Raw genomic sequence first — 115,343 nt, 5'->3', positions numbered from 1 at the left:
AGTTGGTTCATTGTAAGTCCGGACATGCACAAAGTGCATCATCACTACAAGTTGCCCTATACCGATTCCAATTACGGGAATATCTTTTCTATTTGGGACCGGTTGTTCGGTACCTATATGTATTTGGATGCAGAGGATATTGTTTACGGCGTGGATACATTTCCGGATGAAAAGGAGAACAGCAGCATTAAAGGCTTGCTAAAACAACCTTTCCATAAATATCGAAGGCCTACAACAGATGGGTAGTAAAGAATCGATCTTTAGATTTCGATTGCTCAAGAATGCCAAGATGTTATTCTTGTTTTTAAGCAGAATCCATTATCTATCTACATCATCATTGGAACTGATGATTTAAAATTCCGTAACAATCACTACCTTACTTTCCCAATCCAAACCTTTCTGAAATGAAAAACAGTTTTGTTGCGGCCTTACTTTTTGCCGCATTTGCCATCACTTTTAATGTCAACTCCCAAGAAATATATTTTCCAGAACGCTACGCAACGTGGAAAACAGCTGAGAATGGTCAATTTAAATTTGACAAAGCTACTTTGAAAAAGGCGGTCGATTATGCCAAATCCAACGAATATTCCGGGTCCAGGGATTTGCGGGTCGCTATTTTGGAAGGGTTCAAGAGAGAGCCTTTTCATCAAATTTTGGGTCCGACCAAAAAACGTGGGGGACCTGCCGGATTGATTATGAAGAACGGCTATGTTTTGGCATCGTGGGGCGATACCAAACGTGTTGATATGACTTTTAGTGTTACCAAGAGCTTTTTGTCCACCGTTGCTGGTCTTGCCGAAGATCACGGATTGATCAACGACACCAAGGATAAAGTTGGCGACTATATCTGGGACGGCACTTTTGATGGCGAGCATAATTCTAAAATTACTTGGGAACACCTATTACAACAAAATTCCGATTGGTCGGGCGAGCTGTGGGGAGGAAAGGACTGGGCGGACCGTCCACCTAGCAAAGGAGGTCTTGACGATTGGAAGTACCGAACCCTTAACGAACCAGGAACCGTAATGGAATATAACGATGTTCGTGTGAACGTACTTGCCTATTCGCTCACCCATGTGTGGAGAAAACCTGTTCCCATGGTGCTCAAAGAAGAGGTGATGGATAAAATTGGAGCAACTACATCCTGGCGATGGTTCGGTTACGAAAATGCTTGGACCGTTATCGATGGTATTAAAATGAAATCCGTTACGGGAGGTGGACACTCAGGTGCAGGGCTTTTTATTTCTACCGAGGATATGGCCCGTTTTGGAATCCTATTCTTGAACAACGGGAAATGGCAAGATGAACAGATTATCAGTGAGGATTGGATCAAGAAAGCGACTATGCCTTCCGTGCCCAATGTGAATTATGGCTACATGTGGTGGTTAAACCTACAGGGTGACCGCCATTGGGATAGTGTTCCTGAACATGTGTTCTACGCTGCCGGTTTTGGGGGCAATTTTATTGTGGTTGACCAAAAAAGTGGTTTGGTGATCGTGACCCGTTGGCTGGAACCTTCAAAAATAGGGGAGTTTGTTAAGCAGGTTTACGGGGCTTTTTAAGTTTGAATGCCATTTCGTACTATACGGACTTATTCTTTTATTTTGAAGTTGCTGGACGCTTCACTCAATCGAAATGATCTAGGTGGTGTATCAGTCCTTTCGAACGATATGAGAAATCTTAACTTATGCAGAAACATTCTCTTTTGAAGGCGTAAACGGCTCCAACACCTTCAATGCCTTCTCCACACTTGTTATTTTATCAAAAACCAACAATAACCGGAGTCCATTTCGGGTCTGTTTTTCCTTGAGTTTTACCAATTGCGGATGTGTTTGAGCGTATTGTAATACTTTAGTGAATGTAGGACTTTGGTAAAAACTGGATTGTTGGTCGGCAATAAAGTAACCAATAAACTTGCCTTTTTTCATGATCACTTTTTCCAGTCCTATATGGGTGGCGATCCATTTTATACGAACAGAGTTCATCAAATCCACGGCAGGTTCCGGTAACTCCCCAAAACGATCTACTAGTTGTGCCTCGAATTTTTGTAGGCCTACTTCGTCCTCTACACTGTTTAGTTGGGTGTAAAGGTTCAGTCGTTCGGTTATATTGTTTATGTAATCATCAGGGAAGAGCAATTCAAAATCGGTATCGAGCTGCATCTCTTTTACATATACTTTTTCTTTGTCGCCCTCTACTTCTTCATACAATTCTTTGAACTCATTCTCCTTAAGTTCATCTATGGCTTCCGACAATATTTTTTGATAGGTCTCGAAACCGATCTCATTTATGAAACCACTTTGCTCGCCTCCTAAAAGATCGCCCGCTCCTCGTATTTCCAAATCTTTCATGGCTATGTTAAAACCACTGCCCAAGTCGGTAAATTGTTCCAAAGCTTCGATTCGTTTCCTTGCTTCGGGGGTCATAACCTCGTAAGGCGGTGTAATAAAGTAACAGAAGGCTTTTTTGTTGCTTCTGCCTACGCGCCCGCGCATTTGGTGTAGATCGCTCAACCCAAAATTATTGGCATTATGAATAAAAATGGTGTTGGCGTTGGTTACGTCCAATCCACTTTCTATAATCGTGGTGGACACCAATACATCGAACTCGCCGTTCATGAACGAAAGCATTAAGGATTCCAATTTTTTGCCTTCCATTTGACCATGTCCGATACCAATTTTTGCATCGGGTACCAAACGTTGGAGCATTCCGGCAACTTCTTTAATGTTCTCTATGCGGTTATGGATAAAAAATACTTGTCCGCCCCTTTGGATCTCGTAGGATACCGCATCGCGTATAACCTCTTCGTTTAAACGAATAACCTGACTTTCGATGGGGTAGCGGTTGGGCGGTGGCGTATTGATCACGGATAGGTCCCGAGCGGCCATCAAACTAAATTGAAGTGTTCTCGGAATAGGAGTGGCGGTTAATGTAAGCACATCCACATTTTCTTTTATGGAACGTAGCTTCTCTTTTACAGCAACCCCGAATTTTTGTTCCTCGTCCACGATCAACAATCCCAGATCTTTGAACTGCACGTTCTTGTTCACAAGTTGATGGGTGCCTATAATGATATCTATTTTGCCCTCGGCCAAACGTTCCAAGACATCCTTTTTCTCCTTAGCGGTACGGAAGCGGTTGAGGTAATCGACCGATACGGGCATTTCTTTTAGGCGCTCCTTAAAGGTTCTGCTATGTTGAAAGGCCAAAATGGTAGTAGGTACCAAAACGGCGACCTGTTTGCCATTGTCCACGGCCTTGAATGCGGCACGAATGGCAACTTCGGTTTTTCCAAAACCTACATCACCACAGATCAAACGGTCCATGGGGCGTTCGCTTTCCATGTCCTTTTTTACATCTTGGGTGCTCTTTTCTTGGTCAGGGGTGTCTTCGTAAATAAAGGATGCCTCCAGTTCGTGCTGCAGATAGCTGTCCGGGGCATATTGGAACCCTTTTTCGAGTCTACGTTTAGCATAAACCTTAATAAGGTCGAAAGCAATTTTCTTAACCCTTGCCTTGGTCTTTTGTTTCAGTTTTTTCCAGGCAGCAGAACCCAGTTTGAATATTTTTGGTGGTGCACCGTCCTTACCGTTGTACTTGGATATTTTGTGCAATGAGTGAATACTCACATATAAAATATCACGATCGCCATAAATAAGTTTAATGGCTTCCTGCTTTTTGCCCTCTACATCAATTTTTTGCAATCCTCCAAACTTGCCGATACCATGGTCAATATGGGTCACGTAATCCCCAATTTCGAGTTTGTTGAGCTCTTTTAAAGTAATGGCCTGTTTTTTTGCATAGCCATTTTTTAAATGGAACTTATGGTAACGCTCAAAAATTTGATGATCCGTGTAGCAGGCTATTTTCAGGTCTTGATCAATAAAACCTTGGTAGAGCGGGAATATTATGGTTTGATAATGGACGGTTTGGTCCACTTCATCAAAAATATCGTGAAAACGTTTGGCCTGTTGTTCCGTGGAACAGAAAATATAATTGCTGTAACCCCCATCCCGATTATCGTTGAGGTTTTCGATCAGCAGATCAAACTTTTTATTGAAGGAGGGTTGAGGTTTGGTATTGAATTGGATTATCGAAGCTGTCGTCTCGAGCGTAGCCGAACTAAGTTCTTTTGTCTGGTTCTCGACCGCACCCGAACTTACGGAAGAATTGCCTATCTCAACACATAAATAATCCTCCAATTGTGCTTTTAATAAAATCGAATCTGCAAAAAGTTCTTTAGGTTTTGCGTGTTTGATCTCTTGGCTCAATTTGGCGAAACTTTCCTCCGCTTTTTCAAAAAGAGAATCGATTCGGTCGTAGATCAGTGCTAGGTTTTTGGCAAATACCACTGTGCTTGCCGAAACATATTTTAAAAAGCTTTCGCGTATCTCTTCGGTAAATTTGTTCTCTACATTGGGGATGATCGTGATTTTCTTCACTTTGTCCGTGGAGAGTTGTGTTTCTACATCAAAAGTTCGAATACTGTCCACTTCATCGCCAAAAAACTCTATACGATAAGGTTCGTCGTGCGAGAAGGAGAACACATCCACAATTCCGCCACGAACGGAAAATTCTCCCGGTTCGGTAACAAAGTCCACTCGTTTAAACTGATATTCAAAAAGGACTTCGTTCAAGAAATCCAAAGAGATTTCGTCACCAATTTTAATCTTTTGAGTGTTTTTGTCGAGTTCCTTTCGCGTAACCACTTTCTCAAATAGTGCATCGGGGTAGGTAACGATCACCGCAGGTTTTTTTCTGGAATTGATACGGTTTAGGACTTCGGCACGCAAAAGTACGTTGGCATTATCGGTTTCTTCTATTTGATATGGCCTACGATAGCTTCCGGGGTAGAAAAGCACATCTTTTTCACCGATGAGCTGTTCCAGATCGTTTAAATAATAGGCGGCTTCTTCCTTGTCGTTCAAAATTAGGAGAAAAGGTAGGTCTGCCGATTTGAACGTGTCGGTTATCATAAAAGAAAGCGATGAGCCCACAAGCCCTTTTACATTGATTTTTTGTGATCTTGCAGAAGAGTTGCTTTGAGATTGGGCAATGGCGCTCCTCAGTTTCCCAAGTGCGGGAGACTGTTCGTATAATTGGGAAATCGGGGTTTTGGTCAATCCAAAAAACTTTGCGGCAAAGATAAATCGTGAAATCTTTTACAAGAAATGTTTTTTTGGATAAAATTTCAATTCAAAAAACTAATCATAGATCAAATACTTTGCCCTGATCTTTTTGAATTCTTTCAGATCATTCTGCCAAGTCGCCCGGATTTCTTCATTGGTCATACCTTCTTCAATCTGTTGTTGGAGCAAAGGCGTGCCGGCATGTTTGGTAAACCCATTGGTTAAAAAGAACTTTGATTTATCCAAGGTGTTGTTGTAGGCATCAATGATCCACTCCATGCTTACTTTGTTCATCCTTGGCGTTTTGGATAGATCATTGCCGTAGCAGGTCTTGCCTTCTTCTTTAGGATATTTGGAGCCAAAATTAGGCTTGGGAACATAACTGAAATCATAGGCCGTACTATCCATAAAGGATGCCCCATAGCGCTGAAATTGGGATTCGGTGCCCCTGCCTGCATTCACATTGGTGCCCTCAAAAAGTCCCAAGCTGGGGTATAATGTAATCGATGTATCGTTGGGCAAATTCGGGGAAGGTCGGATAGGCAAATGGTACTCCGAATCGTGTGTGTAATTTTCGAGTTCTATAACTGTTAAGTCGGCTTTTACACCGTTTTCCATCCATTTTTCACCGTTCAGCATTAAGGCATATTCGCCCATCGTCATCCCGTACACCAACGGTATAGTGTTCATTCCCAAATATCCTGTGTGCTCCTTCATCATGGTGGGGCCATCCACATAATGTCCATTGGGGTTGGGCCTATCCAACACAATTATAGGTTTGTTGTTTTCGGCACAAGCCTCCATTACCAATTCCAGTGTGGCAATGTAGGTGTAAAACCTGACCCCGACATCCTGAATGTCAAAAACCACAACATCGAGCTCTTCGAGTAGCTCTTTGGAAGGTTTTTTATTTTTGCCATAAAGGGAAATTAAAGGCAGTCCCGTTCGCGTATCCATACCGTCCTTCACGTGCTCTCCCGCATCTGCGGTACCTCGAAAACCGTGTTCCGGGGCAAATACTTTTTTAATATCGACACCTAAAGAAATTAAAGAGTCCACCAAATGGGTGTAGCCTTTTTCTTTGAAAATAACGCTTGTTGGGTTGGCTACAATTCCTACTGATTTTTCTTTTAAAAGGGGGGCATAGGCCTCGGTTCGGTTGGCGGCCACTTTTATGGACGGGGGAGTGGCTGTTTGTGCCTTGGTATCGGAATTGTCTTCTTTTTGTTGACCCTTGCATGCGGAAAGCATTAAAAACAACAATAAAAATGTACTTTTGAATCTAGATAAAATGGGCATTCGTTGAATTTAGAATTATTTATAGCCAAACGCCTTGTTACAGGGAAGGAGCATAAAATTAGTATTTCCGCCCCGATTATAAAAATTGCCATTGCGGCAATTGCCATCGGTGTTGTTATGATGTTGATTGCCATAGCGACAGGTGTGGGCCTTAAAAACAAGGTTCGAGAAAAGGTTGCAGCCTTTAACGGACATATCCAAATTTCCAATTTTGATAATAACAACTCCGAGGTTTCCTTGAAACCAATTTCCATTGATCAGGACTTTTATCCAGAGTTTTTGAACGTTGAGGGTATAAAGCACGTACAGGCCGTAGCCACCAAAGGAGGAATTATTAGAACTGCAGATACTTTTGAAGGGATGTTGGCAAAAGGGGTTGGGAGCGATTATGATTGGAGTACGTTCAAGGAATATCTGGTGGACGGTAGGTTGCCCGATTATAGCGATGAGTTGAACGAAGAGGTGTTGATCTCCAAATTAATGGCCAATAGGTTGCAACTAAAGACCGGTGATAGCTTTTTTTCCTTTTTTCTGAGGGATGGGGACGCCTCCAAGCCACCGAATAATAGACGGTTCGATATTGTGGGTATTTATGACAGTGGTTTCGAGGAGTTTGATGAAACCTACGTATTCGTGGATATCCGACATATCCAACGGATGAACAAATGGGAGGAAAATCAAATTGGAAACTTTGAGGTATTTATTGAGGATTTCGACCAACTTGAAGAAAAAAGTAACGAAATATATAACAAAACAATCTCTGTTTTGGATACCCAAAATATAAAGAACAAGTATTTCCGAATTTTTGAATGGATCGGACTTTTTGATTTCAATATTGCTTTGATTATTGGGATTATGATCATTGTGGGCGGTATAAATATGATTACCGCTTTACTGGTTTTGATTTTGGAACGTACCCAAATGATAGGAATTCTTAAAGCGTTGGGGTCGGCGAACTGGAGCATTCGAAAGGTATTTTTATATAACGCAGCCTATTTGATTGCCATTGGGCTATTTTGGGGAAACCTTATCGGATTGGGTGTTATTTTTCTTCAGGACAGGTATCGAATGTTCAAATTTCCAAACCCGCAAGAATATTATATTGAGTACATTCCCGTACATATGGATCTGTCCACAATTATATTTTTGAATATTGGGGTCATGGTACTTTGTTTGTTAATGCTTTTGATTCCATCGTATATTATCACAAAGATTACACCTGTAAAAGCCATCCAGTTCGAATAACCAAGAATTAAGAAGATGATTCAGCTAAAAAACAATACAAGCGAAATAAGCATAGATAAAGGAGAGTTGGTCGGTTACAAGGTTAACGGATTTGAATTTATCCATCAAAAAGGAAGCCCGGGCTGGAGTAGTTCGGATACCGAAATGTTCCCTGTTATCGGGCCAGTTAACAAAGCCGGTTTTAGGGTTCAAACCCCAAAAGGCCCTGCTGTACAGGACCAACATGGTCATCTACGTCAAATGGAATACGAACTGGCAAACCATTCGGATACTACAGTCGTTTACGAAAAAAAGTATAAAGCGGGCACTGAAGTTTTCAATGCCAAGTTCCCGGAAAAATCCACTGAAGAAGCGTTGATCTGGCCATATGATTTCAAGTTTAAAAAATCGTTTGTGTTGCACGAGGATTCGTTGGAAATCAGTTTTAGAATTACCGGCGAGCAAGGAATGCCCTTTATGTTGGGGTATCATCCAACTTTTAAGTTGTATTCCAGTGCACCCACCATTGTGACCAAAAACAGGGAAATAACATTGGACGAAGTTTTGGCTGTTGGGAGTAGGGCACTGCAGGTAGCGGATTGTACCTCCATCACACTAAAGGATGAAAAGGAGATTACCATCGAGACCAAAGGTTTTGGGAATTTTATGTGCTGGACGGAAGTTCGGAATATGGTATGTATCGAGCCGATTTCGTTCTATCCTTACGCCGTGGAACAGTCCCATCTGCACAACGGATTTCAACTATTGGAAGACGAAGCTGTTTTTAATGTACTGTTAAAACCAAAAGCGTAACCTAACTGAATTTCAGCTGCAGTTCTTCCACTACTGATTCGGTTTTCAAGTTCTGTTGTTTTTTTTGCAACACCACAGGAGGTGATTGTCTTACATCACAATCTTTTATGGAACAACGCTCGCAAGTAACGCCAACATTGTAGGTTTTTATTTTGGGATCATCCAAAAACTTTACTTTCTTTTTGAGTTCTGTATTGATCAATAGTCCAAGACTTACACTCCTATATTCGTCTTTTTTAAATGGATCTGCCGTAGCACTGGAAAAAATAAGATAGGATAAACCGTCGTTTGGGTAATGCGAGATCTGAACATCCATGAGGTGCTCGGCCGATGTTTTTGAAATTTCCTGCAACACCCGGATAGAGACCCAACGGCGACAATATTTTTCGTTGGATTCGTTTCCGTGTGGTGAATGGTGGTGGGTAAGGTGCAATTCTTTGGTAATATGGAATCGATTGCTTCCTTCTTTATGCCCTAACCGAAGAAAGAATAGGTTTTCCAGCTGGTAATCGTTGGGCAAGATGTTCGTCAGTCTCTGGTAAAGTGATTCCGGTGACGCATTAAAACTGTTCTTGATTTCGGTGAGAAACGATTTGTCGAATTTTGGTTGGGCTAAAAAGGTCTCCAGATTTTGTTTGATCAAGTGCCTCGGGATGACCAGAGCTCCAGCAAAATAAGAAGCGTAAAAATTATTGAGCACTTGATCAAAATTGTTGAATTTGATCCAGGTAAATGTGTACAGTCGTTCTTCGATGTTTAAATAATTGTACCCGATTTCTTTGGCATAGATAAAAGCCCGTTGTGCCTCATCGATATGGTCCGCTACCAAAAGTGTTTTTGTTTTGGGGATAAAAATAGACCGTAGGTTGTCCAGTTCCTTATATCGGGTCAGTTCGTCATTATTAATGGAATAGCCATATTCCTCCACCAATATTTCTTCTAGTTCCGTTGATGTTGGTGACTTTTTAGAATTGACCTGATACGCTTTGGTAAAATTCTCTGCCGCCTCCTCCAATTCGGGGAAAAAGTTATTGCTGGCCTCTTGGAAAGAACGCAAGGAGGCCAAGTAAAAGCTTTCCTTGCCAAAGTTGTAGTGTTTGGCAATCTCAATAATGGTGCTGATAAAAGCGTTTACCTTGGTAGGGGCGTTGGCTACAATGTCAATAAGGTCACTTTCCTTGATCCCGAACAGTTCCAAGGGAAGTTCTTTCAAAACTTTGGACTTTAGCAATTCGCCGACCGGAGCTAGATTTTTGTCCAACTTAAGGGAAACCATATTATCGTAGGGAACTTCCAATTTTTCCGCCAGAAGGGCAATTTTATCCGTTTTGGGATACTTTTTTCCTTTTTCGATTTCGTTGAGGTAAGATTTGGAGAGTCCGGATAGTTTGGACAAACCAAACAACGAAAGTTTTCTTTTGGACCGTATCTGCTTGAGCTTTAGCCCAAAAATCAGTTTAATATATTCTTCTTCCATTTTTCTCAATCAAAGATAACTCTTTTTGCGAATATGATAAAAAAAGCGAATAAATAGAAATTAGCGAACGTTCGCTTGTTTTTTTCAAACGTTTGCGTTAACCTTGTTTCATAAATTTAAAAGTACTATGGAACAAGCAGTTATGACCAATACCAAATTGCAATTTGCAAAAGAGGTGAAGAACTACTACCCAGAACTGTTGACAAATCGGACTTTTGATTTTTTGATCGCATTGCATCAAAAGTTCAATAGATCAAGGTTGCAGTTGCTGGACGAACGAACTAAGCGGCAAGCACAATTTGATGCAGGTACTTTTCCGGATTTCCCCAAAGAAACGGAACAGACAAGAACCGTAGATTGGAAGGTAAAAGGAATTCCAGAAGACTTACAGGACAGAAGAGTTGAGATTACCGGGCCGGTGGACCGGAAAATGGTGATCAACGCTTTGAACTCCGGCGCCAAGACCTTTATGGCCGATTTTGAGGACAGCAATGCCCCGACTTGGTATAATTGTATGCAAGGCCAGCAGAACTTAATAGATGCAAATAAACGCACCATTACCTATTATGATTCAAAAAAAGGTAAAAACTATAAGTTGAACGAGGAGGTAGCCGTTCTTTTGGTGAGGCCCCGTGGACTGCATTTGAACGAGAGACATATCTTGATCGATGGGGAGGAGGCTTCGGGCAGTTTGGTCGATTTTGGTTTGTATGTGTTCCACAACACGGAGATATTGCGCAACCGGAAATCCGCTCCATATTTCTACTTGCCCAAGTTGGAACATTACTTGGAGGCCAGATGGTGGAACGAGGTAATGACATTTGCTGAAGAATACCTGAACGTTCCGGTAGGAACCTTCAAGGCAACGGTTTTGATCGAGACCATAACGGCCAGTTTTCAATTGGACGAGATCATTTACGAGCTGAAAAACCATATTGTAGGTCTTAATTGTGGCCGATGGGATTATATTTTTTCCTACATCAAAAAATTTAAGAATCATCCCGAATTTATTTTGCCGGACAGAGATCAGGTGACCATGACAGTGCCCTTTATGGATGCCTATTCAAAACTGGTGATACAGCGTTGCCATAAAAGAGGTATTCATGCAATGGGCGGTATGGCAGCACAAATACCTATCAACAACAACCCCATTGCCAATGAAAAGGCACTTGAAAAAGTACGATTGGATAAGGAAAGAGAGGTTAAAAACGGGCACGATGGCACATGGGTGGCGCATCCCGGGTTGGTGAAAATTGCCAAGGATATCTTCGATGCGCACATGCCCAGTGCAAATCAACACGATGTGCTCCGGGAAGAGGATTCAATAGCAGCTTCCGATCTACTTGCCATTCCTAAAGGTACAGTTACCGAAAAAGGGGTCCGTAAGAATATTTCCGTTGGCATACTGTACATGGAGTCTTGGTTGCGGGGCAACGGGTGTGTGGCCATCAATAACTTAATGGAAGATGCGGCAACGGCCGAAATCTCCAGGACACAATTGTGGCAATGGCTAAAATTTACGGTTAGGTTGGATGATGGTAGAAAACTAACCGAAGCTCTCTATACAAAACTGTTGGAAGAAGAAATCGCAAAAATCCGACACTTGGTAGGTGAGGGCAATTTGCACAATACCAAATTTGATGAAGCCATCAAATTGTTCGATAAGCTGGTGAGGGCAGATAAGTTTGAAGAATTTCTGACCACCAAGGCCTATCGTGAGATATAACTTAAACAAAGCGTATTAATCAAAAAAAATCCCAAGAATGCGCGAACATTACCTGGGATTCAAGTCAAATTTCGAATTATAAAATTATGGAAAAAAAGGAGAAAATTCAAGCATTGGTAACAGATTGGACCGTTAACCCGCGATGGAAAGGTGTGGAACGCCCGTATACCGCAGAAGAAGTTATAAAGCTTCGGGGGTCTTATGAGATAGACCATTCCATTGCACGTTTAGGTGCCGAAAAGCTATGGAAAAAATTGAATACCCAAGATTTTGTTGCAGGTCTGGGCGCATTGACCGGTAACCAGGCCATACAGGAAGTCGAGGCCGGACTGGATGCCATTTATTTGAGCGGATGGCAAGTAGCGGCAGATGCCAATCTGGCCGGGGAAATGTATCCCGATCAATCATTGTATCCGGCCAATAGCGTGCCCATGGTGGTTAAACGGATCAATAATGCCCTTTTGCGCGCCGATCAAATTCAAACGGTAAATGAAATCGAGGCGAAAAAAGATTATTTGGTGCCTATCGTGGCCGATGCAGAAGCAGGTTTTGGAGGTAACCTCAATGCCTATGAATTGATGAAATCCATGATAGAGAACGGAGCCTCCGGAGTGCATTTTGAAGACCAGTTAAGTTCTGCCAAAAAATGTGGGCACTTGGGGGGAAAGGTTCTGGTACCGACCCAAGAAGCCATAAATAAGTTAATTGCAGCTCGATTGGCTGCCGATGTAATGGGTGTACCATCAATAATTATTGCTCGTACCGATGCTGATGCGGCAAATCTGTTGACCAGTGATATTGATGACAGAGATCATAAATTTTTAACGGGCGAAAGATCTCCAGAAGGCTTCTTTTATGTGAACAATGGTCTAGATCAGGGTATCGACCGTGGACTGAGCTATGCTCCATTCGCCGATTTGATTTGGTTGGAAACTTCGAACCCCGACTTGGAACAAGCACGAAAATTTGCTGAGGCCATCCACAGTAAATATCCGGATAAAATGTTGGCCTATAATTGTTCGCCATCCTTTAATTGGGCTGCAAAACTATCCGTTAAGGAAATGGAAGGTTTTAGAGAGGAACTCGCCGCTTTGGGCTACAAGTTCCAATTTATTACACTTGCCGGTTTCCATGCCCTCAACACCAGTATGTTCGAACTTTCAAAATCCTATAAAGAAAGGGGTATGGCCGGTTATTCAGAATTGCAAGAACGTGAGTTTGCTTTGCAAAAAGACGGCTTTAAAGCGGTAAAACACCAAGGTTTTGTGGGTACGTCCTATTTTGATATGGTGCAAAACGTGGTTACTTCGGGAAAAGCGAGCACCATGGCCATGAAAGATAGTACGGAAACTGCTCAGTTTAAATAATACTTTACTTTAACTTGTTGTAGTTATTTGTGTTTTAAAGTGCCCCCGATTTTGGGGGCATTTTTATGTGGCGACGTTAAATATTTGGGTGGTCGGCTCTTTTAAAAGGTATTGTGTAAGTATGCTTTCCGTTTCCACCGTATGTTTTTGAGGAGTGATAAAAGCCGTTAGATCCTCTAAAGAAGAAATTTCAATGTCCGTATCAATAAATCCAAAGCCCTTGTACACACCATCGGCTATTAGGATTATGGCGTTTTCATTGGGTTCTCTTCCTTTTTCTTTGATAACCCTCACTTCGGAAGCGAGCATTTTCATGTGTTGTATTGCTTCCTGCGCTTTTCCGTTATAATCGGCAACGGATTCTTCTCCCTTGCAAATGCCTTGGCATGTGGTAATTTGATGATGGGAACAGGCCGATGTGGTCTGTTGTAGATGACAGTATTTTGGACACAACGAAAAGCTTTTGCATATCTCCTCGAGATACGCTCTGCAATCCGTTTGGTTATGAAAGATCTTCAATGGGTCGGGCACCCCTTTAATAGTGTTGAAAGCCAGGTGTGTTATTCCGTTCCGGTCCTCATAAGAGAATATGGCGTACTGCTTTCCCATTCTTTTTTGGGCACGGTTATAGGGTGGGAATAGCCGTTTGATCTCCGCAGATTCCATTAAAAGAGCTACCAGTTCACTCCCCGCGAGTTTAAAATCAATGTTGGCCGTCTCGCTGCACATTTGAATTTCTTTTCGGCTTTTGTCGTAAAAATGTCCCAACACCCGTTTTTTTAGGTTAATGGCCTTTCCCACATAAATAATCTCCCCTTTTTGGTTCATAAAATAGTAGATGCCCGGTTTCTGGGGAATACGGTCAAATACCGATTTGGGCAAATGGGGCGGAAGGGTAGCTTCTTGGCTTCGGGCGTTCAAAAACTTTTTGAACACCGTTTCCGAATCCGGTTTGGCCAAGAGTTGTTCAAATAGAAGAACCGTAGCGTGTGCATCTCCTCGCGCACGGTGCCGGTCCGTCAATGGAATCTCGATGGCGGAGCATAATTTGCCCAAACTGTATGAATTTAGACCTGGAATCAACTTTCTGGACAAACGTACCGTGCAGAGCTTTTTTCTAGTAAAATCGATACCAATCTGCCGAAACTCTTCCTTGATCACCCCGTAATCAAAATTAACGGAGTGCGCCACAAAAATACAGCCCTCCGTAATACTCATTATATTTTCGGAAATCTCAAGGAAAGTTGGAGCATTTTGTACCATTTGATCATCGATTCCCGTGAGCCCGGTAATAAAATAGGGGATGGGGCTTTGCGGGTTCACCAAAGAAGTGAATTCATCCACAATTTGATTTCCATCATATTTAAAAATGGATATTTCGGTGATCTTGTTGCCCTTGACTCCGTTTCCCGTTGTCTCTATGTCGATTATGGTGTACAAATTACTGATTCTAATAAAAGAATGAAATTATGGATAAACTCAGCAGCTTCCAAAAACTAGGTTCACTGTATTAAAATTGCGCACGGTACTGTGTTGGTGTACAATGTTTGTATGTTTTAAACTTTCGGTTGAAATTGGCAATATTGTTAAACCCGCATTGTTCGGCTATGGTCCCGATCGACAGCTCAGGTTGTTTAAGCATCAGTTTACAGGCATTCTCGATTCGTATCTCGATCAAAAATTGAAAAAATGTCTTGTTGGTTCGTTTTTTAAAATATCTGCAAAAAGCATTCTTCGTCATGTTGGCCCTTTCAGCAATTTCCTCCAAGGTGATGTTCTCACCATATTTCTCCATGGCATAGTCATAAACTTTGCCCATTCGTTTTCCCTCGTCGTCCGAAAAACTTTTTCTGTAGATAAAAGAAGAAAGCGGAACGGTTTTGGACTTGTTGATATAATGTATAATCAATAATAGTGAGGAGATCTGTTCCACTTTGCTTTGTTTGGACAGTGAATCGAACAGGGGGATTATTTTAGTTTTTTGAGTCAAGACCATCATACCAAACTCCGCTTTTTTAAAGAAATTTTGGGTGGACGATAGATCTGCCAGTTGAAAAAAGTCTTTGCCAAAGGCATCTTGATTAAAAAAAAGGGTGTGCATTAAGGACTCCTCTTTGTGCCGGGCATCACTTCGGAACACATGAGGAATGTAACTGCCGATTACAAGAATGTCCCCAGCTTTGTAATCGTTTATACGGTCGCCTACGATCAATGTACCTGAACCTTTTTCCACATAACTGATCTGGATTTCTCCATGTTGGTGCAATTGGTCATAAAAAACATGTTCCCTATCTATTTGATAAACGAGAGCTTCATTTTTTGGTTTTGGGATTTTAAAGGGTAAGACCTTCATGGGTGAGCTTAAATTGATTTAATTACAAGTTTGATGTCAAAAATAGGGTAATATAGTATCAAAATATGCTAATAATACTATAAACTACCTTTCCGGTCTCTTTGTAATTTTAAATCATATAATTTTAGAAACTATGGTAAAATGGGAAGGCGTAATGCCTGCGGTAACAACAAAGTTTACAAAAGAGGATGCTTTGGATCTTGTAATGTTCCAAAAAAATATTCAAGCACAAATCGAAGCTGGTGTACACGGGATTATTTTAGGGGGCACTTTAGGTGAGGCAAGTACATTGGAGCAAGAGGAAAAGGAAATCCTGATCAGGAAATGTGTAGAACTAACGGAAGGAAAAATTCCTGTGATCATGAATGTGGCAGAGCAAAGCACAAAAGGGGCTATTGCAGCAGCTCAAAGGGCCGAAAAATCAGGTGCAGATGGATTGATGCTTTTGCCACCGATGCGTTACAAATCCACCGATAGGGAAACCGTGACTTACTTTAAAGCGGTGGCCAACAGTACTTCCCTACCTATTATGTTGTACAATAACCCAGTGGATTATAAAATAGAGGTAACTTTGGATATGTTGGAGGAGTTGATCGAATGTGAGAATATAAAAGCCATAAAAGAATCGACCCGGGATATTACCAATGTTATCCGGATACAAAATAGATTTGCGGATAGAATAAAGGTGTTCACGGGAGTGGATACCCTTGGAATGGAAAGCTTGGTTATTGGAGCAGTAGGGTGGGTTGCTGGATTGGTTTGTGCTTTTCCAGCAGAAACCGTGGCCATTTACGAGTTGGTGAAGGCCAACAGAATTCAAGAAGCGCTTAAAATTTATAGATGGTTTATGCCGCTATTGGAGTTGGATATTAGCCCTCAATTGGTTCAAAACATAAAGCTGGCCGAGGTGGCCACAGGCATTGGTACGGAACATGTTCGGGCTCCTCGCTTGCCTTTAGAGGGAGCGGAAAGGGCAAGAGTGCTAAATGTGATTGAAACGGCAATGAGAAACAGACCGGAACTACCGGATTATAAAAATATAAATAGCATAATATGATTACAGGTAAAAACTGTATAGGAGGGCAGTTTAAAGCAGATGGCAATGTTGAATTTAGAACCGTAGATCCCAAAAAAAATATTCAAAACCCTACAGTGCACATCGAGGCGACTTCGGATGAAATAGAAGCGGCCGTGGCGAAGGCATGGTTGGCTTTTAAAATATACAGAAAGATGCCCGGAAAGATGCGAGCAGAGTTTCTTAATGCGATTGCAGATGAGATTTTGGCATTGGACAAGGTTTTGGTGGATACCTATATATTGGAGTCAGGTTTGCCGGAAGGACGTGCCATTGGTGAAAGGGGGAGGACCGTTTTTCAATTACGCTCTTTTGCCGAATTGATTGCAAACGATGACTGGCGTGAGAATACTTTCGATGCTGCACAGCCGGACAGGAAACCTATGCCAAAGGATGATCTTCGAAAAACCATGATACCATTGGGGCCAGTTGCCGTTTTTGGGGCCAGTAATTTTCCCTTGGCATACTCAACGGCAGGCGGGGATACAGCAAGTGCCCTTGCAGCAGGATGTCCAGTTGTGGTAAAGGCGCATCCCATGCACGCTGGTACCAACGAACTAGTGGCTCTGGCCATTGTAAAGGCCGCCGAAAAAACAGGAATGCCACAAGGCGTTTTTTCCAGTATAAATGGAGGTGTGCAAGCTGGAGTGGATTTGGTTACGAACCCTAAAATAAAGGCCGTTGGGTTTACCGGAAGTATTGGTGGAGGTAGGGCACTTTTCGATTTGGGAACAAAACGTGAAGAACCCATACCGGTTTTCGCAGAAATGGGAAGCATCAATCCGGTGATCATTTCGGCAAGAGCCGTTTCCAAACGGGGAAACGAACTGGCCAAGACCTATGCAGGTTCCATCACCTTGGGAACTGGGCAATTTTGCACAAATCCAGGACTTTTGCTGACTATTAAAACTGCCGATACCGAGCAATTTGTTCAAAATTTGGCAAAGGAGACCATTGCTATTGCACCACAAAGTATGTTGCATCCGAATATTAAAAAAGGATACCTGAAAAAAGGAGAAGATGTGCTGTCGCAGGATGGAGTCGAAGTAGTTGCCAAATATGAAGGGGAGCTAAATCCCAACGATGCCGCATCTGTAATTGCCTCCGTTTCTGGCGAAGCCTTTTTAAAGAACCCTAAAATGCACCAAGAAGTTTTTGGGCCATTCAGTATGGTGGTCCAGTGTAAAAACGAAGCAGAGCTTATCCAGATTATCGATGGATTGGAAGGCCAGCTCACAGGCACTTTGATCGCAGAAAAAGATGACGATTTAAACCTTGTGGAGATAGTGGATTCCCTTCAAAACAGAGTTGGAAGAATAATTTACAACGGAGTTCCAACAGGAGTGGAAGTATGTCCGTCCATGCAACATGGAGGGCCATATCCCGCATCTACCGACTCCAGATTTACCGCGGTTGGAACCCATTCCATAAAACGATGGGTAAGACCGATTAGCTATCAATCGTTTCCCATGGAATTGTTGCCGGACCATTTAAAAAAATAGCTAGTGGCGAGAAAAACATTTTTTTGTGTAGATGCCCATACTTGCGGAAACCCGGTAAGGGTAGTTGCCGGTGGAGCCCCAAATTTACAGGGTAAGAACATGAGCGAGAAGCGGCAACATTTTTTAAAGGATTTCGATTGGATTCGAAGGGGGTTGATGTTCGAACCCCGTGGCCATGATATGATGAGTGGCAGTATCTTGCTCGAACCGCACGATCCGGCAAACGATTTTGCTATACTGTTTATTGAAACCTCCGGTTGTTTGCCCATGTGCGGGCACGGAACCATAGGCACCATTACCGTAGCCTTGGAAGAAGGGCTCATTGAACCTAAAGTTCCGGGAAAAATCCGAATGGAAGCACCGGCTGGTTTGGTGGAAATCGAATACAGGCAAACCGGAAAAAAAGTGGATTGGGTTCGTTTGGTCAATGTAAAATCGTACCTAGCGGAAGAAAACCTGACCGTAGAATGTCCTGAGCTTGGCGAGTTGATTTTTGATGTGGCCTACGGCGGAAATTATTATGCAATAGTAGATCCACAGAAAAACTTTGAAGGAGTACATAATTTTACCGCAGGTCAAATTATACATTTTTCCCAACTAGTAAGAAAGCGCATCAATGAGAAATATCCGAATATATTTATACATCCGGAAGATAGTACCATTAGGGATGTGAGCCATATGCTTTGGACCGGTGACCCCATAGACCCAACATCTTCTGGAAGAAATGCCGTTTTTTACGGGGATAAAGCAATCGATCGCTCCCCATGCGGCACAGGCACTTCGGCCCGTATGGCACAATTATATGCCAAGGGCAAGTTGAAGATTGGTGAACCTTATATCCACGAAAGTTTTATTGGTAGTAAGTTTGTTGGAATTGTAGAAAAGGAATCGGTCTTGGCGGATAAAAAAGCCATTATACCCAGTATTCAAGGTTGGGCGCAGGTTACAGGGTACAATACTATTGTTATCGATGATGATGATCCCTACGCACACGGGTTTCAAGTGATATAAAAATCAAGAGATATGGAAAACAAATCAATGCATTTTTTGGGAAATAGAACCATGTGGATGGTCGCACTTCTATTTTCGCTTCAAGCTATGGCACAGAATAGTGATTTGGCGGATAGGATCGATGAGTTTAGGGCAGATACCAGGGCATTGAACCATATCTACATCATGGAAGAATCCGAAGAGTATTATGAGCGCTTCAACAAATTTTATGATAATTGGCATAATCGATTGGAGAAAATGGATTTCTCCACTTTGAACCAACAGGAAAAAGTGGATTATATCCTTTTAAAAAACTCCGTGACCAAAGCGGACTATTTTCTTGACCAGGAATACAAAAAATATTTAGAAGTGGCACATGTGGTAGATTTTACTGCCCCATTGCTTTCTTTTATTCAAGCGAGACGAAGAGGAAAAAGGCCGGATGCCAAGAATTTGGCAAAAATCATGCAAGATGCGACCAAAGTTTTGGACAATGCAATGCGGCCATCAAACAGTAAACCTTTTAAAGATTGGCAAACTGCGGATAAAGCATCATCCATTGTAATTTCCTTTCAAAAAGGATTAAAAAATGCTTTTGATTTCTATTATAGGTACGACCCGGATTTTACATGGTGGGTGGATAGGCCCTATAACTTATTGTATGATAAATTGACGGTCTATGCGGAATTCCTAAAAGAAAATTATTCGAAGAATAGCATTAAGGACGATGGTAGTGGTATTGTGGGCAAACCTATTGGTATAGATGCACTGCAAGAAAGCTTGGAGATGGAGTTTATTCCTTACACGCCAGAGGAACTCATTAAAGTGGCCCAAACCAAATATGAATGGTGCAAGCAAGAAATGATCAAAGCCTCTCGAGAGTTGGGTTATGGAGATGATTGGAAAGCGGCGCTAGAGCATGTAAAAAACACCTATGTTCCCGAAGGAGAGCAGCCAGAGGCCATTATGGAACTTTATAAGCAATCGGTCGATTTTATTGAGGAGCGCGATTTAATCACATTGCCCGAACTGGCCAAAGAAACATGGGGAATGGAAATGATGAGCCCGGAAAGGCAAAAGGTAAGCCCTTTCTTTTTGGGGGGAAGGGATATCATCATATCATACCCAACGCAGGAAATGGACCATGATTACAAAATGATGAGCATGCGTGGCAATAATCCCAATTTCTCGAGAGCCGTTGTCCATCACGAGTTGTTGCCAGGGCATAACCTCCAGTATTTTATGACCAGTCGCCATAAACCTTATCGAAATGCATTTTACACTCCATTTTGGACCGAAGGATGGGCCTTGTATTGGGAAATAATTCTTTGGAACAAAGGGTTTCCTCAGACACCTGAACAAAAAATGGGGATGTTGTTCTGGAGAATTCACCGCTGTGCACGGATCATATTTTCGCTCAAGTTCCATATGGGGGAAATGACACCACAGGAATGTATCGATATGTTGGTGGATGAGGTTGGTCACGAATACGCCAATGCCGAAGGCGAAGTCCGACGTTCCTTTACCACCAGTTATCCACCCTTGTATCAATTGGCCTATATGATGGGAGGCCTGCAATTTTATGCCCTTCGAAATGAACTTTTGGCAGAAGGTTGGTCAGAGAAGGAATTCCACGACCGGGTGATGCACGAAGGCAGAATGCCCATCGAAATGTTAAGAAGCCTGTTATTGGATTTGCCATTAAATAAAAACCACAAAACCAGTTGGAAGTTTTCTACGGCATTCAATTAATGTGGAAATAGGTTTTCGGGTTGTATTTTTCAATTTGCACTTTTTATAGGTAAATGACTTTCGGATAAAACGCTGCGGGTTGTTGCATAGGCTTTGGGATTGACCAATATCATTTTATTGCACTTTATTGGGGGCTATCTTTGGGAAAAGCGAGGAACCCATGAAAACCATACTGATCCCTACCGATTTTTCTAAAAATGCACTGCATGCACTACAGTATGCCCAAGAGCTGTACAAATGTGAGCGCAGTTGTTTTTTTGTGCTGCATGCCTTTGCCGAAGAGGTATATGGAGAGTACAATACGGCAAACAAAGACGGAATTGATAAAATTAAAGAAGAGAAAAAGCAGGTCGTTGAGCGAAAACTGGATGAATTGATCGATTCTGTTATAGGGGAACCGCCCAACCCGCTGCATAATTTTGAAACTGTAGCCTGTTTTGATAACCTGGTCGATGGTGTCAATGATTTTGTGGATGAAATGAATATCGATTTGGTGATCATGGGAACCAAAGGGGAAACCAGTGATCATAAAACAACGTTCGGTAGTTATACCATAGAAATATTCAAGTATGTAAAATGTCCTGTTTTGGCCGTGCCAGAGGGTTTTGAATACAAACAACCAAAAGCGATTCTTTTCCCGACCGATTATTTACTGCCTTATAAACGTAGGGAACTTAAATTATTGGGAGACCTGGCCGGCAAGTTTAAATCCAAAGTGCATTGTTTGTACATCACCGATTTTGATGAGCTCAGTCCCCGACAAGCGGACAACAAGCTGTTCTTGGAAGAGACTCTCACTAAGCCCTATCTGTATTTTGAAACAGCCCCCATTAAAAACAAGGCAGAAGTTATACTCGAAAAAATAGCGGAAAAAGAGGCGGGCATGTTGGTTATGATGAATTCAAGACATTCTTTTTTTGAAGACATGCTGTATAGATCAACGGTGGACCTGCTCGGCTTAAAGATCAAGATACCGTTTATGGTAATGCAGAATTTAAAAAGATGAACAAGATGAAAAAGAAGCGGATTGTACTGCCAACGGATTTTTCCAAAAACTCTTGGAACGCCATAGCTTATGCTTTAAAAACCTTTAAGGGCGTTCCTTGCGATTTCTTTCTCCTTAACTCCTACCAAGTAGGTGCATCAGGACTGTCCACTAAAATGGCAGGGGCCAACGATACGCGATTGTATAACTTGATGAAAGAACAATCCGAACGTGAGCTCAACCAAGAGTTGAAAAAAATTCAGGAAATCGATACCGATCCAGAACATCGGTTTATTCTACGGTCAGTTGCCGGTACCTTGGTAAATGCCGTGGGAAAAACAGTTTACAAGGAAGAAATAGATTATGTGGTGATGGGAACCAAGGGGTCTTCAGGATTAAAGGAAGTATTTATGGGAAGTAACACCTACAAAGTGATCAAGGATATCGATTTTTGTCCCATAATTGCGGTTCCGGACGATTATCGACCTGATGGTAAAATGGATGCCATTCTCTTGGCCACCGGGTACGAGCACCTGTTCGAAAACTATGAACTGAAACCGGTTTTGAGCTTGGCAGAGCATTTCAATGCCAAATTATGGATTGCCCACGTAGGACGTATGGATAACCTAACGCCAGAACAAAAAGCCTCCAAATTGGCACTGGAAAAACGGTTGACAAATGTTGAATATGAATTTTTTGAGATTGAAAAAGAGGACTCCGTAAACCGAACCATACAAAAGGTCGTTGACATGGATAGGGCTCTGGACATGGTAGTAATGATCAATCAGGACCATACTTTTTTTGAGCGACTGACCCGTGAGCCTGTGATTAAAAAAGTAACCTTTAATACCACAGTGCCATTTTTGGTGATTCATTTATTTGAATAATGGATACGGTTTATTTATAAGAAGGACTTGGCAAGCTGAACCAGTTCTGCTTTTTGGAGTACTCCTGATTTCCTCCAGAGTTGTTTACCGTTTTTAAAGAAAATCAGGGTTGGAACCCCTCTTACCTGATACGTATTGGCCAGACTTTGATTTTTGTCCACATCGATCTTTACAATTTTTAGATCATCGCCCATTTCATCTTTTACCTGTTTTAAAATAGGAGCCAACATTTTACAGGGACCGCACCATTCGGCAGAAAAATCGATCAGTGTTAACTGCTCACTGTTGATCAATGTTGCAAAATTTCCTTTCATTGTTTTTAGAATTGATATCGCAAGGTATAAAAACCCCATTTTTTTCTAAGTGACCTAGGTCACCTTTGCTTTACCCATTATAGTGAAGGTCGGCAAAAGTGAGTAGATTACTTTTTCTATCTTTAAGCACAGCACATTTGAAAATTCTTTGAACCTTTATGAACAAGAAAATATTTGGAAGTATTCTGGTAGTGGTGATTCTATCCTGTAAGACAGAGAAAAAAGAGCAAGAAACCAACATATGGCGCACTAAAAAGGAAGCAATGGAAAATGCGGTTCACAATCAATTACTGGAAGTCGAAAAGGAGCAAGGGTGGGAATTGCTGTTCGATGGAGAGACCTTGGATGGATGGCATTTGTACAATGATCCAACGGCTGATTCGGTTTGGGAAGTAGAAGATGGGACATTGCATAGCAACACAAAGAACGAATCTTTATCCGCAGGCGATCTGGTTACCGATACATCATATTCGAACTATGAGCTTTTGTTGGAATGGAAGGTCGTCGGAAATGGAAACAGCGGTATTTTTATAAACGTACAGGAACTGCCAGATGTCCCCACGGCATGGCAGAGTGGTCCAGAATATCAAATTTTGGGTGCCGACCACATGGATTACGATGTTCCAGTTAAACGCCCCGGATGTCTGTATGCATTTTCACCACAACAAAATAAGGTAGAAGTAAAACAAGGAGACTGGAACAGGACAAGAATAAAACAAGTCGATGGCAAAATTGAGTTTTATTTGAACGGTATTCTTACAGCAGAGGAAGACTTGGGTTCGGACGAGTGGAGAGAAAAGATAAAAGGCACCCATTTATCCAAATATCCGGAATTCGGAAAAACTACCGAAGGCAAGATTTCTCTGCAATATTGGTATTTTGAGACTTGGTTCAGGAATATTAAAATTAGGGAGCTGTAGTTCGAAAGATTCCCCATTAAATTTATTTAACCTGGTTTTTCCAGCTAAGATAGGGCAAGAAAAAACCTGTAAACTTTCATTTACAGGTTTCACGTTCAAATCAAACTTGCTCCTACTTATTAAGAACAATCGGTTATGCCAGAACTTTTTCGGGCATGTTTTTTTCAAGCTCGGTTTTGCTTTTAGATGGTATAACTTTCTTTTTTGAGTTTGAGGACCACCCCAAGTTTTTTTGATAACTGTAGAAGGCTCCATTTTTTAAAGGGTCCATAACAATGATATAGATCCACTCGTTATCGATTAATGATTTTAGGTTGTTGTTTTGGTTAATAATCGCTCTTACCGTATCCAAAGGTGCCTGTATTACAACGGATAGTCGAAGGGGAGCGTGGAATGGGGTTTCCTTGGAAATGTATAGCGATTCCCACGGAAGACCTATTTTAAGATCGCCCCCATTCCCCTGGACCACTCCAAATTTACCTGTAATGTTGTGCGTTACCTTGGTTCCGCCACCAAATGTGTTGTTGTCCACTGTAGAAAAGTAGTAGTGGTTATTGATCCATTGGGTAACTACCATAGGACCTTGCATTATGGTTTCCAGTATTTTACCATCTTTGTCCGTTTTCCAATCATAGGAATGCAAAAAAGAACGCCCATCCAAGGACAAGTTTTGCGTAGTGGCCCTTGGTGCTATTATAAAGCTTGCATTTTTTGCCAATCCCCATTCTGGTCTGGTTTCGCCCCAGTTGCTCGCATTGATCTGGGCGCGATAAATACTTCCGGTGTTAATGCCCAGCCTTTCCTGGGTTGCTGTTTCTTGAATCTTGCGCAAGTCTTTCCGTAGTATACTTATCTGTTGTTTATGAGAATTCGGTATTGTGGAATCAAAAAGTACGATTTGATCCGTAGTGGTATTGTGTTCGCCCCCTACAAAGTAGGTTCTTTCAGGTATTTTAATCAGAAACTTGTCCTTCAGGATTTGCCGAACTTCGGGTTCATTGGCCAGCTTGGCAAGCAAACGGGCATTATGCCTTCCCGGACTAGCGGCACATGCACCACAATCCAGACTGGAACCATATGGGTTATTTGCTGAATGACTCCCATGTCCTATAAAAAGAATAAGCGGCGCAAATTGTTTCCATCCCATTAGTTCAAAGGCCGATTTAACCAGCATTGCTTTTTCCTCCGCTGAGATATTCAATTCTGATGATGAGTTACAACCTTTGTTTTCCAAATGTGGCTCACAAGCGGATTCGTAGGATGCCTCGTTGGTTTTGGACATGTTGTACATTGCTCCGGGCACCATTGTTTTTAAAAACATCTGCAGTCCATAGAAAAACCCGGAACCTTCGACAAAGCCAAAGCTCGAGGGCAACATGTTTTTCATTCTTTTTAGAAAATAGTTCCAAAACCTTTGCTTTTCAATTTGTAGATCCAGGGTTCTTCTCTGCTCATTCTTATTTTTTTGTGCCGATTCGGACACGGCATAGCTGGAATCTAAAATCGGTGGGCACGATTTATGGGATAGACCGTCTTTCGGATTCTCATAATCCATGGCAATGCCAAAGAACCCTGCGTATCCAAAGGTTTCGTAGTTTCCTGTGGACTCTACATGTCTTCGGATCATTTCCGAGCGAGTATCGATACAGAAAACAAATTGGGCGTCAGGGACACTTTTTCGGTTTGCTTCTTTTGCTGTCCAAGTGGAGGCTTTTTCTAGCTTCTGCATTAATCGTTTTTGCCAACTTTTTTCCCATGCTTTCAGCCAAATATATTTAAGTTGTTGTACCTCGGAATTGTCTTTGTCCTTTGTTGTTTTTGGGAGGATATCTACCTGTAGTAATTTTGCCGTCCATAGTCGCACGGCCAAGTAATCTTGAAGATGTATAGGGCAAGCATCTTGCCAGGCATGCGGCTGGAGGTTTCTGTGTTTAATGTAACCTGCCCAACCTGGTAATGCCGCTAAATGATGTGTAAAGATAGATTGTATTTCTTCATTTGTGCATCCCTCGGTAAGTTGTGATAGTGCCTGCTCGCTTAAAGATGGAATGCTGGCTAAAAATGGTTTGCCCGATTCGGCATCAAAAGGAACCAGCTGTCTCCATGCCATATAAAATCCACGATCCTTACCTGGCATTTCCCATTCGGCCAAACCTTCATCCAAAAAAGTTGATAGCCACTTAACCATAATTCTATCCAGCTGGTGGTTCTGATTTTTGATTTCCAATATTGATTCGCAACCCATTATTTCCAGGCAACCTGCCGGTGTAGTATTGAAACCATGTTCTTTTAAAAGTGGAACCAATTCGTTTTTTTTAATTTCTCCGTTATCCCATGCTTTGCGAAACATTGTTGCACTCGGATACACTTTGGCATCTAAAAGTGATTTTATTTTGTCCACCGCCTCGGAAAAGTTTAGATCTTGTAGGTCGTTCAAAGGATTGGATGTTACGAAAGAATACAGGGGCCAGGTATTACCAATAACCTTGGAAGCTTCCTCTATTTGATATATAAGGTTTGTGGATTTCATTGGATTTTGGATTTGTACATTAAAATGGTTCGGTTTTTCGGTTGTGAAAGGTTGAGCAATTTGACATATAACCACGGAATCTTGCGATAGAACCCCAACTTCATGAAGAAAAACCCAATGAGGAAAACTATGCCAAAAACAACTTGTGCGGGGGATAGGGGAGTGGGGGCGGCCACCAATGGCAAGTCCGACATTAGAGTGGTAACACCATTATAAAATAGGGAGTACGTCCCAATGCCCGAGATAAAAAGTAGGGGAGGCAATAAAATTTTCTGAATTCCGGATAGTGGACTCTGTTTCACGATATTGTAGGTCACCTGGCCTACCGTTATGGAAACTATCAGTATGAGGAAAATACTACTATCCAGTTGTACATTTTTCCCCGTAAACAAAACAAAGGTATATGCTCCAAGTACACTGGACAGCAGAACAACAGGAGCTTGGAACCATTTCATTCTGATTTTCGGACGGGTACTTGGTCTTGTTTTCTCAATCTCCTCTCCCGAAGCAAGAAAAAGGTATGCCTTATAAAACCCGTGCAGAATAAGGTGGGCTATTGCCGCATTAAAAAACCCGAGCCCACATTGCATGATCATAAAACCCATTTGGGCAATGGTAGAACATGCCAAACGTTGTTTAACATTAACCTGGATCAGCTTTGTAAATTGGGCTAGGATTGCCGTGAGGCCGCCTATGACCAGTAGGATCTCCAGTGTATTGGAAGCATATAATAATGGTGCGAACAAGGTTAACAATATTCCGGAGCCGTTTACAAATCCTGCGTGCATCAATGCAGATGCAGGCGTAGGGGCCGTCATAGCGGATAATAACCATTTATGGAATGGAAATAATGCGGATTGGATCAGTGCAGCAGTTATTATGCACAATGCGGAGATTATTTTTATAAAACCTGGTGTGGCACTAACTTGGGCAACCCATTCAGTTATCGTGATGGTATTGTTGTACGATGCAGGTAGAAGAAGGCCTATACTTAAAAAACCGGTCCCAATAACAAAATTACGTCGACTAAACCTTTTAGCTTCCCTTGCATCACCCCATTGGGATTGCATTCCGATTAACCTGGACATTATTGTTCCCATAAGTAGCCAAAACACAATAAATAGAATGAGATGGTCGGAGATTACGAAGAGCATCACCGTTATGGTAAAAGCAAGACCTAACCCCATGAATGTGTTTTTTTGGTCTTCATCCTTAAAGTAGGATAGCGCATACTTGCCAATAATGGCACTAAAAAATGTGAACGTAGTCCACAGTAAGGCTGTAAACCCGTTTATTCTAAAAATGCCGTACCATTTCCACTCTGGAATATCCGGATATAAAATTAAAATAGGGATGAGGTTGGCCAAAAAGGCCAACCAAAATAATATATGTATAGCTCCAGAAAAGTGCTTTTTTATGGAAGATGTTTTAGATGTACTGGTCAATGTAGTCATAGTCTCTGTGGCTCTTGATATATTATCCGTTATCTTGTTTTTTACCGGTAATGTTGCGGCGCACCCCACTTTGCAGATTGGCCAACAACACTACGGCAAGAATAAAGCTGCATAGGAGTATTTTATCCAGGAATAGAGATCCTTCTAAATAAGAAAGCGCTATAAACCCTAATAGTAGAAGGAGGCCCAATAGTGTTGTTGTGTTTTTTTTTGATAGTTCCATTGAAAATGAATTTTTATTGAACTTTTTGAATGTTGAAAAGAATGAGTCAATCTTCGAGCGATATTTGTAATATGCCATTTATGCTCAGGTTTTTACCTTGGCTCCTGGCTTCGGCTACAATTTTTTTAGCTATTTTCTTTTCTTCTACCAGCTCGTCTATCCGACTGTCCAACAAATTGGTTTTCCGATGATGGTCACCTTCCCAAATTTTTAATCTTTGGATTTTGTGAAAATTGATTTTTTCATTGATCAAAGAAGTAATCACGTCCGATGCTTCGGTCGGGGTGAATTTTCCATCCACCAGTTGGATGTTTTTTGTTTCGGTCAAGATCTTGGCGACTTGCTTTGTTTCCATGTGTATGTTGTTTTACTGTGATTTTGATTGCAAAGATTATCCATATTAATCATTAATTTTTATTTATATTTATAATAACAAGCATTAAAAATATTTATGAACTATACATTGCATCAACTTCAGATATTTCTTAAAATAACTGAATTACAGAGTATTACAAAGGCTTCTGAAGAGTTGCACTTAACCCAGCCAGCAGTGTCAATTCAGCTAAAAAATTTTCAGGATCAGTTTCCAATTCCATTGACCGAAGTGGTCGGACGACGACTTTTTATCACGGATTTTGGAAAGGAAATTGCCGTTGCTGCAGAAAAGATCGTTAATCAGGTCCAGGAGATTAATTACCGTACCATGGCCTATCAAGGTAAGTTATCGGGGCGGTTAAAAATATCCGTCGTATCCACTGGGAAGTACGTAATGCCATATTTTATGTCAGAGTTTATGAGCGAACATAACGGTATCGATCTAATTATGGATGTAACCAACAAGACCAAAGTAATCCGAAGTTTGGAACTGAACGAAGTGGATTTTGCGTTGGTGTCCGTTTTGCCCGAAAAACTGAATGTTGAGCGCGTTGAACTAATGCCGAACAAGTTATTTTATGTGAGCCATTATAAAAGGGAATTGCCCAAAAACCCTAGTAAAACAAAATTGTTCGAGAAAATCCCATTAATTTATCGAGAACCAGGTTCGGCTACCCGAAATGCCATGGAAAGCTTTGTGGCGAAAAACAGCTTTCGAGTAAACAAGAAATTAGAATTAACCTCTAACGAAGCTGTTAAACAGGCAGTTATATCTGGGTTGGGTTGTTCCATTATGCCATTGATCGGTATAAAAAATGAATTGTTGAACAAAGATTTAAAAATTGTTCATTTAAAAGGGCTTCCGATTACGACCACGTGGAATTTGATATGGTTAAAGTCCAAAAACCTTTCTCCGGCAGCCGTTGCCTTTTTAGATTATTTAGAAGTAAAAAAGAAAGAAATAATTAAGGAAAAGTTTAATTGGATCGATAATTTTTGAATGGTTCAAAACAAAAAAAGCCGCCTAAGCGGCAGCTTTTATCAGTGGAGCCGGAGGCACCAGAACCTACCTTTGGAATCCCTTTATTTATTGGGCTTTCGGGTCCATTTTAATTTTATGCTCACCGAATAGGTTACTTTATGATTAAACATTTGATTATCAATTAAATGTGATATAAGATGATCGAATTCATATGGTCTAAATGTTGGTTCTTTTAAATGCTGTCTATTTAAACAGTATAAATAATCTGTTCAATACTAAGCTTTGGCTGGAAGTGCGATTATACAGTGTTTCCCCTCTAGTCAATTTTTTCAAATAAGGATTTGGAAAGATGAGTATCTCGTAAAATTACTGTTTTAGCGGTAATATTTAGCCATTGCACTAGTTTAACTAGAGAACTTGATATTAATAGGTGATATTACTGCTATAACGGTAATTACAATCAAATTAATTGGTTTCAACAACTATTTAATTGATGAAATACGTATATTTACTGTTTAAACGGTAAAAATGTCGGATTTTAATTTAGGTTTGATGGTTAAAAACCATCGCAAGAAAGCAAGGCTGACACAGCTTGAACTGGCCAATTTGGCCGGTATAGGTAAGACAACCGTCTTTGATATCGAAAAAAATAAGGAGACTGTTGGTTGGAGCAACATCCTTGCCGTGCTCCAGGTATTGAACATAGAAGTGGAATTTAAAAGCCCATTGACTGAAAACGTATGAGAAAGGCAGTGGTATATACCCATGGAAAAAGGGCGGGTGTTTTAACGGAAATCTCTCCTCAGGAGTATATGTTTACATATGATGATGATTACAGTGGTCAGGCGATTTCATTGACCATGCCCGTTGATCAAAAGGAATTCAGTTTTAATGGGTTCCCTCCCTTTTTTGAAGGATTGTTGCCTGAAGGTATTATGTTGGAAGGACTACTTAAGATTTCCAAAATTGACCACAATGATTATTTCTCCCAATTAATGGCCACTGGTGCTGATTTGGTAGGTGCAGTAACCGTAAAACCTATGGAAGATGAATAGGTGTCCTATCACATATGAACCTTGCGGTATGGCAAAATATAGTGAGAAAGGTCTCAAAATGATTGCTGCCAAGTTGACCGGTTTAAATGATTTGCCCTATACAGCCTCGGAATTGAGGAGAGAGGCGGCAAACAGGGCAAAGAAATTATCCATACAGGGAGTACAGCCTAAATTAAGTGCGAATATTTCCGTGGTCGAACAAGAGTTTAAAGTAGTGGATCAATTCGGAACCTACATCATAAAACCCCAAAATGATATTTTTCCGGAATTACCGGAGAATGAGGACCTGACCATGCGGATGGCCAAGGTCCTTGGTATCAATGTGCCCTTTCATGGAATGGTTTATGGCAAGGATGGAAGTCTGTCCTATTTTATCAAGCGTTTTGACAGATATGGTAAAGGGAAAAAATATGCAACGGAAGATTTTGCTCAATTGACTGGAAATACCAGAGATACCAAGTATCGTTTTAGTATGGAGAAATTGGTACCCGTTATTGAGGAATTTTGTACGTTTCCTGTGGTTGAGAAAGTGGAATTCTTCAAGAGAATAGTTTTTTGTTTTGTGACTGGAAATGAGGATATGCACCTTAAAAACTTTTCCCTAATTACAAAGAATGGTAAAACGACGCTGGCACCTGCATACGATTTGTTGAACTCCTCCATTGCGATCAAAAACCCTGAAGAAGAGATTGCATTGACCCTGAAAGGAAAAAAAAGTAATTTAAAAGCATCGGACTTTACGGATTATTATGCGAAGGAGCGATTGCAATTGAACGAAAAAACTATAGAAACTATACTTCAGGACATGTTTAAGGCAAAACAGAAATGGAAGGATTTAATATCGATTTCTTTTCTTTCCGATGACATGAAAGAAAAGTATTCCAAAATACTTGAGCATCGGTTGAAGATGTTTTAACGATTCATTTATTGGTGTCTTAAGATCAAATCGATGTACTTTCGAATGAAGTGTTTGTTCCATATATACAACCTGATATTGTCATTTCATGATTGGATAATCGGATTTTTTCCGATTATGTATACTTTTTGTAACAACTGTATGGAGGGTGATAACAAGTGTACATCAGCAAGGATGTATTTAATGTAATGGACAATGAAGGTCGGTTTCCTTTTATCCCAAATTGCTGCTTTGTATCAATAACATCCACATGGCTTTTTTTGCGGTTTTTATTGCCATTGGGTTGATTTCAGTTCCAAAGATTTTTGTTCGAAGGACGTTTTCGGAGCTTTCCAAAGAATATCTTGGGGAAAGCCATAACAATCACATAGGTTACAGGTAAACCGATTTTATAGATTGTAACCTAATCACAGTTCTAATGTCCTATTTTGACAATCGTTCTATATTAAGTCCTATCATGCTTCATTTATCTATTTGTTTAAGAAGAACACCTGTCATTGACAGGCTGGCAGCTTTGGGCTCAACCCTATGGCTATTTTTCCCGATCGAAAATGTATTGTCTGGAACTTAAGTAGAGAACCGATAAGTCAATGTTTTAATGGTTACATCTGTTTTTAGAAGTATTGTTTTTGAAGAAGAGTCATAAAGTTTTAGGAAAAAATTATTAATCAAATTATCTTAACGTCCCTATAATAGCGGATGGAAAAGTACTTTTGTTAACATGGATATCATACAGCTCATTGCGGCTTTTAATTTTTTGATGGCTACCGGCTTTATCTGGTACAACAAGCGTAAGCTAGACCCGGCAATTTATGTTTTCTCATTTTTTTTATTGGGAAAAGGACTCACATTGCTAAGTAATGATTTGATTATAGGAGAATCCTTTCCTGATAGCATTTGGATTTATGGACTGGGAGTCTTGATGAATTCCTTTCTTTTTTTTTATGCCCCATTCCTGTATTTCTTTTCGGAACACATAACCAAAGGTGAAGTTTCCATTAAACGACATAGAATTCATTTTATCCCATTCATCATATTTTCATTGCTCAGCATCGCTGTTGTTTTTTATTTGTTTATAGATCGTTCAGGTGCTGGCTTTAAGTTGATGGCGAACCTTAGGAACACCTTTGAGAGTCTGTATTTTATTCAGGTAATCGGGTACACATTGGCTAGCCTGTGGATTTTTGGCAAGTACCAGGCTACTTCCAAAAAAAGCAGGGAGGTCTCCAAATGGATAAAGTTGATATTGATTATTTTTTTGATGGTATGGCTATTGTTCCTGGTCAATTCGACCATGCTTGCTTCCCATGTGCTTTCTCAGCTCAGCCTTATTTTGGGGATGTTGCTATTGATTGTATTGGCAAATATTACCCTATTCATGCTTTTTTCAAATCCTGAATATTTTTATAACACACTGGTGCCAAAAGTTGTAAAAACTTATTCCAGTGATGTAGTAACAAGAAAGAAATACGAGGATTTGTGCCGTATCGTCCAAGAAAAGGAGCTCTATAAAATTCCTGATTTAAAAATCGGGGATTTGTCCGATGCCATAGGGGAGTCTACACGGAACACTTCGGCAATTATCAACACCTATTATGAAGGAAATTATTACGATTTTATAAATGCTTACCGTATCGAAGAGGCCAAAAACCTTTTGGAGAATACTGATCAGGACGTTACCATATTATCGATTTTGTACGAAGCTGGGTTCAACAGTAAGTCCGTTTTCAATACAGTGTTTAAAAATATGGTGGGGGAAACACCGTCTTCGTATAGAAAAACCCATTTAGCGGCGAAGTATGGATAGTAGGGATTTTGGTACAACTCTTATGGTGTTTTGACCATCTAATTCCAATCACTCCAATGGCCGTCCATCTCGGTCCATTTCATATGTATTCTTTATAATCGAACTATACTGATTTTCAAACCCCAGGTTTAATTATAGCTTCAATGATGGAGCTGTATGCTAGATTTATGCTGTTCTATTTTGCTTCCTAACCCCTTGCCTAACTTTACATTTTTGGTATATCCAATCCTTGGGATGTTAAGTTTAGTTAAAGTGCAGTACTGATTTTTGATCGTACCTGTATTCGGTCTCTATTGCCCCATTTACCTATTTATTTCACATTCAGTTCTGGTAGGACCCAACATTCAGATTGATGCAGTTAAGGCTGCGGTCATTGATTTTTCTTTTCTGGGAAAAAAAAGATTCCAGATGCAACCCTTTTGATTTTTGGTTGTCACTGAGTGTGATTTTGCCTGATATGGGAATATGAATTAATAGTAATTGCATTGGAAACCGAAATCCGTTTTATACACAAAGAACTTGTTGAGGGCAGTAAATCAGGCAATCGTGAAGCTCAATACAAATTATATAACCTTTATGTGGGAGCCATGTTCAATATAGGGATGCGAATGTTATACTCGAAGGAGGATGCCGAAGATGTGGTACAGGAAAGCTTTGTGGATGCATTTACGAACCTTGGGAAATTTAAATATGACAGCAGTTTCGGCTATTGGTTAAAACGGATCGTCATCAATAATTGCATCAATCATTTAAAAAGACAAAAAGTGGAAACAACCCCTTTCAAGAATCATGAATTCTACCTGCATAAGGTTGAAGACCCTGAGGAAGTGAACATGGATGTCAATCAGATAAAGGTGGGAATCGGTTTGCTACCGAAAGGATACAAACAGATCATTGTGCTATATCTGATAGAGGGATATACCCATGACGAAATTGCCGGGTTTTTATCGATATCCCCATCGACATCAAAATCACAATATCACAGAGCCAAAAAAAAGCTTCTCCACATTTTAAAAGACTTATGATGGAACACTTTGAAAATTTTATAAGAAAGCATCGCCAATCGTTCGATGACCATCATCTCGATACAGAACGGCTTTGGTCCAAAATTGAACAATCGTTGCATGAAAAAGAGGTTAAGAAGATTTCGTATTGGAGAAATCCAAGTTATCAAATTGCAGCGAGCTTTTTGTTGTTGATCGGAATCTTGATTAGTGGGTTTTTGATCTATGATATCAAGCGAGAAGGACCATTCATTGCTGCTCCCATGGAGCAGGAACTGACAAAGATAAACTTACACTACACCGCAACAATTAATCATTATAGAAAACGGCTTGAACAGCACCCGGGTCTGTCGAGGAACGACAAGGAGGACTTTTTGAGATTTCTCAATAGGCTGGATCTGGAATATAATGAATTGGAGGCAGAGCTGTATAACAACGTCAATAATGAAAGGGTGCTGGAGGCACTTGTACAAAACCAGAAAATACGGATCGAACTCATTGAGAATTTCTTAAGTCAGATTAAGAGGTCCACTAAAGAAAAAGAAAACTATGAAGGCTATAGTCTATAACCTATGGGTATTGTCCATACTGCTTTTTTGTCATTTGGCATATGGACAGAAAGCGAGTACTAAACAATGGGAGAAATCGTTCACCGTACCCAAATCACAACGACTCTTTCTGGAAAACCAGCATGGGGATATCCTTGTACGGGGATGGGAGAGAAATGAAGCTTTAATCAAGGTGAGCATCTCCATCGATAGTAAGAATGGGAGTAGGCCTAGAACCCTACTTGATCAGGTGGAAATAAAGGAAGAGCAGATACCTGAAGGGGTAAAGATTATTTCATCGGTCCAAGAAGTTAAAAAGGGATTTTGGGATAAATACATTAGCTCCGGAAATAGAAACGCTATGGATATTATCCATTTGAAGATAGATTATGAGGTCTATGTTCCCAAAGACTTGGCATTGGATATCCAGAATAGGTTTGGAGACCTGATTGTTGATGGATGGAACGGAGAGTTGGCCGCAGTGATAGGGCACGGTGATATTTGGGTCAACAATCACCTGGAACAAGCTTGGTTCACCCTTGAGTATGGGACCTTAAAGACCAAGTCCTTGGGACAATCAATTGTGAAAGTAGCCAACGGTGAAGTCGATATGGACAATGTGGAAGCTCTGGAATTGCACAGTGAAGGCTCGGAAATCAAACTCGGGCAAATATCCAGATTGATCATGACCTCTGACAAGGATGAGGTCAAGATGGACAAGGTGGGTGCCCTTAAAATAAAGTCTAAATTTTCAAGAATGACGGTGGATACCCTCTCCCATACAATGGCAGTGTCCATGAAATTGTCTGAGTTAAAGGTAAAGCGGGTCAGCGATCCGGAATTACAAATATCGATTGATCAAGAGTCATCGGACATTCACCTCAATGTTTCTGGAGTTTCATTTGGGTTCAAAGCAATATTGACCGAAGGTCTTTTGCGGATTCCAAAATCCTTCAAGAATATTCAGAGCGAGGTTTTGGATGAAAAGAAGAGAATACGTGAAGTCCATGCGGTTTATGGCACTCCCCATACTGGAAGGATGTCCATTAAGGGAGACAAGGGTATTGTCATTCTTTCAGAAAACTGATTTCACTTAAAGCATATGAGATATCAAGAACAATCAAACAATATTTGGATTAATAAATCCAAAGTGTTGCTACCTATCCATTAAAATCGAACAGTATGATACATCAAAAAGCAATTTATTTAAGCATTCTTGTAGTGATGTGCCAAGGGCTCATCGCACAAAATGAAGAAGATTACATCGAATTCAATGACCGTTACAATGTGGTACATGGTGTCTATATGGGCCTTACGACCCACTACGGTGAAATTGATAATGAAAACTCCTATATGATGGGGTTGAAGGCAGCATATGTTGCGGATAAAAAACTTGAAATGGGATTGATAGCAGTCATCTTTTATTCGGAACAGGATGAATTTGGTTTGGATGCCAATGAATTTGATGTCTATGGGGGATATGGAGGGCTGCATTTCGAGCCCATTCTTTTCAGACATTCCAAGTTCAGCCTATCGTTTCCACTATTGATAGGGGGCGGTACCGTGGGGTACGGCAAGGATGATTTTGCTGGACGGGATGCCACCTATGCTGGAGATGACAAAAATTGGCCTACTTTTTTTATAGCGGAACCAGGGGTCAATGTACTTTTTAATTTTTCCAGATACCTCCAATTGGAAATAGGGGGGAGATATCGCCTCTCAAGTAAGTTTGATATGCTTCCTGGCAGTCCAGTTGACCTCAATGGCTACTCTTTTGGTATTGGAGTTAAAGTTGGAGTGTTCAATCTGGGGAGGAACCGGTATAAAAACAATTTATAATTCAAAGTCAATGATCAAGAATCAATCAAATAAAACAGGCGGTCCATTTCAACAACCTATAAGAACGGAACATGTCTATCAACAAGACAACATAGTATATGTAAAAGAGGAACTGGTTCTACCGGATGTTCAAGTAGTGCAGGAACAATGGTCCCCGATCAATTTTTATTGGAAGTCCGATTTCGAATTAAAAGAGAATTTAATTAACCATTTTAAAATTTAATACAAATGAGAAAAAGAATAATTTATGTATGGAGTGTTGTAGTACTTGCCTTTGGGATAAGTTCCTGTGATGAAGAAACCTTGGAGGCTTCCGAGCAAGTATCGGAAAAAGCATATTCATTTACTGGTTTCAACGGTATAAATGTAACAAGCGCATTTAAGGTCTTTATCACTTTTACAGATGCGGAGGAAGAAAGAATAGTGGTCGAAGCAAGCGATAATTTACAAGATAAGATGATCGTGGAACAGGACGGAGGTATTTTGAATTTTGACCTGGAGAAAAATACGGGTATCAGGGGTGATATCGTGTTGAATGTGCACATTACTACACCAAACCTTGATCTTTTGAATGTTTCAGGGGTGTCAGAAGTGATGTTTGAGAACACGCTCCTGACCGAATCGTTTGAAATGAATGTATCCGATTCCGGTAATGTTCAGGGACCGATTGATGTCGAATCCATGAGGCTGGATCTTCAAGGGACGTCGGACGTGAATTTATATGGACAAGTCAATACCCTACAGGCAAAGCTAAATACCAGTAGCGATCTTAAGGATTATGATCTTCAGGTGGAGAACCTAGAGATAGAACTGGAAGGTTTAAGTGAAACGTATGTAACGGTCAATGGTTCATTACGTGTCAAAGCATCAGGAACAAGTAGAATGAATTATAAGGGCGATCCGGACATCGTACAAAAAAGTGTATCAGGCTTGGCCAAGGTAATTAAGAACGATTAATCGCGGGAATGCATGGATGGCATTGGATATTTTCTTACTAAAACTTATCGTTTTCAAGATTGTTAAACATCGTTAAAATAGGGTTCTGATTTGTGCACATACGTCCAATAGGACGATTGGAAGCACTTGTAACCCTAGTTTTACATTCATAATCATTAATCCACCAAGTAAAATATCAATAGACTCCACCATCATGAAAAAAAGAGTATTACGTTTGGTTTCGATATGGTTTATGGTCCCGATCGGTTTATGTTGGGGTCAAAAGACCGTTTCAGTAGATAGGAAAGCTTGGTTGGAGGATCTGGAATTTTTGGAACAAAGTGTTGCCAAGATATTTCCGGATTTTGAATCCGCCCCAGAATCTGAGCTTTTTTTACAGGAACTTGGTAGATTAAGAGGTGATTTGGATTCCCTTTCTCGAAAGGAGATTGTATATGGCATTCAAAAGGCCTTAGCTTTCCTAAAGGATGAAGGATGTAATATCCTGCCTTTTCAAGAGGTTTTGGAAACAAAGATTTTGCCTGTTTCCTTATATCCCTTCCAAGATGGCTGGTATATCTGTGATGCAAAGAACAAAGCACTGGTCGGACAACGTGTATTGGGTATGGACGGAAGATCCATCGATGATGTTTATGAAATGATGATGCCGTATTTGAGCGCAGACAATGAACATTATCAAGAGCGATTGTTTGCAGTTTATGGCATCCTCCCGGATTTGTTGAGAAGCGCTGGTGTGGCAGGCCCTGATTCAGGTGTGGAACTGCAACTGTCGGGAAATCGGAATGTTTTCATAGAAGCTGGCCCATTGTCTCAATATACCAGTCTGAATAGAGGATTGCCCAATGATGGCTATTTTCAGTTGAAACAAAAGAATCATGAAAATGAGAATTACTGGTTGGAGTATGTCCCGAACAGTGAAGCCATGTATATCCAATTTCAGCAAATCTCCAATAATGGGGAAGGGCCTTCATTCAAAAAGTTTGTTGGCTTCATAGCGGAAGGGATAAAAACGGGAAAGGCAAAAAAAATCATATTGGATTTGAGATATGGCGGTGGAGGCAATGGGTTCAAGCTAAAGCCATTTACTGATATGCTTCGTGATTCGGAACAAATTAATCAGGATGGGAACCTGATCGTACTTACGAGCAGAGCCACGAGAGGAACCTTGTTGGAACTTGCCTCCATTTTAACTTTGAACACCCAAGCGGTCATAATTGGTGAGCCTACGGGTGAGGGGCCCAATACCGTTGGGGATATTAAAATCGTTCAAATGCCCAATTCAAAGATCAATGTGTCAGTGACAAAGGTTTTTTGGCCCACCAGCTGGGATTTCGATAAACGCACTACTTTAGAGCCCCATGTCGAAGTGGGATTTACTTCTCAAAATTTTTATAAAAATGAAGACCCATGGTTGGAAGCTGCAATGTCATATGTAGGGGGGCGGCAATTATCAATCAAGGATGCGGGTCTTAAGGAAAAGTTATCAGGAACCTATAATGTTCAGGGAAGGAAGATCACCATAGGTGTGGATGAAGGTCGGTTCAAAATGCAAATGGATAGAAAAATGAAGAGCTTTTTTGAATTGGAAGCTGGCCTACTCGATGGCGGTGAAGGTATTTTGGAAACCACTATACACGGGGTCAACCTATATTATCAAAAGGACGATTCGGATAATGTTGAGCTGCAATACCTTGATTGGATGGGTACAAAGCTTGATATCGGAACTAAATAGAATAACATCAACATCAAAAAACTATCGGTCATGTATTATTTCTTTCCCAAGAACCTGGTCCATTAACTAAGAGCAGGGTCATCCTTTGAATTAGGATAACGTAAACACACTAATGAAGAACTCCAATCTACGGGTTTTATCCAGATACTTTAGTAGGTGCTATCTATCGCTATAGCATCATGTGATAGACATTGGTTTATGTGAAAGGCAGATGGATTAGAGAGTTTAGTAATCGTCCTTACCGCTGCATTTATTGTTTTGTTGATTATATGATCAAGCAGGTGTTATAATAATGTACTGAAAATGAACATTTGGCAAATTTTTATTCTTTTACTTTCTTTTCAACTGGGATTATTGGCTCTGGGCCTTTTCTTTCTAAAAAAACATGGTTTCCCATATAGCAATAGGATTCTTTCACTTTTTCTTGTATTATCTGGTTATGGCATTGTGTCCATATCGCTTCCCGCGAACTACAGCTCTTATACATCACTTATCAGGTATGATATGGTGGCGATTACTTTTTATGGCCCACTATTTTTCTTTTACATCAGGAATATAACGACCATGGAGAGGGTAACCATTGATGATGTGAGACACTTTTTTCCCGTATTTTTTGTGTTGGTATTCTACAGCATCCAAACCGTACTTAAAACGAGTCCATGGACAGAAATGATCGATGACAAATTTCTTGGAACAGGAATAAAGGTGCTGCTATCCTTATTGATGTTGGGCTATGCTTATGGCGTCCAATTGAAGTTGGTCAAACAAGTTTGTTTTGATGCACCCACCCTCAAATGGCTTTATACGTTGAATGGTTTATTTGTTCTTTTTGCAACTACCTTATTGGTTACAGAATGGTTACTCGTGCTCAATACGAAACCATTCATCGTTCATATATTCTTGTTCTTGGGCATGTTGCCATTACTGGTTTTATGGACGTATTTCAGTATTGCCATATCTGGTTCGATGTCGAAAAGGATTTTATGTTCATCCCAAGGTGGAATGGAGCCCAAAAATTCCAGCTTGCCCGCAAGTTTTGCCCACGAATTACAGGTTGAGCTCAAGGCTATGATGGAAACAAAAAAGCCTTACTTGGATGCCGACCTGCAATTGGATGACATTGCTCAGATGATGAACATATCTCGACATCATGCCTCTCAATTGATCAACGACTATTGCCATCAAAATTTTCATCAATTTGTAAACCGATATCGGGTAGAAGATGCTAAATCTTTATTGTTAGATCCAAACAGGGATTTCGGCATCGAGGAAGTAGCTTTCCAAAGTGGGTTTAATAATAGGGTTTCATTTTATCGGACGTTTAAAAAATTTGAGGGAGTGTCCCCAACAGAATTCCGAAATGAGTTGTTGATCGCTAAGAAATAACCCGGAATGCCCAGAATGGATATTATCCCGTCCCGATTTTTTGTCCCTGTATGGAATTCAAATGCAATAAGTCGTTCACAGTTTGTGAAATTTTAATTTCCACATACCATGGTTTTACCTTCCTTTTATTGAATTATAGCCAGCAAGATCCGCTTTCCCAATAGTTGTTTTGTGTAGGGCTTATAGGCGTTATTTTTACTGCTAATTATCCTGCTGTTTCCTTAAATGCTTGGGTTTTTTCATCCATGTTACAATGTATAAAATGTTGTGTTACAGTTTATAAGGATTTACCAAAATCCCTTCCCAATCCCTTTTTTTTGATTCCACAATTGCAAAAGGGCTGGACTGGGAATACATCACATTTTATAAAGGAACAAATTACATCCATAAAGCACTGTTCTCATTTATTGAATGATTTTTTGATTAGTCACCATAGATGATTTCCCTGGTCCTCCCTTCTCAATTAAACTAATTCAAAATTAATGTTAACAAAAACGAGATTTATGAAATTTAGAATTCGATGCTATGTGGCCATCGCAGCATTCTTCTTATGTCTAGGGCTGCAAGCACAGGAAAAAACGGTGTCAGGTCTAGTGACCGATACCTCAAATCAGCCCCTGCCAGGGGTTTCCGTGGTCGTTGTAGGGACCACCACGGGTACACAGACCGATTTTGACGGTAACTATTCCATTGCGGTAAGTACGGGTGATGTACTGCGCTTTAGTTATCTAGGGCAGCGGACCGTCGAAAGAACGGTAGGGGCTTCCATCACAATTAATGTACAAATGGAAGAGGATGCCCAGGCCCTAGAAGAGGTAATCGTAACGGCCTATGGCACCAGTACCAAGGAAGCCTTTACGGGTTCCGCCAGTGTTGTTGGGGCCGAGGAACTGTCCATTAGGAACGTGACTTCCCCGGTAGCGGCCATCGAAGGTCGTGCGACAGGGGTACAGTTCACTTCGGCACAAGGTCCAGGGACTTCCCCTGGCATTGTTATCCGTGGTGTAGGGACCCTGAACGGAGACACCGATCCCTTATACATCGTGGACGGGGTACAGTACGAAGGGGAACTTAATACGATCAATCAAGAAGATATTGAATCCTTTACCATTCTCAAGGATGCAGCTTCAACGTCCCTATACGGTTCAAGGGCTGCCAATGGGGTTGTAATCATTACCACAAAGAGTGGTAGAAGAGGGGGTATTCAAGTTAATGCCTCCATGCAATATGGGTTGGTGGATACTTCCGTTCCGTTCTACCCTGAACTATCCCCCGGAGATTATTACGAGACCATGTGGGAAGCCTTGAAAAATTCAAGTGCCGGTGGTGGTGATCCTGCTTTTGCCTCGGCGAACATTTACAATGCCTTGGGATATAATCCGTTCAATGTACCCAATGATCAAATTGTCGGTACGGATGGTCAATTGAATCCCAATGCCAATGTGATTTACAACAGCCTTGATTGGTACGATGTATTGTCGAGGACAGGCGTACGTCAAAATTACAACGTGAATGTTTCAGGTGGTGGGGACGACCACAAAGTGTTCTTCTCCGCTTCTTATCTGGATGAGGAAAGTTATGTAGTGACTTCAGGTTTTGACCGTTTGACCACACGTTTGAACGCAGAGTTCGACGTAAACGATAAATTGACCATTGGAGGTAGCGCCAATTTAGCAATCACCGAAGCTGTGGCACCACGATCTGCAGGAGCAAATAGTATTGCCAACCCATTTGGTTTTGCCAAGAATATCGGTTCCATATATCCCGTTTATGTGAACGACTTACAAGGGAATATTGTACGGGACGCCAATGGGAATCGCGTATTTGACAGTGGTGAGGGCTTCCCAGAGTATAATATCGGTTCCAGACCCATCAGTCAGGGACGTCATGCGCTTCAGGAACTATTACTGAACGATATGCGAAATAGAGACAACACCTATGGTTTCCGATTCTTTGCCGAACAAGAGATTATCGATGGCTTAAGCCTTCGATTGAACTACGGTAGAGATATCAATGAGGGCCTGACAAAGCAGTACGAAAATGCATTGATAGGGGATGCCCAACCTGATGGTCGATATAGGGAAGTACGAAGTAGGAGACAGGTGGAGAACTTCAACCAAATCCTTACCTATAACAAGAGCTTTGGAGATCACAACCTCGACATAACAGCAGGTCACGAAAGCTTTGACAGGACCTTCTCTTCAAACAACGGCATGTCTATTTTACAGGCAGCCAGTGGCATCTATGAATTCGATAATTTTTCCAGTATTGTAGCACTTGGAGGGTCCACCACGCGTAAAAGTATTGAAGGCTATTTCTCTAGGGTCAACTATAACTATAAGAACAAGTACTATATCAGTGGATCCGTTCGACGTGATGGTTCCTCGGTATTCGATGCCGATACCCGTTGGGGTACCTTCTATTCCGTTGGTGGTTCTTGGAGAATTGATCAAGAAAGTTTCTTGCAGGATTCCAGTGTGATCAACCAATTGAAATTAAGGGCTTCTTACGGTGAAGTAGGCAACGATGATCTTTTGGACTTCTTTTTGTCACAGGCCAGATTTTCCCTCACCTCCAACGCAGGTGACCCTGCCATCATATACACGGACATAGGTAACCCCAATCTACAGTGGGAGACCATCGAGAACTTTGATGTTGCCTTAGAGTTCACCTTGTTCAACAACTTCTTGGACGGTTCCGTGGAATACTATAAGAGAAATTCCTCCGATCTATTGTACAATCTGCCCATAGCACCAAGTAATGGTCTGAACGAGGTTCCCGTGAACGTTGGGGATATGTTCAACTCCGGTTGGGAGATGGCATTGACGGCCAACTTGTTCGACAAGTCTGATTTTCGATGGAACGTAACCTTGCAGGCCTCGACCTTCAAGAACGAAATCACCAGCTTGCCTTCTCCATTTGTGGAAGACGAACAACGATGGGATGTGGGACGTTCAAGGTTTGATTTCTACTTATTGCGAACCGCGGGTGTTGATCCAGAAACCGGGGACCAATTGTTCCTTCAGTATGAATTGGACGACAACGGAAACAGTGTTCCCGTGTTGGATGCCAATGGTGACATCGCCACGACCAGCGACTGGCAGGATACCGAGCGTGCCTATACAGGTGAGAGCTCCATCCCTGACCTATTGGGATCTATTGCCAACAGCATCAGCTACAAAGGATTCTCATTTGATTTCTTGATCAACTACGGTATCGGCGGTAGCGTGTTGGACAATGGATACGCTGCCATGATGCACAGCGGTAATTATGGTAGCTCCTTGCACCCTGACATTTTGAGGGCATGGAGACAACCTGGTGACATCACCGATGTTCCAAGAATGGAAAACGGTAACCCTAACTTGGTGAGAAGACAATCCGAACGTTTCCTGACGGATGCCTCATTCTGGGCACTGCGCAATGTGAACTTCGGCTACACCTTTGACAGCAAGATCGCCAACCAACTTGGCCTTGACCAGTTAAGGATTTCCCTTACCGGTGAAAACCTATACACCCAGAGCGAGCGAAAAGGACTCAACCCACAGTTCAACCTAGCAGGTACAGGGGAAGGGAATGATTTTAATCCTGCAAGAATTATTTCATTGGGATTGAACGTAACTTTTTAAAAAAAATCAAATGATGTTAAGAAAAATTAATATACTGTTACTGGCCTTCCTAGGGATCGCCATAACTTCATGCGACGACGACTTTTTGGAAACAACGCCAACGGATGCCATTTCTGCCTCCGATGCGTTAGCCAATGAAGACAACATGCAGCTGATATTGAACGGGCTGCACCGTGGACTGTTCTCACAATCACAGGCCATATTCCCTGGGGGTGATGATTCAAGGGCGAACAATCACTATTGGGTGCCACTGGGTGATAATCTTACAGGTGGGTTGATACATTCTGCCAATGCCAATAATCTGGGGTGGAGAACGGAGATGCAGTGGAACTCCCATACCGATCAAACGTCATTGACCTGCGAGTTGTTGTGGTACCACAGGTACAACATCATCTTGGGGGCCAACCTCCTCATCAACAGGGGAACCGACGGTACTTTAGTGGAATCTCCACAGTTGAACGAGATTTTGGGACAGGCCTACACCTATAGGGCTTATGCCTATCTTTCTTTGGTGCAGCACTACGCCAAAGGATATTTGATCGGGAATCCGGCTAGCGATCCAGGTGTGCCATTGTTGTTCTCTTCGGAGTCTCCCTTTACCAGTCAGCCAAGATCTACCGTTCAGGAAATCTACGACCAGATCGAGACAGATCTAGCTACTGCCATAGAGCGCTTTGAAGAAGGTTCGGGAAGACCAAGCGGCGGACCTGAAACCAAGTCCCAATTGAATATTGATGTGGCCTACGGTCTATTTGCACGTACGGCACTTTCAAAAGGTGACTGGCAAACAGCTGCCGACGCCGCCGTTATGGCCCGCCAGAACTATCCATTGATGGGCGAGGACGATTGGAAGTCAGGTTTCAACTCCAATAATCTTTCCGAGGTCATCTGGGGTAGCAATGTGATTACAGCGGAGACCACTTATTTTAGATCATATTTTTACTTGACCACAAATACCTTCAACGGTAGCCAGATCAGGAACAACCCAAAGATTGCCGATAGAAGATTGGTGGATGCCATCCCTGAAACGGATTACAGAAAGGATGTATTCCTTTCAGATGCGCCGAACACCAATAGTTCCGCAGCTAACAACCAAGGAGGGCTTGATCCCAATACCGGTCTGCCAAGGGACCCCAATTATGCGAATGACCTAGAGGGCTATTTTGCAAAAAGAGCTGAGATCAATGCAACTTACGGTATCAATAATGCCTTTAACCAGCATCCGTATATGCACTTTAAGTTGAAGAATGCCAATCCCGGTTCGACGGACCCTGACGATATTATTTATATGCGTGCTTCTGAAATGTACCTTATAGAAGCAGAGGCCAAGGCGATGATGAACGACATCCCTGGTGCACAGGAAGCTTTAAGACCACTGGGCGAAGAACGTGACAGTGCTTACGACGTAACCATCTACAACACCCAAGAGTCCATGATGGAGCACATCAAGTTCCAGAGAAGATTGGAACTTTGGGGCGAAGGTTTTGGTTACACCGACCACATCAGATGGGATGAGGGCATCGACCATGCTGCCAATGGTGGTTCAGGGGCCTCTCCCGTGCTCTATCAAGAGGCGTACCAAGTGGAACGTCCATCGGTGAACGATGATTGGATATTCAAAATTCCACAGGCTGAGTTGGATGCCAATCCGAATTTGTCGCCGTCCGATCAAAATTGATAACAATTCATTTTATACCCTATTGGTTTCTACATTAGTGTTGGAAGAAACTAATTCAAGTGTTTAGTTTGTTAGCGAACCCTCCATCCCTGTATGGAGGGTTTTTTTATTGGTTGCTACACTTTGCAGGCATTCGGTTTAACAAGACATCAGCTCTCATGAATTGTCTTTTCTTGGCGGGCAGCTTGTTAAATAACATTAAACTAGGTCCGGATTTCGGTAATTGCAGAAATCAGGTCGATTCCGTGCGGATTTCATAATAGGTTTGTTCAAAACAATGAGGTCAACAGTTTCCTCCTAACAAATTGGTCGTTCATTCTAAAATTGACCTACCGTTTCGTGGTCTGACAAATCCCAATTTATATGAAGAGAACCATCGTATTGCTTTTACTGTTCCTACTGGTGTTCGAGTGGTCTGCGGCCCAAAGGGATTCCGTACTGGTATGTGATGTGAAATTTAAAACATCAAAGTATGACAATGGCCATGCCGGAAGTGGATTTTTGGTAAAATACCATAACAAGGTGTTTGTCTGTACTGCAAAACATGTGCTGTTTTTCGCAAAAACCGATCTCATGAAAACCATAAGCCTTGGAGATGATTTGGTGTCATGGTCCTTTGTGTCAAAGAAGAATCCTAATGTGAAGGTCTCTGCAGGGGAATTAATCAATGAGGATAAGACGGAGCTTTTGGTCATGCCGCCCAAAGGAGATTGGTTGGTCTTTGCGACCAATGCTGAAATCCCGCGAGGTATCCACCTTTTTGATGTGAGAGCTGATACATTGGAAATTGGGGAGCGTCTTTACTTTATGGGCTATCCGTATGGAAGCAAGTCCCCAATAAAAGTGGAGGGAAGATTCCAAGGGTATACGCAAACAGGAAATTTAAGTCTGGATGTACCGACAGGCACCTATGGTGGCTGCAGTGGAGGTCCTGTTTTTGATCAGCATGGGCTACTGGTTGGGTTGGTCTCCATGGGATATGTAGACCAAGAAACTAATGCCATGGTGTTTGAGCCTGCATCCACAGATTACTTCAAGAGTATAGTCCGGATGTAAGACGAAACCCTTGGTTACGATTTTATGATACGGAGGGTAATCTTACAATTCATCCCCGTGCCAGGTTCGCCCAAATGAAATTTGGGTATGGCGAGGACGGCAGTATGTCAGGAAGGAAGTGTTTTAATCAAAACGATAAAGAGATTAACAATGAATCTTAAGACTATAATAATAAAGGGATTATGGGGCATTTTTGCATTTTTATGTATCGGGGTGAGCTTATATCCGATCAAGTATTTCATTGGGGCCAAAAATGTTGGTTTGCTGGCGACGAAATCGCCGGAATTGTTGTTGGACAGCCTTTGGAACACTGGATTTTATGGCCATATCGTTTTTGGTGGAATCGCATTACTTGTGGGATGGGCACAGTTTAGCAAACGGTTTCGGACAAAAAGAATCAAGCTCCACAGAATATTGGGAAAGGTGTATAGTGTTTCATCCGTGATCAGTGCGTTGTGTGGTATTGGTATTGCCTTTTCGGCTACCGGCGGGGGTGTAGCACAAATGGGATTCATCTCACTGGGGATTATTTGGTTCGCGACAACTATTGTTGCTTATCGATACATCAAGAAAGGTGATGTGATAAAGCACCAAACCTTCATGTTCTACAGTTATGCAGCTTGCTTTGCAGCGGTTACTTTGCGCGTATGGTTGCCCATATTATTGGTGTTCATGGATGACTTTATGGTCGCTTATCGGATAGTTGCTTGGTTGTGTTGGGTACCCAATCTTTTGTTTGCATGGTATATGATTCATTCGATGGCCAGAAAAAGAACAATTCATGGCATTTGAATTAAAATGAAAATGACACGATGGGGGATTGGAACATAGGGAAATCCAAAAAGAAGTCATGGGAATTGGAAAAAAATCAGCACTTTATTTTTCTCAACCTATGCCGGAGAATGAATTTTACCCTAATATGACGGGTCAAGGTAATTTATACTTTACCATGACGCCACATGGTTCAGAGAATGGGGATGTTTATGTTTCCAGATTGGTAAATGGAGCATATACTGCACCAAAACCAATGAGGTCATCCATAAATTCAGAGGCCAATGAAGGGGGTGTCCATGTAGCGCCGGATGAAACCTATATAATTTTCGCTAGTTTCGACAGGAGAGAATATTTAGGTAAATCTGATTTGTATATTAGTCTTAAAATGGAAGATGATACTTGGTCCCAGCCTATCTGGACGGGACGGGAAATGAAAGCGGAAGGTTTTGACGGCAGTCCGTCCATGACCCGGGATGGAAGGTTCCTTATAGAATTTGCAGTGTATGTATGATCAGGGCTTCTATTCCATTGAGCTGAGACGCTATCAATAGTACTTATGATGGATTTAATTACAATCGTTGGTTCTGGTTTTGGGTTGGTGGCCATTTTTTTGGCCCTGTTCTTCCTTTTTCAAAAGAAGTTCCAAAATGATGGTTATTTATATTTATATGGAAGCCTTATCGTTTTGGGGCTTGAATTGTTGTACAAAGTGTTGATTCTAAGTAGAGCCATATTTGATATACCTTGGGTATATATTCCTGGGCGCCTCCACAACCTATTGGTGTACCCCTTGTTATTGCTGTTCTTTAGTTCTATTACGAATCTCAATCCACGTTTCAGGCGTTGGTATCGATTTGTTTTATATGGGTTTGGTTTGTATGCCCTTTATGTATTCCTTCATGTCTTGACCATTCCATCCCAAAGTAAAATGGAAATGCTTCAGTTGTTCTATCAGGATAAAAGGCCAGGACCGTATAATTATTGGAGAAACCCCATAAGTTTACTCAAATCCACTTTGATTCCTTTGGCCTTTTTGAGTGTTATAGGGATTCAATTTTATAGGTTCCGTAAAGGCACTTCGGATAGGCCATCCGTACGCTTGTTAAACCTTTTGTCCCTAATTATTATCGTCTATTTCCTGTTCAATCAGTTTTCCAACCCCATCTATAGGATGGTTCATGACGTATCGGGTTATTCCATGGTCGAATGGCCGGTCGATATTGGCTTTTTATCTTTCTTGATACTGCTTTTCTCCATTTTGGCCCTTATGGTCAATACGGGAAGTGTATTGTTTCCAACGGCCAAATATTCCCGAAGCTCATTGTCAAGCGCTTCCTATAGGGTAATTGTCGATAAGGCTAAACGGATAATTGAGGATGATTTATTATATAAAAAGGAAAGTCTCAGCTTATCCGAACTTTCCGCATTGATCGGTACCAATCCAAAATACCTTTCGCAGTCCATAAATGCCAAACTCGATTGTAATTTTGTGGATTTTGTAAATGGCTACAGGGTGGAGGAGGCAAAGCGATTGATGTTAAATCCGGCCAACAGATCATTTACCCTGGAAGCTATTGGTAGCTTGGCAGGCTTCACATCCAAATCCGGTTTTTTTAGAGCTTTTAAAAAGGCGACCGGGATGACCCCGAACCAATTTTTGACCTCACGAACTGGTATCAATTCTTGAATTGGGTCTTGATAGGGGGGCTTAAAGTAAAATAGCTGTTGTTTTGTTCCGAATTTCGTGTACTCAACTATAAAATTGAAGTTACATGAAAAGATTTTTTTTAACAACCATAATGGGTCTCCTATTGTTTTCTACTACCAAGGGAATGACAAAAGAGGCTGTGTTTGTACCGACCGTTTATTATTATTCCACGGTTGCATTTGTGGAAACTCCTTTGAACTATCTAAAAGGGAGCATTCCATTGACTGAAGAAGAGGCACTCCAACGCAATCATTATCGCTTTTCGTACGATGCATTGCACCGATTGGTTTCAGTAGCTTTTTATAATGGCCAAAACTCAAGAAACCCAAATCATACGGCCAACCTTTTCACCTTGGCACACCGTATGGAATTCACCTATGAGCCGGACGAAGAGAAAATAACCTTTTATGGTACCAATGGGGAGCAAATCAAGGTGTTGGGCGACTGTAGGGAATTTGTCTATTCCTTGGATGATAAGGGGTATAGGAAATCCTTGATATTCATAGATGGAGCTGGCCAACAAGTTGAAAACGATTGGGGGATTGTTAGGTATGAGTGGAACTATTTGGCGGATGGAAGTGTCATCGAAAACCGTTTCAATAGGAAAGGGGAGTCGGTTGCAATTCGGCCGGGCTTTGAATTTTACAGGTTAAGGCTGTACTTCAATCCTTTAGGTCATATAGCTCTGATGCAAAATATTGATAGCGATGGGAATCTTGTAGAAAACAGTTCAGGAGCATCCCAAGACCGGATTACGACCAATGCGAATGGGAATTTTGTAAAATGGGAGGTGTTGGATAACGACTCTGCCTTGGAAAAGGGGAACGGACCTGATGTGGCCATTGGTATCCAAGAGTTTAATGAATATGGTTATGAAGTCGCCTTGGAACATCGGGATGAGCATAACAAACTCATTTATAACAACTATGGAATCTGTAAAAGTAAAACGAGTTTTGACCGATTTGGGAACATCATCGAAAGAAGATTTTATGACGAGGAAAACAACCCTTCCCGACATACCAAGGCTGGTTACCATATGTTGAAGATCCAATGGGATACTTCGGGCAATCAAAGGGATTCCTTATCCTATTATGATATGGATGGTACTCCAATCGAACACCGGACACGGGGTTATCATAAAGTAAGGTATAGCTATAATGGGGATGATTTTCTTGAGCAGATCAGTTATCTGGACAGAAATGGGCATCTGGTCAATAGAAAGGACAATGGTGCTGCCTATATCAAATATGCGTACGATGCAAAGGGGCAGCGGTCAGGAGTTGCTTTGTATGATGTGGATGGGAATGTAATTCGCTAGTAAGATGAAGAAAGTGCAAGGATTTTTTGTATGGACCGTTGTTCTCTTAATCTATAATCCGGTCATGGGACAGGATACCCTTAAAAGGCAACTGGATGATATATTGGAAGGATATAGTGCGAAGAGCCAGTTTAGTGGAGCTGTATTGGTGGCGAAGAAAGGAACGGTATTGTATGAGAATGCTTTCGGAATGGCTGACTGGGAAAACCAGGTGTCGAATAAAGTAGATACCAAGTTTTTAATTGGATCAGCAACAAAGTCATTCACGGCCATTGCCATAATGCAGGCCAGCGAGGATGGATTGTTGGAAGTGCATGAGCCGCTCTCTACTTACATTCCTGAACTGAACCAGGAGCTTGGACTATTGACGTTACATTTTTTAATGAAAAACTCTTCGGGATTGCCTGTTCACCTCAATCGGATCACGGAGCTGGAACATCGGGATATTTCAAGCCAAGAACTTATTTCGTTGTACAATTCCGTTCCGCTTTCCTTTGTTCCTGGAACACGATACGAATACTCCAACCTCAATTATCAATTGGCGGCCTTGGTCTTGGAGCGGGTTACCCAAACTCCCTATAAGGACTATTTGGAAAATCATATTTTCAAACCTCTAAAAATGAAACATACGGGAGTTGAGCGAACCCATTCAAAATCAACGGACAAGGCGTTGGGTCACGATTTGGTATCAGGAAAGTTTATCAGGGCCGATGAAAATTATATGGCCTATGCCAAAGGGGGAGGTGATATGTATTCCAATGTCAGTGATATATTCAAATGGGATAGAGCCCTATATGCTACTGTCTTGGTGGACGCAAACAGTAAACAACAACTGTTTGATGGTACTCCCGGCACCTTTGGTGGCTATGGCTATGGTTTTAAGGTAAAGTCATATGATCGAAATGAAGGCAGGGATGGCCCAGGTAAACTTGTCCGGCATGGAGGTTCCATGTACGGATATATCTGTAACATCCATCGGTATTTGAATGACGAGGTCTTGATTGTTGTTTTGGGGAACATAAGACCCTATCCTACTATGGAGATCACGGTTGCCATTGAAGAAGTACTTCGATCAAAGGGATTTTTTTAGATGGTACATTTAACCGTTTGGGCTTATGGTTGCCCCAAAAGAAAACAATTAGAACCATGTGACTTGGACGGGGATACTTTTCCTAGCTGATAAGGATCTTTTCGAAAATAGAAGATTTTGACCAAGGACCCACAGATTTTTTAGTGTGTTTATACTATGCACTCTACCTATCCTGTGTTGTAATCATGGGTATTGTAGCCTTTTTTCAAGGGGGGGACCGTTTATTACAATAGGAGTTTGATCCCCCTAATGGGTTTGTTATCCCGTTTTCGTCTCGCATTGATTGATATCTTTTGTACCTATAATTATGGAATTTGTAGACTATGGGAAATGGAATTGATCCATGTTTTCTTAGAGTAATGTTACAAACGATAAAATAGGATGTTACGTATTATAATTGTTTACCAAAGCGGTGGAAGAATGTGCTTCTTTTGTACAAGATATTGTTAAGGGATGGGCAGAGATTTACATCCTCTTTCATTAAGAGACATTTATTTTATCCATTAATTTTGTTCTCATTGATTGATTTTTTGAATTAGCCCTTGGATGGTACGCTCTAGCCCACCCTTTTTATTGACCTCATATTATATGGCCCAAAAATGTTGGTTTGCAGAGATGAGGCCATATACATTGTGTTGCGTTCCAAAATGAATTTACTTGAAGCTATTTTTGGCATTGAGACCAGCGTATGGAAAGAGCTATTGTTTTACTATTATTTCTGTTGCTCAACACCGTAGGTGCAATGGCACAGGGTGTAAGCTTGAATTGGGTAAAGGTTAGACTGAATATTAACCGATTTAATCACCATTACCTCCAATGATACCGATTCTAAAATAGGTGCGGAATTACTTTCTTATGGTATAATGACACTGGATTACAGAAAGGAAAGATTTTATTTTCAGAGGGATTCCCATGTAAAGGATACTTCCAATTCCGAATTTGGTTTTACCGCTACGGTCGAGGGTGAAAAAGCAGTCATCCGATTTGTTTCGGACGAGTCACTGAAAGATAAAATCCATCATGGTGATGAAATCTTGGAAGTAAATGGAATACCTGTGGGGTTATGTGGATTTCTTGCCAGTAAAAAGGATAGGGAACGTTCGGATACCCTTGAATTAAAGCTCAAATCCCGTAACGGGACCGACACTTTTAAAATCACCTTGAAAAGCTTATGAGGATTGATTAATATCGTTTTTCGGCAAAATAACAAGGCACCAATAGCGTATAACCTAATACGGATTTTCTTCCATATTCTTGGATTTCAATGATAATTGAACCTTGCTATCAATATTGTAATTGTTTTCAAAGTCCTATTTGTTATTATAAACTAGGCTTACTGAAGTCATTTACCCTTTACTTTTCATGTAACAAATGTTGGACTTCAACCGCGGTTAAAGGATTAATGTCTAAACGAATTGCCCCTAGTGATGATTTTAACGACGTACTCGAGGCAGGGGTCAAAACCTTGCTTCCATTCCTTTGAACTGGGTTGTATATAAATTTCAGGTGCAATCCAATTACGTTCATCGTAGGGAACCGGGCTTTGCCAAAATGATTTCGAGGCATACGCTTTCAATCCTGAATGCGGTAAACTAATTTCATTGTCATCACCAACATGGCTTGGTTTACCTCCGCTAGGTTCTCCAATAAAGGTGGTCTCCGTATATTGGTCCAGTTGGGTTGACAATAACATTGCCGCAGAAAAGGTCATATTGCCAATTATGGTAAATAATTTACCGGGTTCATTGATCTTATCTGATTTTATGATACTTCTCAAAAAATCTTTGTTCAATTTTCCGCTTCCTCCCAGATTGAACCTTAAATCCAGAACAAGGGCTTTGACCTCATTATAGTCGATAAATCTTAACAGATCTTCTCCAAATTCGTGGAATGACTTTTCTTTTTCGTTACCAATTTCATTTATTTGGCAATACACGATTTGTGAATCGGATAAATATGTGAACCAATATTTGTTATCCAGCCTGGATAAAAACAAGGGTGGATTGATGGACTCATCCATGGATACCCATCCCTCATTTGTTTTTCTGGTCAAGAAACTATCTGGTGAAAAAGCTTGATGTACAACCGACATCCTGGTTTCATTGCCGTATTGATCAAGGTAACCGATAACGGATTTGTTATGATCGGTAGCCAATCCAAATGCCATCAAAATTTCAGGCAATGTGGCATAAAATAAACTGGACCTTCTTTTCATTATTTTATTCTCCGCTATGGCCACAGTGGATGCCATTTCCAGTATTTTTTCAATGGGAATGCCATTAATGGATGTAATTTTCTTACCGAGTAAACTCTTATATGAAGGTAATGTCTGTTTGATAAAGATTCCATCACTGAACTCATAAAGTTCAATTGGTATTTGATGAAACTGATTTTTACCAGAAAATGGAGGCATAATATACGAATGGCCAATGCCAATTTCGTTCATCACCTTCATTAACCTTACAATGACCTCATAATCCTTCAATTGCGCTACTCGATCGATCAATGTTTCAAAATCGGTATCCCATTTTGATTTTGGATAATAATCATACAACCTATAGTGGGTCAGCTCAACTTGACTTTTTAAGAATTGTATGTCTTCATTCCATTGGTCCAATCTTGCAATGGTACCCGTGGTGTCAGGTATGACGAGTTTCTTAAAGGATGCCAAACTCCGCAGTGGGTCTAACTCCTTGTCCGATAACAGTCGATTCTCTCTATTGTTCAATCCATGGCCAATCGCTAATTTTAAATGGATGAGTGCCTTGTCCATGTCTCCTAGGAAAGCATAATTTACTCCAATAGTGTAATTGGATTCTGCTAGATCGCTACCGCACTCAATGGCCCTCTTCAAGGATTCAATTGATTCCTTGTAATTATCCCGATGCTTTTCAATTAAGCCCAATCTATACCAATAGATGCCATTATAAGGATTTTCACTGGTGATCTTGGTATAAAGATCAAAGGCCTTTTCCCATTTATGGTCATGAAAAAAATAATTTGCGTGGGATATGGTATCAGGTGATTGGGCGTTGAGGTCAACACTAGACCATACCATTATGATCATAACTTTGATCCAATTGTGATAACTTTTCATTTTTTGAATAGTGTATTTTGATGCTCTTGGGGAGATCGGAGGTTTTCCAACCATGTTGAGTACTTAGAAGCCCTAGTCCATTGAAGTGAAAATCTGTTTTAAACGGATGATACATTCAATGGGAATCGATAAATCAGAGGATGGCTTTAGTGAAAAACAAATAGGTTTTATTTGTAGTCTTCAACCATCCTCACAGAGTTATCGAGCAGGAAAATTGTAACGCAAATTACTTTCCTAGAAATCCATAGAAAATATCTTGTTCCAATGTTTTTAAGTGGTTCTTCTTTTTAATGAGAAGTTTTCCGTCGTTCACGGAAGCGTCTAGACCAGCTGGATGTAAATAGGTTTCTATGGGAAACTTTGCAGTTCCATGGATATATGTATCAAAAAAAGAAGATTGATCTTCCCCACTCAGATCAGACAATAATTGACACACTTCATCCATATCATATTGTTCTTCTGACCCCCCATATTTTTGGTAAAATGCCCTCATCAACATATCCAAACTTTTGGTGTTGTTCGTCGCGTTGCGAATTAAGATATCTTGTGCCATCCCTACAAACATTCCACCTCCATATACCAAGCCCCAATGATCGTGTTTGGCCTCACCTTCCGACATCGCCAATGTGCCAACCCCATCATCATCAATATATCGCTTGTAAAAGAAATCCGAGAGCACGTTCAGATAACTTTCATCATCTAAAATACCAATATGATATAAGGACTTCACCGTGTAATAATTTGTAACCCCCTCTTTGAACCATTCCAAATTGTCTGAGTTTGGAGAGAAAGACTTGCCATTCCAAAGATGGAAGAATTCGTGTGCAAAAATGAATCTGGAAATCAATTTTGAAAATTCATCCCCATCTTTCTCCACCAAGACACTGATATTGTTTCCCAATGCTTCACCATCAGTGGTATCCCAGGCATTGACCACTACCACAGATCGTAATGTTCCTTTTAGGTTGGGAGGGTTTGGGTTGCCGCCCATAAGATTGACGTAGTAATTTAAAACTCCGTTGGCAATTTCCTTATATTCTTCCTCTTGCTCCATGGTTTCTTTGGTGCCCAACGCAAAGATCAATTCAAAGTCCTTTCTTTTGATTTTGATTTCTTTGTGGGTACCCAAGAACATAACAGATTGTAAAAGATCGTCTATGCCTTTCATTGCATACCTATTCGATTCTTTGCCATCGACTTCCCATGGAGTTGTTGCTTTCCAGGGTTTGGGTAAATCAAATTTTACCGAGATATCGTTCCGTTGGGTCCCATTGAGCATGAATAACGACCGGCCTGTATAAAAGACGCCATGTTCCGTTGCATATGCGGCTCCATCAATGCCTCCACTCCATGTATAATTTGGATGTGTAAGATGAACGTTGTAGGTAACCGTTATTGGTGAGGTATGGTCTCCATCAAGTTTCCACTTAGGACCTTGTAATTGTACAATGTTTACTTTATTCTTATGTTGGTCATACGCACTTATATCATGTAAAAAATGACCCCAACTGTTTTCAAAAGCACGGGCACTGCCATCCATATATAGAATACTATCTTGTGGTATGAATTTCATGTGGATCTGAGCCACATTGGGTTCGTTTTCTGTAATGGTGATTTTGTAAGTGATTTTGTTTTGGTCAATATCAAACTCATTTGCGTTAGAACCGATACTGGAAAAGGCCATAGGGATTAGCCATAGGCTTGGCTTTTTTAATAAATTGAATAACATACTTCGTTTTTTGATGATGATGAATAATTTTTGTACAAGCCCCGCAGTTCAACTTGTTTGGGTCACACAGAGGGGATGCACTGATTTTTGATACATAGTCGTAACTTTAAAATTAAGCTATTAGTTTAAGCCTTTGGTAAAACCTGGTAAACTGTAACATTGTAAACAATGGATTGTAACATGGTCTATGGAATTTTAGGGTTTCATATTAAACAGCTTAAGTACGTATGGCATCAAAGTCACTGAATAATAAAAGACTAAATTCTAGGTGTTTGAAGGCATTCCAAATGCTATGAAGATGACAATTATCCTTTTCATGTGCCAATTTTTGAATGTTCAGTTTCACGTCAAATGGTTTCTAACTTATTTGTATAATCATAAAAACGGACAAAACGTTGCCTTTGCAACAACCAGTTTTCAAATAAGGGTCTTATTTTTTCTTCATCATTTTTTTGACAATGCTGATGGGTATGTCCCCATGCTCCAATACCTTATGATGAAAGGTTTTAAAATCAAAGTCAGTGTTTGATTTTGCATCTTGGAGAAGTCCCAAAAATACTTTTGCACCGTACTTATAGGTAATTACTTGTGCCGGCCAACGTTTCATTCTGTTGATTTCCCGAACACCAATATCATCTTGGTCTTTAATGTGTTCTTTCCAAAATGCAAGGGCTTTGTCATCGGACCAACCATAGTAGTTTAATGCAACATCAAGGCAAACCCTAACGGATCTGATCAGATCCCATTCCCATTTGCCGTACTCGTCATATATGGTTTTAAATATACCCAATTCATTACCCAAATATTCTACATATGCACCCCAGCCTTCGGCATATCCGGGATACCAAAAAAGTTGTTGTATTCGGGTTCTTTCAATAATGTTGTTGACATTGATTTGATAATGGTGCCCCGGTATGCCCTCATGGACATAAAACCATCCCAGTTGCCTTTTATTGAATGGTTTATCGAAAATATTGTAGAAAAAAGTGTTGTTGCTGTAATAAGCAGGAACTTGTGCCATATTTTGGTTGCTGCCTCTAGCGATATTAACCTCTGGTATTTCTGAGATATACGGAAAAATATTCTTTGAGCGTATACCAACCTCTTCCTTGATTTTTTCAAATGCTTTTTGAATGTCTTCGGGGTTTTCAAAATAAAAAGCCTTGTCTACTAAATATTCTTGAAATTCCTCCTTGGACAATCCTGAAGCTTCCTGTAACCTTGTCATGTTGAACTTCACCATTGCTATCTCTTCCAATCCAAAACTGAATAGTTCTTTCGGTTTCACCTCGGCATCCACCCGACGTTTTAAGAGATAGCTATACCAATTTTTCCCGTTGGGGATGGTGTAAATACTTTTGGTATCGTCCAAATCAACTTCTTTCCAACCTTGCTCCAGGCGAATTCTTTCGAGATTTAGACGGGCTTCATAATTAATAATCTCATAATTGATCCATTGATGATCTGTTAGTTTGGAACTATCAATATTTTTTATTTTTTCAAGCATCTCTTGAAAAAAGGCCTCTTGTTTTGTTAGCTCCTTTCCATTGGAAATATCTTGGAGCAAATTCACATAATTGATCTGCAAATCAGGTATGTCCATGGCTTCAAAAGCATTCAAGAATTCTTTCTCTATGGTTTCAAAATCCTGCTTTTGGGAAAAAGTCAGTGTAGGTAACATAAAAAGTATCCATAAAAAACCTGTCCTCATTGTATTCATTTTAAAACTTTGATATTCAAAACCACCTGCATCCAATATCTTGGATTCCAAAGGCAATCAGTAAGTTTCCCATTAGCATTATAAGTTTCTCTATATACTTCTCATGGTTTCTGGGCCACAGTAATCACCGGGGTACAAGGGATGAACAATTCAGTGATGCGCTTCAAATAGTACATAAATTTGATTTTAAGATTGTTGAGGCAGTTTATAGGTGCCGTTTTCAATTTCGGCCATTATTTCTTTCAATCTTGAATGGAATTGTTCTGGGGCACCTTTAATTGCTTTGCCAATATCCTTTAAGGAAGCCTTTTTATTCCCTAAAAAGTATAGACTGATGCCCCTATTAAGTTGAAGGAACCATGTGTCAGGGTTTTTATTTAAGGCTATATTACAGTAATCCAAGGCATCTTGATAGAATCCGTTTTGAAGCAAGAACTGACTAAATCCGTTAGCTTCATAAGCCGTGACATCTAGATTTTTGGCCTCAGAAATTATGTTTTCCATTTCTTGGGCCTTGTTCAATTTTTTTAACAACTGTATCTTGGTTGAAAGATTGGTCAAGTTCTTATCGGCGGCAAAACCGTTATACCCACCATTGATCGATCTGTTTACCCACTGCAAAGCCTCATCCAGATTGGTGTTATGGTTCAAGCACCACAAGGCAGCATCGTTCCATGCCTGCCAGTGATAGGTATTTATGCCACGTAATTCGCTTCGTAAACTTTCAACAACAGTTTTGTTCAAATCTACTTCAACCTTAAATGGAATACGTTTTTTGCCCCACTCCAACCCAATGATCAACGAATTTTCAGTCCTGTCCAAAAATTCATAATCCAACTGCTCGGAGATTGCACATGTTTTGGGATTTACGGTTACCTGTAGGCTTATATCGTTATCCATATCCAAATAATAGCTTCCCCATTGATCATGATTGTGAGCAAAAAGCAGTGTATAGGTATCATTTTTTGGAATGATATGAAATCCATATTTACCTGCTTTTAAAGGTTGTCCCTCGATCATTACGTCCGTGGAAAATGTAATGGTGGTGGCCATATTGGCGCCGGCCCGCCATGCAATGGGGTTTCCTTCTTGTGGAACCACATCATTCCAAACATCCCTGTTTCGTAATGCAGGACTTCCATAATCCAATGTAATTTCCGTTACACCCAATCTTTGGATTTCTTGTACCCTAGGGCTTGCTTGTGGCATAGTTAAGGTATGGAATTGAGCAGTTATGTTTTGGATTAAAAAAACTGCTGTCAGAGCTATGAATAGTTTTCTCATTTTCGTTTTGATTAAAGTGTTTTTCTAAGTTGTTTAATTTTATATGTCTTATGAAGAAAGGTTCAAAAACCATTTTGTTCTTCTCTTGGTTTGTATCTCATTTAAACCAATCCAACCACTTTGCCTTTTATGTCTAAAACGGTATTCCACTGCATTTATACGTATGGTAGTGGCCATTATGATGCAACCTTTGTACTATCCAAATTTTATTTGCCAGTTTTTATGAAAATTTCATTTTGGTCTATTCATAATGACTTACTGGACATGAAAAGAAGAGTGCGCATGTAGCCAACAAATACTTAAGTCTCATTGGTCTATTGTTTAAGGTTATTTCGCATCCAGTCAATGCTTTCCCTGGCTATTTCGGTATTGTAGTTTTCACTTGCATACGATAGCATATTTCCGCTGGAAAGGGTCTGGACATTATGTTGCATGGAATCAAATTTCACAAAGCCATGATCTGCGTTTTCTATCAAGACAAAGGTACCCTTACCAACATTCTTATTGACCAAATCAACAATTCGCTGCGCACCTTTTTCATCGATTGCCTGAATATCAAATTCGCCGTGCATGGCCAGGACATTGGTTTTGACCATAGACCAGCTTTTTGTGATGTCAACATCGACAAGTCCTTGCCAAAATTTGAAATCACGGCCAATGTATTGGTTCCTTTTAAAGTCTTCCAGGTTGAATTGTGATGCGTATTCTTTTTTCTCCGACATTTCCTTTCCTGATAATTTGTGGACCAGCAAATCGTCATTGAACTTTAGATTGACCTTATTGTTCTCTTTGATTTGTGCTTCGGAAACCCCAAAATGCTTGGGCTGAATGGTATAGAGGTCAACCATATAATCGTACCAATTTTTTCCAACGGTTCCATAGGTAATTATCCCTCGTGGTGATTTTACGTCGGTTAGCAGTGGAGCTATCACCCCTCCCATGGAGTGTCCGAACATGAAAATATTATCAGTGTCCACTGCTTGTTTTTTCAATAGATCGGCATATCCCTGCTTAAATGCCATCAATTCTTCTTCAAAACCAATTTCTGAGCATGGCCGCTCGCTTTTACTGTCACCTACCCCTGGTTTTTCGACCCTGTATACAGCAAAACCTGCATTTACCCAATCGAGCAATAACTTTTTCATTGGGCCATCGTCAGATACTGTTTCTACTGAACCGCAGGTATAGCCCTGAAGAAAATAGATCACAGGTGGCTTCTCTTTGTGTTTGGGTGTCACAAAAATGCTTCTTAAGGTATTTCCTTCGTAAACTACCTCACCATAGGAAACAATGCCGTTTTCAAAACTCTCCTTTGGCCTTCCAAGTAGACGGGTAGAATTGTTCCGCTTTTTACCGCCTGACCAATATTCCACTTCTACAAGATCTCCTTCGTATAACTCCCCAGCAACATCCAAAACGTCTTGTACACCATTTATCGACCTGCCGTTTAGTTGGGTAAGCACATTGCCCTGTTCCACGCCCAAATTTGAAAAAGTAGAATTGGGCATTACAGCTGTGATATAGATTCCCGAACTGACTTTAAGCTTGTGTTGGGCGGCAATACTATCGTTCAAAGTTTGCATCATTACCCCTAAAAGTCCCTTTCTTTGTAGTGTTTGGGCATGGATGGAGTGCAATCCCAAAATGGAAACAAAAAGAAAGGTCCAAACGAAAAATAAACGACACATATGGTTTGCTTTTATTGATTTATTTTGGAACTAAACTTACTCGTTTATGGGTGCCGGGTCGTCCGAATAGCTGCAAATACATAAATTAGTACCAACTTTTAAGAGACTTTAACAGGAGGCTCCGAGAAAAGAGGGTTGTAAAGGATGTGACAGCACTAAAATTTTGTGATATGATTTTACGAAAAAGAAGGAGATGCCTCTACGCCCACTTTTTTGAATACAGCATTAAAATGGATTTATTGTTAAATCCCGATTTATAGGGTATCGTTTATTTGAACTTTGATAAAGCTTGCTATGTACTTTACGAGTTTTCCTTAGGGCCATATTTTTCTGCCATGTTAATCAATGGCAGCTAAGTAATATGTAGCCTAAAATCATCGTCTTAGAAGTCAGTGAACAACATCAATCCATCCAATAGATTCTTATCATCAAAATGCTTATGTGCAAATTGATTGAACCAATATCATTATATGTATGTGGAATTAAATTTTATGTCTTCAAAACGAGAATCATTACTTTATAAGCTCTCCTTAAAACCGAACTGTTTAAAAGTAGAATAATCATCTTAACTAAACGACAATATGAGAAAGAGCAAATTTCACCTCACTTATCATTATGGACGATTACAATAGGGAAGTACTGCACGTCGAAGTGGAATTTCCCCTTCACAAGCAATCGGTGGTGCGGTCGCGAACTACTGGATAAAACGAAGGGGTAAGTCCAAACACATACGTTTGGACATCGGTCCTGAATTTATTGCAAAGCTCATCTCACAATAGAGGGACATACATAGAATACAGTTCAAATATATACAACCGGAAAACGAATCCAGAATGCAGTCGTGGAATGGATAAATGGCACTTTTGGGAGAGATACCCTTCACAGGTTCAACATTGATGATGTATTAGTGTAATATGCAATTCTATGCTATGGGAAATCTACAATTAAGTATTGAGGATACTATAATTATACCTTTTCTTTTCTTAATGGAATAAATACTTTCCATACCTGTACGGTGACATGATGGATGTGAGTAAATGACTTAGGCATAGTGCGTATCTATAAAAATGGGATTTAAATTTCATCTCCTCAATTCCTAATTCCGTAGCAGGATATGTAAATAATAAGGGAATATTGAAGTTTAAAAATATCAAGTGGTTAATAGGTTGGTTGTATTTGTCCTGCTGTTTCTGTACTGTCAATTGTTGATTGGTCAGGAGCTTACCTCCAGTAGGAACCGATTTCGTTATGAAATTCAATCACATTCCAAGCGCATTAAAGTGGATGGATTGCATGATAGTGATGAATGGGAAGAATTCGATATGATACATGAACTCTACAATCACAATCCCATAGATAAAGGATTGTCAACGAAAGAGACTAGGATAAAAATGACCTATAATCACCAAATGTTGTTTATTGGCGCTTGGATTTATGATAATGGTGATCGCGTCGTTCAGTCACTGCAAAGGGACTCCGATAATGCACATTGGAACAGTGATTCCTTTTCAGTAGTAATAGACCCAATCAATAGCAAGCAGCATGGTGTATTGTTCGGTGTCAATGCCGGTGGCGCCGAAATAGATGGCACTCTTTCTGTAGAATCATCCCAAACCTTGTATTCAGAAACATGGGATGAAAAATGGTATTCCGCAGTGGGTCATTATAAAGATCATTGGTTTGTTGAGATAGCCATCCCCTTCAATAGTCTAAGGTACACTAAGGATAATGATCAATGGGGCATTAACTTTATTCGAACGGATAAGACGGCGAATTTTTATTATACATGGACCGAATTTCCAGTAAACTTCAATGCCATAGATCTTAATTATATGGGTACCTTGTCATGGTCAAAACCTCCAGAAGTAAAAGCAAAGCGATTTTTTGTGAAACCTTATGTTACTGGGATTTACAACGAAGGTAGAGTGGAGGGGGCAAGTGTGGACACCGACCTGGAAATAGGTGGGGATGTTAAAGTTCCCATCACCCGTTCGTTATATGCTGACCTTTCGATCAATCCAGACTTTTCCAATGCAGATGTGGATCAGGAAATTGTCAATATCTCTAGGTTTGATATTTCCCTACCGGAGCGCAGGGACTTTTTTCTGGAGAACAATGATGTCTTTTCCAATTTTGGAAACGAGAATATCAGACCTTTTTTTTCCCGTAGAATCGGTTTGGCCAACGGGGAAAGGGTACCTATTGTTTATGGGGGGAAATTGACAGGTAATCTTGGTAAGAACCTGCGGGTGGGTCTGATGGACATACGGACAGCCTCTACAGAAACTATGGGCGCTGTACAAAATACAATTGGGTCCTTTCACTATAGGGTGTTGAAACGTTCTTCAATCAAGGGTCTATATATAAATCGGAATATATTGGATGAAAGTGGCTCGGACCGCGATAGCCGTAACCTGGGAGGCGAGTTCTCTTTTATTTCCGATAATGGGAAGCTGAACAATGTAGTTATGTTCCATACAAGTCAAACAAAAGGGCTGCCTTCGGGGCATTTCCTTGGCATGGAAGGTAGCTACAGTTCTAGAGGTTTCGGGGCAGGTTGGGTATTTAACCAAGTAAATGATTCCTTTAGGGCTGATTTGGGCTTTGTCCCAAGGACCTTTGTCTATAATGCAGAAGAAGGGCGATTGATCAGACAGGGATACACCCAGATAAATCCTTGGATGAAGTTTACTTTTTTTCCGAAATCGGGTGTGCTCAATACCCATAGTATTCGGACATGGCACCACATCTATTACTTTAACCGAAATCCCAATGAGCGACAGTATAACCTAGCCTATGATGCATTTTTTAAGAATACAGGTTCATTTACGGTCTCATTGAATCATTCGGATATAGACCTGATGTATCCCACAAATTTTTTGGGTGAGAATTACGACAACCTACCCGCGGACAATTATACCCATTGGAGAACTAATCTTTCTTATAATTCAGATATTAGACGTCGTTTGAGTTATGCTCTAGGGATAAACATGGGTACATTCTATAATGGAAACAGATTGATCGTTACCTCTTCGACCAATCTTCGTTTTGGATATTGGGCAAATTTTGGGATTTCGTATGATATGAACAACATTGATTTGCCTAAGAACTATGGCAAGACCTTGCTCCATTTGATAAGATTCAATGGATCTATCAGTTTTTCCAATAAACTATTTCTCAATAGCGCGGTACAGTATAATTCGTTCAATAGGAATTTTAGTATATTTTCCAAGTTGCAATGGCGTTTTTCACCATTGTCCGATATTTTTCTCATCTACAACCAGAACAATGAAACCGATGATTTTACCCTGAGCCATAGGGCCCTGATGATAAAGGTTACATACCGGTTTGGGATTTAAGCATGGGAAACCAGGTTGTCCATGCCCAATAACTGTTCCTCATATTCGGTAGGGCTCATACCGGTAACTTTTTTAAATGCGGCATAAAAAGTTGAAGGAGTATTAAAGCCAACGGAATAAGCAAGGCCTTCAATTTTATGATGTCCCTCTTCGCGCTCCGGTAGCTTGTCTATAACCTCTTGTATGCGCAAATGATTGATGAATTCTGAAAAGGTTTTTTCATATTCCGCCTTTATAGATCGGGAAACCAAATAAGAGGGGAATCCCAATTCCTTGGAAAATTTGTCTAATGTGAGCGAAGGCACGCGGTATATTTTATCTCTATTAATGGCTAATCTTACTTTTTCCAATACCTTGGGGTCTCCTTTTTTGCGAACCTGTTTTTTGGGAAATAGCATGGGGTTTTTCAAGGACACAATAAATAAGGTATAAAATAAAAGAGAGGATAAACCGGAAGCAATGGTATAGTTCAAAAGCTCATTAGTATAATATTGGAAAAGGTAAATCGAACAAAAAAGAGTTACCGTTGTCAACAATACCATGTTCCATCTCACCAAGACATTTTCCATACCCTGTCCGCCCTTGAGTAGAAGAGCCCAAGAAACCAATAGGTATATGGACATAAGATAGGTCGTATACATATAAAGTTCCACAGCAAAGTCCTTTCCCAGTACCGTAATTGCCATAAAGCCAAATACTGCGGGAAGAAAATGAAGGTATTCGCGCGCATGTAAACTGTTAAGGTCCATTTTTTGGGCATTCTTGACATAAAGCCAGGTTAATGGGCCAATACAAGCCAGTCCTAGATAACTGATAGCCATCCCCAATTCTGGAAGGTTCAGTGAAAAACAGAAAAATGACTTGGAACAACGTACCGCCAATGACACGAATAGGAGGGCCAACAAGGTTTGTTTCAATTTATTTTCTTTTCTGACATAGTAAAAATAAATGGCTAACAGCAATCCCCCTGGAATAGCAATTCCGGATAAAAATGAGAGTATCAACAAAAGATCCATGATAAAAAAGTCTCTTGATTTAAGAATTCAACATAAAACTGGATTTCATTCAACCTAGTTTTGCTTTATGTAATGAGTATGGTAAAAAGGAATTCGTTACAGAAATAATTGTTAAAAAATTAAAGTTACTAATTGAAATGAAAACTTACCTGTTTTACGCCGTTTGTCTTTTGGTTTTTTGTAAGGGTATGGCCCAAGAAAAAGATTATGCTGATGTCACCTCTACAATAGATGGTACCATTGATGCTTTGTACAATGTAATATCCGGAGAGAAGGGCGAAGAGCGCGATTGGGACCTGATGCGATATATTTATCATCCTAACGGTCGACTAGTTGCCACTAGGCAAAATCCGGATGGTACAGTGGGTGCTGTTTTTTTGACGCCGGAAGGTTATATTGAAAGTTCAGGGCGATGGCTGTTCGAAAATGGTTTTTTTGAAGAAGAGATACATCGTGAAGTTGCGGTATTCGGGAATATTGCTCAAGTATTCAGCACGTATCAGTGTTTTAAAAGCAAAAGCGATACCGAACCTTTTATGAGGGGTATCAATAGTATACAACTGATTAATCAAGGCAACAGATGGAGGGTGGTCAATATATTCTGGCTGCAAGAAACAGAGGATAACCCGATACCCCAGGTCTATCTGCCAAAACAACAATAAACATAACGGACAATATAAGTTTAGATGAAGAAACATGAATGGCGGAAACAGGAGCGATCGCTCTACCTACCGAAAAAAGGACCGGAACTGATTGATGTTCCATCACAAGTCTTCCTGACGATAAGCGATAAAGGAAGTCCAAAAGATCCAAAATTCGCCCATGCGGTAAAAGCACTTTATTCCATTTCATATGCTATTAAAATGACCCTTAAGAAATCCGATGACCGACCAGCAGATTATTATGATTACACGGTTTATCCCCTCGAGGGTATTTGGAGCCATATGAATATGACCAATACGTGTTCGGCAGGTGGCCGGTATAAGGATAATTTAGTTTATGAGCTTATGATTCGACAACCTGGATTTATAACACAACAGCGTTTTATGTCCTTGTTGACCGATTTGGTTCAGCGTAATGACAATGAATATCTGAGTAAGGTCGGATACCAGGTCATACGTGACGGCAAGTCGGTACAGATGATGCATGTAGGGCCTTTTGAAAGGGAAACAGAAACGTTGGAACAAATGGAAATCTACGCCTCGAACCATCAATTGAAAAGGGTTACGGATAGCCATCGGGAAATTTATCTGACGGATTTTAATAAAACAGCACCTGAAAACTTGAAGACTGTGCTACGGTTTTCCGTTGAGGAAGACTTGTGAGCGAGAGGAAAGAATAAGTAGAAACTGACAACTGACCCTTCACGATATAAAATAGTGGTTATATGAAGTTGATTCAAATAATTGTCTTAGCATGCTTCTCCAATGCATATCTCTTTACCGGAATTGGTCAGGAAAGTGGGATGCCAGTAAATTTCAAAGGGAAGCAAAGGTCTATTTATGAAACTGAAATGGCCTTTCAACAAATGATACGGGAGTCAGGTGTCCAGACAGCTTTTTTATCTTATGCAGATGATCAGGCAGTATTGAATAGAAATGGGGTACTTGTGGAAGGAAAGGAAGCCATAGCAAAATTTTATGGCACCTCACTTTATGAAGAAGCAAAAGTGAAATGGGTTCCCAAGCAAATAGTAATGGCTAAATCTGGTGATTTGGCATATAGTTATGGTGCCTATATCTGGTGGCTTCCCGATTCTTCGGGAAAATTGATCGAGTATCCTGGGATTTATATGACCATTTGGAAACTTCAACCAAATGGAAATTGGAAATATGTTTGGGATTGAAGTAATTTATATTTCTATAAATGATTGGCTCGATCAATATGAATTGCCGTTGCCTAAAAAGCGTATGGTTGATGATTTGATAATAATGGGCGTTCCAAAATTTTGGAAATGCCCATTATTTTTTGATATATGTGAGCATAGCTAAAGAACCATGTTTTTATAGTAATCCAAATCCAAACCGACAATATAAAAATTCAGTGATCCATTATTACTGGAGGATTGGATGGATTTAAATTTGGCATAACTGGACATTGCCGTTTCTTGAATCCCGGCTAAACGACGTCCCGTTGTAAATATCAAATAGTTATTATCAGGAGTTACATAGGGACTCCCATCAATTTGGTCACTATTGATATTTTCCCCCATATTGATGGGGTCTGTCCATACATTGTTTCCTTTGTTGAAGCTTATGTACAGATCACTGTTGCCAAATCCATCGGGCTCGTCCACACGAACGAAAATGATAAACGATTTATCCTGTGCCACAAAGGCATCTGCCTCTCGTCGTTCTGAATTGATGTTTTTTGGAAGGGCAATCGGCTCTTGATATTTTCCATGCTGGAATCGTGAGAAATACAAATCGGAGTTACCTGTTTTGTCGGAATTGAAAAAGAGCGTTCCATCTTTTGTCATGACAGGATAGAATTCGTTGCCCTTTGATGCTATTGGCGCGCCTATTGGCTGTGGATCATGCCATTGGCCGTCTTTTCGTTGAGAGGTCCAAATATTAAAATTGAATCCTTCAGGTTTTCCTTCGTAGTGTTGGAAGGTGGAGAAAAACATGGTCTCGCCATCAGGGGAAATCTGTACATCAGCGATGGGGGTATCGCTCATTACAAAAGGTACGAACTCCGGCTCTGAAAAAGTGTTGCCATTAAATACTTGGAATGCGATTCCGGTAACTCCTAATTTTTGGGAGGTAGCGGAATAATAAATGGTCCTAACATCAGGACTGAAAGAGGTGTTGAACTTGTCCAATGATGTGGATACGGTTTCAGGGAAAAACTTGATAGGGGAGCGTAGGTTTGTATCCAATGTATACGCGGGCATTTTCGTCCAGTTCTCATAGTCTTTGAATGTTGATTTTACCGTACAACCCATAATTGCAAGGGCCAGAAGGTAGAAAGGTGTTTTTCTCATTTTAATATGTGAATTTAAGGTTTGTTTAATCTTGATGCAATCAGCTCATTTCGTAATACCATATTCCATCGAAATATGCTATGGCTGATTTGATCATATGCCGATACTGTTTTCCAGCGGTCCTGGTCCAACAATAATATATTGACCCTTTTTCCTCCTTCTATGGTCATGATGAGGTCAAGTAAACGAAAGATTTTGACATTTTCGGAGGTTGCTGATTTTAAAATTTGTTTAGGACTGAGTCTTAATTTATACCAGTGCTTTTCGGTATGGTCAAAGAATAGTGCCATGGAGTTGGTGATCCGCAGACCATTGGACACCCTAAAACTTTGATTATTGTCAGTGCGACAAAATATCAGTGATAGTATAATAACGGGCATTAAAAAGGGTGTAGACTGTGATGAAGCCATTACAGGATACCAGTGGTGCAACAGGTTTTTGGTGTTTGCGCTGGCGGCAACTTTCTGGGACCTAGCAAGATTGCGATATGGTTTCATGGCCATGTATACTCAAGTTGAATTCGTCTTTGTGCACATTAATTCGCCACACATACACCAATTATACGATGTATCGTTATAAGTAATATCCTGAATTTTGAAAATAACATATTGTTACAGGATTTCTGTCTGGTTTTCAGTCCCATTTTATCGGGTTGATAAGTAAGTAGTCGATTTTGTAAGCAAGTTTATCTTGTTCTTGATGTATTCGGAAATGGAAGTATAGGAACTATTGAATCGTTTTAGTTAGTACTCTTGTTCAAGAAAAAGGGTTTCTAATGCCGTGAATTAGCCTAAGATTCCCTTGATCATTTTGCTATTTCCTTGTGACAGGGTGTCAACATGAAAAATAAAAAACCAAAATTCTGGGTAGGATAACTTCAATATAGGTAAGGGACAAGTTAAAATCTATGACTTAATCATTGAGGAAATTTTACACGATTGAAAATCATTGTTTTAAATTTAAAATCTTGGAGGTATTCCCATTAAGCACACTGAAAGCAAAAAACAATTTTTGAACACATATTTTATATGCCTAACTATCAATAAAAATAATTGAGGTGCTTAAAAAATAGGACAGTAACTATTGGCAACAAAATTGTTTATGTCCTTTTCATTGGTTCTTACTATAGAGAGCTAATTAAATTATTCAGTCTTGATTCCAATGGTAAAACTTAGAAGTAATAGACTTGTTATTATTATTACCATTATTGTTGAATTCAATAAAATTGGAGATTGAACTTTTGAACTATCAAAATGAAATTTAGGTAATTTCGCTACCATTTCCTTGGTAAAAGCCTCTTCCTGGAAAACCAAAGGAAGAAAAAAATCCCTCCATTGGTCAGTGAAATGTAAAACACTTTCCCGATATGAATTATAATGGGCCGTGGAAGTATTGGAGATGTGATTCAAATTGTTTTGCAACAATATGGATGGGGATAAAAAGCTAAGTTTATGTACCCATTCCTGTTGCTTTTTGAGTGATTGGTCGTACTCGGTTAGGAGAGGCCCCATCTTTTCTAACATTAAATTTTTTGAAGCAAAATATCTTTGCCACCATCCATAAGCCGTACTTTCATCAGCTTCACGGGTTACCAGTTCTGGGTGACTTCTTAAGTAATCATCTAAAATCTTATCTTGTTCTTTATCTACTGTGGCTTGTAGGCTACGCATCTCATTGATAAGCATAGTTCTTGATGGCGTAGGATATAATACATTGGCCGATTGACCGACAAGTGATGGTATGGCCAATACAACAATCACCCAGCAGCCCAATAAAACAATAGCGTTAGTAGAGCTTGAAGCGCCTCTGAGATTAAGTAAATAAGCCAATACAAACCAAAAGGCCAAATACAAGCACACTTGCAACATAAAAATTAAAACAAGTTTATTGATGGACACTTTAAATAGTATAAACATAATGAATAGGCTTGTCAATAATAGAATTACGATGATGGCAAACCTGACCAATACTTTTTGAAGCAACCATAAACGAAGACTCAGTGGGCTGGTAGCAATAAGCTTGAACGAACCTTGTTCTTTCTCACTACTAAGGATATTGTAACTAAAACTAATTATTACCAAGGGCAACAAATAAACCAAAACAAATGAGAGGTCAAAATTTCCCAAAAGTAAACTCACAGGACTTGCTAACTCTGTAAAGGCAATACTAAAATTATCATCAGTTAATGTAGGTTTGACATAATGGTTGAACATATCGCTCTGACCCGTAGCAACAAAACTTAAATGACTCGGGTTAAATGGAGTGACCCGTGGGTTCAAATCACCAGCGGCCGTTGGAAGGCTTGGATATTGCCAACTGGCCAAGTTTATTCCATGTCCGGCAGAAAGAGAGTCTAAATGTGCCATCATCAACGCATCGGAAGCTTTCATTTGGTTGATGGCCGCTGCAATACTGTTTTGTCTTTGAACAACTCTATTTTGACCATTCCAGCCTGCATACAAACACAATGACAACAATAAAACCGTGATAAATGAAAGCCAATAATTTCTTTTAATGGTGCGAAATTCTGTAAGTATATTAAGCCGTAACATAAGGATTCAAATAGGTTTAGTGAAAAAGAAAAGTGCACAAAAAGAGACCATTAACCAAGTAAATAGGGCAACCATACTCATTTTATTTTGATATAAAATTTCGGATAAAGTAGGAGGACTATACACAAACTCTGGCATTTCCTTCCATAACGATCGGTCGGCCTTGTATGCCCAATCACCATATTTGGAATTCGCTGCAAAATTACTGTTTAGCTTGTCTTGTAGCAGCATTCTATACTTCTCGGCCGCATCCGAAAAATCCCAGTGTGAGTTATAATCGGTCCGGGCCAACGACATGGACAAAAAACGAGTCGGGAGAAAAGGGGAAAAAAAGGTGAACGAGTTATAAATCTCATTATGTGTGCCGTATACTTTCTTTAATTCGTTATAATGCCTATAGTAGATTTGAGCTTCATGTTCCTCTCCCTTCTGCATCCGAAATCCATCATAATTAAAAGGTAATTCTTCAAGACTTTTTACATTGTATTTCCGTAAAGTTTCTTGTTCTAATATTTTAGCAGCTTCACTCCAAGGGTTATGACCATCCAGACCTTTTGATTTATCCAGTGCGATTGCTTCGTCAAAAGATTGTTTGGTTGGATAAGGATACTTTAATTCTGCCAAGTTAGTGGCTGCCTTTGGGATGGCCAAACTGCTCAAAATCCAAAAAACTAAAAGGCTTACCAATGAAATCCCCGAGTTTTTGGAGAGCGAGGAAGCGATAAGGGAAACACTCGTGAAAACAGCGTAATAGATTAAATATATGAGTAGCATAAACAATAAGTGCAACATGCTAAAGCTACCAAAATCACTAAGTGAGCCAAGTAAAATTCCGGCAATCGAAAAGACCACCAATGTAAGTGAAGCAATAGGGGTAAAAACACCGAGCCATTTTCCTATGACAAGTAAACGAGGGTTAATTCCTTGGCTTATGATAAGTCTGAGTGTACCGCGTTCTTTTTCTTTTGTAAAAATATCATGCCCTAGAAGTATGAGCAGTAATGGCATAATGAAAAGCAGTATAAAATCCGGTGTTAGTTCACCAAACCTGGCTAACCCGGTTTTATCCGTCGCCGCAGCATATTGGGCCTCATTTCTTTTGTGGGCCTCCAAAAAAATGGAGATCCCTACATACTTGTCAACGCCTTGATCTATCAACGAAAGGGGATACTTGGGTTTAAATGCATAGGTTCCGTAATGAGCTGCACTGTGAGGGTTTTTATCGGCTTGATGCTCCCAAACATGACGTTCGTTACTTTTCGCGATATTGTGCTGTTCCTGAACGGTTTTGTAATAACCAGTACTGACCAAGAAGGCCATTATTGTTAAAATGAGCACAATAAAGCCAGCTACCCTATACTGCCCGGTTCTAAGGAGTTGCTTTATTTCTTTTTTTACAAGTATTAAAATCTTAATTGTGGTAGCTTTAATTCATGTGGGCCAGATAGAGCTTTTCAAGATTGGTGTGGTTAATATCTGTTGAAGAGAGTTCGTCAACCAGACTACCGGATTTCATGATACCTATTTTGGTACCTGTTTCTTTGGCCCTAAACAAATCGTGTGTGGCCATAAGGGTTGCTGTACCCTGTTTTTTTAACTTTAGTAGCAATTCTGAAAATTCATTGCTAGCCTTCGGGTCTAAACCCGATGTAGGCTCGTCAAGCAAAAGTACCTTCGCTTTTTTGGCCAGTGCTATGGCTATTCCTACTTTTTGACGCATTCCTTTTGAGTAACCTTTGATTCTTTGCATGTGGGCACTCTCCTGAAGGCCAACTTCATTCAGAAACATAATGAGATCGTCTTTTTCGTATTTTTTTCCTGATATGCCAACAAAATACTGTAGGTTTTCCAGTCCGGACAATTCGGCGTAAAGGTTCAGGTTTTCAGGAATGTAAGCAATTTTCTCTTTTGTTTTTACGGGATGCTTTGCGACTTCTACACCTTCAATTAATGCACATCCCGAAGTGGGCTTTACAAAATCCAGAAAGAGGTTGATTGTAGTGGACTTCCCAGCTCCGTTCGCTCCTAAAAGACAATAAATGTCCCCAGTATTTACGGTAAGGTTAAGTTGATCAAGAGCTGTATGCTCCCCATATTTTTTGGTTAGGTTTTTTGCTTGTAGCATCATAGTGGTTTAATTATTGTTACTAAGTTACGATGGACGAGCTATCTCTATTTCTTTAAGTAACCCATTAATAGGTCGTTGAATTCTTTTGGTTTCTCCCAAAACATTGCATGGCTCGTTATTGCAACAGTATTAAAAAACGGTGCTTCCTTGTTTAACCATAAACTTGCTTTTCCATACCATGAATCCCTTAAAAAGAAAGCTGATCTAGATGGAGTTTCAGTGTTTTTGACCACATCTATATAATCCGCCGCTAAACCATCAATATATAAGCTCAATGCAACATGGTTTGGTGTTTTCAACATATCGTTTACCATCCATTTTTTATCATTATCACTCACGGGGTTTTGCAACATCCAGTTCACTGTGCCAGCGGCATCCCTGGTTCTTGAGCGGGTTAATCCCAATAGACTTGAACGGTAGTCATCAAAGTTTCCGTATACCCATTCGAAATCCATGTCGCCTACCCATTTAGGGGTTTCATCTATAAAAAAGACTTGTTTAATATTCCCTGTTCCAAATTGCTTTAGATACTCGAACATGGTAATACAGCCACTGGACCATCCGACCAATACCACATTTTTTAGCTTTAATAGTTTTATAAATTCCGCAAGGTCTTGTGCATGTACATCATAGGAATTCCCAACTGATGTTTTTTGAGATTCCCCTTGGCCCCTTGGGTCAAAAGTTATAAATCGGTACTGTTTGGAGAAATATTCCTTTTGTTTGGAAAAAAAACGCGTGGTCATCGTCCAGCCAGGAATAAAAATGATTGGATTTCCTGAGCCTTCATCCTCGTAATAAAGCGTTACATTTTGGTCGGGAAGCTTAAGGTAATTTTCACGCTGAGCATTAGCGCCCAAAGAAAAAAATAATAGTATGTAAAACGGTAAATTTCTAAAAGACATCGAAAATTAATTTTGGGATAGACTCTTTATAATTGATTTGAAGGTAATTATGCCTTTTGACCAATTTACCAAACCCTTCAGGTGTGATCTCCGGTTTTTCCGGACCTATCAATGTTGCTATATCGCCAACCTTTACCATAGTATTGGCACCCAATGAGATATTTGTATGATTGGCATTTACATTGATAACAGAATATAAGGCTCCATTTAGAAGTACTTTAGCGCCGTTTTCAGCGCCACTATCGTAGCCGTCTCCCCAGCCAATGGGCAGTGTGGCAATCCATTCGTCTTTAGTTACTTTATAAAACCTTGAAAAACCAATGGTATCTCCAGCCGATAGTTTTTCAAGACGCATTACACGTGACTTTAAACGATACGTAGGCATTAGTGGCCATTTTTTTGACGCATCCATATTGGCCAATGGGTATGAACCATGAATTAAAATACCTGGTCGTACCATATCTTGATGTGAACTAGGTAAGTCTATCAGCGAAAAAGAAGGTGCCAAATGTGTTTTTCCCACATTGACACCTTCTCTTGACAACTCTTGAATTAATTCATTAAAAATTCTGATCTGCTCTTTGGCAAAGTCCTTTGGTGTGGTCAACGTAGAAAAAGTATACTTAATATTTAAGCCTAAACTACCAGACGCAGCGGTTGCCAACTCAAAGGCTTGGTTGAAAGGAATTCCCATTCTCCCTAAGCCAGTATCAATATAAAGCGCTGTACTTATTTGCTTTTTTGAGTTATTGGATAAGCTTTTGATTTTTTGTAATGCATGTGCGGAAAAAATACTCAGAACAATGTCATTTTCAACTAGGTCTTGACCTAAGCTTTCATCAAAATCACCCATAAGCAGTATGTTTTTTTTGATTCCAGCTTTTCTTAAAGCCAAAGCTCTATCGGCTTTAACCAATGCAAAGCCTTCTATATGGACACTAGTGTCCAATATTTTGGCCACTTCAACATCCCCAAGACCATAAGCATTGTTTTTGATGACAGCCAAAACAGGTTTTTGGTTGGCCATTGTGCTAATTATTTCAGCGTTTTTATGGTAGGCCTTTCTTGATAGCTCCAACCAGAAATCAGCACTATTCTCTTTGGGTAAATCAAATTTACTCCTAGCGGTCGATCCCCACAATGAGGAAGGTAGCGCGACTACACTAGCTGTTATAGCTGCATATTCCATGAATTTTCTTCTACTTGTATCCATAAGCATTACTTTGTTATTTCTAAAAATTATACCCTACCGTAAACAAGACTCTTCTTGGAGGTTGTGGTAACCAGTAGTATCCAAATGAATTAAAATAGGTGCGCTCATCGGTTAAATTTTCAATATTCATACGTAGTTGAATTTTTTTGGTTTCGTACCCTAGAGCCAAAGACATTTTTGTGTTTGCGGGATGTAGCTGTGCATCGGAGTTTGCTTTATCCCCAAAATATTGCGCTTGATGAAAAATACCATATCCTAAGGACAATCCTTTAAGTTTATTGGTAAAGGCATAGTTTGACCATAAACCGATACTATGGTTGGGTGCATTTTCCAGTTCGTTACCCTCTTCAAAAACGATGTCATCCAAAATCTCGGTTTGTAAATACGTGTAGTTTCCTTGAACGCTTAATTCATCAGTAATCCTACCACTAAAATCCAATTCTATTCCTCGGCTTCTTTGTGCTTTGGATATGTATAAGATATGGCCATCTATAGACACCTCGGAAGGATCATATGAGAGTCCACTTTCATCGGCCAGTTCAGTAAGAATAAAGCTGGGTTGATTTTCTTTTCTTAATTCAAAGGCAGCCAAAGTAACCCCTAACCTTTCATTAAAGAAATTGGCTTTAACACCTCCTTCAAATTGTTTTCCTAGGGTTGGGTCCAAAAATTCTTCCGGTTTGTATCGATGCCTCCCATTTACCTCAAAACTTTCTGCATAAGAAGCATAGAGTGAAACGTTTGGCTTTAATTTGTATAACAGTCCAAGTCTTGGGATGACTGGTTTATCGACCTCGTTTTTATAATCTGCCGGTCTTTCCGATTCCCTGTCGTAATTCCTATCTCTTTTGTACCAGTTGAATCGTAATCCCATCAGTACATGTAATCTATCGTCCATGAGCATTAATTGATCTTGAAGGTTAAACCCTGTACGTGATAGCGTATCTTTATAAGGGTTTGGGTCTGTGTTCAACTCAAATAGATTATTAATGATTGTCGGGTCCGGATTATCAAAAGACCCTATAGCATTTGGAAATCTTTGGTAGGTAATTCTATCGGTAGAGAAAGTGTAATCAAAACCTGCAAGCGCGTTATGTTTTACCGATCCTGTATTAAACTCATAATTAACTTCCAACAAGTTGGCAAAGTTTACCAAATCATTAAAAGTTGCCGAATTTCCAAATTCGATAACGCGCTCATTTAGCAAAAGATCCTGCCCTCCATTCACTACTTCTACATCCAATCTGGCTAAAGAAGGATGATTTTCAGGGTCGGTCGAATCTATCCCAAAAGAGCTAAGGGGAACGACATCTCCAGGGCTATAAACCCAATTCTGCCAAAGACCTCTATTCAATCTAGGTACAGATTGGTACTGATTGGTAAGCCGTAACTGTAAATTAGGGGTCAACTTATATTGAAGCGTTGATACCAAGCTTGTTTCCGTGAATTCATTTCTACTAGCTGGATTGCCATAGAACCTATTGTACGGCACGCTTCTAGCTTCTTCCAGCGTAACACTTGGCACAAAAATACCTGAATCTTCTACGCTGCTATCGTCCCTAAGCAAGCCTTCGACAGTCCACGAGAAATTATTGTTTGGCTTATAAGAAAATGAAGGTGCCAACATAATATACTCATTACTGACATGGTCACGATAACTATCGGCCTTTTCATAGGTTGCATTCACACGCATAGCCAAAGAACCACTTGCATTGAGCACTTTGTTAAAGTCCAAAGAAGGCCTTACCAAGCCCCATGAGCCAGTTGTGTACTTTACTTGAACAAAATCAAAATCCTTTGGTTTTTTGGTCACAAAATTTACTACGCCCCCTGGGGAAACATCGCCATACAATACCGAGGCTGGACCTTTTAATATCTGTACTTCTTCTATGTGATCGGAAAAATGATTTCCTTCATTGGAAATAAGTAATCCATTTCTACGGTAGTTGGCATCATTTAGTAAAAATCCTCTAGCAGAAATTTCCAGTCTACGGGAACCGTTTCCCCAAGCTGCGGTATTTTGTATGCCGCTTACGTTTCTAAAAACTTCTCTTAAATTAATTATTTGCTGTTGTTTAAGCACGTGCCGATCAACCACCTGGACTGCCATTGGTATATCAATCAATTCCATATTGGAACGGGTTGCTGACACTATTTTTTTGCGCTGGCCCAAAACCACAATGTCATCCAGTAGGTTAAGTGATTCTTCAAGGACAAAATTGGCCGTACTTGTTTCTCCAGCTGAAACCGTTATCTTTTGACGTAAGGTTTTATATCCCAACATACTAACAGTAATTACGTACTCCCCGGGCTCTAATGAGTTAAGGCTATAGGTTCCGTCTTCATCGGTAACAGTACCTGTTTGATTATCAATCGACAAGTTTGCCAGATATATAGGGTGAGAGCTTTGATCGGTAACTTTTCCAGTGATTTTTCCTGTGTCCTGGGCAAATAAGTAATTATTACTGAAAAGTATTAATAGGAGTATTATAGATTTTTTCATTTATAGTTTGGTTGTTTATTGGTAGACCTATCTCTATTTTTTGATGTTATTCTCAAAAGACTTTGAACATATATGCCATACCCGTTGTTATCTGGGTACAACCGTAAGACCAATGAGATTTCAATAGCGTTATCTACTATGCTGCTCCTTATAAGAGGAGAGAATATTTTTTTTATTGATTTGAAAGTATTTATATGAATGGGTGTACCTGCCGCCTTATATCATAAGACATGTAAAGACTAATGATAGATTTATTTCTTCGAAAATGTAGAAGTGTAAACTATAAAAAATGAGGAGGAGGTCTAGAGAACAGTTTCTCTTTTTTCAGTGATTTTTTTGAAACAAAATCATAATTCTTCTCTACTACAAAAGTTGAATGTGTAAAGTATGTTTGTACATTGTATTCTGAAGTGCCATTAATTTGCGGCACCGAGTTGGCAACCGCTATAAATTCACAAACTTGACACTCCAAAACGTTGTCATCTTCATGAACAAAAACATGAAAACTTACCACTTTTAAAGAGAGGTAAGCAGCTATGAATAAATATGCTATATAAGTATTGAACTTATTTTTGGTCATGGGAAGCTAAGTTAAGTAATAGTGAACATATTTGATATGAAATCTCAAAAATTAAGTTTTGTTCTTTTTGTGTGGTTATGCCGGGTAAACTGACCATGGCAAATGGACTGCACAGATTTGATATATCCTTGGGTTAAACTTATCTTTCAATTTTCTTTTTGAAAAGTATTTCTCCATCTACTTTTGCGAGATTGTAATCTCCTTTCTTTAGTCGTGTTACAGAGGTTTTTGAAATGCCATATGCAACTAACAAATTATAGATAAATTCTTCTTCCTGGGAATTGTCTGTCAGATGGAATCAAGACCCGGACATAGTCCAGCTTTTCCGTTCTTGTCGCAGCGCTTGTCTTCAAGGTAAAATAAGACTGTAAAGGAATTTGACATATTATGGGTATCGATTTAGTGCCTTTTAAATTGAATTTAATTGAGTTCAAGTGAAACCAAATAAAATAAAAAAACCTGTAAATCAGTTATTTACAGGTTTAATGTGTTGTTTTGATGGTGTTTTAGTGGAGCCGGAGGGATTCGAACCCTCGTCCAAACAAGCAATAACCATGCTTTCTACATGCTTAGTATCTGCTTAATTTTCGATGCATACCTGACCAGATACGGCCTAATACACACTTAGCTTCTTAAGATTTTAGAGGTACCGCCAAAGCGAGCGGACACCCTTGTGTTGACTTTTTTGGTGCTCCTAAACGAATCGCCGTCAACAAGGGCTATTCAGGAACATCTCGCTTCCCTACCTTGTAGGGACGAGGCACATCTTACTATAATTCAGATTATGCGGCAAGAGCGTAATTATTTTCGCCAATTAAAAGTGTGAAACATGAGATTTACGAGCTGTATCCCAGCGCTCGGCATGCTTACATCGCCATTGGTCTTGCTGTCAAAACCGGTCGGCCCCATAATGAGTTAGGTAAGCTTTGCTTACCGTAAACGAATTATGCCCTGAGCGCAGTCGAAGGGCCTAAACGTAAACTCACTTTTTTATCAAAGAACTTTATCTTCACTTGGTATTTCGACCGCCATCTGTGAAGGCTCTGTCGAAAAATGGGCGTTACCCAAACATTGCTTCGCAATATTTTGGTCGGGCTATCGGCTTTATCTTTTTCTACCACTTGGCTACGCTCAAAATTGCAGAAAAAGGATGCCGCCTCTATCCCTAACGCGGTCGGCAAAGGTAAATCATATCCATCAAACAATAAAAAGTTTGCTTACCCTGCCATTTACCCTTATTTTGGTCAACAATTATACCAAATTTTATATGAAGTTCGGAATCATCAGGGAGCGCAAAAATCCGCCCGATCTAAGGGTGGTCCTATCGCCAGGGGAATGTCAAAATGTCCTTTCCAAATTTCCAAAAGCCGAAATTTTAGTGGAATCGTCCCCAATTCGGGTGTTTTCCGATCAAGAATATAGCAATAAAGGACTCCAAGTGGTTCAAAACCTTGAAGAATGCGAGGTCCTGCTCGGCGTAAAAGAGGTTCCCATTAACGCTTTGATACCCAACAAAAAGTATTTCTTCTTTTCCCATACCATAAAAAAGCAGCCTTACAATAGAGATTTGCTACGAGCCATATTGGAAAAGAACATAGAACTCTACGATCACGAGGTGATCACCAATACAAAGGGAGCAAGATTGGTAGCTTTTGGCAGATACGCCGGGATTGTGGGTGCCTACAATGGGTTTAGGGCTTTTGGGCTTAAACACGATCTTTACCAATTGCCCAAGGCCGAGACACTTGTGGACCAACAGGCTTTGATCAACGAACTCAAAAAAATACAACTTCCCCAAATTAAAATATTGCTCACAGGAAAGGGAAGAGTCGGCAATGGTGCCAAGGAAATGCTCCATGCCATGGGATTGCATCAGGTTGGGGTGACCGAGTATTTAAAAGATGATTTTGAATACCCGGTCTATTGTCAGATAGATGCTTCGGAATACAATAAACGTAAAGATGGGGTACGGGGGAACAAAGCTGACTTTTTTGAGAACCCAGAGGCCTATGAGTCCAACTTTTTCCGTTTTGCCAAGGTGACCGATTTTTATATTGCCGGACATTTTTATGGAGATGGAGCGCCTTATCTGTACACTCGGGAAGATGCCAAACACCCCGATTTCAAAATAAAGGTAGTAGCCGATATCAGTTGCGATATAGATGGTCCTGTGGCCTCCACCATCCGTCCATCCACCATAGCGGACCCTGTATATGGCTATGATCCTATTGGTGAGAATGAAACCGATTATAAAAATAAGGATGCCATAGCAGTTATGGCGGTTGACAATTTACCGTGCGAACTGCCCCGGGATGCCAGCGTAGGATTCGGGGAGGCATTTTCAAATTACGTTATCCCGGCCTTTTTTAACAAAGATGCACAAGGCATACTCGATAGGGCGCGTATGACCCAAAATGGCAAGTTGACCGAAAGGTTTGCCTACCTACAAGATTACGTGGACGGTAAAGAATAACCATTGCCCGAAAATATGATCTGTTTTGAGTGATAATGTATTGTTTTTTAGTATCTTGTATGTTCTTATTCTTGAAGATAATGAAATTTAGTTGGGTGTTTTCTGGAGATGACAATCCAGTAATGAAAAGAACCTATATCGAACTGGAGTACAGTCTAAGACCTAAAATCATGAGGTTTCTGTTGTCCAGATTGGATGTGGATACCGATTTTGCCCAATTTTGTTTCGATGTGGATGTGGACAAAAACTGGGTTTCCATATCAGACAAGACTCCAAAAGAATATTTTTTGATCATATCGCCCGGTTTTAACCAGGAAATAAATGGGTCGTCATTTTCTTCAGTAGCCTAGTAATTGCTTCATTTGGAGCAAATCGCCCAATTCGTTGTGCCGTTCAGCGCTATAAATCACAATTAATAAATTTTTAAGGGTTAAAAAAGGGGGTAAACGTAAATTCCTTATTAGGTTTGTAGGCTTAAAAAAACGGTATTTTGCACATAGACCTTATTATAGCGGCGCTCTGGAGCCTTTCGCCATTCGGTGAGGCCAAGGTGGGCATTCCTTATGGAATGTACCAGGGGGTCAACGAATATCTTGTGTTCGTAGTGTGCTTTGGGGCCAATGTTTTGGTTTTCCCTTTAATGATGTTTTTCTTGGAGTACATCAACCGTCATTTGATCAAATGGCGTTTTTATAAAAAATCGGCTGTATATGTGGGGCAAAGAGCCAAAAAAGGATCGGGGAATAAGATTCAACGATTTGGCTTTTTAGGCATCGTTCTTTTTGTAATGATTCCTCTGCCCGGAACCGGAGTTTATGCGGGGAGTATTGCCGCTTACTTGTTCAAAATGAAAAAAAGAGAAGCATTTGCAGCCAACACGATTGGTATTTTCTTTTCATCGGTAATTATTTGGGTAGCTACCTTAATGTCTTTAAAAGGCGTATAAAAGGAAGCTCCGGTATTTTTAGATTTTTGCCCCCGGATTATTTTTCTATTTATTTACTTTGCGATCAAACTCTAACATTATTTATAACCTAATGATACTATTATGGCTTCCGGTTTTTTTGCAGTTTTAGACGATATTTCCGCACTTATGGACGATGTAGCTTCTATGAGCAAGATCGCCACTAAGAAAACTGCGGGTATTTTGGGCGATGATTTGGCCGTCAACGCAGAAAAAGCCACAGGATTTTTATCCAGCAGGGAAATTCCCGTTTTATGGGCCATCACCAAAGGGTCCTTTGTGAATAAACTGATTATTTTGCCCATAGCCTTTTTATTAAGTGCTTATCTACCCACGGCAATAACGGTTATTCTTGTGTTGGGAGGTGTTTTTTTGGCGTACGAAGGGGCAGAAAAAGTGTACGAATACATCTTTCATAGAAAGGATAATGCCGATGGGGATGATCCGATCGAAATTCCGGAAGAAGATTTGCCCGAATTGGAGAAGAAGAAAATCAAGCAGGCCATAGTAACGGATTTTATTCTTTCCATAGAGATAGTGATCATAGCATTGAGTACTGTGGTGAACGAAACCTTAACAATTCAAATTGCCACGGTATCTGTAGTTGCATTATTGGCTACCGTAGGGGTTTATGGCATTGTGGCATTGATTGTTCGTATGGACGATTACGGTTACCGACTTATCAATTTAAACGAAGAAACCGATAGTTTTTCTGATAAAGTCGGAATGGTTTTGGTCAATGCACTGCCTAAAATAATCAAAGCGCTTTCTGTGGTGGGAACACTGGCCTTATTATTGGTTTCAGGTGGTATTTTTAGCCATAATGTAGAATTATTTCATCACTTGTTCCCGGGATTGCCTTCTTTGGTAAAAGATTTTATACTAGGGTTGGGTATCGGTTTTGTGGCGGTACTGTTGTTGCAGTTGATCAACAAATTGTTCAAACATAAGTCGTAAACAAGTCGTTTATATGAACCCGGCCGAAGATTATATCATTAATCAAAAAGAACCTTTCAGAAGCATTTTATTGCACTTAAAAGCTGTAATCGAGTCTGTTGTTCCTGATGTAGATATGAGATACAAATGGAGCATTCCTTGTTTTTATTCTGGTAAAAGGCCCATTTGCTATTTAAATGTGTCCCAAAAAAAGAAGTACGTGGACATTGCGTTCTGGAATTCGGCCCATCTCACATTGCATTTGGATAAAATGGTCGTCGAAAACCGAAAGGTGGTCAAGTCCCTTCGCTATTTTACTTTGGAAGAAATTGATCAAGAGGTATTGGTAGAAGTTTTACAGGAATGTTATTCCCTCAAAAGCAAAGGGTTTTACAAAAAATAGATTTAGGAAGGTGCAAGATCTTCTCTAGAAGTGTTCAGTTTAAATAAAGCGATCCAGAGAGCCACTAGCCCCAAAATCAACCAAAGCAAATCCACCAAGAAGATATGTTGATATCCGTTTTGATAGGCCGCCCACATCCAATTGCCCGTTGTAATTCCATTTGCAATCGGTACCAATAAGCCTAAAACCCCACCAGATATCAAAGTCCATTTGTTGGTGAAGGCAATATCCTTTTTAAGGATGAAGAACACTGTTACCACCAACCAAATTGTAAAATACGTTTGGTATAGAAAACCCATGTCCACTGTGGGCGCAAACTTTACAATAATAAATTCCAAAGCGGTAACGGGCAACATGGTAAGGCAAATGGCCATAAACCAATTGGCTACTTGTTGGTTGAACTTTCTACGTTTTTCGGGAATGTTCTTTTTGTCGCGGGCCACCAACCAGATCATAATCCCGGAGAGGATCACAAAGCAAGATACCAACCCTAAAATAAAGGAAACCACTCGTAGCCCGTAGCCTGCGTAATCACCAAAGTGGAGACGGAACATCATATTTTTTACACCATCCAAGTATGAGGTTGGGGCAATCGGTACTTTTTCCTGAGCAATGGAACCATCGGCAATTTTGTAAATACGATATCCTAAACCATTCAGTTTGGTGTCGTAACCCAGGTATCCGCTAATGGCAGCGTGCATGTTTTGGTCACCGTAGTTAAAAATGTGTGTTTCCGTAACTCGAAAATCGCCCCATTCTTCTTTCATTTCTCGAACATATTGGTCTAAGTTAATGGCATTTTTCAATTTTTGATTTTGGAATTCGTAAACGGGATGGTTGTACTCAAGATCTTCAAACAATTGGTTTTGATCACCATTATACAACCCCATTACAATGGGGAGCATTAAAATACCTTTTAATAAAAAGAAGGCTCCGGTTACGGCATATACAAATTGAAATGGAAATCCAATCACACCAAGGGCAGTGTGGGCATCCGTCCACATGGTTTTGAGTTTGGCCCATGGCCTGAAGGTGTAAAAGTTGGAAACTATCTTGTTCCAATGTACCAAGATACCGGTAATGATGGCAAAAAGGAAAAAGAAGGCCACAAGCCCCGCCAATGTTCTGCCATAAGGGTAGGGAATTTGATCTAAAAAGTGAAGGCGGTACAAAAATTCTCCCAAATGGTAATTGCTTGCATAATCCGCCGTTTTGGTTTTGGTTTCAGGATCTAAATAGAAAAATACCGGTGCTTTGGCATCTTCCGAAGCCAAGGAATCCTTGGAAGCTCCCAAGTTGACGGAAATACTTCTTTCGTTGTAATAATGCCTCAGTTCCACTTCACGGCCGAATAAATCGTACTCTTTGGATAAATCGTTGAGATGGCCATCCACACTGCCGGGCAATGCATCTTCCTGACTCACGGAATGTCCGTGCTGCCAATTGGCAATTTCATCCCTGAAAAAAGAGAAAGAGCCTGTAAAGAAAATAACATAGAGCGCTACACTGATCACAATACCGCTTACGGTATGTGTGTGGAACAAAATATTGTAAATGCGGTTTCCCATGGTTTAAACAAGTGGGTTGGTTTGGTTTCCAAAATAAAATATGACAAAGAGCACAAGGCTGATAAATAGGTAAATACCCCATATCTTCCAGCCATTTTTGCCCAAAAAGGCAATAACCATCAAAATGGCCCAAAGGATAAAGGCGGTAAAAGTGCTGGTAATAATAACTGCCACATGGTTGAACCAACTGGCCAGGGCCAAATGGAACAATACGGCCACAACAAGACCGCCCAAAATGGCAGCGGATATTTTGGCTAATCGTTGCCATGGCGAAGGGGTCAAATATTTTTTGTTGGCAGGCATAGGTTAAAACAATAAGGTTTCAAAAAGGAAGGAGCATAAAAAAAAGATGCCTAAAAAACGGTGGTTCAACAAGCGTAACGGCGCCAAGAGAATCACTAAACTGGCAACTGTCATCAATATGATGAAAAAAGTAAACGTACCCGAGCCTAGTCCCCAATAAAAGCAGCTAAGCCCCAATGAGAAAACCATTAGGGCCAAACCGGCTATTTGTGCTATTTTTCTATTTTCGCCAATCCATTTCTCAATGCCTAACTTGCCTATGGAGGCCATCTTTTTGGAAGTGCCGTAAAACAGGTAAAACGTTATAAAAGTAAGAAGGGAAATTCCTGTGGCCATACTTAGGGTTTTATGCAATAAGTGGCACAATGCCAAATAAATTCATAACCGTCTCCATTGTAGGTGCCAGGAATTTCTTCCTTGGTCGTGGTCTCCACAATGTACTTGGTGTTCCAGGGCAATGCAAAGGAAACCTCTCCATTATCGTCCGTGAACAAGGTTTTGGACCATAGGTCGGAAACATAGACTTTAAGTTCGTTTTTGGCAATGGGCTTACCTTTGTACAATACTTGAAGCTTGATTACCTCTCCATCGTTCTCCAACTGCTTTATCACAATTCCATCGGGATTGGCGGTTTTGGTATCGCCATCGGTTCCTACCAAAATCTTTGCTGTTGAATGATAGTGGGTCTTAAAAATCCCAAAATCGTATTGGGTATAATCGATCACATTAATCTCATTATTGTTCAAAGCGATGGTGTACACACCTTTCTGAGATGGTGTAAAGCTCGCTAAATAATGGTCCTCTTTGGCTACTGTGCTCAATGGGGTCTTTGTGCCATCGGGAGCTATTGCCCAAAGGGTAAACTTGGAAACCAGCGGAAAGGCTTCTCCTTCCACTTTTTCAATAACACCATAGGTGTATTCTCCATAATGTACACGGATTTCATGTGCCTGGCCCAAGGCCCCTGTACCGTTTGTTTCGATCCATAGGTAGTGAGCTGAGGCCGATAGTACGGGCAGGGTAATGAGCAATAATGTTGCTATGAGTTTTTTCATTTGGTTCTCTTAGAATTTATAAGTGAAATTGGCAGAAAGACTTCTTAAGTTTTGGGGGCTGATGGTTGACCAACCTTTGTAGTAGTCTTTGTTGGCAATGTTGTCCAGTTTCAAAGTAATTCTGAAATCTCTGGCATCGTAAAAGGCGGATGCATTAAAAATGGTGTACTCGTCAATTGCAAACGTACCATTGGATCTATTAAAGATTTTGTTCTCGCTGGCGTAGTTACCTCCAAATCCAAGTCCAAAGTTTTCCAAAGTACCTTGGGTAAATCTGTAACTTGCCCATAAGTTGGCCAAGTTCATTGGTCCGGCGCTCTCGGGTCTAAATCCTATAAAGCTGGCATCACCCTCTACCAGTTCACTATCATTGTAACTATAGCCGGCAACAATGTTCAATCCTTCTATGGGAGATGCTATAATACTTGCCTCAAAACCTTTACTGGTCTGTTCGCCATCTTGGGTGTAAAAGTAGTTGTTGGCATCGGTATCGATTCGTTGCGCCACATCGGTCACGGTAATATCGTAATAGCTCAAAGTGGCAGAAAGCTTATCGTGGAACAAATTTAATTTTGTTCCTACCTCAAACTGATCTGCCTGTTCTGGATTTAATGCCCGTACCGCTTGGTTCCCGTTCGATAATTCGGTAACAGGGGCCACATTACTAAAGCCGTTCATGTAGTTGGCAAATAGGGAAACCTTGTTTAAAATAGGTTGATATACCAAACCAAATTTTGGGGAAAACGCGGTTTGATTGTATCCATCGTTAGAAAAACGGTCCACACGTAAACTGGCCATTGCGGACAATTCCGGCAGTAGGTTGATTACGTTTGAGGCATAGGCACTGAAAACTTCTTGCACCGCCTCACTGAATTGCGCTCCTGGATTGGCCAAGGTGGCGATACCGGCATCCGCTCCTGCTTGTGTCAGAACACCAGAGTCGTACAAGCCGGTGCCCATAGGTGTTCCAAAGTAATTGTGCAGGGCAGGGGCAGCAGTTTGGAACTCATCGGTGTTTCTTCCAACATAGGCAAACCCTTGATTTCCATAACCTGTACTGTTGTTTATAGTTCTTGTTTTGAGGTAATCCAAGCCCACTACCAAGCGGTTTCGCATGGTTCCAATATTAAAATCCCCAATAAAGTTCTGTTGAATATCGGTCCCCAATGTCTCAGAGTTTTGTTTACTGGTGTAGCGCGCCAAGATAATGCCGTCCTCAAGGGGTGTTCCGGAAACCGCTTCAGCGGTCGAGGTAACTTCATATAAATATGAGTAATAGCCATCAGACTTTGAGTTGGATCGCGATATAACGGTCTGGGAAGTCCATGAATCATTTAAAATGTAGTTCATCTGACCTTGTAGACTGTATGTTGGGGTATCGATATATAAATCGTTGCTAGTGTACGAACGTTTAAAGTCGTAACCCAATTCATCCAAATTGGTCACGCGTAAAGGTGAACCGCGATCTAGGAAAAGCATGGTTTGGTTAGTGCTTCTGCCGTTATAAAATTCGGTATTGATGTTGAAAGAGAGTCTATCACTTGCCTGAAATGCCAATGAAGGGGCAAAAAAGAAGGATTTTCTAAACCCAGCGTCCTGGTAGCTGTTCTGTGTGTGGTATGCCGTGTTCACACGAAGAGCAATATTGTTTTGGGAGCCCAAGGTCGTATTTACATCGGCGCTTACCCTATTAAGGCCATAACTGCCAGAAGTGTAGGAGATGTTTCCTCCAAATCCATAATAAGGTTTTTTAGTGTTGATGTTGATCAAACCTCCATAGGAAATTAAACTGCTCCCGTACAGAGTTCCCGATGGACCCTTGATTACTTCGATGGATTCTATATTGGCCGGATCCGGACTTCCGTTGGTCAAGCTGGGCAATCCGTTGATCATAGTAGGTTGAACGGCAAAACCACGAAGGGAGAAATAACCTGCACCATCGTTGCCCCTACCTGTAGACTCCCAAAGTTTGTCGATTCCGGGTGCGTTTTTAAGGGCGTCATCAAAATTGGTGACCACTTGGTCTTGCAACAATTCGGTTGAAATGGAATTGTACACCTGTGGATTTTCAATATCCTTTAATGGCATTTTGGAAACATAAACACTTGCCTTTCGAGAAAATTTGTTCACTTGACTCCCTTCGACAACAACTTCATTCAGTTGTTCTTGGCGTTCTACTAGAGTAATGGTCTGCACGTTTGTGGTTTGATCGGCGTAAACACGAACAGTTTTGTTCTGTGTACCAAAACCTACCATAGAAAACGTTAAAGTATAAGCGCCAGGGGCTAGGTCGGGTATTTCATAGTTGCCAGAATAATTGGTGTTTGTCCCTAAACTAGTGTTAGAAACGGCAATATTGACATTGGCCAAAGGGTTGTTGCTTTGGTCTGTTACTTTTCCTGAGATGTTACCTGATTGAGCTTGTGCCAAGGAATAAAAAGCCAAGCTTAGTATGAGGAGTAGATGTTTCATTTTTTATTTATAATTGGTCTAAATAAATTTGCAGTGCAAATGTATATTCCGTTGCTAAATCAAACAAAGAATATTTAGACTAATTACAAATAGTAAACATAGGATTTAGATAGATATCTGATAAACAAATGCTTACAGTTAAAATTTTAACATTTAAACATGGAGTTATAATGAATTGATTGTATTTCGGATAGCAGTCAAATCCGTCAACAACTTTTCCAACAAACTTAAATCCAGCATATTGGCGCCATCACTTTTGGCATTCGCGGGATCAAAATGGGTCTCCATAAAAAGACCATCCACACCTGCTGCGATTCCAGCACGTGCCATTGTTCCAATCAAAGCGGGCCTACCGCCCGTAACTCCCGATGATTGATTGGGCTGTTGTAGGGAATGGGTAACATCCAGCACAACAGGAGCGTATTGTTTCATGGTGGGAACTCCGCGAAAATCCACGATCATGTCCTGATACCCGAACATGGTTCCCCGATCGGTGATCCAAACTTGTTCGTTATCAGAATCGGTCACCTTTTTTACAGCATGCTGCATGCTTTCAGGACTCATAAATTGCCCTTTTTTTAAGTTAACGACCTTGCCGGTTTCCGCGGCTGCCACGACCAGGTCTGTCTGCCTAACCAGAAATGCCGGAATTTGAAGAACATCAACATATTCTGCCGCCATGTGGGCATCGGAAATTTCATGGATGTCGGTAATGGTAGGTACTTTAAAAGTTTCTGAAACTTTTTTTAAAATTTTCAAGGCCTTTTCATCACCAATTCCAGTAAAAGAATCGATACGGCTCCGGTTCGCTTTTTTAAAACTCCCTTTAAACACGTATGGAATGCTCAGCTTGTCCGTTATGGCTACAACTTTTTCTGCAATTCGCATGGCCATATCCTCGCCTTCTATGGCACAGGGGCCCGCCAACAAGAAAAAATTATCGCTTTCCGTATGTTTTATCTGTGGAATTTTGGTGATGTCCATTTCTTAAAGTTTGCACAAATATAGTATTAAACCACGGTATCCTTTTTAGATTTATGAGGATAAAACATAAGCCATGAATTATAAATATCTGTTGCTCGCCCTCTGTTTATTCCCTGTACTATCCACTGCGCAGTGGCAGGAGCGCGGCAGTACTTTTGATTTGGCCCATTTGGAACGTCATCAGTTTAAATTTAATCTATTGAGTCCCGGCTTTACCTATGAGTTTGGGTTGTTTAAAAATCAGAGTGTCTCCACCAATTTGGGTTTGGCCCTGGCGACTTATGAGGAAGGTTACGTGTTTGGTTTGGCCTCCAATAACCGCTATCGCTACTATCATAATTTTAATAGGAGGGATAGGATGGGAAAAAATACATCAGGAAACTCAGGAAATTACATTGCCGCGGCCCAGGCCATTTTTTTTTCGCAATTGCGGATTGCAACGGATGTGGAGGGACCGGACGATTTTAACCTTGGATTTTATGGCATGGTCTACGGTATCCAGCGTACTTACGAAAAAGGGTTCAATTTTAATCTGGAACTGGGAGCGGGATATTATAAAGGTGATGGTGTGCTAAATGGTTATGGCCCACTGTTCAATTTTACTTTTGGATGGGTGGCGACCAAAAGAAAGAAAAAAGACCCTTATTTTGATTAAATAACACCATTACAACATACTATTTTAATAAAGTTGGGGTTATAGTACTACCAAATTAACCTACAATGCGTCGCTTCTTTATTTTGGGATTCCTGTTCTCAGGTGTTTTTATGTATGCCCAATATGGTAAAAATTGCGAAATCCGTCAATTTAAACTCAATGCCTTCAACCCTGGTATTGAGTACGAAATGGCATTGGGTGTCAACAGTACTTTGGATATTAGGGTAGCATACCAAGCCGCTCTGGAACCTGCGAGTTCCAAACCCATAGAAGATTTTGATTTTTTCCCGGCCATAACGGTCCAAAACAGATATTATCACAATTTTAATGGAAGAGAGCGCCGCAGAAGATCTATTTATGGAAACTCTGGGAATTATATTGCACCGAGTGTTGCTGTTTTTTCTCCCGGGGATCGAGTGGTAGAAGATCGGTTAGTAGATGGGATACATGGCTATGGCGGTGTGGTCTACGGGGTTCAGCGTAGTTACGATTCGGGATTTAGTTTCTCTGTAGATGCCGGTGCCGGTTATTATGTAGGCCCGTTCAAGGGTGCTATACAGCCGGTTATCAACTTAAGTATTGGTTGGATTATTAGCGAAAAACGTTGGTGTGTTGGTTTGTAGGTTCGGAACTCTCACTAAATCAATAAGATAAAAATAACATTAAGGTGTGCTGACAAGAAAAAAATAGCAGTATCTTTGCGGGCTTAAAATTTAGGTTATGTCCAAAATCAAGAACATTGCAATCATTGCACACGTAGACCACGGCAAGACAACCTTGGTCGATAAAATAATGTACCACTGCCAGTTGTTCCGAGAAAACGAGAACAAAGGCGACCTTATATTGGACAATAATGACCTCGAACGGGAACGTGGGATCACCATTGTATCCAAAAACGTTTCCGTTGTTTATAAAGACACAAAAATCAATATTATAGATACCCCTGGTCACGCCGATTTCGGTGGGGAAGTAGAGCGTGTATTAAACATGGCCGATGGGGTTTTGTTGTTGGTCGATGCTTTTGAGGGACCAATGCCACAAACGCGTTTTGTGCTTCAAAAGGCTATCGATCTTGGATTAAAGCCTTGTGTGGTTATCAATAAAGTGGATAAAGAAAACTGTACCCCGGACGAAGTACACGAGAAAGTGTTCGATTTGATGTTTGAACTGGGCGCAGAGGAGTGGCAGCTAGATTTTCCCACGGTTTATGGTTCTGCCAAAAACAACTGGATGGGAGAGGATTGGCAAAAGCCAACCGAAAATATCGAGCCACTTTTGGATATGGTAATCGAGCACGTGCCAGAATTTAAACCAGAGGAAGGTACTACCCAAATGTTGATCACATCGTTGGATTTCTCCTCATTTACAGGACGAATTGCTATTGGTAGATTACAAAGGGGAACACTTCGTGAAGGGCAACAAGTTTCTTTGGTAAAAAGAGATGGTTCCATCGTTAAAACAAGAATAAAGGAACTTTACACTTTTGAAGGTCTTGGGAGGTTGAGAGTTGAAGAGGTCGTGGCAGGCGATATTTGTGCCATTGTAGGTATGGAAGGTTTTGAGATCGGTGATACCGTTGCCGATATCGAAAGCCCCGAAAAACTAAAGACCATTGCGATCGATGAGCCAACAATGAGCATGCTTTTTACGATTAACGATAGCCCGTTTTTTGGTAAAGATGGAAAGTTTGTTACTTCAAGGCACATTAAAGAGCGTTTGGAAAAAGAATTGGAAAAAAACTTGGCGCTTCGTGTTCAAGAAACCGACAGTGCCGATAAATTCCTGGTTTTCGGACGTGGAGTATTGCATCTTTCGGTATTGATAGAAACCATGCGTAGGGAAGGTTATGAGCTTCAAATTGGACAGCCACAGGTAATCATCAAAGAAATTGATGGTGTAAAATGCGAGCCAGTAGAGCACTTGACCATCGATTTGCCAGAAGAAGTATCCGGAAAGGCTGTAGAAATGGTGTCCATCCGAAAAGGAGAGATGACCAGTATGGAAGCAAGAGGTTCCCGAATGGTCTGTGAATTTATAATTCCATCAAGGGGAATCATTGGACTAAGAAACCAATTGTTGACCGCAACGGCCGGAGAGGCTATTATGGCGCACCGGTTCTTTGAATATCAACCACTAAAAGGCGATATCGCACAACGATTGAACGGATCTTTGGTTTCCATGGAAAATGGAACGGCGATTCCTTATTCCATCGATAAACTTCAAGAAAGGGGTAAATTCTTTATTGATCCAGGAGAGGATATCTACGAAGGACAGGTCATTGGGGAAAACTCCCGTCAAGATGATATGACAGTAAATGTGACCAAGACCAAAAAGCTTTCGAACGTCCGTTCTGCCGGAGCAGATGAAAAAGCCAAAATTGTACCGGCCATTAAGTTTTCTTTGGAAGAAGCGCTCGAATATATTCAAAAGGACGAATACGTGGAGGTTACTCCCAACCATTTAAGAATTCGAAAAATCTATCTTAAGGAAGTAGATAGAAAAAGAAATAAATTATAAAATGGAAAAGCCCCTTTAAAAAAGGGGCTTTTTTAATTGGTTTAATAAAGGCAGTTATTTTTTAAAGATATATCGGGTAATAAAAATACCTTGTCCATCACCTTTTCCTCCTTCACTTTCAACACCGCTAACAACAAAGGCCAATTCCCATCCGTTGGCGATCATATCGTTGATCATGGAAGTGATCATAGCGTCGTTGGCCGCAATATTCTGAAAACGGATACCGCCAACATTGTAAAAGTTCAACAATTTGGTCTCTTCGAAATTTTTAACACGGATTTCGTTTCTTTTGGACTTGTTTCTCGTGTTATCGTCCTCTGTTTGTACACTGGTAAATTCTTTATAATCCTTGTCCTCAAGAGCGTTGATTATTCTTGATCTACCAAGCCCGTTGGGCACTATGGATTCAACGCTGGTAATTACTTTGTACTGTTGTGCGTTTACGCTAAATGCAGTGGTCAAAGCGATTACTGCGGCAAATAAGATTTTTTTCATGTTTAAATTTTGATGATTAATATGCTATAAATAAAGATATACGACGAAACGAAAGGAATATTGTTTCTTTGTATTTAAAAAAACTAACAAATTTTGAACGGAACAGTTTATAAATCGACCGGAAGTTGGTACACCGTAAAGTCCAATGAAGGCAACTTTTACGAATGCCGTATAAAGGGCAAGTTCCGTACACAAGGGATTAAGAGCACTAATCCAGTTGCCGTTGGCGACCATGTCAGTTTTGAACTGGAAACTATTGGTGACGAGACGATCGGTATAATTTCCAAAATTGGCAATCGTAAAAACTACATAGTCCGCAAGTCCGTTAAGCTTTCCAAACAAACACATATTATTGCATCCAATTTAGATCAGGTATTCCTATTGGTTACTTTGAACAACCCTCCCACCTTTACCAGTTTTATAGATCGATTTTTGGTGACCGCAGAAGCTTATGAAATTCCGGTAGTGCTACTTTTTAATAAAATGGATGTTTACCAAGAAGAAGAAAGGTTTGAGGTGGATTATTTAATGGATCTATATAAGAAAATCGGGTATAAGTGCATTAAAATTGAAGCAAAACAAGGTAAGAACGTTGATTTGGTAAAAGAAATAATGAAAGGGAAAACCAGTATGTTCGCCGGTCATTCCGGGGTAGGAAAGTCTACATTGGTAAATGCGTTGGAACCTGGAATGCAACTAAAAACTGCCGAAATTTCTGAGCAGCACATGCAAGGCCAACATACCACCACTTTTGCCGAAATGTACGACCTGTCTTTCGATGCACGGATAATCGACACCCCCGGGATTAAAGGTTTTGGTATCGTGGATATGGACAAGCACGAGATCGGAGACTATTTTCCCGAGTTTTTTGCGTTAAAATCGGAGTGTAAATTTAATAACTGTTTACATTTGGACGAACCCAAATGTGCCGTAAAAAAAGCTCTGGAGAACAATGAAATTGCAGCAAGTCGCTATCGGAGCTATGTGCAAATGCTCACTGGGGAAGAAGATAATCCATACAGGGAAAGATAAATGAGAACAGTACTACAGAGAGTATCAAAGGCAAGTGTTGCCGTCGATGGCAAAATGATATCATCCATCGGAAACGGGCTTTTGATCTTACTGGGCATCGAGGATGCCGATACAAAAGAAGATATAGACTGGTTGACCAATAAAGTTTTAAACCTTCGCATTTTTAACGACGAGAACGGGGTGATGAACCGCTCCGTATTGGATACTGATGGCGATATTATAGTAGTTAGTCAGTTTACATTGCATGCGTCTACCAAAAAAGGAAATCGACCATCGTACATAAAAGCCGCAAAACCCGATGTTGCCATTCCTGTGTACGAGAGTTTTGTTCAGGTATTGGAGCAAAAATTCGGAAAGAAGGTTGGAACCGGAATTTTTGGCGCCGATATGAAAGTGGAGTTGCTCAATGATGGTCCGGTTACCATTATTGTGGACACAAAAAATAGAGAATAATTTTTTTATGTTGAAAAAAATCTCTTTTTTGTAAGAAATTATTCACCACCATCTTTAAACAAACCAACCTCTCCTAACCAACCAATGCACTTTTACTTATTTATCCTATTTGCCTTATTCTTTGATAGTTCATATTCACAGGATTATCGAGTAAGTTCGATTTCCAAAACAATGCAACAAAACGCAGATGCCGTAGTTCGTTTGGATAAAATGGATGTGATTGTTGAGGCAAAGGACCGAATGATCGTGAACCAGAAGAGAGTGGTTACTGTACTTAACAAAGAAGGCAATAAACATGTTAACGCCTATGCCTTTTACGAAAAAAAGGATAAGGTATCACATTTAGAAGCAGTAATTTATAATGCACAAGGCGAAGAGGTAAAGAAAATAAAGAAAAGAGATTTTTTAGATCAAAGTGCAATTGGGGGCGGCACATTGTATGCCGATTCGCGTGTGTTGGTTTTGCAATATACGCCAACCCAATATCCCTATACAGTGGAGTTCTCCAAAGAATATTCTACCCCAAATACTGCCTTTGTACCAAACTGGCCCTTTTTGGAAGATTACCGGTTGAGTACAGAAAGCAGTCAGTTTTCTTTTCGTGTTGAATGTGGTATACCTTTTAGGACCAAAGAAGACAATTTAGACGAGTATCAAATCAAAAAATCGAAGACAACGAACGGTGTTGTGTATATAGCCAATAATTTGAATGCTATGGAGGAAGAGCCTCTTTCGCCTAGCTTTCAGGATTTTGCCCCACATGTTAAGATAGCACTGAACGAGTTTCATTTAGAGGGGGTCGATGGAAGGGGAGCTACTTGGCAAGAACTGGGAAAATGGATGTCAGATGAGCTTTTAGAAGGAAAAGACGATTTGGATGAAGGTACTGTACAATATGTGCAAAACTTGGTAAGAGGGGTCAACGATCCTTTGGAAAAAATAAAAATAGTTTATCACTATGTACAAGAAAATACAAGGTACATAAGTGTGCAGCTGGGGATTGGAGGATGGATGCCCATAAATGCATCCACAGTGAATCGAGTAAAATATGGAGATTGCAAAGGACTTGTCAATTATACCATGGCCTTGCTGAGGGCAGCTGGAGTGGAATCTTATTATACAGTGGTACATGCCGGTAATAAGATTAGGGATATGGATAGAGATTTTCCATCCATGCAGGGCAATCACGTTATATTGAATGTACCGTTGGAAAATAATGAAGTATGGTTGGAATGCACAAGTCAGATTGCACCCGTTAACCATTTGGGCACTTTTACGGATAATAGGAATGTATTAAAAATTAAACCCGAAGGAGGCGAATTGGTCCGTACGAATGTAAACCCAGATGAGGATAATTATCAACTTACCAAAGCCTATTTTGAGATTGCCGACGAAACTAACATAATAGGAAAGGTAAAGATTGTTTCAAGAGGTACACAATACGATCAAAAGTATTGGATAACCAAAAACACCAGGTCGAAAGAAGAAGAATTTTATAAAACGTACTGGAACTACGTGCAAAATTTAAATTTGGGCACCGTTACCTATGGTAACGATATTGATAATATCGAATTTTCAGAAGATATTGAATTCTCAGCCAATAATTACTTGTCTTCAGCAGGGGATAAATTATTGTTGATTCCCAATGTTTCCAACAGAAATTTAAATGTACCGGTCAGGGTTCGAAATAGAAAAAGAGCATTGGTCGTAAAAAGAGGGTTTTTGGATGAGGATGAGTTTACTATCCGTTTGCCCAAGGGGTATATGCTGGAAACTGGTATTCTGCCTATAAAGGTAGAATCAAAGTACGGGTCGTACTCAGTTTTTATAGAAACGCTCGAACCAGGGACCATACGTTACAAAAGGCGACTTTTGGTGAAGTCCGGTAAATACCCGAAAGAAGAATATAGTCAGTACCGTGATTTTAGGAAAAAAGTCGCGAGATATGACAATATGAAAGTTGTTTTAATCAAAAAAGAGTTATGAGGATAACACTATTGCTCTCATTATTGTTGGTACACTTATCAGTAAGCGCTAAAGATGTAAAATTTGGAAAAGTATCCAAAGAGGATGTGTCGGCTACCCGACATATCGATTACCCGGAGGCAAATGCGGCAATTCTGCACAAAAGCGAATGGATATGGTACGATTATCAATATGACATCGGATGGACAGTTACCAGAGAAGTTCATTTTCGAATAAAAATTTACAAAAAGGATGGTTTTGATTGGGCTACTTTACAAATACCCCTTTACGCTGGAAGAGGAGGTGAAGAGACCATTTCGGGCATCAAAGGGTTTACTTTTAATATTGAAGGCGGGAAACTCGTTAGTAAAAAGCTCAAGAACGATGGGGTCTTTGAAGAAAAAGTCAATAAATACAGAAACAAAACTTCCATTACCATGCCAGAGGTAAAGGAAGGAAGTGTTTTGGATATTGAATATAAAATAAAGTCGCCGATGTTCTGGAATATAGATGAATTCAAATTTCAGTATGATATTCCCTTGGATCATGCAGAAGTTCGTTTGGATGTACCGGAATATTTTATTTTCAAAAAACACAGCAAAGGTTTTCAGACCATTCAATTTGCCGAATCCAAAAAGAATAGATCCATGAACATTGCATACCGAAGTTCCGATAATATGGGTTTGGTGGGCAGGTCGACCCACAATAATGGCACTTTGAGCTTTATGGAGAACATTTATACAATGGAGGTGTCGAATATACCGGCCATGTTGGAAGAAAAGTATACCAATAACATCGATAACTATAAGACTTCTGTAAAGTTCGAATTGGCATCTACCCATTTCCCCAATCAACCTTATGAAAATTATAGCTTAACATGGGAGGGGGTGGCCAAATCCATTTATTCTTATGACGATTTTGGGGCAGAGTTGAACAAGAAGGGATATTTTAAAGATGATTTAGATCCATTGCTCAATGGCCTATCCTCCAATATCGAAAAGGCGATGACCATTTTTCAGTTTGTAAAAACAAAAATGAACTGGGATAATTACTACGGAGTAACTTGTAGTGATCAGGGTATTCGCAAAGCCTACAAAGAAGGGAAGGGTAACGTTGCGGAGATAAATCTTATGTTAACGGCAATGTTCAGATACGCAGGATTGGATGCCCATCCCGTGTTGGTGAGTACAAGATCGCATGGAATACCGCTCTTCCCGACCAGTGATGGATTCAATTACGTAATTACCGGTCTTCAACTAGAAAATGGTTTAGTCCTTTTTGATGCTACAGAAAAGAATACTGTACCCAACATACTGCCCATGAGGGCCTTGAATTGGTTTGGTAGGCTTATCCGAGAAGATGGAAGTTCAAAACAAGTGGATTTAATGCCCAAAACAAAATCCGTGGATGCCATAATGATGAGTGTTGTGCTTAATGATGATGGCTCCATTGAAGGAGAATACCAGGAACAATATTCTGCAAACAGTGCATTGTTGTTCAGGAACAATTTCGTTGCTGGCACGGAAGAAAAATATTTGGATGATTTGGAAAAAAAATATGGAGATATCGAAATCTCGAATTTTAATTTGCAAAACCAAGGTAACCTCTCCAAGCCCGTAGTACAAGCGTTCAATTTTGTTAAAGAAGATGCTTTCGATGAAATTTCCGGGAAACTGTACATATCACCTTTATTTTACCTAACAACTACGGTCAATCCTTTTAAAACCGAAAAAAGAGAGTTTCCCGTAGACTTTGGTTACCCATGGAAAGATCAATATATGATCAATATTGCCATTCCGGATGGATATGCTGTAGAATCGGTTCCAGAGTCTATTGCAGTTGGCTTACCAGATAATTTAGGTCGGTTCAAATACTTTGTGTCTGCGGCGAATAACAAAATCAATGTAAGGGTGGATATTGAGCTCAATACTTCGCTGATCTCTTCCAATTATTATGCTCAGTTAAAGGAGTTTTATAATCAGATAATTAAGAAAGAATTGGAAAAGGTGGTTCTTGTAAAAACATAAGATAATGGTATGTAAAAAGTATACTGTATAATCCTAAGCAAATTTTTGGGAGATCTTGGTGAATACTTGGACCCATGTACCGGAGAACACATTGTTTTTGGACAACAAAGTGCAGAGGCAAGAGTAAATATTGGTAGGGCATTAAAAAAAAGTTGCACCGAACAATGAAATTTAAAATTTATATTCTGTTTTTACTATCTCTACAAGTGGTAACCGCCAAAGAGATAACATTTGGTAAAGTATCCAAGGAGGAAGTGTTGGCCACTCAGCATAAACGCTATCCAGATGCTAAGGCCGCTATACTGTATAAAAGTGAGTTGGTACACTTTGATTTTCATGCTGAAACCGGTTGGCAGCTTATAACAGAAGTTCAATATAGGATTAAGATTTATAGGAAAGCAGGGTTGAGTTGGGCTACCCTGCACAAGTCTTTTTTAACAAATAGCGAGCATAAACAAAATATCTATCAGATCAAAGGATTCACGTTTAATATCGTGGACGGTAATGTGGTTAGGACCAAATTGGAAAATGAGGGTGTTTTCATCGAAAGAGTGAATGATGATCAAAGTAAGTTGGCCATTTCAATGCCCAATGTAAAAGAAGGCAGTGTTGTAGACGTCGCATTTAAAATAAAATCACACGCATATTGGAATATCGATGAGTTTTGGTTGCAATTTGATATTCCAGTGGATTTTGCATTGGTACAATTAAAAATCCCAGAGTACTTCGTTTATAAACAATACAATAGAGGTTTTTATCCAGTTGAAATGGAACAATCACAGCGGAATAAGTCGCTAAAGGTAGTTCAACAGGCGGATTACAGTTTCAAAACCCCGACGAATGTTGCTTTGGGAAAGGAAACCATAAATTATATCGAGAACATTTTTACGTTCACATTATCAAATCTTCCCGGATTGGTCGCGGAGTCAGAGGTAGTTAACATAAATGATTATAGAGCAGCCATTAAGTTTGAATTGGGGTCCACTAGGTTTCCAAATGAAACATATAAAAACTATAGTTTAACCTGGGGAGATGTTGCTAAAACCATTTATGATAACGATAGATTTGGTAAGGAATTAAATCGTCACGACTATTTTAAAGGAGATTTAAAAAAACTACTCCGAGATGCATCCTCGGAAATGGAAAGGGCCATGGTTATATATGACTTTGTAAAGTCACAAATGAATTGGAACTACGGGTTTGGTATATTGTGCAACAGTAAGGGGATTGCAGAAGTGTACAACGAAAAGAAAGGAAATGTCGCCGATATAAACCTTATGCTTACCTCGATGTTCAGGTATGCAGGTCTCAAAGCAGACCCTGTTTTGATTAGTTCCAAAACAAACGGAATCCCTTTTTTTCCTACGGTTGGCACTTTTAATTATGTGGTTGTAGGGCTTCAAATGGGGGCGGATTTAATGTTGTTCGATGCAACAGAGAAATATGGCTATCCAGATTTCATTCCATTGCGCGCAGTAAATTGGGTCGGAAGACTTATTCGTGAGGACGGTACAACTGCTCAAATAGATTTAAAACCAAAGTTTAGGTCCCTCAATGCTGAATTAATTACCGTATCCTTTAACAAGGATGGCTCAATCACGGGCAAATATCGGTATCATAGCACAGGATACTTCGCCTTCTATTTAAGAAAGGGTAATAGCGGGAACCCAAGCGACTCCTATCGGGTCAATATGGAAAAAAAATTCTCTGATATGGAAATCACAAACTTTCAGGTCTTAAACCACAATAACCCATCCCAACCATTGGAGCAAACCTATGGGTATACCAAAAAATCTGCATTTGAAACAATTGGCCGCAAGATTGTTTTTACTCCATTTTTCAATTCAGGGTTAAATTATAATCCATATAAGGCAGAGGAAAGAAATTTGCCCATAGAGAAAGTTTTTACGCAATCCTTTAAAAAAATGGCAACCATAAAAGTACCCGATGGCTATGCGGTTGAATCGTTTCCGGAGCCTGTATCCATAGTATTGCCCAAAAATATGGGAAGCTATAAATATGAGGTCTGGATAGAGGAGGATATAATAAAAATCAATTCCGAAATTAATTGGAATACAACGGTCATACCTCCAGAATTCTATTCGGACGTAAAAGGCTTTTATGATCAAATAGGTAAATGGAATTCCGGTAAATTAATTTTCACTAAACAATAAACTTATATATGAGAAAAATAATTTTGATTCTCTTAATGTTGAGCTGTATGCCGGTTATTGGTCAAGGTCAGGAATTTGGGGAGCTTTCAGGTTTTGAGTCTAATTTCAGAACCTATTATAAAGATAGCACCGCACATGCCGTATACCTCTACGAAAAAGGTAGGAACTATTTTCAGGTAAGAAGAAACTATGTTTGGTTGATAACGGAATACCATGCAAAAATAAAGATATTGGACGAAGAAGGGTTTTCGGAGGCCGACATATCCATACCTTATTATCATTCAGAGAAAAAGACCGAAACAGTAAGTAAGGTCAAGGCCATAAACCATGTTAAGGGTACAAAACATAACGTTATGCCCAGTACTATTTTTGATGTTCAAGTGAGTGAACATTGGTCAGAGAAACGATTTACATTTTCCAATGTCCAAGAAGGATCGGTACTCGAATACTCTTACGAACTGGAATCTCCATTTTTATACAACATGAAAGGTTGGGAATTCCAGGGGCATATTCCCAAAATATATTCCGAGTACAATGCGAAAATACCGGGCAACTATAAATATAATAGGTCGCTATTGGGTAAATTGGAGCTAGATGTTAACGACGCTACTATTCAGTCAAATTGTTTTAGTGTTCCCGGAATGTCGGTACAGGCCGATTGTGAAGTGTTAAAATATGTAATGAAGGATGTGCCTGCATTCAAGGAAGATGAAGAATACATGTTGGCTCCGTCAAATTACAGATCTAGATTGGAATTTGAGCTTGCAGAATATGAAAGTTTCCAAGGTAGGGTAGAAAGGTTTACCAAATCATGGAAAGATGTAGATCGAGAGTTTAGAACAGACCGCGACATCGGAGGGCAGCTCCGCAAAAAAAATTATTTTGAAAGAAATCTACCTTTGGAGATAATTACGGGAAAAGAAAGTGATTTAACAAGAGCGATAAAATTGTACAGATTTGTAAAAGCCCACTATAACTGGAACGGGAAATTTGGCATTTTTAGGAATAACAATGTAAAAAAGGCATTCGAAGAAGGTGTAGGAAACGTGGCTGAAATAAACATCACCTTGATCAATTTACTGAACGCATCGGGGATAGATACAGATCTTGCTCTCATATCGACCAGAATGCATGGGTTGCCCAAAAAATCACATCCAGTCATGTCTGATTTTAATTATGTAGTTGCCAAAACTGAAATTGATGGAGAAACATACTTGCTGGATGCTACAGAAAAGGAAATGCCATTTGGAATGCTGCCTTATCGTTGTCTAAACTACTATGGCCGAGTTATGGATTTAGATGGTGATAGTTACTGGATGGATATTGAACCAGAAAAATTGAACGGCAGAACGGTTAGGGTAAATCTCGAATTGGATCTGATGAATAGCTCAGTGAAAGGTAAGTTCGATGAGATCTCTAAAGGATATGATGCCTACTTGAAACGCAAAAAGATTGCGGAATTATCGCAAGAAGATTATCTGGCAGCAATTGAAAACGAGTACATAGACGGATTTTTTATTAATCAATATAAAGTTGATGAAGAACAATCGGATGAGAAGAATTGGGTGGAACATTTTACTTTTCAATTGGAGGATTTGGAATTTTCCAAAACAATATATTTCAACCCATTTATAATTCGTTTTTTTAAAGACAATCCTTTTAGAGCGGAAACCCGAAGCTATCCGGTAGATTTCGGTTATCAAAGAAAATTCAATTATATGGCCAATATCGAGGTTCCGGTTGGGTATACAATTAAAGAGTTGCCCAAACCGGTAAACTTGGCCTTGCCAGATGGTAGTGGTGTCCTGCAATATAATACTACCGAGTTGAACGGAAAGATCATGGTGGTATTTTCTTTGCAATTGAGATCTACACAATATTCCAATGTGGGCTACGACTATTTAAAAAAACTTTTTAGTAGTGCAGTGGCTAACCAAAATCAAAGTTATATAGTTTTAGAAAAGGTATAAACAGTAGTGATTACCTTTGCTTTTAAACTTAAAATTTTTGAAGGTGAACATAGAAAACGCACAAAAGGCCGTTGATGAGTGGATTAAAAATCATGGGGTCCGTTACTTTAACGAACTGACCAACATGGCCCAGCTTACCGAAGAGGTTGGCGAAGTGGCCCGTATTATTGCCAGAAGATATGGTGAACAGAGCGAAAAAGAATCCGATAAAGCAAAAGATCTGGGCGAAGAACTTGCCGATGTTGTTTTTGTGGTACTCTGCTTGGCCAACCAAACCGGAATCGATTTACAAGAGGCATTCGATAAAAAATTGGATTTAAAGACCAAACGGGATCACGACCGTCATCAAAATAACAAAAAGCTTAAATAAAGTTCCGGTTATAAAGGGACTTTAGGGCTGTTTTTTCTAGTTTTGACAATTCATACAAACCCTAACGAATTGAAACTCCAACTTTCTTCTCCTAACAATACAAAAATTGAAAAAGACATAGCAATCACTGGTTCTAAGAGTGAAACAAACCGTTCGTTATTGTTGCAGGCGCTTTTTCCGAATATTAAAATAGCCAATCTTTCCAACTCGGACGATGGGGAAGTTATGCAAAAGGGTTTGGCCAAGTCCAATGGAGTGGTGGATATTCACCATGCAGGTACCGCCATGCGTTTTTTAACCGCCTATTTTGCATCGCAACAAGGCAAACAAGTGGTGCTCACGGGTTCGCATCGAATGCAAGAACGACCTATAAAAGTGTTGGTGGAAGCATTGCAAGCACTTGGGGCAGATATTCAATACGAAAAGGAAACGGGTTATCCCCCGCTGAAGATTTCTGGTAAAAAGCTCGAAAAAAACCGTGTATCCCTGCCTGCAAATATTAGCAGCCAATATATTTCCGCATTACTTTTAATTGCACCTAGCTTGGAGAATGGTTTGGAACTGGAACTGATCGGCAAGATTACATCTGTTCCTTATATAAAAATGACATTGGCCCTGTTGGAACAGATAGGCGTCCAAACTTCCTTTGTGGCGAACACCATAAAAGTCGCCCCAAAAACTGAGGTAGTGGATACTACTTTGGTGGTAGAATCCGATTGGAGTTCGGCCAGCTATTTTTACAGTATTGTGGCCATGTGCGATGTAGGTTCGGCAATAACACTGTCATCGTACAAACAAAACTCTTTACAGGGCGATAGCGTTTTGGCAAAAATCTATAAGGATTTTGGTGTGGAGACCATATTCAAGGACAATACCATTGTACTCAAGAAAACATCAAAAGATATTGCCGACCATTTAACCTACGATCTTTCCAACGCCCCGGATATTGCTCAGACGATTGCCGTTAGCTGTTTGGGATTGGGTATTGGTTGCCATTTAACGGGATTACATACCTTGCCTATTAAGGAAACCGACCGGTTGGCTGCTCTGCAAAAAGAGTTGGGCAAGTTTGGCGCCAAGGTGGATATTGATTCCGAAAGCCTGACCTTACAAGCTCAAAATCAGCTTGCAGAAGGAGTTTTCGTGGATACCTACAATGATCATCGAATGGCGATGGCCTTTGGCCCATTAGCACTGAAAGTTGACTTTGTGGTCAACGATGCCGAAGTGGTTTCCAAATCCTATCCCGATTTTTGGAACGACCTAAAAACCCTTGGGTTCGCAGTCCAAGAATTGTAAATCACATTTAATCATCAAATTACTTGACATCCCCTATCACGAGGTTGTATATTTGCACTTCTTAAAAAAAATCGAAAAAAAGTCCACATGAAATTATCGAACTTCAATTTTGAATTGCCAAAAGAATTGTTGGCAGAATATCCCGCGGAACATCGTGACGAATCCAAACTAATGGTAGTTCATAGGGATACAGGAAAAATTGAGCATAAAATGTTCAAAGACATCGTAGATTATTTTGATGAAGACGATGTAATGGTCTTGAACAATACCAAGGTGTTTCCTGCGAGACTTTTTGGAAACAAGGAAAAAACCGGTGCTAGGATAGAAGTGTTCTTGCTTAGGGAACTTAACCAAGAGCAACGACTTTGGGATGTTTTGGTAGATCCGGCAAGAAAGATTAGGATCGGTAACAAGCTTTATTTTGGCGATGATGAAAGTTTGGTGGCAGAAGTGATCGATAATACAACATCGAGAGGAAGAACATTGCGTTTTCTTTACGATGGTTCTTATACCGATTTTAGAAGAAAGCTTAGGGAGCTTGGAGAAACTCCGTTGCCCAAATACATTAAAAGAGAGGTAACACCAGAAGACGAGGAACGTTACCAGACCATTTACGCCAAGCACGAGGGAGCTGTAGCAGCACCGACCGCAGGGCTTCACTTTTCCAAACACTTATTAAAGCGTTTGGAGATCAAAGGTATTCAGTTTGCAGAGGTCACTTTGCACGTAGGACTGGGAACATTTAACCCAGTAGAGGTAGAGGACTTGTCCAAACACAAAATGGATAGCGAAGAATTGGTGATCGATGAAAAAGCAACAGAAGTAGTAAATAACGCAAAAGCCAACAAGCGAAAAGTATGTGCCGTAGGTACAACCGTTATGCGCGGCTTGGAAAGTGCTGTTTCTTCAGAGCATACATTGAATACGTTTGAAGGATGGACCAATAAGTTCATATTTCCTCCGTACGATTTTAGCATAGCCAATTGTATGATCACCAATTTCCACTTGCCAAAATCCACATTAATGATGATGGTTTCCGCATTTGCCGGTCACGATCTTATAAAGAAAGCGTACAAGCAGGCAATTTTGGAAGGATATCGTTTCTACTCCTATGGAGATGCGATGTTGATTCTATAAAAACGGAAAATCATAGAAGAAAAATCCCGTTGACCTTAAAGTGAACGGGATTTTTTTCTTCCTTATCTTTAGATAGTGGAAAACAAAAAGAAGGATATACGCGCATTGACCAAAGAGCAGCTCCGAAACTTTTTTGTGGAGCAGGGAGACAAGGCATTTCGTGGAAACCAAGTGTACGAATGGTTGTGGCAAAAGTCGGCCCACGATTTTGATGCCATGACCAATATTTCCAAGGAAACCCGACAAATGTTGGAAGATAACTTTGTTATCAATCATATTCGGGTAGATCAAATGCAGCGAAGTTCAGACGGAACCATTAAAAATGCCGTTCGTTTGCATGATGGCTTAATAGTGGAATCCGTTTTGATTCCCACGGAAACCCGGACCACAGCCTGTGTGTCCAGTCAGGTTGGATGCAGTTTGGATTGTAAATTCTGTGCAACGGCCCGTTTAAAACGTATGCGGAATTTAAATCCGGATGAGATATATGATCAGGTAGTGGCCATAGACAACGAGAGCAGATTGTATTTTGATCGTCCGTTGAGCAATATAGTTTTTATGGGTATGGGAGAACCGTTGATGAACTATAACAATGTGCTAAAGGCCATAGAAAAAATTACTTCCCCGGAAGGGTTGGGCATGTCCCCCAAGCGTATTGTGGTCTCTACCTCCGGAGTGCCTAAGATGATCAGGAAAATGGCCGACGAAGAAGTCAAATTTGGTCTGGCAGTTTCATTGCACTCCGCTATCGACGAGGTCCGAACTTCCATTATGCCCTTTAATGCCACATTTCCACTTAAAGAACTCAGGGAGGCATTGGAGTATTGGTACAGCAAGACCAAGAATAGAATTACCTACGAATATGTGGTCTGGAAAGGAATCAACGATACCCAGAAGGCAGCAGATGCACTGGTCAAGTTTTGCAAGTTTGCACCATCCAAGGTCAACATAATCGAGTACAACCCCATTGATGATGGTGACTTTCAACAAGCACCCAATAGTGCCATTGACATGTACAAGAATACCTTGGAGCAAAACGGCATCACGGTTACCATACGTAGGTCGCGAGGCAAGGATATCGATGCCGCTTGCGGTCAATTGGCCAACAAAAGCTAGAGTTTAATTTTTGATTGGCCATCCACATTGGTAGGTAAAACAACGATACTTTTAGAACTCTATCTTAAAACTTCGATTTAGTTCTAACAACTCTCGCATTTTCCCTACTTTTAGGGTTTTAAAACCAAACACCACACCGCTACGTTGAAAATCGTTTCGCAGATACGGGAACCCATAGAAAATGAGATGCAGCTTTTTGAGGAAAAGTTCCTCAAATCCATGTCTTCCAAGGTTGCATTGTTTAATAGGATTACCTACTATATTGTTAACCGCAAGGGCAAACAAATGCGCCCAATGTTCGTGTTCCTTACCGCCAAATTATTGAATGGGGAAGTCAACGAACGTACATACACAGGAGCTTCCATAATTGAGTTGATACACACTGCAAGCCTGGTCCACGACGATGTGGTGGACGACAGTAACAAACGCCGGGGCTTTTTTTCCATCAATGCCCTGTGGAAAAACAAGATTGCTGTTCTGGTCGGGGATTTTCTTTTCTCTAAGGGTTTGTTGGTATCTCTGGAAAACAAGGATTACGATTTACTACACATTATTTCCAATGCCGTTCGCGATATGAGCGAAGGGGAACTGCTCCAGATAGAAAAAGCGAGACTTTTGGATATTACCGAAGAGGTTTACTACGACATTATCCGCCAAAAAACAGCCACTCTTATTGCCGCTTGTTGCAGTATGGGGGCATGTTCGGTGAGACCGGATTCGGATGAGGTGGAAGCCTTTCGGAAGTTCGGGGAGCTTTGTGGAATGGCCTTCCAAATTAAGGACGACCTTTTTGACTACGGTGCCGAGAAAATTGGAAAGCCTACGGGTATCGATATAAAGGAACAAAAAATGACACTGCCATTGATCTATGCATTGAACCATAGTGATAAGGAAAGTAAAAAATGGTTGATCAATTCCATCAAAAAACACAACAAGAACAAAAAACGTGTAAAAGAGGTTATAGAGTACGTTAAGGAAAAAGGCGGCCTCGAATATGCAGTTACCAAAATGTTGGAGTTTAAGGATGAAGCGTTGGCCATTTTGGACAATTACCCCGATTCCGAATACAAAAGTGCCCTCACCCTAATGGTAAATTACGTGGTAGACCGTAAAAAATAGGTATTTATAAGGCTGGTTATCAATTAAATGTCGAAAATTTTTATTTTTCGGGCAACCATTTACGTTTATATCCCGTCTATTTAAATAGAAGCACTTTTGTAAACCATTTTTTTTGAAAATCATCTCGCTACATAACAACGAAAAGCAACTGATTAAAAAATCGATCAAGGGGGATCAGCAGGCTCAAAAATTGTTGTACGAGAAGTTCTCGCCCAAAATGCTCGGGGTGTGCAGACAATATATCAAGGACCTTCATTTTGCGGAAGATGTTATGGTAAATGGTTTTGTCAAGATGTTCAACCATCTCGGCTCTTACCAATATAAAGGTAGTTTTGAAGGCTGGGTCAGGAGCATTATGGTAAGGGAAAGTATTTCCTTTCTACGTAAAAAACAGTTTGTTGTTTACGATGATGATGCGGTCGAAGTGAGGGAAGAGGTGTTAGGACCCATATCCGATGGACTGTTGGATATGGAGTATGTGCAACACTTGATTGATGGTCTTCCAGAGGGATACAAAGCCGTTTTCTTGCTGTATGCCGTTGAAGGATATGGACATAAGGAAATAGCGGAGATGTTGGCAATTAGCGAAGGAACTTCAAAATCGCAACTTTTCAAGGCCAGAAAAATGCTTCAAGAAAATTTAAGTTTAAAAGGAATGTCGCCCAATTCAAAAACGGCGAACAAAAAATAAGGGATATGGCTAAACTTGAAAAACATATCAAACAAAAGCTCGAGGAGCGAACCATTGTCCCATCGAATGGGGCTTGGGACAAGATTGCATCGCAATTGGAACAACCCGTGCCAAAGAAAAGGAATACATGGTTTATGTACGCGGTGGCCGCCAGTGTTGTAGGGGTTGTTTTGGTGTCTGCGTTCTTTTTTACCAAGGACAATGGCCCAACAGAGCAAATGAAAATGGTAGGAACCGAAATCAAAAATGAGAAGGTAATTGAGGCGGAAGAAATAAAGGCAAAAGAAAATAACCAAATAGACGTTGCGGAGACTAAGTCGAAAGTAACTAAAATGCAAAAACTGGTAGAAACACCATTGCCCAATGTAAATCCAAATACTGCAATCGCCACAAAGGACAATAGACAACCTTTAAAGGACGACATGATCCTAAACCCAGATAAGTTGATCGCACAAAAAGTGGAAGAAGTAGTGGCACAAGTGGAGCTCATGGAAAGTGTACGGCAAGATGTTTCCGATGCCGAAGTCGATTCCTTGCTGCGTGCCGCACAGCGACAGATTTTAACCGACAAACTATTTTCAGAGAGCGGGACTGTGGATGCCATGTCCTTGTTGGCCGAAGTGGAGGATGAGTTGGACGAATCTTTCCGTGACCAGATCTTTGATGCACTAAAATCCGGTTACCTAAAATTGCGTACTGCCGTGGCGGACCGAAACCAATAAAGTTATTCATCAATCAAAATAAACCTTTCAATACTTCCTGTCCTTAACAATGGACAGGAGGGAAGGAGGGTTACAAATCAAAACAATCATGAAAACAATTACATTTTATTCAGCAATCTTGCTCCTGTTCCTGGTTTCTCAATCTCTTTTTGCACAAGAAGATTATCAAAAGAAAATCGAAACGCTCAAGCTGGAAAAACAACGTATAATCGATCAGGAAAAAGAAGCCCTAAAGATTGAGGTACGGGACATAAACCAACGATTGGAAGATGGTGAAATTACCGAAAATGAAGCCAAAATACTTAAGGAGGAAGTGGCAAAGCAAAGAGCTCTGAACATTGAGAACAGGGTCGCGATTATAGAGAACAAGATCGCTTTACTGGAGCGCAACAAAGGAGATGTACTTACCTTGTCCGAATCCGATACCATTTATGGTGATAGAATGCGCATTGGATTGCTCATTGATGGAAAACCGGCGGTAACTTTTAATTCCCGCCAAAGAAAAAGAGACTTAAAATACGATAGGCGAACCTACTCGGATTTTGTTATGGCCATCGGTTTTAACAATGCTTTGATAGAGGGGCAGTCCCTGTCCGATTCTCCTTATAAAATTGGTGGAAGCCGTTTTTTTGAGATGGGCTGGCAATGGCGGACACGTGTGTTCCGGAATACCAATTGGCTACGTGTTAACTACGGTTTTTCGTTTCAGTTCAATGGTTTAAAGCCGGACGACAATCAGGTTTTTGTGCAAGACGGAGATCAGACCGTATTACAAGAGTTCGAGTATGATCTGGATAAATCCAAGTTAAGAATGGACAACCTTGTTTTTCCTGTTCATTTTGAGGTGGGCCCCTCTCGATTGCATAAAAAAGAACGTACCATACGATATTCCATTCGCGATCAATTTAGAGTGGGATTCGGTGGCTATGGTGGATTTAATCTGGGAACACGCCAAAAATTAAAATACAATAGGGACGGGGAAAATGTAAAGGATAAACTAAAAAGGGACTACAACACAAGCGACCTAATTTATGGTGTGAGCGGATATTTGGGCGTAGACGGTGTACTGCTTTATATAAAATACGACCTAAATCCCATTTTTAAGGATGCAGAAATAAAACAGAACAATATCTCACTGGGCCTTCGGTTCGATATCTAATCGTTTTGGTTTTACACAACGGTCGGGTTTACCCGGCCGTTTTTTTATAAGGACAACGCTTGTTCCATCTCTGGGGTAAACTCCTCCTTGTAATATACTTTTTTACAGTGCGAACACTCTGCGAACCTAATTGTATTAAGGGTAAAAAGTGGAATCCAGAACAAATGGGCATAGTTCGGTTGGGCAACAGCGGTCAATGTCCCGGTTTGATGGCAATAGGGACACGTAACATTTCTAAGGACTTTAGTTGCTTTTTTACCAGTTCTAGTACCAAAAAAAAGGATCATTATATTCTAATGTTACAGTTGTTCAAAGGTAGAGTTTTCCTATTTGAATAAAGAAAAATCATTTTCGTTTTTAAATATGATTTACCTTCGCCCACATTTTTAAAGCATTGAGCACTTACCACAGTTTGGATGATTGGTTGTCCTGGATGGACGACATCTCCAGTAAGGATTATGTGATAATCGATAATTTTTTTCGGGAGGAACTCTATTCCGGGATAAAATCTTTTTTTCTGGGAAAGCTCCCTAATTTTAAGGAGGCTGGAATAGGTGCCCATTCCGATTTTCAGGTAGATGCCAAGGTACGAGGTGACTTTACCTACTGGCTGGATAGAAAGCGCGATGTCCAATTGCAGAACTATTGGGATGTTCTGGATGAAACCATTTTAATATTTAACCGCTATTGCTACCTGAGTTTATCAGGGTACGAATTTCATTTGGCACATTACCCATCGGGAGGGCATTACGATAAGCATTTAGATCAGTTCGAAAACCGGAACAACCGCATGATCTCTATGATCGTTTATTTAAATGATGATTGGATAGATGGTGATGGCGGTGAATTGGAAATTTTTGAAAAGAACGGTACTAGTTTTCTGGTACAGCCAATTGGCGCACGTTGCGTAATGTTTAAAAGCGCTGTGGTGCCCCATGCTGTGTTAAAAGCCCACAAAAGTAGGTTCAGTTTAACGGGATGGCTATTGTACCAACCTTCTTCAGTGGGAACATTGTTCGTTTGATCAGTTCGTTTTGTTGGGTATTTGTTTAATTAGCGCCTCGTTTTGCGCTGTAGAAGCACCGTAGGACATAACCATGGTGCCTTTGGTGCCATCGTTGGCCTCAATCGTAAAAACTAGGGATTCATCGCTAGGATTCGTCATACCTTCAAATCGATAAGAATCAATTATCTTTAGTTCGTTGGGCTGATATTCTTTTTTGGAATATAATGCTTTAATGCACGATTCATCTGCTTCAAAATCCTCTTTGAAACCTTCCTCCGTTAATGTGTTCACGGCTTGTGAAAGGGTGTCGAAACTGTGTTTGTTCATTTGGGTTGTTATTTTAAACGGTTTATAAAATTCAATGTCATTTCTTTTACCTGGTTCCAATCAGTGTACTCATGATCTTTTGTGGTGTCCACGGAGCCGCCCTCTTTTTTTGCAATGGAGCGCATGATCAATTTTTTAAAATAATTGTACTGGGTATATCTCAACGCTCCTGCAATATGCCATACGGTCTTTGCGTTCCAGTGGGTCTCTTCCAAGAATTCTTGCGCCACCTTTGCAACTTCTTCATGCTCCTCTTTAATGTTGGAGGCGATGGCCATTGAAACGGAGAAAAACACTGAAGGCTTTTTGTTCAAGGTGTCAATATGTTGTTCCACATAATTTTTGATGAGCGTATTATAATTATTGATATGGATGGAACTTCCGATCAATACCACATCAAAACTATCGGGAGATGGAGGCTCTTCCACTGCATTGGCAATGGTTACCTGCATACCGTTCTCCTGAAGGACCTCCTCCATAAAACGGGCTATTTTCCGAGTTTGGCCTTCTACAGTGCCATAGATAATTAAAACTTTCATGTAAAATAAGGTGTTGGTTAAACAACCTTAAATACAAAGAATAATTTCAATATTTCCAATGAGCTTAGTCAGTTTGCCCTATTGATGATCATAGATTTCCACCTACTACCGGAAGCGTTAGCTCTGTGCCGTCCAGATCTATGGTCAATTTGGTTCCGGGCTCCGGCCATAGGGTGAACTCCTTGTCACTTGAGAAAATCATCAGGCCGATCTGTTGTCCTTTTGGAATTATTTGGTCGTCCGGCATCAAATCAAATTCCACTTCATAAAATTTGTTGGGGACCAAAGGTTCACTTTTCGTCAACGAGCTATGGTTTTGTGGGTCTGCCCATCCTCTTGTAATTATATTGTCCGTTATTTTGGTGTTCAAAGCATCGGTCCAAGGCAGAGCAACCAACCAAACGGATAAATTGGCAGCAGGCTTACTACTGGCCATTTTAATCTTGACTTTGGGAACACCGGAAATATGGGTGTCCTCTGATAAAGGCGGGGTAATATAGAGCAACCGGTGTTCTGTGGTCTCAGCTTTGGCCAAACTGGAACCTGAAAAAGAATAATTGTCCACCAAGGTTTCCGTTCCTTGTTTTTTGGGTTTGGTGGTGGTCAATTTACCTTTTCCCGGAGCTCCTGCTGTCAAATAAAATTTGATGTTTTCGGCCTTGGGATTGGGATAGTCCTCATAAGGTGTAGGGTTATCTTTTTTATCGTTTTCGCGAACGATCCATGCCTTAGGATCGTTTTCCACTCCATTTTCTACCCCATAAAGATATCTAGTAAACCAGCGGTTCATCATGGAGATAGGTGGTGGTCCACCGTGCCCGTTCTGATGATAATAGATTTGGACGGGCAGTCCCATTTCTTTGGCTTTTTTGTAAATGCGATAACTGTGTTCGGGCATTACGTTCCAATCGTTGAAACCGTGGGACATTAGCAGGGCTGCTTTCATGGAACCCATTTGGTTTAAATAATCCCTTCCTGCCCAAAAATCGTTGTAATCTCCGGTAATTCGGTCAAATCCATTCTTCATTTCGGTATCCCGAACCACTTTGTTGTTCCGCTCCCTTTTTGATTCGTCACCGCTATGTATAAAATCATAAAGGACATCAATATCTTCACCCAAATACCCTCCCGGCGATCGGACCAGGCCATTGGATCGGTAATAATGGTAGTACGAAGTGTTGGGCGCTATGGGAATTATGGCTTCCAACCCATCAACCCCCGTGGTCGCAGCAGCTAGAGGAATGGTTCCGTTGTACGAGGTGCCCGTCATACCTACTTTTCCAGTGGACCAATAGGCCTTAACCTCTTGGTTGCCCTCGCGCTCGGTATAGCCTTTGGCCTTGCCGCACAACCATTCGATAACCGCTTTTGGAGCCAAGGATTCGTTTTGGCCACCAACGGTTGGAGCACCATCGGAAAGACCTGTTCCTGGAGAGGATGAGTGTACCACGATAAAACCTCTGGGTACCCATGTTTGGATTTGTGAGTTGGAGATGATTGGACGTTCGCCCAAACGTGTAACATTGGGATGTTTTCTTGGTTTACCAGGTGTGCCCAGCTCGTGTTTTACGTCCCAAAAAATACCTTTGTCCAGTCCTGCTGTTCCAGCGTAATACGGGCTCGATTCGTAGATTACGGGCAGTTGTAGACCTTCTGTCTCGGTCTGTTCGGGCCGTGTAACGCCCACATGCATGCGGTCTAATTTACCATCCCCGTCCGAATCAAAGCTGGTTTCGACCCAAAGATCATGACGGATCCATTTACTAGGGTCCGAAAAAGCTTGGACTACCTGTGCTTCACCATTTTCGATGATAGGTCTGGCTTTTTCTTCCATTTGTCCTGTTGCAAATTGGATGGAGAGAAATAGCAAGGCGGTGAGTATCCAAAAGTTTTGTGTTTTGTTCAGCATCATAATCCTCTATAATTTTATTTCTGTACTATCGTGTACCGATAATATCGGTATTGTAAGAATTTGCTTCTAATATACTAAATCTTACATAGGCAGTCGAATTTCGAAATATGGAAAATATTGTTTTTATTACCTTTAACAGCTATTTTTAAGAGAATACTTTGATTTCAAAAACGACCATAGACCAAGTATATGAAACCGCCCGACTGGAGGAGGTAATCGGTGATTTTGTGCAATTGAAAAAATCAGGTTCCAATTTTAAGGGATTGAGCCCTTTTACGGATGAACGCACTCCAAGTTTTATGGTTTCCCCGGTTAAGCAGATATGGAAGGATTTTAGTAGTGGAAAAGGGGGGAATGTGGTGGCCTTTTTAATGGAGCATGAACATTTTACCTACCCCGAAGCCATAAAATATTTGGCAAAAAAGTACAATATTGAAGTAGAGGAAACTGAACAGACCGATGAGCAGAAAGAGCAGGCCAATGAACGCGAGAGTATGTATTTGGTCTCCGAGTATGCCCAAAAGTATTTTACAAAGACCCTATGGGATTCCGAGCCTGGAAAGGCGATTGGCCTAACCTATTTTAAAGAACGGGGGTTTACCGATGATACTATTAAAAAGTTTGGTCTTGGTTATAGTTTGGACGAATGGGAGGCTTTTACCAGAACAGCATTGGGGAAGGGGTACAAGTTGGAATTTCTGGAGAAGACAGGCCTTACCATTGTAAAGGAACAGGCTGGGGGCGAAAATAAAACATTCGATAGGTTCAAGGGCAGGGTAATGTTTCCTATCCATTCTATGAGTGGTCGGGTTTTGGGCTTTGGTGGGAGAATACTTTCCAACGATAAAAAAGCCGCCAAATACCTGAAT

The 115,343-nt window shown here is 40.4% G+C and carries 99 protein-coding genes and 1 other RNA gene (2 of these 100 running past the window's edge); 63 read left to right on the top strand and 37 right to left on the bottom strand.

Annotated features, from left to right (window positions below; genetic code table 11):
• Both AB9K32_RS02390 and AB9K32_RS02385 read left to right on the top strand, forming a co-directional pair.
• A protein-coding gene (locus tag AB9K32_RS02390; RefSeq protein WP_369884251.1) for a sterol desaturase family protein crosses the window boundary here: on the top strand, positions 1–246 show its 3' end. The gene continues 585 nt to the left of window position 1, outside the view; 246 of the gene's 831 nt are visible here — the last part of the coding sequence; its start codon lies beyond the left edge, outside the window; it ends in the stop codon at positions 244–246.
• Positions 247–404: 158 nt separating this feature from the next.
• Positions 405–1,562, top strand: a complete 1,158-nt coding sequence (locus AB9K32_RS02385; protein ID WP_369884250.1) for a serine hydrolase domain-containing protein — start codon at positions 405–407, stop codon at positions 1,560–1,562.
• Positions 1,563–1,685: 123 nt separating this feature from the next.
• On the opposite strand, the gene mfd is transcribed toward AB9K32_RS02385, so the two are convergent.
• Positions 1,686–5,123: a transcription-repair coupling factor gene (gene mfd, locus AB9K32_RS02380; RefSeq protein WP_369884249.1), complete on the bottom strand. Its 3,438-nt coding sequence runs from the start codon at positions 5,121–5,123 to the stop codon at positions 1,686–1,688.
• Between the two features lie 81 nt (positions 5,124–5,204).
• The gene (locus AB9K32_RS02375; RefSeq protein ID WP_369884248.1) at positions 5,205–6,428 is read right to left on the bottom strand and encodes an exo-beta-N-acetylmuramidase NamZ domain-containing protein; all 1,224 of its coding nucleotides are present in this window, start codon (positions 6,426–6,428) and stop codon (positions 5,205–5,207) included.
• Positions 6,429–6,431: 3 nt separating this feature from the next.
• Here AB9K32_RS02375 and AB9K32_RS02370 point away from each other — a divergent pair, with 3 nt between their 5' ends.
• Positions 6,432–7,673: an ABC transporter permease gene (locus AB9K32_RS02370; protein WP_224837479.1), complete on the top strand. Its 1,242-nt coding sequence runs from the start codon at positions 6,432–6,434 to the stop codon at positions 7,671–7,673.
• A 15-nt stretch (positions 7,674–7,688) separates the two neighbouring features.
• Positions 7,689–8,465, top strand: a complete 777-nt coding sequence (locus AB9K32_RS02365) for an aldose 1-epimerase (protein WP_369884247.1) — start codon at positions 7,689–7,691, stop codon at positions 8,463–8,465.
• A gap of 1 nt (position 8,466) precedes the next feature.
• Here AB9K32_RS02365 and AB9K32_RS02360 read toward each other — a convergent pair whose 3' ends face one another.
• Positions 8,467–9,942, bottom strand: coding sequence for a helix-turn-helix domain-containing protein (locus tag AB9K32_RS02360; protein ID WP_369884246.1), 1,476 nt, complete (start codon positions 9,940–9,942; stop codon positions 8,467–8,469).
• Between the two features lie 127 nt (positions 9,943–10,069).
• Here AB9K32_RS02360 and aceB point away from each other — a divergent pair, with 127 nt between their 5' ends.
• Positions 10,070–11,668, top strand: coding sequence for a malate synthase A (gene aceB / locus AB9K32_RS02355; protein WP_252080499.1), 1,599 nt, complete (start codon positions 10,070–10,072; stop codon positions 11,666–11,668).
• 86 nt (positions 11,669–11,754) lie between these two features.
• On the top strand, positions 11,755–13,035 hold the full coding sequence (aceA, locus tag AB9K32_RS02350) for an isocitrate lyase (RefSeq protein WP_369884245.1): 1,281 nt from the start codon (positions 11,755–11,757) through the stop codon (positions 13,033–13,035).
• 63 nt (positions 13,036–13,098) lie between these two features.
• Here aceA and AB9K32_RS02345 read toward each other — a convergent pair whose 3' ends face one another.
• Positions 13,099–14,475, bottom strand: coding sequence for an exonuclease domain-containing protein (locus AB9K32_RS02345; RefSeq protein ID WP_369884244.1), 1,377 nt, complete (start codon positions 14,473–14,475; stop codon positions 13,099–13,101).
• Between the two features lie 70 nt (positions 14,476–14,545).
• Entirely contained in the window at positions 14,546–15,388 is an 843-nt protein-coding gene (locus AB9K32_RS02340; RefSeq protein ID WP_369884243.1) for an AraC family transcriptional regulator, read from the bottom strand.
• A gap of 133 nt (positions 15,389–15,521) precedes the next feature.
• Here AB9K32_RS02340 and AB9K32_RS02335 point away from each other — a divergent pair, with 133 nt between their 5' ends.
• From AB9K32_RS02335 to AB9K32_RS02310, 6 genes are all read left to right on the top strand, one after another.
• A complete protein-coding gene (locus AB9K32_RS02335) occupies positions 15,522–16,445 on the top strand; it encodes a dihydrodipicolinate synthase family protein (protein WP_224837485.1) in 924 nt (307 codons plus the stop codon).
• Entirely contained in the window at positions 16,442–17,965 is a 1,524-nt protein-coding gene (locus AB9K32_RS02330) for an aldehyde dehydrogenase (NADP(+)) (protein WP_369884242.1), read from the top strand. Before AB9K32_RS02335 ends, AB9K32_RS02330 begins: the two co-directional genes overlap by 4 nt.
• Positions 17,966–17,968: 3 nt before the next feature.
• A complete protein-coding gene (locus tag AB9K32_RS02325) occupies positions 17,969–18,976 on the top strand; it encodes a 4-hydroxyproline epimerase (protein ID WP_293293983.1) in 1,008 nt (335 codons plus the stop codon).
• A gap of 12 nt (positions 18,977–18,988) precedes the next feature.
• Positions 18,989–20,707, top strand: coding sequence for a DUF885 family protein (locus tag AB9K32_RS02320; protein ID WP_369884241.1), 1,719 nt, complete (start codon positions 18,989–18,991; stop codon positions 20,705–20,707).
• A 160-nt stretch (positions 20,708–20,867) separates the two neighbouring features.
• On the top strand, positions 20,868–21,713 hold the full coding sequence (locus tag AB9K32_RS02315) for a universal stress protein (RefSeq protein ID WP_293293987.1): 846 nt from the start codon (positions 20,868–20,870) through the stop codon (positions 21,711–21,713).
• A 5-nt stretch (positions 21,714–21,718) separates the two neighbouring features.
• Positions 21,719–22,579 carry a universal stress protein gene (locus AB9K32_RS02310; RefSeq protein ID WP_338196425.1) on the top strand — a complete coding sequence of 287 codons (861 nt, stop codon included), beginning with the start codon at positions 21,719–21,721 and terminating at the stop codon, positions 22,577–22,579.
• A gap of 14 nt (positions 22,580–22,593) precedes the next feature.
• On the opposite strand, the gene trxA is transcribed toward AB9K32_RS02310, so the two are convergent.
• Complete coding sequence (trxA, locus tag AB9K32_RS02305) at positions 22,594–22,893, bottom strand: thioredoxin (RefSeq protein WP_252080491.1); 300 nt, start codon at positions 22,891–22,893, stop codon at positions 22,594–22,596.
• A 158-nt stretch (positions 22,894–23,051) separates the two neighbouring features.
• Between trxA and AB9K32_RS02300 the strand changes: the two genes are divergently transcribed.
• Complete coding sequence (locus AB9K32_RS02300) at positions 23,052–23,813, top strand: DUF1080 domain-containing protein (protein ID WP_369884240.1); 762 nt, start codon at positions 23,052–23,054, stop codon at positions 23,811–23,813.
• 133 nt (positions 23,814–23,946) lie between these two features.
• On the opposite strand, the gene AB9K32_RS02295 is transcribed toward AB9K32_RS02300, so the two are convergent.
• Genes AB9K32_RS02295 through AB9K32_RS02280 form a run of 4 tightly spaced genes read right to left on the bottom strand, consistent with a single transcriptional unit; the run spans position 23,947 to position 28,375 of the window.
• Complete coding sequence (locus AB9K32_RS02295; RefSeq protein ID WP_369884239.1) at positions 23,947–26,343, bottom strand: DUF2309 domain-containing protein; 2,397 nt, start codon at positions 26,341–26,343, stop codon at positions 23,947–23,949.
• On the bottom strand, positions 26,340–27,797 hold the full coding sequence (locus AB9K32_RS02290; RefSeq protein ID WP_369884238.1) for a proton-conducting transporter membrane subunit: 1,458 nt from the start codon (positions 27,795–27,797) through the stop codon (positions 26,340–26,342). The genes AB9K32_RS02295 and AB9K32_RS02290 overlap by 4 nt, the downstream gene beginning before the upstream one ends.
• Positions 27,798–27,819: 22 nt before the next feature.
• A complete protein-coding gene (locus tag AB9K32_RS02285) occupies positions 27,820–28,020 on the bottom strand; it encodes a hypothetical protein (RefSeq protein WP_293293997.1) in 201 nt (66 codons plus the stop codon).
• Positions 28,021–28,066: 46 nt separating this feature from the next.
• Positions 28,067–28,375, bottom strand: coding sequence for a hypothetical protein (locus AB9K32_RS02280; RefSeq protein WP_224837496.1), 309 nt, complete (start codon positions 28,373–28,375; stop codon positions 28,067–28,069).
• A gap of 96 nt (positions 28,376–28,471) precedes the next feature.
• Here AB9K32_RS02280 and AB9K32_RS02275 point away from each other — a divergent pair, with 96 nt between their 5' ends.
• The 22 genes from AB9K32_RS02275 (at position 28,472) to AB9K32_RS02170 (ending at position 53,046) form a co-directional block, all read left to right on the top strand.
• Positions 28,472–29,395 (top strand): LysR family transcriptional regulator, encoded by a 924-nt coding sequence (locus AB9K32_RS02275; RefSeq protein WP_224837497.1) that lies wholly within the window; start codon positions 28,472–28,474, stop codon positions 29,393–29,395.
• A 510-nt stretch (positions 29,396–29,905) separates the two neighbouring features.
• On the top strand, positions 29,906–30,121 hold the full coding sequence (locus AB9K32_RS02270) for a helix-turn-helix domain-containing protein (RefSeq protein ID WP_369884237.1): 216 nt from the start codon (positions 29,906–29,908) through the stop codon (positions 30,119–30,121).
• A complete protein-coding gene (locus tag AB9K32_RS02265) occupies positions 30,118–30,432 on the top strand; it encodes a HipA N-terminal domain-containing protein (RefSeq protein ID WP_247043446.1) in 315 nt (104 codons plus the stop codon). The genes AB9K32_RS02270 and AB9K32_RS02265 overlap by 4 nt, the downstream gene beginning before the upstream one ends.
• Positions 30,433–30,460: 28 nt before the next feature.
• Positions 30,461–31,348, top strand: coding sequence for a HipA domain-containing protein (locus tag AB9K32_RS02260; RefSeq protein WP_369884236.1), 888 nt, complete (start codon positions 30,461–30,463; stop codon positions 31,346–31,348).
• 721 nt (positions 31,349–32,069) lie between these two features.
• A complete protein-coding gene (locus AB9K32_RS02255; protein ID WP_369884235.1) occupies positions 32,070–33,155 on the top strand; it encodes a helix-turn-helix domain-containing protein in 1,086 nt (361 codons plus the stop codon).
• Between the two features lie 485 nt (positions 33,156–33,640).
• On the top strand, positions 33,641–34,180 hold the full coding sequence (locus tag AB9K32_RS02250) for an RNA polymerase sigma factor (RefSeq protein WP_369884234.1): 540 nt from the start codon (positions 33,641–33,643) through the stop codon (positions 34,178–34,180).
• A complete protein-coding gene (locus AB9K32_RS02245; RefSeq protein ID WP_369884233.1) occupies positions 34,180–34,728 on the top strand; it encodes a hypothetical protein in 549 nt (182 codons plus the stop codon). Before AB9K32_RS02250 ends, AB9K32_RS02245 begins: the two co-directional genes overlap by 1 nt.
• Positions 34,709–35,794 (top strand): hypothetical protein, encoded by a 1,086-nt coding sequence (locus AB9K32_RS02240; protein ID WP_369884232.1) that lies wholly within the window; start codon positions 34,709–34,711, stop codon positions 35,792–35,794. The genes AB9K32_RS02245 and AB9K32_RS02240 overlap by 20 nt, the downstream gene beginning before the upstream one ends.
• A gap of 95 nt (positions 35,795–35,889) precedes the next feature.
• Positions 35,890–36,546: a hypothetical protein gene (locus AB9K32_RS02235; protein WP_369884231.1), complete on the top strand. Its 657-nt coding sequence runs from the start codon at positions 35,890–35,892 to the stop codon at positions 36,544–36,546.
• A 10-nt stretch (positions 36,547–36,556) separates the two neighbouring features.
• The gene (locus tag AB9K32_RS02230) at positions 36,557–36,769 is read left to right on the top strand and encodes a hypothetical protein (RefSeq protein WP_252080454.1); all 213 of its coding nucleotides are present in this window, start codon (positions 36,557–36,559) and stop codon (positions 36,767–36,769) included.
• Between the two features lie 5 nt (positions 36,770–36,774).
• Positions 36,775–37,503 (top strand): head GIN domain-containing protein, encoded by a 729-nt coding sequence (locus AB9K32_RS02225; protein WP_369884230.1) that lies wholly within the window; start codon positions 36,775–36,777, stop codon positions 37,501–37,503.
• Between the two features lie 193 nt (positions 37,504–37,696).
• On the top strand, positions 37,697–39,235 hold the full coding sequence (locus AB9K32_RS02220) for a hypothetical protein (protein WP_369884229.1): 1,539 nt from the start codon (positions 37,697–37,699) through the stop codon (positions 39,233–39,235).
• A 303-nt stretch (positions 39,236–39,538) separates the two neighbouring features.
• The gene (locus AB9K32_RS02215; RefSeq protein WP_369884228.1) at positions 39,539–40,621 is read left to right on the top strand and encodes a helix-turn-helix domain-containing protein; all 1,083 of its coding nucleotides are present in this window, start codon (positions 39,539–39,541) and stop codon (positions 40,619–40,621) included.
• Positions 40,622–41,124: 503 nt separating this feature from the next.
• Positions 41,125–44,247, top strand: coding sequence for a SusC/RagA family TonB-linked outer membrane protein (locus AB9K32_RS02210; RefSeq protein WP_369884227.1), 3,123 nt, complete (start codon positions 41,125–41,127; stop codon positions 44,245–44,247).
• Between the two features lie 13 nt (positions 44,248–44,260).
• Positions 44,261–45,925: a RagB/SusD family nutrient uptake outer membrane protein gene (locus AB9K32_RS02205; RefSeq protein ID WP_369884312.1), complete on the top strand. Its 1,665-nt coding sequence runs from the start codon at positions 44,261–44,263 to the stop codon at positions 45,923–45,925.
• Between the two features lie 363 nt (positions 45,926–46,288).
• Positions 46,289–46,981: a serine protease gene (locus AB9K32_RS02200; RefSeq protein WP_369884226.1), complete on the top strand. Its 693-nt coding sequence runs from the start codon at positions 46,289–46,291 to the stop codon at positions 46,979–46,981.
• Between the two features lie 261 nt (positions 46,982–47,242).
• Positions 47,243–47,773: a DUF2306 domain-containing protein gene (locus AB9K32_RS02195; RefSeq protein ID WP_369884225.1), complete on the top strand. Its 531-nt coding sequence runs from the start codon at positions 47,243–47,245 to the stop codon at positions 47,771–47,773.
• Between the two features lie 58 nt (positions 47,774–47,831).
• On the top strand, positions 47,832–48,266 hold the full coding sequence (locus tag AB9K32_RS02190; protein ID WP_369884224.1) for a hypothetical protein: 435 nt from the start codon (positions 47,832–47,834) through the stop codon (positions 48,264–48,266).
• A 48-nt stretch (positions 48,267–48,314) separates the two neighbouring features.
• Positions 48,315–49,442 carry a helix-turn-helix domain-containing protein gene (locus tag AB9K32_RS02185; RefSeq protein ID WP_369884223.1) on the top strand — a complete coding sequence of 376 codons (1,128 nt, stop codon included), beginning with the start codon at positions 48,315–48,317 and terminating at the stop codon, positions 49,440–49,442.
• An 85-nt stretch (positions 49,443–49,527) separates the two neighbouring features.
• On the top strand, positions 49,528–50,781 hold the full coding sequence (locus AB9K32_RS02180; protein WP_369884222.1) for a hypothetical protein: 1,254 nt from the start codon (positions 49,528–49,530) through the stop codon (positions 50,779–50,781).
• 4 nt (positions 50,782–50,785) lie between these two features.
• Positions 50,786–51,871, top strand: coding sequence for a serine hydrolase (locus tag AB9K32_RS02175; RefSeq protein ID WP_252080444.1), 1,086 nt, complete (start codon positions 50,786–50,788; stop codon positions 51,869–51,871).
• A gap of 863 nt (positions 51,872–52,734) precedes the next feature.
• The gene (locus AB9K32_RS02170; RefSeq protein ID WP_369884221.1) at positions 52,735–53,046 is read left to right on the top strand and encodes a hypothetical protein; all 312 of its coding nucleotides are present in this window, start codon (positions 52,735–52,737) and stop codon (positions 53,044–53,046) included.
• 224 nt (positions 53,047–53,270) lie between these two features.
• Here the strand turns inward: AB9K32_RS02170 and AB9K32_RS02165 are convergent, their stop codons facing one another.
• The 5 genes from AB9K32_RS02165 to AB9K32_RS02145 all read right to left on the bottom strand — a co-directional run bounded on the left by AB9K32_RS02165 (position 53,271) and on the right by AB9K32_RS02145 (position 61,389).
• A complete protein-coding gene (locus tag AB9K32_RS02165) occupies positions 53,271–54,968 on the bottom strand; it encodes a hypothetical protein (protein WP_369884220.1) in 1,698 nt (565 codons plus the stop codon).
• Positions 54,969–55,194: 226 nt separating this feature from the next.
• Positions 55,195–56,697, bottom strand: a complete 1,503-nt coding sequence (locus tag AB9K32_RS02160; RefSeq protein WP_369884219.1) for a hypothetical protein — start codon at positions 56,695–56,697, stop codon at positions 55,195–55,197.
• Between the two features lie 430 nt (positions 56,698–57,127).
• The gene (locus AB9K32_RS02155; protein WP_369884218.1) at positions 57,128–58,468 is read right to left on the bottom strand and encodes a DUF885 domain-containing protein; all 1,341 of its coding nucleotides are present in this window, start codon (positions 58,466–58,468) and stop codon (positions 57,128–57,130) included.
• 135 nt (positions 58,469–58,603) lie between these two features.
• Positions 58,604–59,701, bottom strand: a complete 1,098-nt coding sequence (locus AB9K32_RS02150; RefSeq protein WP_369884217.1) for a DUF2911 domain-containing protein — start codon at positions 59,699–59,701, stop codon at positions 58,604–58,606.
• 314 nt (positions 59,702–60,015) lie between these two features.
• Complete coding sequence (locus AB9K32_RS02145; RefSeq protein WP_369884216.1) at positions 60,016–61,389, bottom strand: serine aminopeptidase domain-containing protein; 1,374 nt, start codon at positions 61,387–61,389, stop codon at positions 60,016–60,018.
• 1,154 nt (positions 61,390–62,543) lie between these two features.
• Here AB9K32_RS02145 and AB9K32_RS02140 point away from each other — a divergent pair.
• Positions 62,544–64,748 carry a DUF5916 domain-containing protein gene (locus tag AB9K32_RS02140; RefSeq protein WP_369884215.1) on the top strand — a complete coding sequence of 735 codons (2,205 nt, stop codon included), beginning with the start codon at positions 62,544–62,546 and terminating at the stop codon, positions 64,746–64,748.
• On the opposite strand, the gene AB9K32_RS02135 is transcribed toward AB9K32_RS02140, so the two are convergent.
• A complete protein-coding gene (locus AB9K32_RS02135) occupies positions 64,745–65,764 on the bottom strand; it encodes a helix-turn-helix domain-containing protein (RefSeq protein ID WP_369884214.1) in 1,020 nt (339 codons plus the stop codon). The two genes, AB9K32_RS02140 and AB9K32_RS02135, sit on opposite strands and share 4 nt — an antisense overlap.
• A 137-nt stretch (positions 65,765–65,901) precedes the next feature.
• On the opposite strand from AB9K32_RS02135, the gene AB9K32_RS02130 reads away from it, so the two are divergent.
• The 3 genes from AB9K32_RS02130 to AB9K32_RS02120 all read left to right on the top strand — a co-directional run bounded on the left by AB9K32_RS02130 (position 65,902) and on the right by AB9K32_RS02120 (position 67,610).
• Entirely contained in the window at positions 65,902–66,426 is a 525-nt protein-coding gene (locus AB9K32_RS02130; protein ID WP_369884213.1) for a hypothetical protein, read from the top strand.
• A 24-nt stretch (positions 66,427–66,450) separates the two neighbouring features.
• Positions 66,451–67,089 (top strand): GyrI-like domain-containing protein, encoded by a 639-nt coding sequence (locus AB9K32_RS02125; protein ID WP_252080434.1) that lies wholly within the window; start codon positions 66,451–66,453, stop codon positions 67,087–67,089.
• A gap of 62 nt (positions 67,090–67,151) precedes the next feature.
• Complete coding sequence (locus AB9K32_RS02120) at positions 67,152–67,610, top strand: hypothetical protein (protein ID WP_369884212.1); 459 nt, start codon at positions 67,152–67,154, stop codon at positions 67,608–67,610.
• Positions 67,611–67,751: 141 nt separating this feature from the next.
• On the opposite strand, the gene AB9K32_RS02115 is transcribed toward AB9K32_RS02120, so the two are convergent.
• The 10 genes from AB9K32_RS02115 to ssrA all read right to left on the bottom strand — a co-directional run bounded on the left by AB9K32_RS02115 (position 67,752) and on the right by ssrA (position 79,538).
• Positions 67,752–68,750, bottom strand: coding sequence for a hypothetical protein (locus tag AB9K32_RS02115; protein WP_369884211.1), 999 nt, complete (start codon positions 68,748–68,750; stop codon positions 67,752–67,754).
• 14 nt (positions 68,751–68,764) lie between these two features.
• The gene (locus tag AB9K32_RS02110; RefSeq protein WP_369884210.1) at positions 68,765–69,247 is read right to left on the bottom strand and encodes a hypothetical protein; all 483 of its coding nucleotides are present in this window, start codon (positions 69,245–69,247) and stop codon (positions 68,765–68,767) included.
• A 645-nt stretch (positions 69,248–69,892) separates the two neighbouring features.
• Positions 69,893–71,302 carry a DUF3526 domain-containing protein gene (locus AB9K32_RS02105; protein WP_369884209.1) on the bottom strand — a complete coding sequence of 470 codons (1,410 nt, stop codon included), beginning with the start codon at positions 71,300–71,302 and terminating at the stop codon, positions 69,893–69,895.
• A 6-nt stretch (positions 71,303–71,308) separates the two neighbouring features.
• Positions 71,309–72,706, bottom strand: coding sequence for a DUF3526 domain-containing protein (locus AB9K32_RS02100; RefSeq protein ID WP_369884311.1), 1,398 nt, complete (start codon positions 72,704–72,706; stop codon positions 71,309–71,311).
• Between the two features lie 22 nt (positions 72,707–72,728).
• The gene (locus tag AB9K32_RS02095; RefSeq protein WP_369884310.1) at positions 72,729–73,427 is read right to left on the bottom strand and encodes an ABC transporter ATP-binding protein; all 699 of its coding nucleotides are present in this window, start codon (positions 73,425–73,427) and stop codon (positions 72,729–72,731) included.
• 47 nt (positions 73,428–73,474) lie between these two features.
• Positions 73,475–74,335 carry an alpha/beta fold hydrolase gene (locus AB9K32_RS02090; RefSeq protein WP_369884208.1) on the bottom strand — a complete coding sequence of 287 codons (861 nt, stop codon included), beginning with the start codon at positions 74,333–74,335 and terminating at the stop codon, positions 73,475–73,477.
• A complete protein-coding gene (gene alr / locus AB9K32_RS02085) occupies positions 74,325–75,548 on the bottom strand; it encodes an alanine racemase (protein WP_369884207.1) in 1,224 nt (407 codons plus the stop codon). Before alr ends, AB9K32_RS02090 begins: the two co-directional genes overlap by 11 nt.
• Positions 75,549–75,567: 19 nt before the next feature.
• Positions 75,568–78,051: a TonB-dependent siderophore receptor gene (locus AB9K32_RS02080; protein ID WP_369884206.1), complete on the bottom strand. Its 2,484-nt coding sequence runs from the start codon at positions 78,049–78,051 to the stop codon at positions 75,568–75,570.
• 280 nt (positions 78,052–78,331) lie between these two features.
• Entirely contained in the window at positions 78,332–78,631 is a 300-nt protein-coding gene (locus tag AB9K32_RS02075) for a hypothetical protein (protein ID WP_369884205.1), read from the bottom strand.
• Between the two features lie 507 nt (positions 78,632–79,138).
• Positions 79,139–79,538, bottom strand: a transfer-messenger RNA (tmRNA) gene (gene ssrA, locus AB9K32_RS02070).
• A gap of 360 nt (positions 79,539–79,898) precedes the next feature.
• Here ssrA and AB9K32_RS02065 point away from each other — a divergent pair.
• The 5 genes from AB9K32_RS02065 to AB9K32_RS02045 all read left to right on the top strand — a co-directional run bounded on the left by AB9K32_RS02065 (position 79,899) and on the right by AB9K32_RS02045 (position 83,407).
• Complete coding sequence (locus AB9K32_RS02065) at positions 79,899–81,104, top strand: NAD(P)-dependent oxidoreductase (RefSeq protein ID WP_369884204.1); 1,206 nt, start codon at positions 79,899–79,901, stop codon at positions 81,102–81,104.
• A gap of 122 nt (positions 81,105–81,226) precedes the next feature.
• Positions 81,227–81,454: a hypothetical protein gene (locus tag AB9K32_RS02060; RefSeq protein ID WP_369884203.1), complete on the top strand. Its 228-nt coding sequence runs from the start codon at positions 81,227–81,229 to the stop codon at positions 81,452–81,454.
• Positions 81,455–81,594: 140 nt separating this feature from the next.
• Positions 81,595–82,050 (top strand): small multi-drug export protein, encoded by a 456-nt coding sequence (locus tag AB9K32_RS02055; protein WP_224837513.1) that lies wholly within the window; start codon positions 81,595–81,597, stop codon positions 82,048–82,050.
• A gap of 102 nt (positions 82,051–82,152) precedes the next feature.
• The gene (locus tag AB9K32_RS02050; protein ID WP_369884202.1) at positions 82,153–83,025 is read left to right on the top strand and encodes a DUF808 domain-containing protein; all 873 of its coding nucleotides are present in this window, start codon (positions 82,153–82,155) and stop codon (positions 83,023–83,025) included.
• A gap of 13 nt (positions 83,026–83,038) precedes the next feature.
• Entirely contained in the window at positions 83,039–83,407 is a 369-nt protein-coding gene (locus tag AB9K32_RS02045; protein ID WP_224837515.1) for a DUF1801 domain-containing protein, read from the top strand.
• A 2-nt stretch (positions 83,408–83,409) separates the two neighbouring features.
• On the opposite strand, the gene AB9K32_RS02040 is transcribed toward AB9K32_RS02045, so the two are convergent.
• The 6 genes from AB9K32_RS02040 to kdsA all read right to left on the bottom strand — a co-directional run bounded on the left by AB9K32_RS02040 (position 83,410) and on the right by kdsA (position 89,789).
• On the bottom strand, positions 83,410–84,975 hold the full coding sequence (locus tag AB9K32_RS02040) for a PepSY-associated TM helix domain-containing protein (protein ID WP_369884201.1): 1,566 nt from the start codon (positions 84,973–84,975) through the stop codon (positions 83,410–83,412).
• A gap of 3 nt (positions 84,976–84,978) precedes the next feature.
• Positions 84,979–85,278, bottom strand: coding sequence for a hypothetical protein (locus AB9K32_RS02035; RefSeq protein WP_224837517.1), 300 nt, complete (start codon positions 85,276–85,278; stop codon positions 84,979–84,981).
• Positions 85,279–85,281: 3 nt separating this feature from the next.
• The gene (locus tag AB9K32_RS02030; protein ID WP_369884200.1) at positions 85,282–85,614 is read right to left on the bottom strand and encodes a hypothetical protein; all 333 of its coding nucleotides are present in this window, start codon (positions 85,612–85,614) and stop codon (positions 85,282–85,284) included.
• Between the two features lie 2 nt (positions 85,615–85,616).
• On the bottom strand, positions 85,617–86,333 hold the full coding sequence (locus AB9K32_RS02025) for a DUF4198 domain-containing protein (protein ID WP_369884199.1): 717 nt from the start codon (positions 86,331–86,333) through the stop codon (positions 85,617–85,619).
• Positions 86,334–86,342: 9 nt separating this feature from the next.
• Entirely contained in the window at positions 86,343–88,805 is a 2,463-nt protein-coding gene (locus AB9K32_RS02020; RefSeq protein ID WP_369884198.1) for a TonB-dependent siderophore receptor, read from the bottom strand.
• Positions 88,806–88,970: 165 nt separating this feature from the next.
• Positions 88,971–89,789, bottom strand: coding sequence for a 3-deoxy-8-phosphooctulonate synthase (kdsA, locus tag AB9K32_RS02015; RefSeq protein ID WP_369884197.1), 819 nt, complete (start codon positions 89,787–89,789; stop codon positions 88,971–88,973).
• A gap of 73 nt (positions 89,790–89,862) precedes the next feature.
• Between kdsA and AB9K32_RS02010 the strand changes: the two genes are divergently transcribed.
• The 3 genes from AB9K32_RS02010 to typA all read left to right on the top strand — a co-directional run bounded on the left by AB9K32_RS02010 (position 89,863) and on the right by typA (position 92,961).
• Positions 89,863–90,444: a hypothetical protein gene (locus tag AB9K32_RS02010; protein WP_369884196.1), complete on the top strand. Its 582-nt coding sequence runs from the start codon at positions 89,863–89,865 to the stop codon at positions 90,442–90,444.
• A gap of 65 nt (positions 90,445–90,509) precedes the next feature.
• Positions 90,510–91,067, top strand: coding sequence for a hypothetical protein (locus AB9K32_RS02005; protein WP_369884195.1), 558 nt, complete (start codon positions 90,510–90,512; stop codon positions 91,065–91,067).
• Positions 91,068–91,164: 97 nt separating this feature from the next.
• On the top strand, positions 91,165–92,961 hold the full coding sequence (gene typA, locus AB9K32_RS02000) for a translational GTPase TypA (RefSeq protein WP_224837524.1): 1,797 nt from the start codon (positions 91,165–91,167) through the stop codon (positions 92,959–92,961).
• 54 nt (positions 92,962–93,015) lie between these two features.
• Here the strand turns inward: typA and AB9K32_RS01995 are convergent, their stop codons facing one another.
• Positions 93,016–93,456: a hypothetical protein gene (locus tag AB9K32_RS01995; protein WP_224837525.1), complete on the bottom strand. Its 441-nt coding sequence runs from the start codon at positions 93,454–93,456 to the stop codon at positions 93,016–93,018.
• Positions 93,457–93,549: 93 nt separating this feature from the next.
• Between AB9K32_RS01995 and rsgA the strand changes: the two genes are divergently transcribed.
• The 14 genes from rsgA to AB9K32_RS01925 all read left to right on the top strand — a co-directional run bounded on the left by rsgA (position 93,550) and on the right by AB9K32_RS01925 (position 110,690).
• Entirely contained in the window at positions 93,550–94,488 is a 939-nt protein-coding gene (rsgA, locus tag AB9K32_RS01990; RefSeq protein ID WP_369884194.1) for a ribosome small subunit-dependent GTPase A, read from the top strand.
• Positions 94,489–94,941, top strand: coding sequence for a D-aminoacyl-tRNA deacylase (gene dtd / locus AB9K32_RS01985; protein ID WP_224837527.1), 453 nt, complete (start codon positions 94,489–94,491; stop codon positions 94,939–94,941). It abuts the gene before it with no gap.
• Positions 94,942–95,112: 171 nt separating this feature from the next.
• Positions 95,113–96,927, top strand: a complete 1,815-nt coding sequence (locus AB9K32_RS01980; protein ID WP_369884193.1) for a DUF3857 domain-containing protein — start codon at positions 95,113–95,115, stop codon at positions 96,925–96,927.
• Positions 96,924–98,933, top strand: coding sequence for a transglutaminase domain-containing protein (locus AB9K32_RS01975; protein WP_369884192.1), 2,010 nt, complete (start codon positions 96,924–96,926; stop codon positions 98,931–98,933). The genes AB9K32_RS01980 and AB9K32_RS01975 overlap by 4 nt, the downstream gene beginning before the upstream one ends.
• A 164-nt stretch (positions 98,934–99,097) precedes the next feature.
• A complete protein-coding gene (locus AB9K32_RS01970; protein ID WP_369884191.1) occupies positions 99,098–101,107 on the top strand; it encodes a hypothetical protein in 2,010 nt (669 codons plus the stop codon).
• A gap of 8 nt (positions 101,108–101,115) precedes the next feature.
• Entirely contained in the window at positions 101,116–103,077 is a 1,962-nt protein-coding gene (locus AB9K32_RS01965) for a DUF3857 domain-containing protein (protein ID WP_369884190.1), read from the top strand.
• Between the two features lie 43 nt (positions 103,078–103,120).
• Positions 103,121–103,447, top strand: coding sequence for a nucleotide pyrophosphohydrolase (locus tag AB9K32_RS01960; RefSeq protein ID WP_090293531.1), 327 nt, complete (start codon positions 103,121–103,123; stop codon positions 103,445–103,447).
• 69 nt (positions 103,448–103,516) lie between these two features.
• On the top strand, positions 103,517–104,746 hold the full coding sequence (locus AB9K32_RS01955) for a 3-phosphoshikimate 1-carboxyvinyltransferase (RefSeq protein WP_369884189.1): 1,230 nt from the start codon (positions 103,517–103,519) through the stop codon (positions 104,744–104,746).
• 87 nt (positions 104,747–104,833) lie between these two features.
• Entirely contained in the window at positions 104,834–105,883 is a 1,050-nt protein-coding gene (queA, locus tag AB9K32_RS01950) for a tRNA preQ1(34) S-adenosylmethionine ribosyltransferase-isomerase QueA (protein WP_252080392.1), read from the top strand.
• A 75-nt stretch (positions 105,884–105,958) separates the two neighbouring features.
• Positions 105,959–106,999 carry a 23S rRNA (adenine(2503)-C(2))-methyltransferase RlmN gene (rlmN, locus tag AB9K32_RS01945; protein WP_224837530.1) on the top strand — a complete coding sequence of 347 codons (1,041 nt, stop codon included), beginning with the start codon at positions 105,959–105,961 and terminating at the stop codon, positions 106,997–106,999.
• Positions 107,000–107,143: 144 nt separating this feature from the next.
• Positions 107,144–108,118, top strand: a complete 975-nt coding sequence (locus AB9K32_RS01940) for a polyprenyl synthetase family protein (protein WP_224837531.1) — start codon at positions 107,144–107,146, stop codon at positions 108,116–108,118.
• 112 nt (positions 108,119–108,230) lie between these two features.
• Positions 108,231–108,809 carry an RNA polymerase sigma factor gene (locus tag AB9K32_RS01935; protein ID WP_369884188.1) on the top strand — a complete coding sequence of 193 codons (579 nt, stop codon included), beginning with the start codon at positions 108,231–108,233 and terminating at the stop codon, positions 108,807–108,809.
• A gap of 5 nt (positions 108,810–108,814) precedes the next feature.
• Complete coding sequence (locus AB9K32_RS01930) at positions 108,815–109,531, top strand: hypothetical protein (RefSeq protein ID WP_369884187.1); 717 nt, start codon at positions 108,815–108,817, stop codon at positions 109,529–109,531.
• Between the two features lie 88 nt (positions 109,532–109,619).
• Positions 109,620–110,690, top strand: a complete 1,071-nt coding sequence (locus tag AB9K32_RS01925; protein ID WP_369884186.1) for a coiled-coil domain-containing protein — start codon at positions 109,620–109,622, stop codon at positions 110,688–110,690.
• Between the two features lie 44 nt (positions 110,691–110,734).
• On the opposite strand, the gene AB9K32_RS01920 is transcribed toward AB9K32_RS01925, so the two are convergent.
• On the bottom strand, positions 110,735–110,977 hold the full coding sequence (locus AB9K32_RS01920; protein ID WP_224837535.1) for a zinc-ribbon domain-containing protein: 243 nt from the start codon (positions 110,975–110,977) through the stop codon (positions 110,735–110,737).
• A gap of 107 nt (positions 110,978–111,084) precedes the next feature.
• Here AB9K32_RS01920 and AB9K32_RS01915 point away from each other — a divergent pair, with 107 nt between their 5' ends.
• On the top strand, positions 111,085–111,714 hold the full coding sequence (locus tag AB9K32_RS01915) for a 2OG-Fe(II) oxygenase (protein WP_369884185.1): 630 nt from the start codon (positions 111,085–111,087) through the stop codon (positions 111,712–111,714).
• Here AB9K32_RS01915 and AB9K32_RS01910 read toward each other — a convergent pair whose 3' ends face one another.
• The 3 genes from AB9K32_RS01910 to AB9K32_RS01900 all read right to left on the bottom strand — a co-directional run bounded on the left by AB9K32_RS01910 (position 111,715) and on the right by AB9K32_RS01900 (position 114,396).
• Positions 111,715–112,023 carry a phosphoribosylpyrophosphate synthetase gene (locus AB9K32_RS01910; protein ID WP_224837537.1) on the bottom strand — a complete coding sequence of 103 codons (309 nt, stop codon included), beginning with the start codon at positions 112,021–112,023 and terminating at the stop codon, positions 111,715–111,717.
• A gap of 8 nt (positions 112,024–112,031) precedes the next feature.
• Positions 112,032–112,562 carry a flavodoxin domain-containing protein gene (locus tag AB9K32_RS01905; RefSeq protein ID WP_369884184.1) on the bottom strand — a complete coding sequence of 177 codons (531 nt, stop codon included), beginning with the start codon at positions 112,560–112,562 and terminating at the stop codon, positions 112,032–112,034.
• Positions 112,563–112,650: 88 nt separating this feature from the next.
• Entirely contained in the window at positions 112,651–114,396 is a 1,746-nt protein-coding gene (locus AB9K32_RS01900) for a Xaa-Pro dipeptidyl-peptidase (RefSeq protein ID WP_369884309.1), read from the bottom strand.
• Positions 114,397–114,632: 236 nt separating this feature from the next.
• Between AB9K32_RS01900 and dnaG the strand changes: the two genes are divergently transcribed.
• Positions 114,633–115,343: the beginning of a DNA primase gene (dnaG, locus tag AB9K32_RS01895; protein ID WP_369884183.1), read on the top strand. Its footprint extends 1,263 nt past the window's final position; 711 of the gene's 1,974 nt are visible here — the first part of the coding sequence; its start codon is at positions 114,633–114,635; its stop codon lies beyond the right edge, outside the window.

Origin of the sequence: Allomuricauda sp. XS_ASV26 (assembly GCF_041224615.1) — a bacterium.
Taxonomy (GTDB): Bacteria; Bacteroidota; Bacteroidia; order Flavobacteriales; family Flavobacteriaceae; genus Flagellimonas; species Flagellimonas alginolytica.
This window is presented reverse-complemented; position numbering and strand designations above follow the sequence as displayed.

Bases quoted from the DNA above. Each gene is read 5' to 3' on its own strand.
- AB9K32_RS02240 (WP_369884232.1), top strand. From the start codon at position 34,709: ATGAAGGCTATAGTCTATAACCTATGGGTATTGTCCATACTGCTTTTT.
- AB9K32_RS01980 (WP_369884193.1), top strand. From the start codon at position 95,113: ATGCAACAAAACGCAGATGCCGTAGTTCGTTTGGATAAAATGGATGTG.
- AB9K32_RS02030 (WP_369884200.1), bottom strand. From the start codon at position 85,614: ATGGCCACAGGAATTTCCCTTCTTACTTTTATAACGTTTTACCTGTTT.
- AB9K32_RS01970 (WP_369884191.1), top strand. From the start codon at position 99,098: ATGAAATTTAAAATTTATATTCTGTTTTTACTATCTCTACAAGTGGTA.
- AB9K32_RS02175 (WP_252080444.1), top strand. From the start codon at position 50,786: ATGAAGAAAGTGCAAGGATTTTTTGTATGGACCGTTGTTCTCTTAATC.
- AB9K32_RS02165 (WP_369884220.1), bottom strand. From the start codon at position 54,968: ATGAAAAGTTATCACAATTGGATCAAAGTTATGATCATAATGGTATGG.
- AB9K32_RS02385 (WP_369884250.1), top strand. From the start codon at position 405: ATGAAAAACAGTTTTGTTGCGGCCTTACTTTTTGCCGCATTTGCCATC.
- AB9K32_RS02310 (WP_338196425.1), top strand. From the start codon at position 21,719: ATGAAAAAGAAGCGGATTGTACTGCCAACGGATTTTTCCAAAAACTCT.
- AB9K32_RS02220 (WP_369884229.1), top strand. From the start codon at position 37,697: ATGAAAAAAAGAGTATTACGTTTGGTTTCGATATGGTTTATGGTCCCG.
- AB9K32_RS02045 (WP_224837515.1), top strand. From the start codon at position 83,039: ATGAACCCGGCCGAAGATTATATCATTAATCAAAAAGAACCTTTCAGA.
- AB9K32_RS02365 (WP_369884247.1), top strand. From the start codon at position 7,689: ATGATTCAGCTAAAAAACAATACAAGCGAAATAAGCATAGATAAAGGA.
- AB9K32_RS02290 (WP_369884238.1), bottom strand. From the start codon at position 27,797: ATGACTACATTGACCAGTACATCTAAAACATCTTCCATAAAAAAGCAC.
- AB9K32_RS02270 (WP_369884237.1), top strand. From the start codon at position 29,906: ATGTCGGATTTTAATTTAGGTTTGATGGTTAAAAACCATCGCAAGAAA.
- AB9K32_RS02315 (WP_293293987.1), top strand. From the start codon at position 20,868: ATGAAAACCATACTGATCCCTACCGATTTTTCTAAAAATGCACTGCAT.
- AB9K32_RS02205 (WP_369884312.1), top strand. From the start codon at position 44,261: ATGTTAAGAAAAATTAATATACTGTTACTGGCCTTCCTAGGGATCGCC.
- AB9K32_RS02135 (WP_369884214.1), bottom strand. From the start codon at position 65,764: ATGGATCTTTTGTTGATACTCTCATTTTTATCCGGAATTGCTATTCCA.
- AB9K32_RS02185 (WP_369884223.1), top strand. From the start codon at position 48,315: ATGGATTTAATTACAATCGTTGGTTCTGGTTTTGGGTTGGTGGCCATT.
- AB9K32_RS02120 (WP_369884212.1), top strand. From the start codon at position 67,152: ATGAAGTTGATTCAAATAATTGTCTTAGCATGCTTCTCCAATGCATAT.
- AB9K32_RS02020 (WP_369884198.1), bottom strand. From the start codon at position 88,805: ATGAAACATCTACTCCTCATACTAAGCTTGGCTTTTTATTCCTTGGCA.
- aceB (WP_252080499.1), top strand. From the start codon at position 10,070: ATGGAACAAGCAGTTATGACCAATACCAAATTGCAATTTGCAAAAGAG.
- AB9K32_RS02320 (WP_369884241.1), top strand. From the start codon at position 18,989: ATGGAAAACAAATCAATGCATTTTTTGGGAAATAGAACCATGTGGATG.
- AB9K32_RS02235 (WP_369884231.1), top strand. From the start codon at position 35,890: ATGATACATCAAAAAGCAATTTATTTAAGCATTCTTGTAGTGATGTGC.
- typA (WP_224837524.1), top strand. From the start codon at position 91,165: ATGTCCAAAATCAAGAACATTGCAATCATTGCACACGTAGACCACGGC.
- AB9K32_RS02335 (WP_224837485.1), top strand. From the start codon at position 15,522: ATGGTAAAATGGGAAGGCGTAATGCCTGCGGTAACAACAAAGTTTACA.
- AB9K32_RS02050 (WP_369884202.1), top strand. From the start codon at position 82,153: ATGGCTTCCGGTTTTTTTGCAGTTTTAGACGATATTTCCGCACTTATG.
- AB9K32_RS02105 (WP_369884209.1), bottom strand. From the start codon at position 71,302: ATGTTACGGCTTAATATACTTACAGAATTTCGCACCATTAAAAGAAAT.
- AB9K32_RS02275 (WP_224837497.1), top strand. From the start codon at position 28,472: ATGAACTATACATTGCATCAACTTCAGATATTTCTTAAAATAACTGAA.
- AB9K32_RS02255 (WP_369884235.1), top strand. From the start codon at position 32,070: ATGGATATCATACAGCTCATTGCGGCTTTTAATTTTTTGATGGCTACC.
- AB9K32_RS01900 (WP_369884309.1), bottom strand. From the start codon at position 114,396: ATGGAAGAAAAAGCCAGACCTATCATCGAAAATGGTGAAGCACAGGTA.
- AB9K32_RS02010 (WP_369884196.1), top strand. From the start codon at position 89,863: ATGAATTATAAATATCTGTTGCTCGCCCTCTGTTTATTCCCTGTACTA.
- AB9K32_RS01905 (WP_369884184.1), bottom strand. From the start codon at position 112,562: ATGAAAGTTTTAATTATCTATGGCACTGTAGAAGGCCAAACTCGGAAA.
- AB9K32_RS01920 (WP_224837535.1), bottom strand. From the start codon at position 110,977: ATGATCCTTTTTTTTGGTACTAGAACTGGTAAAAAAGCAACTAAAGTC.
- AB9K32_RS02190 (WP_369884224.1), top strand. From the start codon at position 47,832: ATGGGAATTGGAAAAAAATCAGCACTTTATTTTTCTCAACCTATGCCG.
- AB9K32_RS02130 (WP_369884213.1), top strand. From the start codon at position 65,902: ATGAAAACTTACCTGTTTTACGCCGTTTGTCTTTTGGTTTTTTGTAAG.
- AB9K32_RS02360 (WP_369884246.1), bottom strand. From the start codon at position 9,942: ATGGAAGAAGAATATATTAAACTGATTTTTGGGCTAAAGCTCAAGCAG.
- AB9K32_RS02125 (WP_252080434.1), top strand. From the start codon at position 66,451: ATGAAGAAACATGAATGGCGGAAACAGGAGCGATCGCTCTACCTACCG.
- alr (WP_369884207.1), bottom strand. From the start codon at position 75,548: ATGGATACAAGTAGAAGAAAATTCATGGAATATGCAGCTATAACAGCT.
- queA (WP_252080392.1), top strand. From the start codon at position 104,834: ATGAAATTATCGAACTTCAATTTTGAATTGCCAAAAGAATTGTTGGCA.
- AB9K32_RS02040 (WP_369884201.1), bottom strand. From the start codon at position 84,975: ATGGGAAACCGCATTTACAATATTTTGTTCCACACACATACCGTAAGC.
- AB9K32_RS02160 (WP_369884219.1), bottom strand. From the start codon at position 56,697: ATGTTATTCAATTTATTAAAAAAGCCAAGCCTATGGCTAATCCCTATG.
- AB9K32_RS02035 (WP_224837517.1), bottom strand. From the start codon at position 85,278: ATGCCTGCCAACAAAAAATATTTGACCCCTTCGCCATGGCAACGATTA.
- AB9K32_RS01995 (WP_224837525.1), bottom strand. From the start codon at position 93,456: ATGAAAAAAATCTTATTTGCCGCAGTAATCGCTTTGACCACTGCATTT.
- AB9K32_RS02330 (WP_369884242.1), top strand. From the start codon at position 16,442: ATGATTACAGGTAAAAACTGTATAGGAGGGCAGTTTAAAGCAGATGGC.
- AB9K32_RS02265 (WP_247043446.1), top strand. From the start codon at position 30,118: ATGAGAAAGGCAGTGGTATATACCCATGGAAAAAGGGCGGGTGTTTTA.
- AB9K32_RS02300 (WP_369884240.1), top strand. From the start codon at position 23,052: ATGAACAAGAAAATATTTGGAAGTATTCTGGTAGTGGTGATTCTATCC.
- AB9K32_RS02210 (WP_369884227.1), top strand. From the start codon at position 41,125: ATGAAATTTAGAATTCGATGCTATGTGGCCATCGCAGCATTCTTCTTA.
- AB9K32_RS01965 (WP_369884190.1), top strand. From the start codon at position 101,116: ATGAGAAAAATAATTTTGATTCTCTTAATGTTGAGCTGTATGCCGGTT.
- AB9K32_RS02340 (WP_369884243.1), bottom strand. From the start codon at position 15,388: ATGAAGGTCTTACCCTTTAAAATCCCAAAACCAAAAAATGAAGCTCTC.
- AB9K32_RS02115 (WP_369884211.1), bottom strand. From the start codon at position 68,750: ATGAGAAAAACACCTTTCTACCTTCTGGCCCTTGCAATTATGGGTTGT.
- dtd (WP_224837527.1), top strand. From the start codon at position 94,489: ATGAGAACAGTACTACAGAGAGTATCAAAGGCAAGTGTTGCCGTCGAT.
- AB9K32_RS02075 (WP_369884205.1), bottom strand. From the start codon at position 78,631: ATGACCAAAAATAAGTTCAATACTTATATAGCATATTTATTCATAGCT.
- trxA (WP_252080491.1), bottom strand. From the start codon at position 22,893: ATGAAAGGAAATTTTGCAACATTGATCAACAGTGAGCAGTTAACACTG.
- AB9K32_RS02145 (WP_369884216.1), bottom strand. From the start codon at position 61,389: ATGTGTCGTTTATTTTTCGTTTGGACCTTTCTTTTTGTTTCCATTTTG.
- AB9K32_RS02170 (WP_369884221.1), top strand. From the start codon at position 52,735: ATGACACTGGATTACAGAAAGGAAAGATTTTATTTTCAGAGGGATTCC.
- AB9K32_RS02285 (WP_293293997.1), bottom strand. From the start codon at position 28,020: ATGGAACTATCAAAAAAAAACACAACAACACTATTGGGCCTCCTTCTA.
- AB9K32_RS01975 (WP_369884192.1), top strand. From the start codon at position 96,924: ATGAGGATAACACTATTGCTCTCATTATTGTTGGTACACTTATCAGTA.
- AB9K32_RS02110 (WP_369884210.1), bottom strand. From the start codon at position 69,247: ATGAAACCATATCGCAATCTTGCTAGGTCCCAGAAAGTTGCCGCCAGC.
- AB9K32_RS02150 (WP_369884217.1), bottom strand. From the start codon at position 59,701: ATGAGAAAACTATTCATAGCTCTGACAGCAGTTTTTTTAATCCAAAAC.
- AB9K32_RS02095 (WP_369884310.1), bottom strand. From the start codon at position 73,427: ATGCTACAAGCAAAAAACCTAACCAAAAAATATGGGGAGCATACAGCT.
- AB9K32_RS01910 (WP_224837537.1), bottom strand. From the start codon at position 112,023: ATGAACAAACACAGTTTCGACACCCTTTCACAAGCCGTGAACACATTA.
- AB9K32_RS02295 (WP_369884239.1), bottom strand. From the start codon at position 26,343: ATGAAATCCACAAACCTTATATATCAAATAGAGGAAGCTTCCAAGGTT.
- AB9K32_RS01930 (WP_369884187.1), top strand. From the start codon at position 108,815: ATGGCTAAACTTGAAAAACATATCAAACAAAAGCTCGAGGAGCGAACC.
- AB9K32_RS02180 (WP_369884222.1), top strand. From the start codon at position 49,528: ATGAAAAGATTTTTTTTAACAACCATAATGGGTCTCCTATTGTTTTCT.
- aceA (WP_369884245.1), top strand. From the start codon at position 11,755: ATGGAAAAAAAGGAGAAAATTCAAGCATTGGTAACAGATTGGACCGTT.
- AB9K32_RS02200 (WP_369884226.1), top strand. From the start codon at position 46,289: ATGAAGAGAACCATCGTATTGCTTTTACTGTTCCTACTGGTGTTCGAG.
- AB9K32_RS02215 (WP_369884228.1), top strand. From the start codon at position 39,539: ATGAACATTTGGCAAATTTTTATTCTTTTACTTTCTTTTCAACTGGGA.
- AB9K32_RS02230 (WP_252080454.1), top strand. From the start codon at position 36,557: ATGATCAAGAATCAATCAAATAAAACAGGCGGTCCATTTCAACAACCT.
- AB9K32_RS02025 (WP_369884199.1), bottom strand. From the start codon at position 86,333: ATGAAAAAACTCATAGCAACATTATTGCTCATTACCCTGCCCGTACTA.
- AB9K32_RS02065 (WP_369884204.1), top strand. From the start codon at position 79,899: ATGAAGTTCGGAATCATCAGGGAGCGCAAAAATCCGCCCGATCTAAGG.
- AB9K32_RS02090 (WP_369884208.1), bottom strand. From the start codon at position 74,335: ATGTCTTTTAGAAATTTACCGTTTTACATACTATTATTTTTTTCTTTG.
- kdsA (WP_369884197.1), bottom strand. From the start codon at position 89,789: ATGGACATCACCAAAATTCCACAGATAAAACATACGGAAAGCGATAAT.
- AB9K32_RS02260 (WP_369884236.1), top strand. From the start codon at position 30,461: ATGGCAAAATATAGTGAGAAAGGTCTCAAAATGATTGCTGCCAAGTTG.
- AB9K32_RS02375 (WP_369884248.1), bottom strand. From the start codon at position 6,428: ATGCCCATTTTATCTAGATTCAAAAGTACATTTTTATTGTTGTTTTTA.
- AB9K32_RS02280 (WP_224837496.1), bottom strand. From the start codon at position 28,375: ATGGAAACAAAGCAAGTCGCCAAGATCTTGACCGAAACAAAAAACATC.
- AB9K32_RS02080 (WP_369884206.1), bottom strand. From the start codon at position 78,051: ATGAAAAAATCTATAATACTCCTATTAATACTTTTCAGTAATAATTAC.
- AB9K32_RS02060 (WP_369884203.1), top strand. From the start codon at position 81,227: ATGAAAAGAACCTATATCGAACTGGAGTACAGTCTAAGACCTAAAATC.
- AB9K32_RS02005 (WP_369884195.1), top strand. From the start codon at position 90,510: ATGCGTCGCTTCTTTATTTTGGGATTCCTGTTCTCAGGTGTTTTTATG.
- AB9K32_RS02225 (WP_369884230.1), top strand. From the start codon at position 36,775: ATGAGAAAAAGAATAATTTATGTATGGAGTGTTGTAGTACTTGCCTTT.
- AB9K32_RS01925 (WP_369884186.1), top strand. From the start codon at position 109,620: ATGAAAACAATTACATTTTATTCAGCAATCTTGCTCCTGTTCCTGGTT.
- AB9K32_RS02245 (WP_369884233.1), top strand. From the start codon at position 34,180: ATGGAACACTTTGAAAATTTTATAAGAAAGCATCGCCAATCGTTCGAT.